Annotated in this window: 96 protein-coding genes (2 of these 96 running past the window's edge); 52 read left to right on the top strand and 44 right to left on the bottom strand. The window is 67.8% G+C overall.

Features of this window, described 5'->3' with window-relative positions; all coding sequences use genetic code 11:
• Window positions 1-72: the 5' end (the start) of a DNA replication/repair protein RecF gene (locus PX554_RS07700; protein WP_275500422.1), read on the bottom strand. 1,098 nt of this gene lie to the left of the window's left edge; 72 of the gene's 1,170 nt are visible here — the first part of the coding sequence; its start codon is at window positions 70-72; the stop codon falls past the left edge of the window.
• Window positions 73-174: 102 nt separating this feature from the next.
• Here PX554_RS07700 and PX554_RS07695 point away from each other — a divergent pair, with 102 nt between their 5' ends.
• Window positions 175-741 carry a carboxymuconolactone decarboxylase family protein gene (locus tag PX554_RS07695; protein ID WP_275500420.1) on the top strand — a complete coding sequence of 189 codons (567 nt, stop codon included), beginning with the start codon at window positions 175-177 and terminating at the stop codon, window positions 739-741.
• A gap of 188 nt (window positions 742-929) precedes the next feature.
• A complete protein-coding gene (locus PX554_RS07690) occupies window positions 930-1,691 on the top strand; it encodes a hypothetical protein (RefSeq protein WP_275500418.1) in 762 nt (253 codons plus the stop codon).
• Between the two features lie 7 nt (window positions 1,692-1,698).
• Here the strand turns inward: PX554_RS07690 and PX554_RS07685 are convergent, their stop codons facing one another.
• The 3 genes from PX554_RS07685 to mutS all read right to left on the bottom strand — a co-directional run bounded on the left by PX554_RS07685 (window position 1,699) and on the right by mutS (window position 8,005).
• Complete coding sequence (locus PX554_RS07685) at window positions 1,699-4,455, bottom strand: [protein-PII] uridylyltransferase (RefSeq protein ID WP_275500982.1); 2,757 nt, start codon at window positions 4,453-4,455, stop codon at window positions 1,699-1,701.
• A 67-nt stretch (window positions 4,456-4,522) separates the two neighbouring features.
• Window positions 4,523-5,305, bottom strand: coding sequence for an aspartyl/asparaginyl beta-hydroxylase domain-containing protein (locus tag PX554_RS07680; protein WP_275500416.1), 783 nt, complete (start codon window positions 5,303-5,305; stop codon window positions 4,523-4,525).
• Window positions 5,306-5,401: 96 nt separating this feature from the next.
• Window positions 5,402-8,005, bottom strand: coding sequence for a DNA mismatch repair protein MutS (gene mutS / locus PX554_RS07675; protein WP_275500981.1), 2,604 nt, complete (start codon window positions 8,003-8,005; stop codon window positions 5,402-5,404).
• Window positions 8,006-8,325: 320 nt separating this feature from the next.
• Here mutS and PX554_RS07670 point away from each other — a divergent pair, with 320 nt between their 5' ends.
• Complete coding sequence (locus PX554_RS07670; RefSeq protein WP_275500415.1) at window positions 8,326-10,584, top strand: NADP-dependent malic enzyme; 2,259 nt, start codon at window positions 8,326-8,328, stop codon at window positions 10,582-10,584.
• Window positions 10,585-10,681: 97 nt separating this feature from the next.
• On the opposite strand, the gene PX554_RS07665 is transcribed toward PX554_RS07670, so the two are convergent.
• Complete coding sequence (locus tag PX554_RS07665; protein WP_093224754.1) at window positions 10,682-11,140, bottom strand: hypothetical protein; 459 nt, start codon at window positions 11,138-11,140, stop codon at window positions 10,682-10,684.
• Window positions 11,141-11,341: 201 nt separating this feature from the next.
• Between PX554_RS07665 and PX554_RS07660 the strand changes: the two genes are divergently transcribed.
• Window positions 11,342-11,893, top strand: a complete 552-nt coding sequence (locus PX554_RS07660) for a CHAP domain-containing protein (protein WP_093224753.1) — start codon at window positions 11,342-11,344, stop codon at window positions 11,891-11,893.
• Window positions 11,894-12,086: 193 nt separating this feature from the next.
• A complete protein-coding gene (locus PX554_RS07655; protein ID WP_093224752.1) occupies window positions 12,087-13,316 on the top strand; it encodes a dicarboxylate/amino acid:cation symporter in 1,230 nt (409 codons plus the stop codon).
• Between the two features lie 101 nt (window positions 13,317-13,417).
• On the opposite strand, the gene queG is transcribed toward PX554_RS07655, so the two are convergent.
• Window positions 13,418-14,563, bottom strand: a complete 1,146-nt coding sequence (gene queG, locus PX554_RS07650; RefSeq protein ID WP_093224751.1) for a tRNA epoxyqueuosine(34) reductase QueG — start codon at window positions 14,561-14,563, stop codon at window positions 13,418-13,420.
• 127 nt (window positions 14,564-14,690) lie between these two features.
• Here queG and PX554_RS07645 point away from each other — a divergent pair, with 127 nt between their 5' ends.
• From PX554_RS07645 to PX554_RS07630, 4 genes are all read left to right on the top strand, one after another.
• Window positions 14,691-15,620 (top strand): ABC transporter ATP-binding protein, encoded by a 930-nt coding sequence (locus PX554_RS07645; RefSeq protein ID WP_275500410.1) that lies wholly within the window; start codon window positions 14,691-14,693, stop codon window positions 15,618-15,620.
• Window positions 15,617-16,876: an ABC transporter permease gene (locus PX554_RS07640; protein WP_275500408.1), complete on the top strand. Its 1,260-nt coding sequence runs from the start codon at window positions 15,617-15,619 to the stop codon at window positions 16,874-16,876. The genes PX554_RS07645 and PX554_RS07640 overlap by 4 nt, the downstream gene beginning before the upstream one ends.
• Window positions 16,877-16,963: 87 nt before the next feature.
• On the top strand, window positions 16,964-17,449 hold the full coding sequence (msrB, locus tag PX554_RS07635; protein WP_275500406.1) for a peptide-methionine (R)-S-oxide reductase MsrB: 486 nt from the start codon (window positions 16,964-16,966) through the stop codon (window positions 17,447-17,449).
• Between the two features lie 59 nt (window positions 17,450-17,508).
• Complete coding sequence (locus tag PX554_RS07630; protein WP_275500404.1) at window positions 17,509-18,726, top strand: UbiH/UbiF/VisC/COQ6 family ubiquinone biosynthesis hydroxylase; 1,218 nt, start codon at window positions 17,509-17,511, stop codon at window positions 18,724-18,726.
• Between the two features lie 238 nt (window positions 18,727-18,964).
• Here the strand turns inward: PX554_RS07630 and PX554_RS07625 are convergent, their stop codons facing one another.
• A complete protein-coding gene (locus PX554_RS07625; protein WP_275500402.1) occupies window positions 18,965-19,774 on the bottom strand; it encodes an NYN domain-containing protein in 810 nt (269 codons plus the stop codon).
• A 74-nt stretch (window positions 19,775-19,848) separates the two neighbouring features.
• Between PX554_RS07625 and PX554_RS07620 the strand changes: the two genes are divergently transcribed.
• Window positions 19,849-21,852, top strand: coding sequence for a TonB-dependent receptor plug domain-containing protein (locus PX554_RS07620; protein ID WP_275500978.1), 2,004 nt, complete (start codon window positions 19,849-19,851; stop codon window positions 21,850-21,852).
• 27 nt (window positions 21,853-21,879) lie between these two features.
• Here PX554_RS07620 and PX554_RS07615 read toward each other — a convergent pair whose 3' ends face one another.
• Both PX554_RS07615 and PX554_RS07610 read right to left on the bottom strand, forming a co-directional pair.
• Window positions 21,880-22,173 carry a plasmid stabilization protein gene (locus PX554_RS07615; RefSeq protein ID WP_275500400.1) on the bottom strand — a complete coding sequence of 98 codons (294 nt, stop codon included), beginning with the start codon at window positions 22,171-22,173 and terminating at the stop codon, window positions 21,880-21,882.
• Window positions 22,174-22,224: 51 nt separating this feature from the next.
• On the bottom strand, window positions 22,225-23,373 hold the full coding sequence (locus PX554_RS07610) for a zinc-binding metallopeptidase family protein (RefSeq protein ID WP_275500398.1): 1,149 nt from the start codon (window positions 23,371-23,373) through the stop codon (window positions 22,225-22,227).
• 120 nt (window positions 23,374-23,493) lie between these two features.
• Here PX554_RS07610 and PX554_RS07605 point away from each other — a divergent pair, with 120 nt between their 5' ends.
• Window positions 23,494-26,841 (top strand): transglutaminase family protein, encoded by a 3,348-nt coding sequence (locus tag PX554_RS07605; protein ID WP_275500396.1) that lies wholly within the window; start codon window positions 23,494-23,496, stop codon window positions 26,839-26,841.
• A 98-nt stretch (window positions 26,842-26,939) separates the two neighbouring features.
• Here PX554_RS07605 and PX554_RS07600 read toward each other — a convergent pair whose 3' ends face one another.
• Window positions 26,940-28,121, bottom strand: a complete 1,182-nt coding sequence (locus PX554_RS07600) for an acetyl-CoA C-acyltransferase (RefSeq protein ID WP_275500393.1) — start codon at window positions 28,119-28,121, stop codon at window positions 26,940-26,942.
• 152 nt (window positions 28,122-28,273) lie between these two features.
• Between PX554_RS07600 and PX554_RS07595 the strand changes: the two genes are divergently transcribed.
• From PX554_RS07595 to PX554_RS07585, 3 genes are all read left to right on the top strand, one after another.
• A complete protein-coding gene (locus PX554_RS07595) occupies window positions 28,274-30,283 on the top strand; it encodes a GMC family oxidoreductase N-terminal domain-containing protein (RefSeq protein ID WP_275500392.1) in 2,010 nt (669 codons plus the stop codon).
• 179 nt (window positions 30,284-30,462) lie between these two features.
• Window positions 30,463-31,470, top strand: a complete 1,008-nt coding sequence (locus PX554_RS07590; RefSeq protein WP_420833439.1) for a mannose-1-phosphate guanylyltransferase — start codon at window positions 30,463-30,465, stop codon at window positions 31,468-31,470.
• A gap of 49 nt (window positions 31,471-31,519) precedes the next feature.
• Complete coding sequence (locus PX554_RS07585) at window positions 31,520-31,801, top strand: DUF1330 domain-containing protein (RefSeq protein ID WP_275500386.1); 282 nt, start codon at window positions 31,520-31,522, stop codon at window positions 31,799-31,801.
• A gap of 9 nt (window positions 31,802-31,810) precedes the next feature.
• Here the strand turns inward: PX554_RS07585 and PX554_RS07580 are convergent, their stop codons facing one another.
• From PX554_RS07580 to PX554_RS07570, 3 genes are read right to left on the bottom strand one after another with little or no spacing between them, the layout of a single operon-like run.
• Window positions 31,811-32,758 carry an aldo/keto reductase gene (locus tag PX554_RS07580; RefSeq protein ID WP_275500384.1) on the bottom strand — a complete coding sequence of 316 codons (948 nt, stop codon included), beginning with the start codon at window positions 32,756-32,758 and terminating at the stop codon, window positions 31,811-31,813.
• 3 nt (window positions 32,759-32,761) lie between these two features.
• The gene (locus tag PX554_RS07575; RefSeq protein ID WP_275500383.1) at window positions 32,762-32,944 is read right to left on the bottom strand and encodes a hypothetical protein; all 183 of its coding nucleotides are present in this window, start codon (window positions 32,942-32,944) and stop codon (window positions 32,762-32,764) included.
• A gap of 4 nt (window positions 32,945-32,948) precedes the next feature.
• Window positions 32,949-33,233 carry a hypothetical protein gene (locus PX554_RS07570; RefSeq protein WP_275500381.1) on the bottom strand — a complete coding sequence of 95 codons (285 nt, stop codon included), beginning with the start codon at window positions 33,231-33,233 and terminating at the stop codon, window positions 32,949-32,951.
• Window positions 33,234-33,365: 132 nt separating this feature from the next.
• Here PX554_RS07570 and PX554_RS07565 point away from each other — a divergent pair, with 132 nt between their 5' ends.
• From PX554_RS07565 to metH, 4 genes are all read left to right on the top strand, one after another.
• Window positions 33,366-34,334 (top strand): ArsR/SmtB family transcription factor, encoded by a 969-nt coding sequence (locus tag PX554_RS07565; RefSeq protein WP_093223011.1) that lies wholly within the window; start codon window positions 33,366-33,368, stop codon window positions 34,332-34,334.
• Entirely contained in the window at window positions 34,331-35,272 is a 942-nt protein-coding gene (gene metF / locus PX554_RS07560; protein WP_275500379.1) for a methylenetetrahydrofolate reductase [NAD(P)H], read from the top strand. The genes PX554_RS07565 and metF overlap by 4 nt, the downstream gene beginning before the upstream one ends.
• A 119-nt stretch (window positions 35,273-35,391) precedes the next feature.
• A complete protein-coding gene (locus PX554_RS07555) occupies window positions 35,392-36,438 on the top strand; it encodes a homocysteine S-methyltransferase family protein (protein ID WP_275500377.1) in 1,047 nt (348 codons plus the stop codon).
• Between the two features lie 107 nt (window positions 36,439-36,545).
• Window positions 36,546-39,215: a methionine synthase gene (gene metH, locus PX554_RS07550; RefSeq protein ID WP_275500374.1), complete on the top strand. Its 2,670-nt coding sequence runs from the start codon at window positions 36,546-36,548 to the stop codon at window positions 39,213-39,215.
• Between the two features lie 5 nt (window positions 39,216-39,220).
• On the opposite strand, the gene PX554_RS07545 is transcribed toward metH, so the two are convergent.
• Window positions 39,221-40,735, bottom strand: coding sequence for an acetyl-CoA hydrolase/transferase family protein (locus tag PX554_RS07545; RefSeq protein ID WP_275500372.1), 1,515 nt, complete (start codon window positions 40,733-40,735; stop codon window positions 39,221-39,223).
• 114 nt (window positions 40,736-40,849) lie between these two features.
• On the opposite strand from PX554_RS07545, the gene PX554_RS07540 reads away from it, so the two are divergent.
• The 6 genes from PX554_RS07540 (at window position 40,850) to PX554_RS07515 (ending at window position 48,740) form a co-directional block, all read left to right on the top strand.
• Window positions 40,850-41,737, top strand: coding sequence for a LysR family transcriptional regulator (locus PX554_RS07540; protein WP_275500370.1), 888 nt, complete (start codon window positions 40,850-40,852; stop codon window positions 41,735-41,737).
• A gap of 107 nt (window positions 41,738-41,844) precedes the next feature.
• Window positions 41,845-43,308 carry a glucose-6-phosphate dehydrogenase gene (gene zwf / locus PX554_RS07535; protein ID WP_093223018.1) on the top strand — a complete coding sequence of 488 codons (1,464 nt, stop codon included), beginning with the start codon at window positions 41,845-41,847 and terminating at the stop codon, window positions 43,306-43,308.
• Window positions 43,309-43,540: 232 nt separating this feature from the next.
• Window positions 43,541-44,875, top strand: a complete 1,335-nt coding sequence (locus tag PX554_RS07530; protein ID WP_275500368.1) for an MATE family efflux transporter — start codon at window positions 43,541-43,543, stop codon at window positions 44,873-44,875.
• Window positions 44,876-44,910: 35 nt separating this feature from the next.
• Window positions 44,911-46,128 carry an argininosuccinate synthase gene (locus PX554_RS07525; RefSeq protein ID WP_093223021.1) on the top strand — a complete coding sequence of 406 codons (1,218 nt, stop codon included), beginning with the start codon at window positions 44,911-44,913 and terminating at the stop codon, window positions 46,126-46,128.
• Window positions 46,129-46,168: 40 nt separating this feature from the next.
• Window positions 46,169-47,137, top strand: coding sequence for a hypothetical protein (locus PX554_RS07520; protein WP_275500365.1), 969 nt, complete (start codon window positions 46,169-46,171; stop codon window positions 47,135-47,137).
• Between the two features lie 10 nt (window positions 47,138-47,147).
• A complete protein-coding gene (locus PX554_RS07515; protein WP_275500364.1) occupies window positions 47,148-48,740 on the top strand; it encodes a hypothetical protein in 1,593 nt (530 codons plus the stop codon).
• Between the two features lie 10 nt (window positions 48,741-48,750).
• Here PX554_RS07515 and PX554_RS07510 read toward each other — a convergent pair whose 3' ends face one another.
• From PX554_RS07510 to dapF, 3 genes are all read right to left on the bottom strand, one after another.
• Window positions 48,751-49,641, bottom strand: coding sequence for an ROK family protein (locus tag PX554_RS07510; RefSeq protein ID WP_093223026.1), 891 nt, complete (start codon window positions 49,639-49,641; stop codon window positions 48,751-48,753).
• Window positions 49,641-50,189, bottom strand: a complete 549-nt coding sequence (locus tag PX554_RS07505; protein WP_275500359.1) for a glycine zipper 2TM domain-containing protein — start codon at window positions 50,187-50,189, stop codon at window positions 49,641-49,643. The genes PX554_RS07510 and PX554_RS07505 overlap by 1 nt, the downstream gene beginning before the upstream one ends.
• A 74-nt stretch (window positions 50,190-50,263) precedes the next feature.
• Entirely contained in the window at window positions 50,264-51,214 is a 951-nt protein-coding gene (dapF, locus tag PX554_RS07500) for a diaminopimelate epimerase (protein ID WP_093223029.1), read from the bottom strand.
• A 103-nt stretch (window positions 51,215-51,317) separates the two neighbouring features.
• Between dapF and PX554_RS07495 the strand changes: the two genes are divergently transcribed.
• Window positions 51,318-54,212, top strand: a complete 2,895-nt coding sequence (locus PX554_RS07495; RefSeq protein WP_275500353.1) for a DUF2339 domain-containing protein — start codon at window positions 51,318-51,320, stop codon at window positions 54,210-54,212.
• Here PX554_RS07495 and PX554_RS07490 read toward each other — a convergent pair.
• Window positions 54,163-54,630: a DUF6456 domain-containing protein gene (locus PX554_RS07490; protein WP_093223032.1), complete on the bottom strand. Its 468-nt coding sequence runs from the start codon at window positions 54,628-54,630 to the stop codon at window positions 54,163-54,165. The genes PX554_RS07495 and PX554_RS07490 overlap by 50 nt on opposite strands.
• An 88-nt stretch (window positions 54,631-54,718) precedes the next feature.
• Here PX554_RS07490 and PX554_RS07485 point away from each other — a divergent pair, with 88 nt between their 5' ends.
• Window positions 54,719-55,294 carry a helix-turn-helix domain-containing protein gene (locus tag PX554_RS07485; RefSeq protein ID WP_093223033.1) on the top strand — a complete coding sequence of 192 codons (576 nt, stop codon included), beginning with the start codon at window positions 54,719-54,721 and terminating at the stop codon, window positions 55,292-55,294.
• A 75-nt stretch (window positions 55,295-55,369) separates the two neighbouring features.
• Here PX554_RS07485 and ftsH read toward each other — a convergent pair whose 3' ends face one another.
• From ftsH to PX554_RS07460, 5 genes are all read right to left on the bottom strand, one after another.
• A complete protein-coding gene (gene ftsH / locus PX554_RS07480; RefSeq protein ID WP_275500347.1) occupies window positions 55,370-57,334 on the bottom strand; it encodes an ATP-dependent zinc metalloprotease FtsH in 1,965 nt (654 codons plus the stop codon).
• Between the two features lie 69 nt (window positions 57,335-57,403).
• Window positions 57,404-58,375 (bottom strand): tRNA lysidine(34) synthetase TilS, encoded by a 972-nt coding sequence (tilS, locus tag PX554_RS07475; protein WP_275500344.1) that lies wholly within the window; start codon window positions 58,373-58,375, stop codon window positions 57,404-57,406.
• A gap of 1 nt (window position 58,376) precedes the next feature.
• Window positions 58,377-59,360 (bottom strand): tetratricopeptide repeat protein, encoded by a 984-nt coding sequence (locus PX554_RS07470; protein WP_275500342.1) that lies wholly within the window; start codon window positions 59,358-59,360, stop codon window positions 58,377-58,379.
• 65 nt (window positions 59,361-59,425) lie between these two features.
• Complete coding sequence (locus tag PX554_RS07465) at window positions 59,426-60,376, bottom strand: helix-turn-helix domain-containing protein (RefSeq protein WP_275500340.1); 951 nt, start codon at window positions 60,374-60,376, stop codon at window positions 59,426-59,428.
• Window positions 60,377-60,500: 124 nt separating this feature from the next.
• Complete coding sequence (locus PX554_RS07460; RefSeq protein ID WP_275500337.1) at window positions 60,501-62,327, bottom strand: ABCB family ABC transporter ATP-binding protein/permease; 1,827 nt, start codon at window positions 62,325-62,327, stop codon at window positions 60,501-60,503.
• Between the two features lie 125 nt (window positions 62,328-62,452).
• Between PX554_RS07460 and PX554_RS07455 the strand changes: the two genes are divergently transcribed.
• Together PX554_RS07455 and PX554_RS07450 are read left to right on the top strand one after the other, a co-directional pair.
• Window positions 62,453-62,683 (top strand): hypothetical protein, encoded by a 231-nt coding sequence (locus PX554_RS07455; protein ID WP_093223041.1) that lies wholly within the window; start codon window positions 62,453-62,455, stop codon window positions 62,681-62,683.
• Window positions 62,684-62,740: 57 nt separating this feature from the next.
• Window positions 62,741-63,151, top strand: a complete 411-nt coding sequence (locus PX554_RS07450; protein WP_275500334.1) for a hypothetical protein — start codon at window positions 62,741-62,743, stop codon at window positions 63,149-63,151.
• A 153-nt stretch (window positions 63,152-63,304) separates the two neighbouring features.
• Here the strand turns inward: PX554_RS07450 and PX554_RS07445 are convergent, their stop codons facing one another.
• Window positions 63,305-64,618 (bottom strand): hemolysin family protein, encoded by a 1,314-nt coding sequence (locus PX554_RS07445; RefSeq protein ID WP_093223043.1) that lies wholly within the window; start codon window positions 64,616-64,618, stop codon window positions 63,305-63,307.
• 148 nt (window positions 64,619-64,766) lie between these two features.
• Here PX554_RS07445 and PX554_RS07440 point away from each other — a divergent pair, with 148 nt between their 5' ends.
• On the top strand, window positions 64,767-65,444 hold the full coding sequence (locus PX554_RS07440) for a YiaD family glycine zipper/OmpA-like lipoprotein (protein ID WP_275500329.1): 678 nt from the start codon (window positions 64,767-64,769) through the stop codon (window positions 65,442-65,444).
• A gap of 21 nt (window positions 65,445-65,465) precedes the next feature.
• Here PX554_RS07440 and PX554_RS07435 read toward each other — a convergent pair whose 3' ends face one another.
• Together PX554_RS07435 and PX554_RS07430 are read right to left on the bottom strand one after the other, a co-directional pair.
• Complete coding sequence (locus tag PX554_RS07435; protein WP_275500975.1) at window positions 65,466-65,894, bottom strand: nucleoside deaminase; 429 nt, start codon at window positions 65,892-65,894, stop codon at window positions 65,466-65,468.
• Window positions 65,895-65,953: 59 nt separating this feature from the next.
• On the bottom strand, window positions 65,954-66,238 hold the full coding sequence (locus PX554_RS07430) for a hypothetical protein (protein ID WP_093223046.1): 285 nt from the start codon (window positions 66,236-66,238) through the stop codon (window positions 65,954-65,956).
• A 174-nt stretch (window positions 66,239-66,412) separates the two neighbouring features.
• Here PX554_RS07430 and rpmB point away from each other — a divergent pair, with 174 nt between their 5' ends.
• Window positions 66,413-66,712, top strand: coding sequence for a 50S ribosomal protein L28 (gene rpmB / locus PX554_RS07425; protein ID WP_093223047.1), 300 nt, complete (start codon window positions 66,413-66,415; stop codon window positions 66,710-66,712).
• Window positions 66,713-66,718: 6 nt separating this feature from the next.
• On the opposite strand, the gene PX554_RS07420 is transcribed toward rpmB, so the two are convergent.
• A complete protein-coding gene (locus tag PX554_RS07420; RefSeq protein WP_275500327.1) occupies window positions 66,719-67,735 on the bottom strand; it encodes an esterase-like activity of phytase family protein in 1,017 nt (338 codons plus the stop codon).
• Window positions 67,736-67,903: 168 nt separating this feature from the next.
• Here PX554_RS07420 and PX554_RS07415 point away from each other — a divergent pair, with 168 nt between their 5' ends.
• Window positions 67,904-68,320 (top strand): glycine zipper 2TM domain-containing protein, encoded by a 417-nt coding sequence (locus PX554_RS07415; protein ID WP_093223049.1) that lies wholly within the window; start codon window positions 67,904-67,906, stop codon window positions 68,318-68,320.
• Between the two features lie 299 nt (window positions 68,321-68,619).
• On the opposite strand, the gene PX554_RS07410 is transcribed toward PX554_RS07415, so the two are convergent.
• Together PX554_RS07410 and mgtE are read right to left on the bottom strand one after the other, a co-directional pair.
• Window positions 68,620-69,021, bottom strand: a complete 402-nt coding sequence (locus PX554_RS07410; RefSeq protein WP_093223050.1) for a DUF1489 family protein — start codon at window positions 69,019-69,021, stop codon at window positions 68,620-68,622.
• Between the two features lie 25 nt (window positions 69,022-69,046).
• Window positions 69,047-70,468, bottom strand: a complete 1,422-nt coding sequence (gene mgtE / locus PX554_RS07405) for a magnesium transporter (RefSeq protein WP_093223052.1) — start codon at window positions 70,466-70,468, stop codon at window positions 69,047-69,049.
• Window positions 70,469-70,606: 138 nt separating this feature from the next.
• On the opposite strand from mgtE, the gene PX554_RS07400 reads away from it, so the two are divergent.
• Together PX554_RS07400 and PX554_RS07395 are read left to right on the top strand one after the other, a co-directional pair.
• Complete coding sequence (locus tag PX554_RS07400; protein ID WP_093223053.1) at window positions 70,607-71,062, top strand: peptidylprolyl isomerase; 456 nt, start codon at window positions 70,607-70,609, stop codon at window positions 71,060-71,062.
• A gap of 120 nt (window positions 71,063-71,182) precedes the next feature.
• Window positions 71,183-72,253 carry an MBL fold metallo-hydrolase gene (locus PX554_RS07395; protein WP_275500319.1) on the top strand — a complete coding sequence of 357 codons (1,071 nt, stop codon included), beginning with the start codon at window positions 71,183-71,185 and terminating at the stop codon, window positions 72,251-72,253.
• Window positions 72,254-72,279: 26 nt separating this feature from the next.
• Here the strand turns inward: PX554_RS07395 and PX554_RS07390 are convergent, their stop codons facing one another.
• The 3 genes from PX554_RS07390 to PX554_RS07380 form a co-directional block, all read right to left on the bottom strand.
• On the bottom strand, window positions 72,280-72,663 hold the full coding sequence (locus tag PX554_RS07390; protein WP_275500317.1) for a VOC family protein: 384 nt from the start codon (window positions 72,661-72,663) through the stop codon (window positions 72,280-72,282).
• Window positions 72,656-73,111: a MarR family winged helix-turn-helix transcriptional regulator gene (locus tag PX554_RS07385; protein ID WP_275500316.1), complete on the bottom strand. Its 456-nt coding sequence runs from the start codon at window positions 73,109-73,111 to the stop codon at window positions 72,656-72,658. The genes PX554_RS07390 and PX554_RS07385 overlap by 8 nt, the downstream gene beginning before the upstream one ends.
• A gap of 287 nt (window positions 73,112-73,398) precedes the next feature.
• Window positions 73,399-74,289, bottom strand: a complete 891-nt coding sequence (locus tag PX554_RS07380; RefSeq protein WP_093223060.1) for a LysR substrate-binding domain-containing protein — start codon at window positions 74,287-74,289, stop codon at window positions 73,399-73,401.
• Between the two features lie 303 nt (window positions 74,290-74,592).
• Between PX554_RS07380 and PX554_RS07375 the strand changes: the two genes are divergently transcribed.
• On the top strand, window positions 74,593-76,875 hold the full coding sequence (locus PX554_RS07375; RefSeq protein WP_093223061.1) for a CDC48 family AAA ATPase: 2,283 nt from the start codon (window positions 74,593-74,595) through the stop codon (window positions 76,873-76,875).
• 179 nt (window positions 76,876-77,054) lie between these two features.
• Here the strand turns inward: PX554_RS07375 and PX554_RS07370 are convergent, their stop codons facing one another.
• Window positions 77,055-77,375, bottom strand: coding sequence for an antibiotic biosynthesis monooxygenase family protein (locus PX554_RS07370; RefSeq protein WP_093223063.1), 321 nt, complete (start codon window positions 77,373-77,375; stop codon window positions 77,055-77,057).
• Window positions 77,376-77,564: 189 nt separating this feature from the next.
• Between PX554_RS07370 and PX554_RS07365 the strand changes: the two genes are divergently transcribed.
• Window positions 77,565-78,077 carry a class I SAM-dependent methyltransferase gene (locus PX554_RS07365; protein ID WP_143023348.1) on the top strand — a complete coding sequence of 171 codons (513 nt, stop codon included), beginning with the start codon at window positions 77,565-77,567 and terminating at the stop codon, window positions 78,075-78,077.
• Between the two features lie 124 nt (window positions 78,078-78,201).
• Here PX554_RS07365 and pdeM read toward each other — a convergent pair whose 3' ends face one another.
• Window positions 78,202-78,864, bottom strand: coding sequence for a ligase-associated DNA damage response endonuclease PdeM (gene pdeM, locus PX554_RS07360; protein WP_093223067.1), 663 nt, complete (start codon window positions 78,862-78,864; stop codon window positions 78,202-78,204).
• 144 nt (window positions 78,865-79,008) lie between these two features.
• On the opposite strand from pdeM, the gene PX554_RS07355 reads away from it, so the two are divergent.
• Window positions 79,009-80,943 carry a potassium transporter Kup gene (locus PX554_RS07355; RefSeq protein ID WP_093223689.1) on the top strand — a complete coding sequence of 645 codons (1,935 nt, stop codon included), beginning with the start codon at window positions 79,009-79,011 and terminating at the stop codon, window positions 80,941-80,943.
• Window positions 80,944-80,953: 10 nt separating this feature from the next.
• On the opposite strand, the gene PX554_RS07350 is transcribed toward PX554_RS07355, so the two are convergent.
• Window positions 80,954-82,018: an SDR family oxidoreductase gene (locus PX554_RS07350; RefSeq protein ID WP_275500303.1), complete on the bottom strand. Its 1,065-nt coding sequence runs from the start codon at window positions 82,016-82,018 to the stop codon at window positions 80,954-80,956.
• A gap of 108 nt (window positions 82,019-82,126) precedes the next feature.
• On the opposite strand from PX554_RS07350, the gene PX554_RS07345 reads away from it, so the two are divergent.
• The 6 genes from PX554_RS07345 to PX554_RS07320 all read left to right on the top strand — a co-directional run bounded on the left by PX554_RS07345 (window position 82,127) and on the right by PX554_RS07320 (window position 89,713).
• On the top strand, window positions 82,127-82,930 hold the full coding sequence (locus PX554_RS07345) for a DUF72 domain-containing protein (RefSeq protein ID WP_275500302.1): 804 nt from the start codon (window positions 82,127-82,129) through the stop codon (window positions 82,928-82,930).
• A 123-nt stretch (window positions 82,931-83,053) separates the two neighbouring features.
• Window positions 83,054-83,692: an aldehyde dehydrogenase iron-sulfur subunit PaoA gene (gene paoA, locus PX554_RS07340; RefSeq protein WP_275500301.1), complete on the top strand. Its 639-nt coding sequence runs from the start codon at window positions 83,054-83,056 to the stop codon at window positions 83,690-83,692.
• Window positions 83,689-84,645 (top strand): FAD binding domain-containing protein, encoded by a 957-nt coding sequence (locus tag PX554_RS07335; RefSeq protein ID WP_275500299.1) that lies wholly within the window; start codon window positions 83,689-83,691, stop codon window positions 84,643-84,645. Before paoA ends, PX554_RS07335 begins: the two co-directional genes overlap by 4 nt.
• Complete coding sequence (paoC, locus tag PX554_RS07330; RefSeq protein ID WP_275500296.1) at window positions 84,642-86,861, top strand: aldehyde oxidoreductase molybdenum-binding subunit PaoC; 2,220 nt, start codon at window positions 84,642-84,644, stop codon at window positions 86,859-86,861. The genes PX554_RS07335 and paoC overlap by 4 nt, the downstream gene beginning before the upstream one ends.
• Before the next feature lie 16 nt (window positions 86,862-86,877).
• Window positions 86,878-87,480 carry a cysteine hydrolase family protein gene (locus PX554_RS07325; RefSeq protein ID WP_275500294.1) on the top strand — a complete coding sequence of 201 codons (603 nt, stop codon included), beginning with the start codon at window positions 86,878-86,880 and terminating at the stop codon, window positions 87,478-87,480.
• 250 nt (window positions 87,481-87,730) lie between these two features.
• Window positions 87,731-89,713: a putative bifunctional diguanylate cyclase/phosphodiesterase gene (locus PX554_RS07320; RefSeq protein WP_275500292.1), complete on the top strand. Its 1,983-nt coding sequence runs from the start codon at window positions 87,731-87,733 to the stop codon at window positions 89,711-89,713.
• Between the two features lie 62 nt (window positions 89,714-89,775).
• Here PX554_RS07320 and mgrA read toward each other — a convergent pair whose 3' ends face one another.
• Both mgrA and PX554_RS07310 read right to left on the bottom strand, forming a co-directional pair.
• Window positions 89,776-90,852 (bottom strand): L-glyceraldehyde 3-phosphate reductase, encoded by a 1,077-nt coding sequence (gene mgrA / locus PX554_RS07315; protein WP_275500290.1) that lies wholly within the window; start codon window positions 90,850-90,852, stop codon window positions 89,776-89,778.
• 124 nt (window positions 90,853-90,976) lie between these two features.
• Entirely contained in the window at window positions 90,977-91,786 is an 810-nt protein-coding gene (locus tag PX554_RS07310) for an oxygenase MpaB family protein (RefSeq protein ID WP_275500288.1), read from the bottom strand.
• A gap of 323 nt (window positions 91,787-92,109) precedes the next feature.
• Here PX554_RS07310 and PX554_RS07305 point away from each other — a divergent pair, with 323 nt between their 5' ends.
• From PX554_RS07305 to PX554_RS07295, 3 genes are all read left to right on the top strand, one after another.
• Window positions 92,110-94,446: a TonB-dependent receptor gene (locus PX554_RS07305; protein WP_275500285.1), complete on the top strand. Its 2,337-nt coding sequence runs from the start codon at window positions 92,110-92,112 to the stop codon at window positions 94,444-94,446.
• A gap of 558 nt (window positions 94,447-95,004) precedes the next feature.
• Window positions 95,005-97,305: a TonB-dependent receptor gene (locus PX554_RS07300; protein WP_275500283.1), complete on the top strand. Its 2,301-nt coding sequence runs from the start codon at window positions 95,005-95,007 to the stop codon at window positions 97,303-97,305.
• A 28-nt stretch (window positions 97,306-97,333) separates the two neighbouring features.
• Window positions 97,334-99,958 (top strand): M14 family metallopeptidase, encoded by a 2,625-nt coding sequence (locus tag PX554_RS07295; protein ID WP_275500281.1) that lies wholly within the window; start codon window positions 97,334-97,336, stop codon window positions 99,956-99,958.
• Between the two features lie 36 nt (window positions 99,959-99,994).
• Here PX554_RS07295 and hutC read toward each other — a convergent pair whose 3' ends face one another.
• Both hutC and PX554_RS07285 read right to left on the bottom strand, forming a co-directional pair.
• A complete protein-coding gene (gene hutC / locus PX554_RS07290; protein ID WP_275500279.1) occupies window positions 99,995-100,705 on the bottom strand; it encodes a histidine utilization repressor in 711 nt (236 codons plus the stop codon).
• Entirely contained in the window at window positions 100,702-102,087 is a 1,386-nt protein-coding gene (locus PX554_RS07285) for a formimidoylglutamate deiminase (RefSeq protein WP_275500277.1), read from the bottom strand. Before PX554_RS07285 ends, hutC begins: the two co-directional genes overlap by 4 nt.
• Window positions 102,088-102,194: 107 nt before the next feature.
• On the opposite strand from PX554_RS07285, the gene hutI reads away from it, so the two are divergent.
• Genes hutI through PX554_RS07260 form a run of 5 tightly spaced genes read left to right on the top strand, consistent with a single transcriptional unit; the run spans window position 102,195 to window position 107,975 of the window.
• Complete coding sequence (gene hutI / locus PX554_RS07280; protein ID WP_275500971.1) at window positions 102,195-103,394, top strand: imidazolonepropionase; 1,200 nt, start codon at window positions 102,195-102,197, stop codon at window positions 103,392-103,394.
• Window positions 103,391-104,920, top strand: a complete 1,530-nt coding sequence (gene hutH, locus PX554_RS07275) for a histidine ammonia-lyase (protein WP_275500275.1) — start codon at window positions 103,391-103,393, stop codon at window positions 104,918-104,920. The genes hutI and hutH overlap by 4 nt, the downstream gene beginning before the upstream one ends.
• Window positions 104,917-105,723, top strand: a complete 807-nt coding sequence (hutG, locus tag PX554_RS07270) for an N-formylglutamate deformylase (protein ID WP_275500273.1) — start codon at window positions 104,917-104,919, stop codon at window positions 105,721-105,723. Before hutH ends, hutG begins: the two co-directional genes overlap by 4 nt.
• A gap of 15 nt (window positions 105,724-105,738) precedes the next feature.
• Entirely contained in the window at window positions 105,739-107,406 is a 1,668-nt protein-coding gene (gene hutU / locus PX554_RS07265; protein WP_275500270.1) for a urocanate hydratase, read from the top strand.
• Window positions 107,403-107,975, top strand: a complete 573-nt coding sequence (locus tag PX554_RS07260) for a HutD/Ves family protein (protein ID WP_275500268.1) — start codon at window positions 107,403-107,405, stop codon at window positions 107,973-107,975. The genes hutU and PX554_RS07260 overlap by 4 nt, the downstream gene beginning before the upstream one ends.
• Window positions 107,976-107,990: 15 nt before the next feature.
• On the opposite strand, the gene PX554_RS07255 is transcribed toward PX554_RS07260, so the two are convergent.
• The 4 genes from PX554_RS07255 to PX554_RS07240 form a co-directional block, all read right to left on the bottom strand.
• Entirely contained in the window at window positions 107,991-108,905 is a 915-nt protein-coding gene (locus PX554_RS07255; protein ID WP_275500266.1) for a LysR family transcriptional regulator, read from the bottom strand.
• A complete protein-coding gene (locus tag PX554_RS07250) occupies window positions 108,902-110,245 on the bottom strand; it encodes an FAD/NAD(P)-binding protein (RefSeq protein WP_275500264.1) in 1,344 nt (447 codons plus the stop codon). Before PX554_RS07250 ends, PX554_RS07255 begins: the two co-directional genes overlap by 4 nt.
• Before the next feature lie 119 nt (window positions 110,246-110,364).
• Window positions 110,365-111,456 carry a prolyl aminopeptidase gene (pip, locus tag PX554_RS07245; RefSeq protein ID WP_275500263.1) on the bottom strand — a complete coding sequence of 364 codons (1,092 nt, stop codon included), beginning with the start codon at window positions 111,454-111,456 and terminating at the stop codon, window positions 110,365-110,367.
• Between the two features lie 141 nt (window positions 111,457-111,597).
• Entirely contained in the window at window positions 111,598-112,347 is a 750-nt protein-coding gene (locus PX554_RS07240) for an SDR family oxidoreductase (protein WP_093223100.1), read from the bottom strand.
• A 99-nt stretch (window positions 112,348-112,446) separates the two neighbouring features.
• Here PX554_RS07240 and PX554_RS07235 point away from each other — a divergent pair, with 99 nt between their 5' ends.
• Both PX554_RS07235 and PX554_RS07230 read left to right on the top strand, forming a co-directional pair.
• The gene (locus tag PX554_RS07235; protein ID WP_275500258.1) at window positions 112,447-113,349 is read left to right on the top strand and encodes an AraC family transcriptional regulator; all 903 of its coding nucleotides are present in this window, start codon (window positions 112,447-112,449) and stop codon (window positions 113,347-113,349) included.
• An 87-nt stretch (window positions 113,350-113,436) separates the two neighbouring features.
• On the top strand, window positions 113,437-115,257 hold the full coding sequence (locus tag PX554_RS07230) for a DUF885 domain-containing protein (protein ID WP_275500256.1): 1,821 nt from the start codon (window positions 113,437-113,439) through the stop codon (window positions 115,255-115,257).
• A 1-nt stretch (window position 115,258) separates the two neighbouring features.
• On the opposite strand, the gene PX554_RS07225 is transcribed toward PX554_RS07230, so the two are convergent.
• Window positions 115,259-115,343, bottom strand: the final stretch of a protein-coding gene (locus tag PX554_RS07225) for an MFS transporter (protein ID WP_275500255.1). Its footprint extends 1,091 nt past the window's final position; 85 of the gene's 1,176 nt are visible here — the last part of the coding sequence; its start codon lies beyond the right edge, outside the window; the stop codon is at window positions 115,259-115,261.

Here is a 115,343-nt window from a genome sequence, read left to right as displayed (position 1 = left end):
GAAGCCGCCGCCGGGCACGAGCGTGAGATCGGCGTGGTTGCGGAAATCGGTGAGGACGAGGCGTGACAGCATCATCCGCGCCTTAGCGGTTTTCGCGACCATGACGCCAGTTTCACGCAACCGCCGCACCGAAGCGGCTATAGCGCGAGTCGCCTCAGCCCAAGGAGACCGCCCGTGCGCTTGCCTTTGATCGCCCCCGCCGACCTGACCGATGCTCAAAAGCCGCTCTATGAGGACATGAAGGCGGGCATCGCCACCAACTTCAATGACTTCAAGGTGCTCGCCGACGATGGCGCGCTGATGGGACCGTGGAACCCGTGGCTGCACGAGCCCGTGATCGGCAAGGCGATATGGGATCTCACCAAGGCGATGTCGATGCAGGCGACTTTGCCCGATCCGGCCCGCCAGATCGCGATCCTGGTGACGGGCGCGCATTTCAATGCCGCCTATGAGATCTACGCGCATATCGCCGTCGCCGAACGCGAGAAGATGAGCGCCGCGCGACTCTCCGCGCTGTGTGCCAACATCAAGCCCGCTGATCTCGACCGCCAAGAGAGCGTCGCTTATGATGTCGCCTTCGCGCTGGTGAACGGCGGCGTGCTGCCCGAACCCTGCTATGCGCTCGCCGTCGAGACATTCGGCCAGCATGGCGCCAACGAGTTGATCTACCTGGTCGGCCTGTATGCGTTGGTATCGATGACACTCAACGGCTTCAATGTGCCGGTGCCCGAACGCGAGTGATCGCCATAACCTGGACGCGAGCGCGACCGACGTGACGGGAACGTCATTTCACCGTCGCCTCGCATCCATGTAAGGCGGCATATGCGTTGCGGCGCACAATCCCGCCTCCTATGGCTCGGTGATCCGTTGACGTGACGGGCACCGGGGCGCGGTGCGCGTCGAAACGGGGCGTTGGGTCTTTTACGCGAATGGCGGCAAGCGATTACGATTATTGGCGATGGCACGATCCGTCGTTCCGGCGGCGCGCTATCGCGTTCGGGCTGGCGCTCGCGCTCGAACTGCTCATCGCCTTGTTGGTCCTGCTGTGGAGCATGCAACGCCCGACGCCGCCGGCACCCAAGCCGAGCGAGCTTCGGGTGTTCGTGCCCTCGGAGCTGCCGGACCCCGCCAAGCAGGCCGCCGCCAAAGGGCCGAAGTCGCCGGTGCAACATGCTGCCAAGGCGACTGCGCCCAAGATCACCAAGCCCAAGCCCGAGATCACGCCGCCGGTCCCGCCCGTGCCCGTGCCGCCGAAGATGATCACGCTGAGCCAGGACGATTACGCCGCGACCGACATCTCGAAGCTGCCGACGCACGGCAGCGACAGCGGCGATGACAAAGCGAGCGGCGGCAATAATGGCGGCGCGGCCTATGGCCCGGGCGAGGGGCCGGGGGGCCAGCGGCTGTTCAACGCGGAATGGTATCGCGAACCGACCGACGCCGAACTCGGCGGCTACATGCCCAAGGTCGAAAACCCCGAATATGCCGACATCGCCTGCCAGACGATCGCCAACTACCATGTCGATAATTGCCGCTCGCTGGGCGAATCGCCGATCGGTTCGGGGCTCGCGCGCGCGATGCGGCTCGCCTCCTGGCAGTTCCTCGTTCGCCCGCCGCGTGTCGGCGGCAAGCCGATGGTCGGCGCGTGGGTGCGAATCCACATCTACTTCACCCGGCGCGAGGCGAAGTAGCGCCAGTTCAGGCGGCGGTGCGTAATTTCTCCCCGCTCGCGGCGACGAGCAGACGGCGTTCGATGCCGCGCAGCCGGGTGGCGTTGGAAATCTTCTCGCCGGTGAGGTCGGTCAGATAAAAGGTATCGACCGCGCGCTCGCCGTAGGTGGCAACGTGCGCCGAGTGGATCGTCACCTTCGAATCGAACAGAGCGTGCGCGAGCTGATGGAGCAGCGCCGGCCGGTCGCGCGCGTTGACCTCGATCACGGTGAAGCGGTTCGACGCCTTGTTCTCGATCAGCACGTTGGGCGCGATTGGGAAGGCAGTCGCACGCGGCCGTGACAGCGGCTTGGCGAGCAGTTTGTCGACCAGCCGCCCGCCGCGCGCGGCGAGCGCATCCTCGATTCCCATCCGCAGCCGCTTGAGCTGCATGTCGTCCTCGAACGGTCCGCCCATTGGGTCTTGCACGACGAAATTGTCGAGCGCCATGCCGTCGCGGGTGGTGTGGATGCGCGCGTCGATGATGTTGCCGCCCGCGAGGCTGATCGCGCCGGCGATGCGGTAGAACAGTCCGGGATGGTCGGCGGCGTAGACCGAGACGAGCGTCGCGCCGCGATCGGGATCGGGCCGGGTGTCGATCGAAAGCTGGGCCGCGCCGGCGCGATCGACGAGATGCGCGTTCTGCACCAGCACCTCGTCGGGTTCCGCCACCCAATAGGGATCGGGCATGCGCCGAAGCAAGGCGGCGAACTTCGCATCGTCCCAGTCGAGCGCGGCGCGCAGACCGGCCTGTTTCGCCGCGATCCGCTCTTCACGGCCCTTCTGCTTGTGCCCGAGCCGCAGCACCTCCTCCGCCGATTCGTAAAGATCGGTCAGCAACTGCCGCTTCCAGCTATTCCACACGCCGGGGCCGACCGCGCGGATATCGACGATGGTGAGCAACAGCAGGAGCCGCAGCCGTTCCGGGCTCTGGACCGTCTCGGCGAAATCTAGGATCGTCTTGAAGTCCGACAGGTCGCGCTTGAACGCGGTGGCGGACATCAGCAGATGGTAGCGCACCAGCCAGGCGACCGTCTCGGTCTCCGCCTCGCTCATTCCCAGCCGCGGGCACAGCCGATGTGCGACCTCCGCGCCGAGGATCGAGTGATCGCCGCCGCGCCCTTTGGCGATATCGTGGAGCAGCACCGCGACATATAGCGCGCGGCGGGACACGATCTGGTCGAACACCGCGCTCGCGAGCGGATGATCGTCGGCGAGCGTCTGCTTCTCGATCGCCGACAACAGCCCGATCGCGCGAATGGTATGCTCATCCACGGTGTAATGGTGGTACATGTCAAACTGCATCTGCGCGACGACGCGGCCGAAATCGGGAATGAAGCGACCGAACACGCCCGCCTCGTTCATCCAGCGCAGCACGGTCTCGGGGTCGCGCTGCGAGGCCAGCACGTCGAGGAACAGCGCGTTGGCGCGCGGTTCCTGCCGGATGTCGTCGGCGAGCTTGGCGTCGCGCGCGGCGGTGCGCATCGTCAGCGGGTGAATTTCGAGCCCGTTCTGGTCGGCGAGCGCGAAGAGTTCGATCAGCCGCACGGGATCGGCCTGGAAGAAATCGTCCGACGGGATCGCGAGCCGGCCGCGCTCGATCACGAAGCCGTGCAGCTTGCGCGGTGCCCGGCCGCGGCCGAGCATCGGCAGCCCGAAGCGCCGGCCGCGCGCGGCGAACTTCTCGTCGAGATGCGCGAGGAACACACCCGTCAGGTCGCCGACGCGCTTCGCCTGCAGAAAGTAATAATGCATGAAGCGCTCGACCTTGGACTTTCCGGTACGGTCGGCGAAGCGCATGCGACGGGCGATCTCGGCCTGCATGTCGAAAGTGAGCCGGTCCTCGGCGCGCCGCGCGATGCTGTGCAGGTGGCAACGCACCGCCCACAGGAAATTCTCGGCGCGGTTGAACTGGCGATATTCGGCGCGGCTGAGCAACCCGGCCTCGACCAGCTCGCCCGGTTCGGACACGTTGTAGGCGTATTTGCCGATCCAGAAGAGCGTGTGGAGGTCGCGCAGGCCGCCCTTCGCCTCCTTGACGTTGGGTTCGACCGCATAGCGCGTGTCGCCCATCCGCTTGTGGCGGGTGTTCCGCTCGGCGAGCTTCTCGGCGATGAAGCTGCGCACCGTATCGGCCTGCACCTCGACCTTGAAGCGCCGTGCGGCCTCGTCATAGAGCGGCTGGTCGCCCCAGACGTAGCGCGCCTCCAGAAGCGCGGTGCGGATGGTTACGTCGCTTTTCGCCTGCCGTACCATCTCGTCGAGCGAGCGGCTCGAATGGCCCACCTTGAGCCCGAGGTCCCAGAGCGCATAGAGCATCGATTCGATGACCTGCTCCGCCCACGCCGTCTGCTTCCAGGGCGTGAGGAAGCCGATATCGACGTCCGAATAGGGTGCCATTTCGCCGCGCCCGTAGCCGCCGACCGCGATCACGGTGAGGCGCTCGGCCGCGGTCGGATTGTGGACCGGGTAGAGCCGCTGGGTGGTGAAATCATAGAGCAGCCGGATCAACTGATCGACCAGGAACGCCTGCGCGGCGGCGATCTCCAGCCCGCGCGAGGGGTACTCGATCAGCCGCCGTCCGATTTCGGTACGGCCGGCATCAAGCGCGGACTTCAGGAGCGCGGTGCCGGCGGCGCGCAGCGGCACCGGATCGCTCCCCTCAAGCGCGGCGAGCGCATCGGCGAGGGCGCGCCGGTCGATGATCGCGCGGCGTTGCGGGAGGGAGTCGAAACGGGCTGGCATGCAGCCGGGATAGAGGCTTGGCATCGCCCCGTCACGCGCCGATGCCAAGGCGCCCGCCAAGCGGGCTTTACCGGCCCGGCGCGTTGACGGTCGCGTGTTGCGCCTTTTCGATGTTTCGCACGATATCCTGCACGAAGCGGGAGTGGCGCACACCGAAAAGGAAGGCGTTCTGGATCACGTTGCCGAGCCCTCGGCAGGGCCGCTTGATCTGGATGAGCAGGATGTAGCGATCCTCGTCGGTGTCGTTCGAGACCTGGTGATTGTAGAGATCGTCGAACAGCAGCGATTCGCCCTCGGCCCAGGGAAGGACATGGCGCGCATCGCCCTCTTCTATGGTCATGTGGCATTTCGCGCGCTCGGCCGGCACCTTCAGCCCGAGATGATAGGTCAGCATGCCCTTGGTCATGCCGTGGTGGCGTGGAATCTGGCCGCCGGCTTCGAGCACCGAGAAGCAGGCGGTCACCAGCCCGGGAATCCGTTCGATCAGCGCCGCCGTGACCGGCGCGCGCGCGGCGTTGCCGGTCAGACGGTAGCCATAACCCTTGAGGAACAGCGATTTCCAGCGACGGTCTTTGGCGATCCGGCCATGATCGAACGAAATGTCGCCGAGCGAGGGTATTTCCTCGGTCCGGATCGCGATGGCCTCGGCCCGGATTTCGCGCCAATGCGCCTCAAGCTCGGGAATCCAGGCGAAATACGCCTTGTCCATCACCGGTTGGTCGGGAACGAGCGAGCGGCGCATGATGATCGCGTCGATCCGCGGCACCAGTTCCTTGCCGATCTGAAACAGCGATTTGTTGACGAACGGCACCTTCCAGCCGCGCGCATTTACCGTGTCTTTCCAGCTCACTCCACTCTCCACCGAGAGGTATCGCGGGCGAATATCGCGTCGGTTCGTCGCGCTCAAGGGCGCGCGAGGCCGCGTTCGTGGCTCCGACCGATGCGGCTAGAGCAGCCCTTTCAGCCGGTAGAGCTGCTCGAGCGCATCGCGCGGGGTGAGCGCATCGACATCGATCGCGGCAAGCGTCTCACGCACCGGATCGGCCGGCGGCGGTTCCTCCTCGCGCGCGGTGGCGAAAAGCGGGAGGTCGTCGAGTCCAGCCGCGATGCCGCCGGTCTTGGCGCGGCCCGCCTCGAGCTTCGCCAGCACCGCCTTGGCGCGCGCGAGTGTCGCTGGAGACAATCCCGCCAGCCGCGCGACCGCGAGGCCGTAGCTTCGATCCGCCGGCCCCTCGCTGACCTCATGGAGCAGCACCAGATCGCCCTTCCACTCGCGGGCCCGGACGTGGTGGAGGCTCAACGCTTCGCAGCGTTCGGCGAGGCGGGTCAGTTCGTGGTAGTGCGTCGCGAACAGGCAGCGGCAGCGATTGTCCTCGTGGATCGCCTCGACCACCGCCCAGGCGATCGCGAGGCCGTCATAGGTCGATGTGCCGCGTCCGACTTCGTCGAGAATGACGAAGCTACGCGGGGTCGCCTGTGCGAGAATGGCTGCCGTTTCGACCATTTCGACCATGAAGGTCGATCGGCCGCGCGCGAGATTGTCCGACGCGCCGACGCGGCTGAACAGCCGATCGACCAGCCCCAATGTGGCGGCGCTCGCGGGAACGTAGCTGCCGGCCTGGGCGAGCACCGCGATGAGCGCGTTCTGGCGCAGGAAGGTCGATTTGCCGCCCATGTTCGGGCCGGTGACGAGCCACAATCGCGAGTCTTCGGACAGCTTGCAGTCGTTGGCGACGAAGCGCTCGCCGCGCTTCGCCAGCGCATCCTCGACCACCGGATGACGGCCGCCTTCGACGTCGAAACAGGCATGATCGACCAGCGTCGGCCGCACCCAGCCGCCCTCGCACGCGCGCTCGGCCAAGCCGGCCGAGGCGTCGAGCCGGGCAAGCGCATCGGCGGTGGCGGCGATCGCCTCGCGCCGGTCGAGCGCGGCATGCGTTAGGTCTTCGAGATGCGCCGCCTCCGCCGCGAGCGCGTGCGCTCCGGCCTGCGACACTTTCACCGCGACTTCGTGTAGTTCGGGTGCGTTGAAGCGTACGACGCCCGCGAGCGTCTGGCGGTGGGTGAAACCGCTGTCGGGCGCCATCAGCGCATCCGCCACGCGCGCGGCGACCTCGATATGATAGCCGAGGACGCCGTTATGCTTGATCTTCAGCGCGGCGATGCCGGTACGCGCCCGATAATCCGCTTCCAGCGCCGCAATCGCGCGCCGCCCACCGGCGCCGGCGTCGCGCAGATCGTCGAGCGCGGCGTCATAGCCAGGCGCGATATAGCCGCCATCCGAAGCGTCGATCGGCGGTGACGCGACCAGCGCGCGGGTGAGCAGGTCGATGAGCGCGCCATGGCCGCGCAGCCGGGGGGCCAGATCGGTGAGGAGTTCCATTCCCGTTCGTGCTGAGCCCGGCGAAGGACGAACGGGGGAGAGGAGGTCCTCCAGCTTCTCGCCGAGCCGCCACGCGCCATCCAGACCGTCGCGTAACTGCCCGAGATCGCGCGGCGATCCGCGTCCCGCCGCTAGCCGCCCCAGTGCGCGGCCGATATCGGGGAGCGCGCGCAGTGTGGCGCGCAGCGACTCGCGCAAGCCACTATCTTCGCACAGCAACTGGACGAGATCGAGCCGCGCCTCGATCGCGGCCCGGTCCACCAGCGGCGCGCCGATGTCGGCGGCGAGCGCCCGCGCGCCCGCCCCCGTCACGGTGCGATCGACCGCGTCGAGCAGACTGCCCTTGCGCGACCCCGATGTCGTGGCGGTGAGTTCGAGGCTCTCGCGCGTCGCCGCGTCGATGGCCATCGCCTGTGCGCTCAGGCGCAGCACCGGCGGCCGCAGGAACGGCAGCGCACCCTTGGCATTGTGACCGAGATACGCGACCAGGCCGCCCGCCGCCGCGAGCGCCGCGCGGCTGAACTGGCCGAAGCCATCGAGCGTGGCGACGCCGTACAGATCGCGGAGCCGGGCTTCGCCACGCACGCTGTCGAAGCCGGGCTTCGGCCGCAGCGAGGTGGTGAACTCGGCGAAAGCGCTGTCCTCGGCGGCGATCGTCTCGGCGGGGTTCAGTCGCGCGAGCTCGGTGGTCAGGCTCGCGGCGCTCGTTTCGATCAGCTCGAACCGGCCGGTGGAAATATCCGCGGCGGCCAGCGCGACGCCGCCGCCCGCCTCTCCGATCGCGACGCACCAATTGGCCGCGCGCGCATCGAGCAAGGCTTCCTCGGTCAGCGTACCGGCCGTTACCACGCGGATGATCCCGCGCGCGACCAGCGCCTTCGACCCGCCGCGCTTCTTGGCCTCGGCGGGCGTCTCGGTCTGGTCGGCGATGGCGACGCGGTGGCCGGCCTTGATGAGCCGCGCGAGATACCCTTCGGCCGAATGGACCGGCACGCCGCACATCGGGATCGCCGCGCCGCCATGCTCGCCACGCGCGGTGAGCGCGATGTCGAGACAGGCGGCGGCGATCTTCGCGTCTTCGAAGAACATTTCGAAGAAATCGCCCATCCGGTAGAACAGCAGGCAGTCCTGCGCCTGCGCCTTCAGGGCGAGATATTGCGCCATCATCGGCGTGGGAGCGGAAACGGGATCGGTCACGCGTCCAGCCGATAGAGGCTCGGCGCCAGCGGCTCAATGCCGCTGGTCGAGCGCGATGGACCGCGACGGTTCGCTTATACGCGCCGTGCCCGGTCATCCGCCGCACGTCGATTGCCGTCCGACGACCGCGGTCACGGCTTGCGCGAGGGGCTCTGCGGCGTTTGGGACCGTGGCCGACGCCAAGATCGACCGCACCCGGCAAGACTTTGACACGCGCAAAATGGGATAGTGGCGTTCCCTTTCCCAGAGAGTGACACTAAGGGCTAGACGCTTCTGGAGAAGGCTGCCCAATGTCGAACGAATCGAACGTCCAGTTTTCCGAGCGCGAGGCGCTGCTGTTCCACTCCGAGGGACGCCCCGGCAAGATCGAGATCATCGCCTCCAAGCCGATGGCGACGCAGCGTGATCTCGCGCTCGCCTATTCGCCCGGTGTCGCCGTGCCGGTGTTGGCGATCTCGCAGGATCCGGCGACCGCGTATGATTATACCGCCAAGGGCAATCTCGTCGCCGTGATTTCAAATGGTACCGCTATCCTCGGTCTGGGGAATCTCGGCGCGCTTGCCTCGAAGCCGGTGATGGAGGGCAAGGCGGTGCTGTTCAAGCGCTTCGCCGACGTCGATTCGATCGATCTCGAACTCAAGACCGAGGACGTCGATCGCTTCATCGACGCGGTCGAACTGATGGAGCCGAGCTTCGGCGGCATCAACCTCGAGGACATCAAGGCGCCGGAATGCTTCGTGATCGAGCAGACCCTGCGCGAGCGCATGAACATCCCGGTGTTCCATGACGATCAGCACGGCACCGCGATCATCGCCGCCGCCGGCCTCATCAACGCGCTGTTCCTGACCGGACGCGACATCAAAACCACCAAGATCGTCGTCAATGGCGCGGGCGCCGCGGCGATCGCCTGCGCCGCGCTCATCAAGGCGATGGGGCTGCCCGGCAACAATCTGCTGATGTGCGACCGCACCGGCGTGATCTACCAGGGCCGGGACAATGTGAACCAGTGGCAGTCGGCGCACGCCGCCGTCACCGATCGACGCACGCTCGAGGAAGCGCTCGACGGCGCCGACGTGTTCCTCGGCCTCTCCGCCGCCGGCGCGCTGCCCGCCGAATATCTCGCCAAGATGGCACCCAAGCCGATCATCTTCGCGATGGCCAATCCCGATCCCGAGATCAGCCCGCCCGAGGCGAAGCGGGTGCGCCCCGATGTCATCATCGCGACCGGCCGGTCGGATTATCCGAACCAGGTCAACAACGTACTGGGCTTTCCCTTCATCTTCCGGGGCGCGCTCGATGTGCGCGCGACGACGATCAACGACGAGATGAAGGTCGCCGCCGCGCAGGCGCTCGCCGCGCTCGCGCGCCAGCAGGTCGCCGAGGAGGTCGCGCAGGCATATGGCGTCCAGCACAGCTTCGGCCCCGATTATATCATCCCCGCGCCGTTCGATCCGCGGCTGATGGAGATCGTGCCGGTCGCGGTCGCCAAGGCGGCGATGGATTCGGGCGTCGCCACCAAGCCGATCCTCGATCTCGAAGCCTATCGCCAGAGCCTCAAGGCGCGGCTCAACCCGACCACTTCGGTGCTGACGCTCGCCTATGAGGGCGCCAAGGCGCACCCGAAGCGCGTGCTGTTCGCCGAGGGCGAGGAAGAGACGGTGCTGCGTGCCGCGATCGCGTTCAAGGACGGCGGCTACGGCGTGCCGGTGCTGGTCGGCCGCGACGACGTGCCCGATCGGCTGCGTGCGCTCGGCGTGACCGATCCTTCGACCTATGAACTGCACAACAGCCGCAACTCGCCGCTGGTGCCGCGCATGGTCGATTTCCTCTACGAGCGGCTCCAGCGGCGCGGCTATCTGCGCCGCGATTGCGAACGGATGATAAACCAGGACCGCAACATCTTCGGCGCGGTGCTGCTCCAGCTCGGCGAGGCCGACGCGATGATCACCGGCACGACGCGGACCTATGCGCACACGATGCGCGAAATCCGTCGCGTGATCGATCCGGCGGCGGGACGTACGCCGTTCGGTATTCATCTGATGGTCGGCCAGAGCCACACGGTCTTCCTCGCCGACACCACCGTCAACGAACGGCCGACCGCCGAGGAACTCGCCGATATCGCCGAGGATACCGCGCAGGTCGCCCGCCGCATGGGGCATGAGCCGCGCGTGGCGTTCCTCAGCTATTCGACCTTCGGCAACCCGGGTGGCGCCTTCCTCGACAATATCCGCGACGCGGTGACGGTACTCGACGGGCGGCAGGTGAGCTTCGAATATGAGGGCGAGATGGCGGCGGATGTCGCGCTCAACCCCAAGCAGCTAGCCAATTTCCCGTTCGCGCGCTTGTCGGGTCCGGCCAACGTATTGGTCATGCCAGGGCTGCAATCGGCCAACATCTCCGCCAAGCTGCTGCGCGAGCTCGGCGGCGACGCGGTGATCGGGCCGATGCTCGTCGGCATGGAGAAGAGCGTGCAGATCGCGCCGATGACCTCGACCGCGAGCGAACTGGTGACGCTGGCGGTGCTGGCGGCGGGCGGAATCGCCCGGTAGGTCTTCAGCCGTTCGTGTCGAGCGAGTCGAGACACCTTGCGTTACGCGCGGGAGTTGTCCCTCGACTTCGCTCGGGACGAACGGTGAGCTTCGAAACTTACCCGGCCCGTGCCCGCACGAAGGCCGACGACACCCAGCCCGAGCGACACGGCCCGGCATAACCTCGTGGCGCTGAGACCGGCGCGGCGACGCCGCAATCGGCCGGGGTTCCGCCCGCCGGCGGCACCACCACGCCCTGCCAGCGCTGATCGAGTGAGTGTGAGCACAGCAGGAGTGGCGCGCCGTTTTCGAGCCGCCCGATCTCGCTCGCCTCGGCGAACGGCGCGGCGCGGATTGGCAGGTAGGGCTGGTCCTGTGGCGAAAGATTGACAACCGTTCCCGCCGCCGCGCACGCGGCGAAGCCGGGGCCGCCCTCGCCGATCCGAACCGGCTGTACGCCGGGCGAAAGCTGGGCTTCTTGCTCGCCGGCGTTGTAGATTGCGTCGGCGTCGCCACTCCCGCCACGCGGGGAACAGGCGAGCGAGAGCAGGCAAAGAGCCAGAGCGGCGCGTTTCATGGCGATGATTCTACAGCGTCCGCAGCGTTATGGCGAGCGCAGACGCCCGCCGTTCGCGCCGAAGCACGGTGCCGTGGGGCAGTCATCGTCGCTGAAACACGCTTCATCGGAAAAGGTTCCATTCGTCGGCGTGGCCGGGTTTTCATCGCGTCCGCGACCTGCTCAATAGGCTCAACGAAGCCAAAGACCTTGGGGGGTCGCATGAATTTCAAGTCGTTTGCAGCGCGTTCCGCGCTGGTGTTGTCTTGCGCCCTGACGGCAACGGCTCCTGCGGCCGCCCAGTTTTGGCAGTGCGCCCCCTATGCCCGCACCATCTCCGGCATCCAGATTCGCGGTAATGCCAACACTTGGTGGGGTCAGGCCGCCGGTCGCTATGACCGTGGCCGCGCGCCGAAGGTCGGCGCGGTGCTCGCCTTCGCCTCGACGGGGCACATGCGGCTCGGCCACGTCGCAATGGTGAGCGCGGTGGTGAACGACCGCGAAGTGCTGCTCACCCATGCCAACTGGTCGCGCCGTGGCCGCATCGAGACCAATGTTCGTGCGATCGATGTCTCGGCGAACGGCGACTGGAGCATGGTCAAGGTCTGGTACGGCCCGCAGCACGATCTCGGCTCCACCGCCTATCCGACCAAGGGCTTCATCTACTCCGACCACGCCGGCAATGCCGATGCCGAGCCGGCCACCGACACCCCCGCCCCCAAGATGACCCTGGCGAGCGTTCAGACCGGCGCGTACGAGACCGCGAGCTTTTAAGCGCCTCCTCATTGGCGGGCGGCGCGGGACTGCGGCTCCTGATTCCTGATACGGCTGATTCCTGATACGGCGCAACGCCCGGGCGCCGGCTGCTTGATGCTCCGGTCCGGAGACCTCGCACCCTCCGAAATCCACAATCCGCTTGCCATTTTAGCGCGTTCCCCGTTCGTTGAGCGCTAACGGGGGAACAGGCATGTCACAGCCAACACGCATTTTGCTGGCGCTCGTAAGCGGGCTGCTGATCGGCATCGCGCTCGTCGCGATCGATTCCAGGCTCGCATTGGCGATCACCGGCTTCACGCAGCCGATCGGCCTTGCCTGGCTGCATGGCTTGCAGATGGTGATCGTGCCGCTGATCATCGGTTTGCTCGTGACCGGTGTCGGTGCGGCCGCCGATGCCGCGCGGGCGGGCAAGCTCGCCTTGCGCGCGGTGCTGACGATGATCGTCATCCTGTGGTCGACGACGGTGATGTCGGCGATCGCGACGCCGCTGCTGCTCGATGTGTGGCCACTCCCTGCGCATTGGTCGGCGGCGCTGCGGCAGGCGCTAACCGGCGCGCAACCGGTTGGCACCGTGCCGACGCTCGGCGCGTTCTTCGAGACGATCGTCCCGTCGAACGTCGTGAGCGCGGCGGCGGGCGATTCGTTCCTGCCGCTCACCGTGTTCGCGCTCGCGCTCGCCTTCGCGATCACCCAGCTCGCGCCGGAACCGCGCGCGATGCTGACCCGCTGGTTCCAGGCGATCACCGATGCGTTGCTCATCATCATCGCCTGGGTGCTCAGGCTCGCGCCGATCGGCGTCGGCGCGCTTGCTTATGGGGTGGGTGCGCGGACGGGGGCGGCGGCGTTCGGCGCGCTGCTGCACTATATCGTCATCGTCTCGGCGATCGGCTTCGTCGTTCTGCTGTCGGCCTATCCGGTCGCGGCGGTGTTCGGCCGCGTCTCGGTGCTGCGGTTCGCGCGCGCGGCGGCACCCGCGCAGGCGGTGGCGATCTCGACGCAATCCTCGCTCGCCACACTGCCGACGATGCTGGCGGCGAGCGAATCGCTCGGAGCGGCGCCCGCTGCGGCGGGGATCGTGCTTCCGCTCGCGGTCGCGGTGTTCCGTGCGACCAGCCCGGCGATGAACCTCGCGGTGGCGCTCTACATCGCACATTGGCTGGGCGTCGCGATCGGGCCGGGCGCGCTCGCGGCGGGCGTGTGTACGGCGGCGATCACGACGATGGGTTCGGTCAGCCTGCCCGGCACGATCAGCTATATCGCCTCGGTCGCGCCGGTCGCGTTCGCGATGGGCGTGCCGATCGAGGCGCTCGGGCTGCTGATCGCCGTCGAGACGATCCCCGACCTGTTCCGCACCGTCGGCAACGTGACGATGGACATCGCGATCACGGTCGGGCTGGGCCGGGCGCGGGCGACCGGATGATCTCGCGTAAGAGCCGTCTACGATCGCGCGGCTCCTCCAAGAGCCGTTCGTCCTTCGACTTCGCTCAGCACGAACGGAAAGGGGTGATCGCGCGGCGCCGGTCAGGGAGCGAGCGCGGCCCATTCGGCGTAAACGTCGGCATCCGTTTCGGCTGACATCCGGAGCGTGCGCGCTGCCGCCGCTTGGTCAGGAGCAAGCCGCCCGAGCGCCCACACCGCAGCACCGCGCACCACAGGCGCGGGATCATCGAGCAGCCTCGCGACCGGCGCAATCAACGCCGCCACGCCGCTGTTGCCCGCTGCGATAAGGCAGTTGCGCACCATCCGGTCCCGCCCGATCCGCTTGATCGGCGATCCCGCGAAAACGGTGCGGAAATCCGCGTCGTCGAGCGCGAGCAGATCGGCGAGCTCCGGCGCGGCAAGTTCCGCGCGCGGCAGGAAGGCGCGGTTGGCGGCGGCGGCGGTTGCGAACTTGTTCCACGGGCATACCGCGAGGCAATCGTCGCAACCATAGATGCGGTTGCCGATTCCCGCGCGAAGCGCGCGCGGGATTGGCCCCGCATGTTCGATCGTCAGATACGAAATGCACCGCCTGGCATCGAGCCGGTAGGGCGCGGGGAAGGCGTCGGTCGGGCAGGCGCGCTGGCAGGCGTCGCACGATCCGCAAGTGTCGCGCCCGCCCGCATCCGCTTCCAGATCGAGCGTTGTGTAGATGGCGCCGAGGAACAGCCAACTCCCGGCCTCGCGGCTGACGATATTGGTGTGTTTGCCCTGCCAGCCCAGCCCGGCGGCTTCGGCGAGGGGCTTCTCCATCACCGGCGCGGTATCGACGAACACTTTCACATCCGCGCCGGGCGCCTCCGCCACCAGCCACCGCGCCAGCGCCTTCAGCGCGCGTTTGACGACATCGTGATAATCACCGCCCTGTGCATAGACCGAGATGCGGCCGATGTCCCCGACATGGGCCAGCGCGAGCGGATCGGCGGCGGGCGCGTAGCTCATGCCGAGCGCGACCACGCTGCGGACCGCCGGCCACAAGGCCGCAGGGCTTTCGCGCTGTGCCGCGCGCTCGGCCATCCATAGCATGTCGCCATGCATGCCTTGTGCGAGCCATTGGCGCAGTCGCTCGCCCGCACGCGGGGTCGCATCGGCGGACGCGACCCCGCAGGCGACGAAGCCGAGCTCCGCCGCCTTGGCCTTGAGCCGCGCGGCAACCGATTGGCCCGCCAGCGGGTTGTGTTCGTTCATCAATGCCCGCTACCACGGCGGCGCGGCGCCATCACCCCTCCCGTTCGTGTCGAGCGAAGTCGAGGCACCTGCTGGACGCGCGGTTGCGCCCCGTCCTCGGCATCGCTCGGGACGAACGGAGGTAGGTTTGACGAACGCGTTTGCCATCCATGCGACAGGGCTGGTCAAGAACTTCGGCGGAAAGCGTGTGGTCGATGGCGTCGACGTCGCCGTGCCGCGCGGCGCGATCTACGGTGTGCTCGGGCCAAACGGTGCAGGCAAGACCACGACGTTGCGCATGCTGCTCGGCATCATAGAGCCCGACGGCGGGCATCGCACGCTGCTCGGCCACACCCACCCGCGCGACGCGAGCGACCGGGTCGGCTATCTCCCCGAGGAGCGCGGCCTGTATCCGGGGATGCGCGCCAAGGACGCGATCGCGTTCATGGGCGCCTTGCGCGGCCTCGATCTCAAGGCCGGGCGCAAGCGCGCCGTCACGCTGATGGAAGGCGCGGGTCTCGGCCATGCCGCCGACACCAGGATCCGCAAGCTGTCGAAAGGCATGGCGCAGTTCGTCCAATTGCTCGGCTCGGTCGTTCATCAGCCCGAACTGCTGGTGCTCGACGAGCCTTTCTCCGGGCTGGACCCGGTCAATCAGGAGCGGCTCGAAACGCTGATCCTCGCCGAGCGCGACCGTGGCGCGACGATCGTCATGTCGACCCACGTCATGGCCCACGCCGAGCGGCTGTGCGACCGGCTGACCATCATCGCCGGCGGCAAGCATCGTTTTGAAGGCACCGTCGCCGAGGCACGCGGATTGCTGCCGATGCGCGCGCATTACATACCCGACCGCGACGAGCCCGGCCTGGCCGCCTACCTGCCGGACGGCGCGGTGCATCAGCGCGATGGCTGGCACTTTCCGGTGCCAGATGGCGGCGTCGAGGCGGCGCTACGGCGGCTGATCGACGGTGGGCACGGCATCGCCGGACTTTCGATAGAGCGGCCGGGGCTGCACGACGCCTTCGTCCGCATCGTCGGCGCCAGTGCGCTCGACGCGACGCAGGAGATTTCGGCATGAGCGTCTGGTCCAACCGTATCGTCCGCCAGACGCTGACGATCGCGCGCCGCGATTTCGTCGCGACCGTGTTCACGCCGACCTTCCTGCTGTTCCTGCTCTCGCCGATCATCATGCTGTCGTTCGGGTTGGTCGGAGCAGGGGGCGCCACGTCGATGGCGACCAACGCTGCCGACAAGGCGCAGATCGTCGCGATCGTCGCGCCCGAGCGGCAGGCGGCGATGCGCGCCACGGATGCGCGGCTTCGCAAATTGTTCGGCCGTTCCGATCAGCCCCCGGTGCTGACGTTCGAGACGCCCGGCACCACGCCCGCCACGCAAGCGCGTGCGGTGTTCGCCGGCGCGGGGCCGGACACCACCGCCGCGCTTTATGGCGATCTCGCGGCTCCGATCATCCTTTACGGCGCGCAGGGGCGCGGCGACTCTCGCTATCTCGCCGAACTCGCCGAGGGGACGCTGCGCGCTGCGGCGAGCGGCGCGCGCCCGCTCTCAGCGGCCACCTTCACCCCCATCGCACGCGAACGCGCCTCCTCGGGTGGGCACGGCCAGGCGGCGTTCTTCAGCGTGTTCGGTATCTTCTTCCTGTCGCTGCTGCTGTCCGGCCAAGCGGTCGGCACGATGGCCGAGGAGCGTAACAACAAGGTGATCGAAATCCTCGCCGCCGCCGTTCCGCTGGAGGCGGTGTTCTTCGGCAAGTTGCTCGGCATGTTCGGCTCGGCGGTGTTGTTCGTCGGCTTCTGGGGCACGCTCGCCAGCCAGCTCACCGCGATCCTGCCGGCGAGCATGGCGGGCGGCCTGGGCGAGATCGGCCCGGCGATCGGCCTGCCGCTCTTCGTGCCATTGTTCTTCGCCTATTTCGCCATGGCCTACATGCTGCTCGGTGCGGTGTTCCTCGGCGTCGGCGCGCAGGCGACCACCCCGCGCGAATTGCAGATGCTGTCGCTACCGATCACGATCGTCCAGGTGCTGATGTTCAGCCTGGCGCTGCGCGCGGCTGGCGGCGCGGACAATTGGGTGACGCGCTTCGCCGAGATTTTTCCGTTCAGCTCGCCGTTCGCGATGGCGGCACATGCGGCCAACTTCCCGCACGTGTGGCCGCATCTGCTCGCGCTGGCGTGGCAGGCGCTGTGGGTGGGAATCGCGATCACGATCGGTGCGCGCGCGTTTCGGCGTGGCGTACTGCAATCGGGGAGCGGGAGCTGGTTCAAGCGTCGTGTCGCAACGGTGGGCCAGGCGCTCAGCGGAACGCCCACGTCCTGATCGCCGCTCGCTGGTGCGCGGCGCGCATCCGTGCATTCGCGCCCCGCGTACCTATATGCTTTCCATCCTTCGAAAAGGTTCTCTGGAATGCACGATCGCAGACAGTTCCTGACGCTCTCCGCCTCGGGGGCGGGGGCTTTCCTGTTGTTCGGGTGCCGTGGCGCCGCCGCCGCCCCGCCCGAGCATTTCGAGGTCACTTTGCCGGACGCTCAGTGGAAGGCGAAGCTTTCTCCCGCCGCCTATGCCGTGCTGCGCCACGAAGGCACTGAACGCCCTTTCACCAGCCCGCTCAACGAAGAGCATCGCAAGGGCGTGTTCGCCTGCGCCGGCTGCGTGCTGCCGGCGTTTTCGTCCAGGACCAAGTTTGACAGCGGCACCGGCTGGCCGAGTTTCTGGGCGCCGCTGCCGAACGCGGTGCGGACCCGCAACGACGCATCGCTCGGCATGTCGCGCACCGAAGTGCATTGCCGCCGCTGCGGTGGGCATCTCGGCCATGTCTTCGATGATGGGCCGCCGCCGACCGGCAAGCGCTATTGCATGAACGGCGTCGCGCTCAGGTTCACGCCCGCCTGAGCGGTGTGGCGCGCGTTCAGGGTTTGGCACCGGCCTTCAGGAACGCTAGAGCGAACGGCATGAACCGAGCGGACGTAATCATTCTGGGTGGCGGGCTGGTCGGCAGCGCGCTCGCCGTGGCGCTGTCGGCGCACAAGCTGAGCGCGATCGTGATCGACATCGCCGATCCCGACGTGATCCTCGCCGCCGGTTTCGACGGGCGCGCCTCGGCGATCGCCAGCGCGCCGACCCGTCTGCTCGGTGCGATCGGCGTGCTCGACCGGCTCGACGGAATGGGGTGCCCCATCGAAGGCATTCGCGTCAGCGACGGTCTCGCGCCGGGCAAGCTCGATTTTGCGCCCGAACCCGGCGAGGGCGCGCTCGGCACGATGTTCGAGAACCGCCTGCTGCGCCGCGCTCTTTATGAAGCGGCTCAGGCGGCGGACGGGGTCGAGGTGCGGATGAAGACCCGCGCGGTTGCCACCGCGCGCGATGCGAACGGCGTCTCGGTCACCTTGTCGTCGGGCGAGATCATCCATGCACCGCTGCTGATCGCCGCCGAGGGGCGCGCGTCGCCGACGCGCGAAGCGGCCGGCCTCAAGGTCGCGCGCTGGCAGTACGATCACGCGGCGATCGTCACGTCGCTCCACCATGAGCATCCTCATGAAAATATCGCGTTCGAGATTTTCTACCCGCAAGGCCCGTTCGCCATCCTGCCGCTCAACGACGACGATCAGGGCCATCGCTCCGCGATCGTCTGGTCGGTCAAGCGCCACGAGGCGCCGGGGATGATCAAATTGTCCGAGCGTGGCTTCCTCGCCGAATGCGACAAGAAGATGGGTGGATTCTTGGGCAAGCTCGGGCCACTCGGCCAGCGGCAGAGCTATCCGCTCGGCTTCCACCATGCCGCGACGATCACCGCCGAGCGGCTCGCGCTCGTGGGAGACGCCGCCCACGGCATCCACCCGATCGCCGGGCAGGGTGTCAACGTCGGCTTCCGCGATGTGGCGACGTTGGTCGAGGTGCTGGTCGAGGCGAAACGCACCGGACTCGATCTCGGTGACCGGCAGGTGCTGACGCGCTACGAACGCTGGCGCAGTCTCGATACGTTCATGGTCGCGGCGGCGACCGACGGGCTGACGCACCTGTTCGGCATTCCGGGCAAGGCGGCAAACGCTGTGCGCCGCTTCGGTCTGTCGGCGGTCGACCGGCTGCCGCCGCTCAAGAACCGCTTCATGGCCGAGGCCCGCGGCGAGAGCGGCGATGTGCCCAAGCTGTTGCAAGGGATGACGGTTTGAGGGCTATAGCGCCGTTTCTCACGCATTGATCCGTCATCCCGGACTGTTCCGGGATCCACGGTCCCGCGAGACCCGCCGCGGATCGATGTGCGGAACGGTGGATGCCGGAACACGTCCGGCATGACGTATGAGTGCTGCCGATCCGCCGGACATACCTCAACCGTTCGTGTCGAGCGAAGTCGAGACACCTGCGCCTGGGGTACGTCCCTCGACTTCGCTCGGGACGAACGGGGTTGGGTTATAGCGCCGGCTTGGGCGTCCGATCCGCGTTGCGCTTGTCGGCGACATAGGTCTGGCCGTTGTCGCCCTTGACGATCTCGAACGCGCCGGTCGCCTCGAACAAGGCTGGGAAGTTCTTCACGCCATAGTTGCGCGGGTCGATCGGCGCCTGGCGTTTGGCGGTGCTGCCAGCCGCCGACATCGACGCCCAGCCATCGTCCCAGGCGGATGCCTCGACCGCGCCGCGCAGCAGCGCGATCAGTTTGGCGTCCTGGGTCAGCGATTTGGCCGTAGCGGCAGGTTTGTCGGCGGCTTTCTTGCTCGCCTTGGGCTTGGCGGCCGGTTCGGCGGCCGCGTCCTTCGCCGCGCCGCCATCGAGGCTGTCGAGATACAGGAAGGTGGTGCAGGCATTGACGAACGGCGACGGGGTCTTGCGTTCACCGAACCCGTACACATCGTGACCATTGGCCTTCAACTGCATCACCAGCGGCGTGAAATCGGCGTCGCTCGATGCGATGCAAAATGCGTCCGGCTTCTGCGTGTAGAGCAATTCCATCGCATCGATGACGAGCGCGATGTCGGTCGCGTTCTTGCCGGCCGAATAGCTGAACTGCTGGATTGGCCGAATCGCGAATTCGTGGAGCTTGTCGCGCCAGCCCTTGAGGCCGGCGCTGCCCCAGTCGCCATAGGCGCGTCGGATGTTGGCGGTGCCGTATTTCGACAGTTCCGCCAGCATCGCCGCGATGTTGCTGTGCGATACGTTGTCGGCATCGATCAGCAGCGCGATGCGGCGATCCGGGGCCGGCGCGGCGGGTTGGTCTTTTTCCAAGCGAATTCCTTTTGTTGACCGAAGTGCGGCGGGTGGCCAAGCATTCCGGCATGATGGCGGCGTACACTATCACGATGCCCCGCGCGATGCGCGTGCCGATGCTGCTCGCGGGGCTTCTGACCGCAGCGAACGCACACGCCCAGGCCGTCGATCCGGCGACCGGCGATATCGTCGTGCTCGGGCGCGGGCTCGATCTGCCGCCGGGCACCCCCGCTTATGGATCGGTGACGATCGACCGCGCGCGGCTGACCAACGACGCATCCGGCCGGGTCGAGGACGTGCTGCTTGATGTGGCCGGTTTTCAGCAGTTCCGCCGCTCCGACAGTCGTTCGGCCAACCCGTCCGCGCAAGGCGCGACGCTGCGCGCGCTTGGCGGCAACGCGTCGAGCCGGACTTTGGTGCTGCTCGACGGCGTGCCGATCGCCGATCCATTCTTCGGTTACATCCCGTTCAATGCCATTGTCCCCGCCCGCCTCGGCGGCATCCGCGTGACGCGCGGGGGTGGATCGGGGCCGTTCGGGGCGGGGGCGGTGGCGGGCACGATCGAAATGACGAGCGCGAGCCGCGCCGATCTGCCGCCCGTCTCGGGGGAGGCGCTGTACGGCAGCCGCAACGCGCAGGCGCTCAGCGCCACCGTCGCGCCCACGGTCGGCAGCGGCTTCGTCGCCCTGTCCGGCCAGTTCGATCGCGGCGACGGCTTCCAGACCACGCCTGCCGAGCAGCGGACCGTCGCCAGCGCGCCAGCGCGCTACCGTGACTGGTCGGCGGGGTTGCGCGCGGTCGCGCCGCTCGGGCCGGGCAGCGAGGTTCAGTTTCGCGGGCTCGTGTTCGGCGACAATCGCACGCTGCGCTTCGCCGGCGCCGATTCGGCTTCGAGCGGCGAGGACGCCAGCGTACGGCTGATCTCGCGCGGGGTCTGGCAGGTCGATGTGCTCGCCTATGTGCAGGCCCGCACCTTCGCGAACAAGGTCATCAGTTCGTCCACCTTCAAGCTCACGCTCGACCAGCGCAACACGCCTTCGACCGGTGTCGGCGGCAAGATCGAATTGCGTCCGCCGGTGGGCGGGGATCACGTGCTGCGTGTCGGCGGCGACTTTCGCCTCGCGGACGGGCAGTTGTTCGAAGATGCCTACGGCGCGACCGGCCTCGTCACCGCGCGGCGCAACGCCGGCGGCGACACGAGTGTCGCCGGGCTGTTCGTCGAGGATGACTGGACGCTCGGGCGGCTGGTGTTGACCGGCGGGGTGCGCGCCGATCACTGGACGATCACCAACGGGCGCTTTCGTCAGCGCAACGCGGCCGGCCTGCTCACCACCGACACGGTCTTCCCGGATCGCGACGGTACCGAGGCGACGGGGCGGGCGGGGGCGTTGTTCAAGCTCGGCATGGTGGATCTGCGGCTGGCCGGCTATACCGGCTTCCGGCTGCCGACGCTCAATGAGCTGTACCGGCCTTTCACCGTGTTCCCGGTGACGACGCAGGCCAATGCCAATCTATCGCCCGAGCGATTGCGCGGAGTCGAGGGCGGTATCGACGCGCGTCCGCTGCCGGGCATGACGGTGAGCCTGACCGGCTTCTACAACCGGCTCGGCGACGCGATCGCCAACCTGACGATATCGCCCACGCTTCGGCGACGCGGCAACGTCAACGCGGTCGTCGCCAAAGGTGTCGAAGCGAGCTTCGACTGGCGGCGCGGCGCGATCGACCTATCAGCGAGCTATGCGTTCAGCGATAGCGCGGTCGATGCGCCCGGTATGGCGTTCGACGGCTTGGTCCCGGCCCAGAGCCCACGACACACCGCGAGCGCGACACTGGCGTGGCGGCCGCGTTCGGCTTGGTTCGCCTCGCTCACCGCACGCTATGTCGGCAAGCAATATGAGGATGATCTCCAGACCGACGTGCTGCGCGCGGCGACCACCGTTGACGCTTTCGCCAAGCTACCCGTGCGCAAGGGTCTCGCGGTGATAGCGCGCGCGGAAAATCTGCTCGACGCGACGGTGGTGACGCGCAACCAGGCGGGATCGATGGACTTAGGAACGCCGCGCACCCTGTGGATCGGCGTGCGGTTCGGAGGATAAATTCCGTACCCCGTTAGTGCGACAGCCTCATCCGCCGGCGTTCTTGCGCCGTGTCACCCAGCCCTTGCGCGCCGCCGCCGAGCGTTGTTCGGCCGAACCGGATGCGTGCGCCTTGCCGCCGCGCGATGACGAGACATGCGTGTCGGGCTTGCCGCGCCCCGAGCCGGATTTGTTGCCGCCGCCCGATTCCTTGTTCACCGTCGCCCAGGCGCGCGCCTCGGCTTCCTTTTTGGAAACGCCGCGATCCTCATAGCTTTCCTCGATATGCTCGGCCTTGCGCTTCTGCTTGTCGGTATAGGCGTCCTTGTCTCCGCGCGGCATGGCACTCTCCTTCACCTGACAAAACGCGCGAATGCCGCGGCCGTTTCCGGGTCACCCCGCGCCCAGTTCGACACCTTGCCCGAGCGTCGCCGCCAGCGCCCTGATGTCGCTCGCTTCGGCTTCGCCCGGCGCCCAGCGGCCGGCGTAGAAGGCGACCAGCCGGTTGACGAAATCGAGCTTCAGGACCACCCCCGGCGATAGCCGGAAGGGGTAGAGATCCGGCTGGCCCATGCTGCGGTTGATCTCGTTGATCGCGAACGCGAACGGAATCCAGTGGGCGGTCAGCGTCGCGGTATCGGCGCTGTAGGGATCGAAGTCGATCACGCTGTCGGGTGTGCCCGGCGCTGCCGCGGGCATCGGATCGAGCCGGGTGCCGAACTCGCCGATCGTCGCGAGCGTATCGACGATGTGCGAGTGGTGCGCGAAGGTTTCGGCGAAATCCTCCCACGGGTGCATCGTCGCGTAGGCGGAGACATAATGGTCCTCCCAGCCGGGGCGGGGTGGATTGGTGTAATGCGCCTGCAGCGCCGCCTGATAATCGGCGCGCTCGTCGCCGAACAGCGCGCGGAACGGGATGAGGTCCGGCCCGAATTCGATCAGCCGCGACCATACATAATGGCCGATTTCGTGCCGGAAATGCCCGACCAGGGTTCGGTACGGCTCACCCATCTGGCGGCGGATGCGTTCGCGTTGCGCATCGTCGGCTTCGACCAGGTTGAGCGTGATGAGGCCGTTTTCATGGCCGGTGAAATGCCGGGGCGCATAACCTTGCTCCGCGGACGGATCGTAGAGGAAATCGAAGGCGAGGCCGTGGATGTTCTGCGCCTTGGTTTCCAATTTGAGCCCGAGACGCATCAGCCCATGCAGCACGCGGCGCTTGGCGTCCTCGATCCGGGTCCAGCGTTCGAGCACGCCGGGCACGCCGAGGTCCGGGATCGTGCGGTTGTGCCGGCAGGCGAGGCACATCGATTGGGGGTCGCCACGATCGACCACCCAGTTACACACGCCGTACCGCGTGTTCGCGCACGGCTGCACCATCGCGGCCGCGCCGCGCGCGTCACGCCACGCGCCATCGGCGACATCGAGGTGAAGGAAGCGGTTGGCGACGGGCGCGAAGCCGAGCGGATGCGCGCAACTCGGGCAGACGCGCGATTCGAAATGGAGACGCTGCCGGCAATTGGGGCAGGTATATGCGGCCACTCGCAGTCTCCGATCGGGATTGTTTCCGCTCAACGCGACCCGGCGACGCGAGTTTCGCGCCAGGAAAGCTTTTCAAGATTTTGGTTGCATAGCTGCAACGCATGCCGTCTGTTTGGTCTCATGCTCAAAGCCGGTCTGCGCCATCTCACCGCCTATAAATACAGCCGCCCGATCCGGCTCGGGCCGCAGGTGATCCGGCTGCGCCCGGCGCCCCACAGCCGCACCAAGGTGCCGAATTACGCGCTGAAAATCGAGCCGGCCGGCCATTTCCTCAACTGGCAGCAGGATCCGCACGCCAATTGGCTGGCGCGGATCGTGTTTCCCGATCCGGTCGATCATTTCACGATCGAGGTCGATCTGCTCGCCGATCTCGACGTCATCAATCCGTTCGACTTCTTCGTCGAGGATTATGCCGAAAACTACCCGTTTCACTATGACGATGCGCTGAGGATCGATCTCGCCGCCTATTTCGACCTCGAACCGCAAGGGCCGCTGTTCGAAGCGCTGGTGGCGCAGCACGCCCAGCACCGCGGCCGGACGATCGACTTCCTCGTCGATATCAATGCGAAGCTCCAGGAGCGGATCGGCTACATCATCCGCATGGAGAGCGGCGTGCAGACGCCGGAGGAATCGCTCGAGATCGGCCAGGGTTCGTGCCGTGACAGCGCGTGGTTGCTGGTGCAGTTGCTGCGCCGGCTCGGTTTCGCGGCGCGCTTCGTGTCGGGGTATTCGATCCAACTCGTCGCCGATGTCGAACCGGTCGAAGGGCCGAAGGGAGTCGCCCAGGACGTGGTCGATCTGCATGCCTGGGCCGAGGTGTATATCCCGGGCGCCGGCTGGATCGGTCTCGATGCCACATCCGGGATGTTCGCCGGCGAAGGGCATATCCCGCTGTGCGCGACGCCGCACTACCGCTCGGCCGCACCGATCAGCGGCATGGCCGAGCCTGCGGAGGTCGATTTCCATTTCGAGATGAGCGTGTCGCGCATCGCCGAAGCGGTACGGATCACGCGACCGTTCACCGATGATCGCTGGGCGGCGCTCGATGCCCTGGGGCACCGCGTCGATGCCGATCTCGCGGCGCAGGATGTCCGCCTCACGATCGGCGGCGAACCCACCTTCGTCGCGGCGAACGGCGGTTCGGCGCCGGAATGGAACGGCGATGCGGTCGGCCCGACAAAGGCGGCTTATGCCGACACGCTGATCCGGGAGTTGCGCGCACGGTTCGCGCCCGGCGGGCTGCTCCATCATGGCCAGGGCAAATGGTATCCTGGCGAGACGCTGCCGCGCTGGGCTTATGCCGCGTATTGGCGTGATGACGGCGTCCCGATCTGGCGCGATGCCGGGCTGATCGCCGAGGAGGACGGCACCGGCAAGCCGGCCGTGACGGCCGAGACGGCCGAACGCTTCCTCGATCTGCTCGCCTCCGGGCTCGGTCTGCCCAACGGCCATGTCGTGCCGGCCTATGAAGATCCGCTCGCCTGGTCGCTCAAGGAAGCCGAACTGCCGGTCAACACCTCGCCTGACGACCCCAAGATCGACGATCCGGAAGCGCGCAGCCGCATGGTGCGCGCGTTCGAGCGCGGGCTCTCCACGCCGATTGGCTATGTGCTGCCGGTGCAGAAATGGCAGAGCAAGGTGGAGCGGGGGTGGCTGACCGAGCAATGGAAGCTGCGGCGCGGCAAGCTCTATACGGTGCCGGGCGACAGCGCGCTCGGCTATCGCCTGCCGCTCGGCTCTTTGCCTTATGTGCCGCCGTCCGAATATCCTTACATCAACCCGCGCGACACCAGTGAACCACGCGAACCGCTGCCCGATTTCCGCACCCAGCGCCCCGCGATGGCGCGCGAGGCGGCGCCCGCCACCGAACAGCGGATCACGCAGCGCCCCCCGGTGTCGGGCGCGCAGCCGCAGCAGCGCGTCGAGCAGGAGATCGTTGCCGGCGCCGTTCGCACCGCGGTCACGGCCGAACCGCGCGGACATTTCCTGTCGGTCTTCATGCCGCCGATGCGCGCGATCGACGATTATCTCGAACTTATCGCCGAGGTCGAAGCGGCGGCGGCCACGCTCGGTGTGCCCGTGCGGATCGAAGGCTATGCGCCGCCCCCCGATCCGCGCCTCAAAGTGCTCAAGGTCACGCCCGATCCGGGCGTGGTGGAGGTCAACGTCCACCCCGCAGCGAGTTGGGCCGAGACCAGCGCAATCACCGAGACGCTGTACGACATCGCCCGCAAAGCCGGCATGACCGCCGACAAGTTCATGCTCGACGGTCGTGCGATCGGCACCGGCGGCGGCAACCACATCGTGTTGGGTGGGCCGTCGCTGTACGATTCGCCGTTCGTGCGCCGGCCCGATCTGCTCAAGAGCTTCGTGCTCTATTGGCAGCGCCACCCTGCGCTCAGCTATCTGTTCTCGGGGATGTTCATCGGCCCGACCAGCCAGGCCCCGCGTATCGACGAGGCGCGGCATGACGGTCTCTACGAGCTGGAGATCGCGCTCGCGCAGGTGCCGGGGCCGGTCGCGGGGGAGCAGCCGCCGGCGTGGATCGTCGATCGGCTGTTTCGCAACCTGCTCGTCGATGTGACCGGCAACACGCACCGTACCGAAATCTGCATCGACAAGTTCTTCTCGCCCGACGGCCCGACCGGGCGACTCGGCCTCGTCGAATTTCGCGCGTTCGAGATGCCGCCCGACGCGCGGATGAGCCTCGCCCAGCAACTGCTGCTACGCGCGCTGACCGCTTGGTTCTGGCGCGAGCCGCAGCATGGCCAACTCACCCGTTGGGGCACCGCGCTGCACGACCGCTTCATGCTGCCGCATTTCGTGTGGGCGGATCTGCTCGACGTACTCGGGGATCTCGGCCGCGCGGGCTATCCCTTCGATCCGGCGTGGTTCGAGGCACAGCGGCAGTTCCGCTTCCCGATCCACGGCACGATCGACGCCGGTGGCGTCAGCCTCGAGATCTCGCATGCGCTCGAACCGTGGCATGTCCTGGGCGAAACGGGTGCGATCGGCGGTACGGTGCGGTATGTCGATAGCTCGACCGAGCGCTTGCAGGTGCGGGCGGGCAATCTCACCGCCGGGCGGCACGTGCTGACCTGCAACGGTCGCCGCATCCCGATGGTGCCGACCGGCGTGCCGGGCGAGGTGGTCGGCGGCGTGCGCTACAAGGCATGGGCGCCGGCCGACTGCCTGCACCCGCGCTTGCCCGTCAACGCGCCGTTGACGTTCGACGTGCTCGATACGTGGAGCCAGCGCTCGCTCGGCGGGTGCGTCTATCATGTCGCGCATCCCGGGGGGCGCAATTACGACGAAGTGCCGGTCAACGGCTTCGAGGCGGAGGCACGCCGCAAGGCGCGGTTCCAGGATTATGGGCACACCCCCGGTCCAGTCCCGGTGCCGCAGGAGGAATCTCCGGGCGAGTTCCCGCTCACGCTCGATCTGAGGCGACCGGCGAACCTGCGCTGATTCCGCCGTAGCCCCGGCCGAGGCCGGGCCGCGCATTGTTTGGCGAGCCGGTCGCCACGTCATATGCCGGCCCGGCCTGCGCATGGGCGACGCTCAAGTCACACCCGTTCCAGTGCCACAGCGGTCGCCTCGCCGCCGCCGATGCACAGGCTCGCCACGCCCTTCTTCAATCCGCGCGCCTCAAGCGCACCGAGCAACGTCGCCATGATCCGCGCGCCCGACGCGCCGATCGGATGGCCGAGCGCGGTCGCGCCGCCGTTGACGTTGAGCTTCTCGGCGGGAATGGCGAGTTCGCGTGCGGCGATCATCGCCACCACCGCGAACGCTTCGTTGACTTCGAACAGATCGACCTCATCCGCGCTCCAACCCGCCTTGGCGAGCACCTTGCGGATCGCCGGCACCGGCGCGCTGGTGAATTTCGCGGGCTCCTGCGCGTGCGCGGCCGTGGCGACGACCCGCGCGATCACGGGCAGTCCGAGTTTTTCGGCGACGCTCTGCCGCGTCATCACCAGCGCGGCCGCGCCGTCCGAGATCGACGAAGCGTTGGCCGCCGTCACCGTGCCGTCCTTGACGAACGCCGGCTTGAGCGCCGGGATCTTTTCGGGCTTGGCCTTGCCGGGCTGCTCGTCGATGTCGATCACGGTGTCACCGCCACGCCCTTTGACGGTGACGGGCGTGATTTCGCGGTCGAACGCGCCGCCCGCGATCGCATCCTGCGCGCGCGCGAGCGAGCGCAGCGCATAGTCGTCCTGATCGGCGCGGGTGAGCTGATATTCGCGCGCGGCATCCTCGGCGAACACCCCCATCGGCGTGCCCGGCTGATAGGCATCCTCCAGCCCGTCGAGCATCATGCTGTCGTACACCGCATCATGGCCGATCCGCGCCCCGCCGCGATGCCTGGTCAACAGGTACGGCGCGTTGGTCATGCTCTCCATGCCCCCGGCCACCGCGATATCGGCGGAGCCGGCGGCGAGCGCGTCATAGGCCATGATCGCCGCCTGCATGCCCGATCCGCACATCTTGTTGACCGTCGTCGCCTCGACCGAAACGGGCAGGCCCGCGCCGATCGCTGCCTGCCGCGCCGGCGCTTGCCCGAGGCCAGCCGGCAGCACGCACCCCATGTAGATGCGTTCGATCGCGTCGGGCGCCACGCCGGCGCGCGCGACCGCCGCAGCGACTGCGATCGACCCCAATTCGGTCGCCTTGAGCGGGCTGAGCGCGCCCTGGAAGCCGCCCATCGGCGTGCGGGCATAGCTGGCGATGACGACGGGATCGGTCATGAACATCTCTCTCGAACAATCGGGCGCGCTGACGGGCGTGCTCCTGTTGGGCGCGAGATAGGAGATCCGGCGGCGGTTTGCGATAGCGCGATGTCGCGATCGTAACCGCGAGGACATCATGCTATGGGAGAGTCATGATCGCGGGGGGCGTCATGAAGAAACCGTTCAATGTCTTGCAGGCGAGTATCTTAAAAGCGCTGACCAAGGCGCTGTTCCACAAGGTCGATATGGCGATTGCGCCCGATCAGGTGGTGGCCAATCTGCAGCATCAATTTGGTTTGATGGAGGGCGGAAAGCCGCGTGAAATCGGCCTCACGTTGTATCTTGTCTGTCTTGTTCTGGGCGGTCCGCTTTTCCTGTTGCTCGGGCCGGGCTGGGGTGCTCGCAAGATCGCGCGGCGGCTCGAGCGGTCGCAGAATGATCTGATGCAGGATCTCGCGCGCATCCGCGGCGTCATCTACGCGGGCTATTACGGCCACTGGCAGGGCGCCTCGCAGACGAACGAGAAAGGGCAGATCGACAACGCAGACAATCCGGTGCTTGCGCAGATCGGCTTCACGCTCCCGTATTACCGCGAACGCGGCGCGGGCGAGATGCCGATCACGCATTACGACAAGCGCGACCTGAGCCATGCCGACCTGGTCGATCACGCGAACGTGCCCGAGGAGGTCGATGTCATCGTGATCGGCTCGGGCGCCGGGGGCGCGGTCGCCGCCGCCAATCTCGCGCGGCAGGGGCACGACGTGCTGATCGTCGAGGCGGGCGCTTTATGGGCGTCGCGCGATCTCAGCCACGAAGAGCGTCGGATGACCTCGCGGCTCTTCATCGATGGTGGGCTGCAGTCGAGCCGCGACCATGATGTGATCGTGTTCCAGGGGCGCTGTGTCGGCGGCTCGACCGTCATCAACAATGGCATCTGCTTGCCGGTCAACCGCGACGGCCTGACGCATCCGCAAGCCGACGACGTGCTTGAACGGTGGGCGAGCCTCGGTGCGCCGGTCGATCGCGCGCGCTTCCACGCCGCTTATGATGCGATCACCAAGCGACTCTCGATCCAGCCGATCGCGCACCGCGCCGGGCGGAACAACGGCCCGCATCTGCTCAGGGGCTGGGCGGCCTATGCGGCGGAGAGCGCCGATCCGGTCGACAAGGCGGCGCCGGCGGTGTGGTTCAGCAAGAATTTCGGGCCACCCAATGGCCCGGCCGAATGCGCCTATTGTGGCTATTGCAACACCGGCTGCCCCTATGGCCGCAAACAAGGCATGGCGCAGTCATTCTTGCTCGATGCACGCGCGCAAGGCGCCCGCATCCTCGCCGAAGCCAAGGCCGAGGCGATCCTGTGGCGCGACGACCGGCAGGATGGCCGTCATGTCGCCGACGGGGTGACCGTCACGCTCGCCGGCGGCGATGAGCGCGTGGTCCGCGCGCGCAAGGGCGTGGTGGTGGCGGGCGGCGCGATGGCATCGAGCCGGCTGCTCCAGGCGAGCGGCATCGGCCAGGCGGGCACCGGCCTGTCGTTCAACATGGCCTGCCCGGTGGTCGCGCTGATGCCGAACGCGGTGAGGAGCTGGGACGAGGACCAGATGGCCACCTATGTCGATGCGCGCGATTTCCTGCTCGAATCGCACTTTCAACCGCCGATGAGCATGTCGACGCTGATGCCCGGCTGGATCGGCGATCATGCGCAGCGGATGCGCAATTACGATCGGCTCGCCTCGGCGGGCGTGTTGATTCCGGTCGATCGGCAGGGTTCGCTGATCGACGGCGCATTGCATCTCAAGCTGCGCGCGGATGTGGAACTGCCCAACCTACGTCGCGCGCTCGCGACGCTGTCCCGTGTCCATTTCGCGGCCGGCGCGCTGGAAGTCTATCCTGCGCTCGCGCGCGGTACGACGCTCCGGCGCGACGAGGACATCGATGCGTTCTTCGAGCGGTACGTGCGTGAGGCGGACGACGTGACGCTTTCCACCTCGCACCCGCATGGCGGCAACGCGCGCGGCACCGATCCCGCGACAAGCGTGGTCGATCTCGATTGCCGCGTCCACGGCGTCGCCAACGTGCTCGTTACCGATGCCAGCACCTTCACCAGTTGCATCCGCGTCAACGCCCAGATGACGACGATGGCGATGGCGTACTACGCGACCGAGCATGATCCATTTTGATCCGGCCGAACTTTCGGTCCGATCGTACCTCGCATTGCAACATTTTCCCTTCACTGCGCATTCTGCTACGCGCGTGGAACGACCTCGCCGAAATCCTGTCTGGAGAATCCCCGATGCCGTCTTCGACGCCGATCACGCCTGTCATCTTGTCCGGAGGATCGGGAACCCGGCTGTGGCCGATGTCGCGGCCCGAGCGGCCCAAGCAGATGCTCGCGCTGACCGCCGAGGAGACGATGTTCCAGCTCACCGCGATGCGCGCGCGCGGCGAGCATTTCACCGCGCCGATCGTGGTCGCCAACGCGCGGCACGCCGACATGATCGATGAGCAGCTCGACAGCATCGGCGCCACCGCGCAGGCGCTGATCCTCGAACCCGCCGGCCGCAACACCGCACCCGCGATCGCGCTCGCCGCGCTTGCGGCCGAAGGCGCGAACCCGCTGCTGGTGATGCCGTCGGATCACGTCATCGCGGATGTGGACGCGTTTCACGCCGCGATCCACGCGGCGCTGCCGCTGGTGGCCGAGGGTTGGCTCGTCACCTTCGGCATCACGCCCGACGCCCCGGAGACGGGCTATGGCTGGATCAAGGTCGGCGACGAGATTTCGGGCGGCGTCCACCGCGTCGCCAAGTTCGTCGAGAAGCCGCCGCGCGAGCGTGCCGAGGCGATGCTGGCGGCGGGCGACCATAGCTGGAACGGCGGTATCTTCCTGTTCCGCGCCGATCATTATCTCGGCGCGCTCGCCGTTCATGCGCCCGAGATGCTCGCCGCCTGCCAGCTCGCGATGGCCAAGGCGCGGCGCGAGGGCGCGCGGATCTTTCCCGATGCCGAGGCATTCGCCGCCGCGCCGGACAATTCCATCGATTACGCGGTGATGGAGAAGGCCGAGCAAGTCGCGGTCGTGCCGGTCAGCATGGGCTGGAACGACGTCGGCAGTTGGGATGCGCTGCACGCGATCAGCGAGCTCGATGCCGCGGGCAATGCGCATGCGAGTGGTGCCGCCGGCGAGGTGATCGCGATCGACACGACCAATTGCCTGGTGCGAACCGATGGCATGCGCGTCGCGCTGGTCGGCGTCGATGATCTGATCGTGGTCGCCAGCGGCACCGATGTGCTGGTCCTGCCACGCGGCCGCAGCCAGGAGGTCAAGAAGCTGATCGAGGCGATGAAAGCCCGGCCTGCGAACTGAACCCGACCGTCCACTCACCACGTCACGAGAGACGCAAATGGCAGCCTATTTGATCTTCATCCGCGACGAACCCGTTCATGATGAAGCGGAAATGGCGGAATATCAACGTCTGAACCGCGAACGCGGCAGCGACGGGTTCGACGTCAAGCGGCTGGCCTTCTACGGCGCGGCCGATGCGCTCGAAGGCCCCGCGCCCGACGGTGTCGTCGTGCTCGAGTTCCCGAGCGTGGAGGAGGCGCGGGCCTGGTATCAAAGCCCCGGCTATCAGGCGGCGTTGCAGCACCGGCTCAAAGCCGCCACCTACCGGGTGATCATCACCGAAGGGGTATAGTCCCGCCCGTCACGCGCCGGCGTTGGTCAGCCGGTCGAGCTGCCCGGTGTCGAGCGTGAGTCGGGTCGCGCCGAGCAGATCCTCGACCTGCGTCACGCTCGTCGCGCTGGCGATCGGTGCGACCACGCCGGGTTGCGCGGCGAGCCACGCGAGAGCGATCTGCGCGAGAGTCGCGCCCGTCTCGTCGGCAACCGCGTCCATCGCGGCAAGCACGCCCGATTTCCGCGCGATCAACTCGGCCATGCCGCTGCCGCGCGCGCTTTGCCGCATGTCCTCCGGCGTGCGGTATTTCCCGGTGAGGAAGCCGGAGGCGAGCCCGTAATAGGGCAGCACGCCGATATTATGTTCGACGCAATAATCCTGAAGCTGGCCTTCGAAGTGATGCCGGCTGACGAGATTGTACTCGGGCTGGAGCACCTGGAAATGCGGCAACCCCGCCGCGCGCGCCGCATCGACCGCCGCCTTCAGCCGCGCCGCGTGGTAATTGGAGGCACCGAGCGCCCGTACCTTGCCAGCCTTGACCAGCGACGCGAACGCCTCCGCCACTTCGTCGAGCGGCACTTCGGGATCGTCCTTGTGCGCGTAATATAGATCGATCGTGTCGACACCGAGCCGCTTCAATGATGCCTCGCACCCGCTGATGATCGCGTCGGCCGATAGCGGCGATCCCGTCTCGGTGGGCATCATGCCGACCTTGGTCGCGATCAGCACGTCGTCGCGTCTGCCGCTCCGCTTGAGCCAGGCGCCGATCATCGCTTCCGATTCACCGCCTTGGTTGCCGGGCGCCCAGCGCGAATAGACGTCGGCGGTGTCGATCAGACTGCCGCCGCCGGCCACGAACGCATCGAGCACCGCAAAGCTCGCGGTCTGATCGGCGGTCCAGCCGAACACGTTGCCGCCGAGCGCCAGCGGCAGGATGTGGAAGTCGGTCGCGCCGAGACGCCGGAGATCGTTCATGGTCTAGTCCTGATTGTCATCGACGATGGTGGCGACATCGGCGTTTACGCTGTTCGCATCGAGCATCACCGCCGCGTCGTTGAGCGCCTGCGCCTCGCCACCCGTTATCGCGCCGGGCGCGGACGCGACCGATCCGCAGCCGGTCAGCGCGAGCAACAGCGCCAGCGCGCCGAGTGTGTGGCGCAAGCGATCAATCCTCGATCGCGTTGCCGGCGTCCTTGAGCGCCCGGCCCGTCTTGTCCTTGGCCTTGCCCGCGGCGTTGCCGATCGCGTCGCCGGCATTGTCGAGTGTGGCCTCGGCCGATCCGAACGCCTTGTCGGCGGCCGCCTCGGTGCTGTTCGCGGCGGTGGCCATTGTCGCATTGGCGTCTGCGGCGATCGTGTCGCCGGCCTGAGCGCTCTCATCCCGCGCCTTCTGGCTGCACGCGGGCAGCGCGAGCGAAGCGGCGAGGGCGATGAGGATGATCTTCTTCATGGCGGCGGGTCTCCGGCGTGGTGCGGCATACGCGATATCGAAGCCGCACAACGCGCGCAATCGCGGGAAGGTCCGTCACGAGCCCGAGCGTCATTGACCTGATATAAAGATATCTTTATGTCTTCTTCCGCCATGACGATCGCTCTCGACATCTTCCGCGCGCTGGCGGACGCGACGCGGTTGCGCATCCTCGCGCTGCTGCGCTCGATGGAGTTGTCGGTGGGCGAACTCGCGCAGGTGCTTGGGCAAAGCCAGCCGCGCGTCAGCCGCCACGTCAAGATCCTGTGCGACGCCGGCCTTGCCGAACGGCGCAAGGAGGGAAGCTGGGTATTCGTCGCACTGGGTTCCGCCGACCGGGTCTCGCCCGTCGCCGATGCGCTGGACGCCTGGAACGCGCTCCAGGCCGATCATTGGGCGACCGCCGATGCCGCGCGCCTCGCCGCGGTACGCGCGGATCGCGCGGCCTCGGCAGCGCAATGGTTCGAGGCGAATGCGCGCGAATGGGACGCGATCCGCTCGCTCCACATCGCCGAGGAGCAGGTGGAGGCGGCGATTGACGGGGTGATCGGTGCTGGGCGCATCGGCCAGTTGATCGATATCGGCACCGGCACCGGGCGGATGCTCGAGTTGTTCGCCGGCCGCGCCGAACAGGCGCTGGGGATCGATCGCAGTTCCGAGATGCTCCGCCTCGCGCGCGCGAAATTGTCGAGCCACGGCATCGACAATGCCGAGCTGCGCCAGGCCGATCTCTACGCGCTGCCGCTCGCCGACGGAGCCGCCGATCTCGCGATCGTCCACCATGTCCTTCATTTCGCGCAGCAGCCCGGCGCGGCGATTACCGAAGCGGCGCGCGTGCTTAACCCCGGCGGGCGGCTGCTGATCGCGGATTTCGCGCCGCATGATCGCGAGGAACTGCGCACGCGCGACGCGCACACCCGGCTCGGCTTTTCCGACGAGCAGATGACGACATGGTTCGCCGCCGCCGGTCTCGCCCCCGATCGAATCGAGACGCTCGAAGGCGGCGAACTGACGGTGAAACTCTGGCTGGCGCGCAAGCGCGCGACGGCCGAACGCACGGTACAAGAGGTGAAGGCGGCATGACGATCTCGGTTTCGCAACTCGAAGAGGCGCGCCGCGCGCTGGAGGCGCCGTTGTTCGCCGACGTCGCCGGCGACACCGCCGTGTCGTTCGAATTCTTCCCGCCCAAGACCCCCAAGATGGAAGAGGCGCTGTGGGAGACGGTGAAGACGCTCGAGCCGTTCGGCCCGCGCTTCGTCTCGGTCACCTATGGCGCGGGCGGCTCGACTCGCGAGCGTACCCACGCCACCGTCGCGCGCATCCAGTCTGAGACGGCCACGCCCGCCGCCGCGCACCTCACCTGCGTCGAGGCGTCGAAGGACGAGATCGACGCCATCGCCGACGCCTATTGGCAGGCGGGGGTTCGCCACATTGTCGCGCTGCGCGGCGATGCGCCGGGCGCGGACGGCTTCGTGCCGCATCCGCAAGGCTATGCCAACGCAGCCGATCTGGTGGCGGGGTTGAAGCGGCTTCACCCGTTCGAGATTTCGGTCGCCGCCTATCCCGAATGCCACCCGGATTCGCGCGGGGTCAGCGACGATCTCGACAATCTCAAGCGCAAGATCGACGCCGGCGCAACGCGCGGCATCACGCAGTTCTTCTTCGAGCCGGAAACCTTCTTCCGCTTCCGCGATCGTGCGGTGGCGGCGGGCATCACCGCCGAGATGGTGCCTGGCATCATGCCCGTCACCAATTTCGCGAGCATCGTGAAGATGTCGGCGATGTGCGGAACCGAGGTGCCGGCATGGCTCGGCCGGCTGTTCGAGGGGCTTGAGGACCATGCCACCGCGCGCCAGCTCATCGCCGCGACGCTCGCCGCCGAACTGTGCCGCAAGCTCTACGCCGGCGACGTGCGCGCGCTTCATTTCTACACGCTCAACCGCGCCGAACTGAGCTTCGCGATCTGCCATATGCTCGGCCTGCGCGCGAAGGTGCCGGCCAAGGTCGCGGAAGCGGCATAACCATTCCCCTCCCGCCTGCGGGAGGGGCTAGGGGAGGGCCTGCCCACGGACGGCGCGCTTCTCCGACAAGCCCTCCCCCGCCCCCTCCCGTAGACGGGAGGGGAGAAGGAAAAAAGACGATGACCCCACGTGAATCCCTGCTCGCCGAGGCCGCCAAGCGAATCCTCATCACCGATGGCGCGTTCGGCACCGAGATCCAGAATTGGAAGCTCTCCGAGGCCGATTATGCCGGCACCCTCGGGCTGGCCAAGGACCAGAAGGGCAACAACGACATCCTCGCGCTGTCCAAGCCGGAGGTTCCCGAGACGATCCACCGCGCCTATTTCGAGGCGGGGGCCGACATCGCCGAGACCAACACCTTCTCCGCGAACGTCATCAGCCAGGCCGATTACGGTGCCGAGGCGCTGGTCAAGGACATCAACATCGAAAGCGCGCGGCTCGCGCGGCGCATTGCCGACGAATATCAGGCGAAGGACGGCCGCCCGCGCTTCGTCGCCGGTGCGGTCGGGCCGACCAACAAGACGCTGTCGCTCAGCCCCGACGTCAACGATCCCGGCTTTCGCGAGATCGACTTCGATTACCTGAAAGGCGTGTACCGCGAGCAGACCGATGCGCTGCTCGAAGGCGGCGCCGATTTCATCCTGATCGAGACGGTGTTCGATACCTTGAACGCGAAGGCGGGCATCATGGCCGCGATCGAAGCGGGCGATGCGCTCGGCCGTGACGTGCCGATCATGCTGTCGATGACGCTGACCGATCTGTCCGGCCGCAACCTGTCGGGCCACACGGTCGAGGCGTTCTGGCATGCGGTGCGCCACGCGAAACCGGTGACGATCGGGCTCAACTGCTCGTTCGGTGCCGAGCAGCTCCGCCCGCACGTCAAGACGCTCGCCGGCATCGCCGACACGCTCATCATGGTGTACCCGAACGCCGGGCTGCCCAACGAACTCGGCCAGTATGACGAGATGCCGGAAACGACCGCCAGCTTGGTCAAGGAATGGGCGGATGCCGGGCAGGTCAACATCCTCGGCGGCTGCTGCGGCTCGACGCCGGCGCATATCGCCGAGATCGCCCGCGCCGTCGCCGGCCTGCCGCCGCGTCAGCGCCCGGTCGCGCCGGTGGTGACGCGGCTCGCCGGGCTGGAGCCGATGACGATGGCGGGATAACCTTACGTCTCGTCACCCCAGCGCAAGCTGGGGTCTCGCGCCGCATGGGCGCGCTCCGTTACTGCAAGACCCCAGCGTGCGCTGGGGTGACGATTTGGGAATTGCCCGTGACCGCCAACCTCTCCACCTCTTTCGTCAACATCGGCGAGCGCACCAACGTCACCGGCTCGGCGCGTTTCAAGAAGCTCATCATGGCGGGCGATTACCCGGCCGCGATCGAGGTCGCGCGCCAGCAGGTCGAGAGCGGCGCGCAGGTGCTCGACGTCAACATGGACGAGGGGCTGCTCGATGCCGAGCATGCCATGACGACCTTCCTCAAGCTGATCGCCGCCGAGCCGGATATCGCGCGTATCCCGTTCATGGTCGATTCGTCGAAATGGTCGGTGATCGAGGCCGGGCTGAAATGCGTGAGCGGCAAGCCGATCGTCAATTCGATCAGCATGAAGGAGGGCGAGGAGAAGTTCCTCCACGAAGCCAAGCGCTGCATGGCCTATGGCGCCGCCGTGGTGGTAATGGCGTTCGACGAGGTCGGCCAGGCCGATACGCAACAGCGCAAGATCGAGATCTGTGAGCGTGCCTACAAGCTGCTGATGAGCATCGGCTTCCCGCCCGAGGACATCATCTTCGACGCGAACATCTTCGCGGTTGCGACCGGGATCGAGGAGCACAACAATTACGGCGTCGATTTCATCGAGGCGGTCAAGGAGATCAAGAAACGCTGCCTGCACGTTCACTTCTCGGGCGGGCTCTCCAACCTGTCGTTCAGCTTCCGGGGCAACGAGCCGGTGCGCCGCGCGATGCATTCGGTGTTCCTCTATCATGCGATCCCCGCCGGGCTCGACATGGCGATCGTCAATGCGGGGCAGCTCGACATCTATGACGATATCGATCCCGAACTGCGCGAGGCGTGCGAGGACGTCATCCTCAACCGCCCGGCACGCAGCCCCGACGAGACCCCGACCGAACGCCTGATCGCGATCGCCGAGCGCTTCCGCGGCACCGATGCCGTCGCCGAGAAGGCCGCCGAGGAATGGCGCGGCTGGGACGTCAAGAAGCGGCTCGAACATGCGCTGGTCAAGGGCATCGACCTGTATGTCGTCGAGGACACCGAGGAATGCCGCCAGATGTTCGCGCGGCCCATCGAGGTGATCGAAGGGCCGCTGATGGACGGCATGAACGTGGTTGGCGATCTGTTCGGATCGGGCAAGATGTTCCTGCCGCAGGTCGTGAAATCGGCGCGGGTGATGAAGAAGGCGGTCGCGCACCTCCTCCCCTTCATCGAGGCGGCGAAGGAGCCGGGCGCGCGCGGCAAGGGCAAGATCATCATGGCGACCGTCAAGGGCGACGTGCATGACATTGGCAAGAACATCGTTGGCGTCGTGCTCCAGTGCAACGGCTTCGACGTGGTCGATATGGGCGTGATGGTGCCGTGGAGCGACATCCTCAAAGCCGCGAACGAGAATGACGCCGACATGATCGGCCTGTCCGGCCTCATCACGCCGAGCCTCGACGAGATGGTGACGGTCGCCGAGGAGATGAAGCGCGCCGGCATGACGATGCCGCTGCTGATCGGCGGCGCGACCACCTCGAAGGTCCACACCGCGCTGCGGATCGCGCCCGCCTATGACGGCCCCGTCGTCCATGTGCTCGACGCGAGCCGCGCGGTCGGCGTCGCCTCGACCCTGGTCAGCGACACGCAGAAGGACGCGTTCGTCACCAAGACCGCCGAGGATTACGAAGCGGTCCGCATCGCCCGCGCCAACAAGGGTAACAACGATTTGCTCCCGCTCGCCAAGGCGCGCGCCAATCCGTTCGTCGCCGACATGGCGCTCAAGCCGGCCGCGCCCGCCAAGCTCGGCCTGCACGTGTTCCGCGACTGGGATCTCAAGGATCTGCGCGAGGTGATCGACTGGACGCCGTTCTTCCGCGCCTGGGAGCTGGCGGGCAATTATCCCGCGATCCTTGACGATGCGGTGGTCGGCGAAAGCGCGCGCTCGCTGTTCGCCGATGCACAGAAGATGCTCGACAAGATCATCGACGAGAAGTGGCTGACCGCGCGGGGCGTCGCCGGGCTGTGGGTCTGCGCGCGCCACGAGGACGATGTGATCGTGGACGTGAAGGGTGATTTCAACGCTGACGAGCTGATCGGCCTCGACATGCTTAATCTGGTCGACGGCACCGATGTGTTCCGCCTGCCGTTCCTGCGCCAGCAGATCGCCAAGCGTGAGGGCCGCGCCAATATGTGCCTGGCCGATTTCATCGACACCAAAGGCGACTGGATCGGCGGCTTCGCGGTGTCGATTCACGGCATCGAGCCGCATCTCGCGCGCTTCAAGGCGGCCATCGACGATTATTCGGACATCCTGCTCAAAGCGCTCGCCGATCGTCTCGCCGAGGCGTTCGCCGAGCGGCTCCACCAGCACGTCCGCACCGAGCTATGGGGCTATGCGCCCGACGAGCAGCTCACCAACGAGGCGTTGATCCGCGAGCAATATCGCGGCATCCGCCCGGCGCCGGGCTATCCCGCGTGCCCCGAGCACAGCCTCAAGACGATGCTGTTCAAGATGCTCGACGCGCACCACAATACCGGCGCGAGCCTCACCGAAAGCTTCGCGATGCTGCCGACCGCGGCGGTGTCGGGCTTCTATTTCGGCCACCCGCAGGCGGAATATTTCGGCGTGGCGCGGATCGGTGACGATCAAGTCGCCGATTATGCCACGCGGCGCGGGGTCGATCTCGATACGGCGAAGCGCTGGCTGCGGCCTAACCTCGACTAAGTCCGTCAGGCCGGCTGCATCGTCCCGGTGTCGATGAAGCGCTGATGCCAGGACAGCGCCTCGCTTGGCAGCGACGGTGCGTGCAGGCCGTAGGATTTCGTCAGCGCCCGCTCGTAATAGTCGGTCAGCGCATCTCGGTAAGACGGGTGGGCGCATCGTTCGATCACGAGCCGGGCACGGTGCCTGGGGCTGAGGCCGCGCAGATCGGCCAGCCCCTGTTCGGTCACCAGCACCGCGACATCCTGCATGATGTGGTCGACATGCGCCGCCTGCGGCACGATCGCCGAGATCTTGCCGCCCTTGGCGGTGGAGGGCGTCATGAAGATCGAGACATAGGCGTTGCGCGCGAAGTCGCCCGAGCCGCCGATGCCGTTCTGGATTCGCGATCCCATCACGCAGGTCGAATTGACGTTGCCGTAGATGTCCGCCTCGATCAGCCCGTTCATCGCGATACAGCCCAACCGGCGGATCAGTTCGGGATGGTTGCTGATCTCCTGCGGGCGCAGGATCATGCGGTCGCGGTAGCGCCCCATCTCCGCATTGAGCCGCGCCGCCGCTTCCGGGCTGAGCGAGAAGGCGGTCGCCGAGGCGATGCGCAGGCGGCCGCTGTCGAGCAGATCGAGCATGCCGTCCTGAATCACCTCGGTATAGGCGGTGAGATCGTGGAACGGCCCGTCCACCAGCCCGGCCAGCACCGCATTGGCGATGTTGCCGACGCCCGATTGCAGCGGCAGCAGCGATGCGGGCAAGCGCCCCTTCGTCACCTCATGGCCGAGGAACTCCAGCAGATGCCCGGCGATCCCCGTCGCGGCGGTATCGGGCGGCGAGAAGGGCGCATTGCGATCGGGTGCGTCGGTCTCGACGATCGCGACGATCTTGTCCGGGTCGCAGCGCAGATAGGGCTCGCCGATCCGGTCGTCGGCGCGAACCAACGGGATCGGCACGCGGTGCGGCGGCAGTGCGGTGCCGTAATAGATGTCGTGCATCCCCTCCAGCGCGGGGTTCTGCCAGCGATTGACCTCGAGGATGACCTTCTTCGCGCGATCGAGCCAGGTCTTGTTGTTGCCGACCGATGACGACGGCACGAGCGACCCGTCGGGGCGGATCGCGCTCACTTCCACCACCGCGACGTCGAGCGGCCCCAGAAAGCCCTGCCACGCCATTGGCGCGACCTGGCTCAAATGCATGTCGAGATAGTCCATCTCACCGCGGTTGATGCGGTCGCGTGCGATCGGATCGGAATTATATGGCAGCCGCAGTTCGATGCCGTTGGCGCGGGCCAGCGCGCCGTCGAGTTCCGGTCCGGTCGAAGCGCCGGTCCACACCCGCACACGCATCGGGCGGCCGGCCGCATGCTCGGCCTCGATCCGCGCGGCCAACGCCATCGGCACCGCTTTGGGGTAGCCGGATCCGGTGAAGCCGCTCATGCCGACGGTCATGCCGTGGTCGATCAGTGCGGCCGCCCGTTCGGCGCTGGTGATCCGTGCGCGCAATCCGGGGTGAGCGATCCGGTCGGACATTTCGATCATCTCCTCGATACCGGTCTGTTTGGGGCCGGATGAACCTCATGTCGCCTGTGCGAAAACAAAGACAATAGCTATAATGAGCCCATTACTTGTGCGATATCCGTGCAAATGTCCGATCTCGTTCAGAACCTCCGCACGTTCGTCCAAGTCGCCGAGCGGCGGAACTTCTCGACCGTCGCGGCGCAGAGCCACGCCAGTCATACCACGATCGCGCGCCGAATCGATCAGCTCGAGGCGCATTTCGGCGCGCGTTTGCTGCTACGCTCCACGCGCCGGATCGCCCTGACGCGTGATGGCGAGCGGCTGCTCGATCATGCCCGCGCCGTGATCGAGGAGATCGACCATGCCGAAGCGGATCTCGGCGCCGCGGCGCGCGCGCGCGGCGTGGTGCGCGTGGGCGTCACGACCGCGCTTGGGCTGCACTACGCCGAGCGGATCGTGGCGCTCAACGCGCGCCACCCCGAACTGCGGATCGAATTCGCGATCGCGGACTGGCAGGACAGTCTCGACGAAGCCGGACTGGACCTCGCCGTGCGGGTCGGCGATCCCGTGCCCGAAGCGGCTCATGCCAGCCCGCTCGGCCGGATCGCGCGCGTGCTGGTCGCGGCGCCCACCTATCTCGCGGCGCGGGGCGCGCCGGCTACGCCGGCCGGTCTGCTTGCCCACGCCTGCATCGCCTATGGCTACGGCCCGGCGCGCGCGACATGGGACATCGCCGGCGAAAGCTGGCGCGTAGGTGGGCCGTTTCGCGCCAACAGCAGCGAGGCCGTGTACCGGGCGGTGGCGAGCGGCCTGGGCATCGGTCTGCTCCCGCAGATCCAGGTCAGCGGCGATATCGCGCGCGGCACGCTACGTCCTGTGTTGTGCGGCTACGACATAGCGCCGCTGACGCTGTCCGTCGCGCATCGCTACGCCCCCTTGCGCATGCCGGTGCGAGTGCGTGCGGTGCTCGATTTCCTGACAGCGCAATTTCCGCACGCACCGAATCCCGATTGATCTGCCGCAAGCGATGCGCTCCAAGGGCGGCCGAGATGCGACATGCATCCGATCGGGCGAGGGTGCGTTGAGCGGTCTCATGGACGCACGGCGGGACGAATATACGAATGTCGAAGGCTTCTCTTTCGGTCGGCCCGAAATTCCCGCAGGTGGTGGTGCTGATCGGTGCGACCGGCGATCTTTCGCGGCGCAAGCTGCTGCCGGGGCTGTTCCACCTCATCAGCGAAGGGTTCATTCCCGATTGCCGGATCATCGGCATGTCGCTCGACGAAATGGATGCCGATGCGTTCCGCATCTTCACGCGTGCCGCGCTCGACGAGTTCCGCACCCGGCCGATCGACGATGCCGAATGGACCGCGTTCGCCGCTTTGCTCGATTATCTGCCGATCGCCGCCGGCCCCGAAAAGCTGCGTGAGGTCGTGCTCGCCGCCGAGCAGAGCCTCGGCACCGAGAGCCGCCGGCTCCATTATCTGAGCGTCCCGCCGAACGCGGCTCTGTCGAGCGCGCGGATGCTCGGTGCCGCCGGACTGGTCGAGAAGTCGCGCGTGGTGATGGAGAAGCCGTTCGGCACCGATCTCGCCAGCGCGGTCGATCTCAACGCGAAACTGCACGAGATTTTCGCCGAAGAGCAGATTTTCCGCATCGACCATTTTCTCGGCAAGGAACCGGCGCAGAACATCCTCGCCTTCCGTTTCGCGAACGGGCTGTTCGAGCCGATCTGGAATCGCAACTTCATCGATCACGTCCAGATCGACGTTCCAGAGACCCTGGGTCTCGGCAAGCGCATCGGCTTCTACGAGAGCACCGGCGCGTTCCGCGACATGGTGGTGACGCATCTGTTCCAGATCCTCGGCTTCATGGCGATGGAGCCGCCCACCGCGCTCGAACCCGGCCCGATCAGCGAGGAGAAGAACAAGGTTTTCCGCTCGATGCTGCCGCTCGACCCGCATGATGTCGTGCGCGGCCAATATGTCGGCTATCGTGGCGAGGAAGGCGTCGATCCCGAATCGGATACCGAGACGTTTATCGCGCTCAAGTGCCAGATCGACAACTGGCGCTGGGCCGGCGTGCCCTTCTATCTGCGCACCGGCAAGAAGCTGGCAGAGGGGCAGCGGATCATCTCGATCGCGTTTCGCGAGCCACCCAAGAGCATGTTCCCGGCCGGCTCCGGCGTCGGCTCGCAGGGGCCGGACCATCTGACCTTCGACCTCGCCGATGCCTCGCGCGTGTCGCTTTCCTTCTATGGCAAGCGGCCGGGGCCGGGGATGCGGCTCGACAAGCTCAGCATGCAGTTCGCGCTTCAGGAGACCGGGCGGATCGACGAGGTGCTCGAAGCCTATGAGCGCCTGATCCTCGACGCGATGCGCGGCGATCGGACCCTGTTCACCACCGCCGAGGGAATCGAGCGGCTGTGGCAGGTCTCGACGCCGTTGCTCGAGAATCCGCCGCCGGTGCGGCTGTACGAGCCGGGTTCGTGGGGGCCGAAGTCGATCCACCAGCTCATCGCCCCGCACGCCTGGCGGTTGCCGTTCGAACGCGCATGGCGCGGCGGGGATACATCGAAGAAGTAGCGCCAAGCCGTTCGCCCCGAGCGTAGTCGAGGCACTTGCGCTGGTGCGTCGACGGCGCACGGCACGAACGGTTTGGCGATCTGACGCGGACTAGCGACACCCGCCTATCCCGCCGTTCGCCCTGAGCGAAGTCGAAGGGCGTGCCACGGGCGCAAGCGTTCGAGGCACGTGCTTCGACTGCGCTCAGCACGAACGGTAGTTTTACGCATCGAACCACCGTATCGCCGAGATCATGAACGCCTCGCTTACCCGCCGCGCGATCTTCGCGCAGGCCTGGCCGATCATGCTTGGCCAGGCGACGATACCCTTGGTCGGACTCGTCGATACCGCCGTGATCGGCCGCACTGGCGACACCGTGGCGCTGGCGGGCGTGGCGCTTGGCGCGACCGTCATCAACTTCTTCTTCTGGAGCTTCGGCTTCCTGCGCATGGGCGTGACGGGACTCACCGCGCAGGCGCACGGCGCGGGCGATCACGCGGAGGTGGCGGCGCTGCTCGCGCGCGGCGTGGTGATGGGGCTGGGCTTCGGCGCGGCGCTGCTCGCGCTGCAGGTGGTTCTGATCCCGGCGGCCTTTGCGATCCTCGCAGGAGGCGCCGATATCGACCGGGCGGCGCGGGCGTTCGTGGCCGCGCGCTTCCTCAGCGCACCCGCGCTGCTCGGCGTGTACGCGATCAACGGCTGGCTGCTTGGGCTGGGGCAAACGCGTGAGGCGCTGGTGATCCAGATCGTCGCCAACCTCGCCAACATCGTGCTCGACGTGCTGTTCGTGTGGCATTTTCACTGGGGCGTGCGCGGTGTCGGCCTGGGCACGGCGGCGGCGGACTGGATCGCATTCGCATGCGGATTGGTGATCGTATCGGGGCGGCTTGGGCCGACCGGCCGTGCGGGGCTGCGCGGCGCCGGTCTGTTCGCGGCATCCGCGATGCGGCGGCTGCTCGCGGTCAACGCCGACATCATGATCCGCACTGTCGCTTTGCTGGTGATGTTCACCTGGTTCGCCAATGCCGGTGCGCGGCTGGGTGCGACTCAACTCGCCGCCAATCAGGTGCTGATGCAGTTCGTCTCGATCTCGGCGTTCGTGCTCGACGGCTTCTGCTTCACCGCCGAATCGCGGATCGGTCAGGCGATAGGCGCCGGATCGCGCGAGCGCTTCTGGCGCGCGATCCGGTTGGTCGGAGAGTTTTGCCTCGCCGCCGCCGCGGCCTTCGCCATTGTCGTCGCGTTCGGCGGCGGCTCGATGATCGATGCGTTGGTGGCGAGCGTGGACGTCCGCCACGCCGCCTATGCGCTGGTGCCGCTGGTCGCGCTCGTCCCGCTGATCGGCGTGCCGGCGTGGCTGCTCGACGGTGTGTTCATCGGCGCGACCGAGGGCCGGGCTTTGCGCAACGCCGCGATCGTCTCGACCGCTGCCTATATCGGCACCGATCTTCTGCTGCGTCCGTATGGCGCGACCGGGCTGTGGCTGGCGCTGATCGCGGGCTATGCCTATCGTGCGATGGCGCTGGGCGCGTTCCTCCCCGGCCTCGCCGCGCGCATCACGGTTGCGAAGCGGGCGAGCGCCGCCTAGAGGCGCAGGCGATTTTCCCCTTCGCCGGAGTCCGCATGTCCGATCAGATCAAACGCGTCGTCCTCGCCTATTCGGGCGGCCTCGACACCTCGGTGATTCTGAAGTGGCTCCAGCAGACGTATAATTGCGAGGTCGTCACCTTCACCGCCGATCTCGGCCAGGGCGAGGAACTCGAGCCGGCGCGCAAGAAGGCCGAACTCGCCGGTGTGAAACCCGAGCATATCTTCATTGACGATCTGCGCGAGGAATTCGTCAAGGATTACGTCTTCCCGATGATGCGCGCCAACGCGCTCTACGAGGGGCTGTACCTGCTCGGCACCTCGATCGCGCGGCCGCTGATCGCCAAGCGCCAGATCGAGATCGCCAAGATGGTCGGCGCAGATGCGGTCAGCCACGGCGCGACCGGCAAGGGTAACGATCAGGTCCGTTTCGAACTCGGCTATTATGCGCTCGCCCCCGACATCAAGGTGATCGCGCCCTGGCGCGAATGGGATCTCACCAGCCGCACCCGGCTGATCGAATTCGCCGAACAGCACCAGATCGCGGTGAGCAAGGACAAGCGCGGCGAGTCGCCGTTCTCGACCGACGCGAACATGCTGCACACCTCGTCCGAAGGCAAAGTGCTCGAAGACCCGTGGCAGGAAGTGCCCGACTACGTCTATTCGCGCACGGTCAATCCCGAGGACGCGCCCGACACGCCCGAGGTCATCACGATCGATTTCGAGCGAGGCGATGGCGTCGCGATCAACGGCGAGGCGATGTCGCCGGCGACCTTGCTCGAGACGCTCAACGCATACGGCCGCAAGCACGGCATCGGCCGGCTCGATCTGGTCGAGAACCGCTTCGTCGGCATGAAGTCGCGCGGCATGTACGAGACGCCGGGCGGCACGATCTATCACCTCGCGCATCGTGGCATCGAACAGCTCACGCTCGATCGCGGCGCGGCGCACCTCAAGGACGAACTCGCGCCGCGCTACGCCGAGCTGGTCTATAACGGCTTCTGGTTCTCGCCCGAGCGCGAGATGCTCCAGGCCGCCGTCGATCACAGCCAAGCCAAGGTGACGGGCACGGTTCGGCTCAAGCTCTACAAGGGCAATGTATCGGTAACCGGCCGCAAGTCGCCCTATTCGCTCTATTCGGAAAAGGTCGTCACCTTCGAGGACGATCAGGGCGCCTACGACCAGCGCGACGCGGCCGGCTTCATCAAGCTCAACGCGCTGCGGCTGCGGCTGCTCGGCCGCCGCGACGGCTGAGGCAATGCCGGGGTTCGCGGTATCGCTGGGCTGACCGGCGTTGGCGACGCGAACCCTGACCGTAGAAGCGGCGAGACGCATCCCCCCGCGCCCCTGGTGGGAGACGTGGTGGTGCATCGCGCTCGCGCTGCTGCTGGTCGCCGCACCGTCGCTCGCGGCGGGGGTCACGTCGGCGCTGAGCGCGACGCCCGTGCTCATGGCGGCGGCGATGCTGTGGCTGTCGCGCGTCGCGCATGGCCGCATCCAGCCGAGCGCTTATTTCGCGCTGCCCTTCGCCGACCGTTTCAGCACTCCTGGCCCAACGCTGACACTCGCCGGCTTCGTGCTTTGGCTGCGTCTCGCGCGGTGGCCGTGGCCGCGCGCGGCGGCGTTCGTCGCGCTCTCAGGCCTGATCTACGCTGCGGACGCGACTGGCTGGCTGTGCCTGCTCGCAACGGTGTTCGCAGCCGAACTCGCGCGCGAACGCGCCGTCGAGCGGGAGGGTTTGCGTCGCCCGTGGAGCGCGTGCGGGTGGCGCGCCGCGCGCGCCTGCCTGCCGCTCGCGCCGCCGGTGCTGATGCTTCCGACGTGGCGGATGGCCGGCCCCGACGACTGGCTGGCGAGCCTCGCGCTCAAGCCGGGCTGGCTGACGATGGCGCTTGGCAATCGCTGGCCGGTCTTCGATGCGGCCTGCATGATCGTCGTCGCGTTGGTGGCCCACAAAAGCTACCGTGACCGGCGTTTCGTCCATGCGCCGATGCTCGTCGCAGCGGCGCTTGCGCTGCTGCTCGTGTTCATCGCCGCGCCAGCCGGGCTGGACAGCACGATCGCACCCGGAGCGATCGCCCTCGCCCTGCTGTCGATCCGCTGCAACGCGCGCGTGAAGCTGCGCCGGCGTGGCGAGGTCGCGTGGGCGGCGCTCGCGTTCCTCGCGATCCGCGGCGCCGCTGGTGTCGCCAACATGGACGCGCACGATTTCGGCGCTGCGGTTTCGCAAGCCGGCTTGTCGCACCCGCCCGCCGCCCGTTAGAAGCGCGCGGATGGTCGAACCCCAGCAAGCGCCGCGTTGGTGGCAGACACGTCTGTTCGTGATCCTCGCGACGCTGATCGCCGTCATCCCCCTGCTGCGCCCCGAGATTCCGCCGCTGGTCGATCTGCCCGGCCATATGGGCCGCTTCCGCGTGCAGCTCGCCATCGCCGATCATCCGTTCCTCAAGGAATGGTATGATTTCAACTGGTCGCTGATCGGCAACCTCGGCATCGATCTGCTCATCATCCCGATGTCGAAAATCTTCGGGCTCGAACTGGGCGTGAAGCTGATCGTGATGGCGATCCCCGCGCTGATGGTGTCCGGGTTGCTGTGGATCGCGCGCGAGGTGCACGGTCGCATTCCCGCCACCGCACTGTTCGCGCTGCCGCTCGCCTACAGCTATCCGTTCCATTTCGGCTTCGTCAATTTCGAGCTGTCGATGGTGATCGCGCTCAACCTGTTCGCGCTGTGGCTCAGGATGGCGCGGCTCGGGCATGTGCGGCTCCGCGCGGCGATCTTCGTGCCGATCTCGTGCCTGCTGTGGCTGTGCCACACGTTCGGCTGGGGGACGCTCGGCGTGCTCGCCTTCTCGGCCGAACTGATCCGCCAGCACGATGCCGGGCATCGCTGGCACCAGGCGTTGATCCGCGCCGGGCTGGCCTGCGTGCCGCTCGCGCTGCCGATGGTGCTGATGATCTTCTGGCGCAGTGGCGATCACGTCGGCGGCCAGACCACCGACTGGTTCAACTGGCGCGCCAAGATCGGCTGGCTGGTGATGACCTTCCGCGACCGGTGGGAGCTGCTCGATATCGCCAGCGTCGCGGTGGTGCTGATGATCCTGGTGCGCGCGGTGCGCGATCCGAGCATCCAATATTCGCGCAACCTCGCGCTGTCGGCGGCATTCCTGCTGCTCGTCTACATCCTGCTGCCGCGGATCGTGTTCGGATCGGCCTATGCCGACATGCGGCTGGTGCCGTTCATGCTGGCGATGGCGGTGATCGCGATCCGCCCCAAGACCGATTTGTCGGTGCTCGGAACGTGGGTGCTGGCGACGCTCGGCCTCAGCTTCTTCCTCGTGCGCATCGCAGCGACGACGGCGAGTTTCTGGATCTACGCGCAGAGCTACGAGCGCGAGCTGAAAGCGCTCGATCATGTGCCGGTCGGCGCGCGGCTGGTCTCGTTCGTCGGCGAGAAATGCTATGGCGACTGGACCGCCTCGCGGCTCGAACATCTGCCGGCGATCGCGCTGGAGCGCCGGATGGCCTATTCCAACGATCAATGGTCAATGGCCGGTGCGCAATTGCTCACGACGCAATATGCCAAGGCCAAGCGCTACGCGCACGATCCATCAGAGATCGTGACGGCGGTGCAATGCCCGCGCGAATGGTGGCGACCGATCTCGACGTCACTGGCACGTTTCCCGCGCGATGCGTTCGATTATGTATGGCTGATCCAGCCGCCCGCCTACGATCCGCGGCTCGCGACCGGGCTGGTCGAGATTTGGCGCGACGGAACCAGCGTGCTGTACAAGGTCGATCACAGCCAGCCTGGCCCGGTGGTGAGCGACGTCGAATTGCGTGCGCCGGTCTTGCGGCCGCACTGAGCGCTCGCGCCTATTCCACCGCCGCGAGTGCAAGCGCGACCGCGCCGAGCGGACCGGCATCGGCGCCCAGCCCCGGTGATACGACCAGCCGCTCGATCGCCGCGGCGTCGCTGCCGGGGCCATAGCCCGCCAGCCGCGCTGTCGCCGTCGCGCGAATACGCGGCAGCAAGCGGCCGCTCGACCCTACGCCGCCGCCGATGACGATCCGCTGCGGTGGCACGGTGAGCATCAACGTCATGACCAGCTCGGCGATCTCGTCGGCGATCCGGTCCCACAATGGATCGTTGGACGCGAGCTGTTCGGCGGGCATTCCCGCGCGTGCGGCGATGGCGGGGCCGGACACCAGCCCTTCCAGGCAATCGCCGTGGAATGGGCACGCGCCGGCGAAGGCGTCGGTCGGATCACGCCGCACGCGGATATGCCCGACCTCGGGATGCGCCGCGCCGTGGAGCGGCTTGCCGGCGACCGCGATCCCGGCGCCCACGCCCGTGCCGATCGTCACATAGATGTGCGTGCCGCAGCCGCGCGCCGCGCCCCATCGCCCTTCGGCCAGTGCCGCGCCCGCCACATCGGTGTCGAATCCGATCGGCACGGCGAAGCGCGCCACCACCGCGCCGCGCAAGTCGAAGCCGGACCAATGCGGCTTGGGGGTCGAACCGATCTTGCCGTAATCGGCATGCGTCGGATCGACCACCAGCGGCCCGAAGCCGGCGACACCGACCGCGGCGAGCGGTTCGCCCGCCGATGCTTCGGCGATCCAGTCCAGGATCGCCGGCAGCGTTTCGGCGGGTGTGCGCGTCGGCCAACGTTCGCGGTTGAGGATGTCGCGTCCGCGCGCGATCGCCGCGATGCACTTGGTCCCGCCAAGCTCGATCGCGGCGACGAGCGCGGATTCGCCCATCAGCGGCAACGCACCTGGCTATTGTTCTGGTCGATCGCCTTGCCCGCCAGCGCGCCGACCGCACCACCGAGCAGCGTGCCGACGATGCGCGAATGGCCGCCGTCGATCACGTTGCCGAGAATACCGCCACTGGCAGCGCCGATGATGAGGCCGGTCGTGCCATCGTTGCGCTTGCAGTAATAGCGGCCATCATTGCCGCGATAGACGCGGTCGTTGTTGCTCAGCACGCGCTCCTGATAGTTCGGCCCGTCGCGATAATAGCGCGCCGGATCATAGTCGCCTTCGTCGCGATCGTCGGCGTACGGCTGAACATAGGGCGGCGGCGGAGCATTGCGGGGGCCGTTATAATAGCCTTGGTTGTTGTATCCACGCGCGCGCGCCGCCTGATAGCGGTCGAATTCCTGCCGGAAGATGTTGAGTTCGTTGTTGAAGCGCTGTTGCGCTGCCTGGAAGCGGGCATCGTCATCGCGGGTTTGCGCGACGGCCGGCGCGGCGAGCGCGAGTGACGCGGTTGCGGCGATGGCGGCGAAGCGGGAAATCGGGTTCATGGCTTCCGTCCTTTCATTGTGCCGTCGTAACGACACGGGATGCGCTTGGTTGCACAAACTGGCTGAACCGGGGCTTAGCCGTCGTCGCACAGCGTTTCCACGGCTCGGTTCCAGGCGGCTCGCTCGGCATCGAAGCGCGCCGATACGACGAGATCGCGCGTGCTCGCCGTCGCGGGATCAACGGTGATCGTGCCGGCCCATTCGACTGTGGCATTGCCCGACAATCGCACCATGCCGTCGTCTTCAGCCTGCGCGCGCACCAGTCCGCCGCGGTTGAACACCGCGATTTCGCGCCCGAACTCCGCGCGGCCGGTCAGACAGGCCGCATAGGTCGAGGCGGCCATCGCGCTGCCGCAACTGTTGGTGAGCCCGACGCCGCGCTCGAAGGTGCGCACGAACAGGCCGGTTTCGCGCACCTCGACGAAGCTGACGTTGGCGCGGTTGGGCAACCAAGCGGGCGCGGCTTCGCAAACGCCGCCGATCGCGGTCAGCTCGCTGTCATCCGCCGCCCCGACAAAGGCGATCAGATGCGGGTTCGGAATGGCGATCGCCGTGAACGCGCGCTCACTCCCGAGCGTCGCGATCGGCGCTTCGATGATCTCCGTTCCCGCGCCATGAAGCGGCCAGGTGGTCACGTCGCGCGTCGCGGGGCCGGCAATTTCTCGGATCGTCACCACCCCGGGCGCGAGATCGGGATCGCGCGCGACGGTCGCCTGCGAGGTCTTGAGCCGCACGGTCGCGGTATCCAGGCCGAGCCGCTCGAACCCCGCGCGCGCCACGCAGCGCAAGCCGTTGAGACACGTCTCGGCCTCGCTGCCGTCGCTGTTGAACATGCGCATGCCAAAAGCGTGTTCCTCGTCGCCCGTGGTCAGCAGCAGCAGCCCGTCGCCGCCGACCGGCCCGGCACGATCGGCGAGCGCGCGCGCAATCCCTGGCCAATCGCGCTCCGCTACGGTGCCGTCGCGCGCGTCGATCAGCGGGAAATCATTGCCCGAACCATGGCATTTCACGAAGTCGATCTGCATGCCGACCGCGTTAGCGCAAGTCGGCGCGCCGCGATACCATCGACGAAAGTTCGTGTCGGGCGTCGAGCATGCTATTGGTTTGATTGAGTGTCATGGAGCGACGATGACCGAAGTGTTGCTGATCGCGGTCGTCGTGCTGGGGTTGATGGTCCGCAACCTGCTCATGCGCGTGCGCGCTCTGGAGACCGAGGTGCTCGACCTGCGGCGCGATGAGACGGCGCGCGAGCCCATGGTGGCGCCCGAGCATCGGGCCGGGCGCGCGTCCGCCCGCGTGCGGTTGCCCGAGGGGCCGATCAAGGTCGCGCCAACGGAGACGATCGCGCCACCGCTCCCCGAGGCCGCCGTGCCGCCCCCCGAATCCGTGCCGCCGCCGCGCCGTGCGCCCCAGCCGGCGCGGATCAGCTTCGAGAGCATTGTCGGCGGCAAGCTGCCGATCTGGATCGGCGGTGCGGCGCTGGTGCTGTCGGCGTTCTTCCTTGTGCGCTATTCGATCGAGAGCGGATTGCTCGGGCCGGCCGCGCGCACGTCGCTCGCCGGGCTGTTCGGCCTGTTGCTGATCGCGGGCAGCGAGGTTGCGCGCCGTCTGCCCGCCACCCGCGACGATCCGCGTGTCGGCCAGGTGCTGGCGGGTGCGGGCACCGCCAGCCTGTACGCGGCGCTGTATGTCGGCGCGGCCTTGTATCACCTGATCGGCACCGCGCCGGCGTTCGCGCTGATGGCGGCGGTGACGCTGGCGGCGCTGGGCCTCGCGTTGCGGCATGGTTCGCCGACCGCGATCATGGCGCTGATCGGCGGCTTTGTCGCACCGTTGCTGGCGGGTTTGGGCGCTGGCGGGGTCGGGCCGCTGCTCGTGTATCTCGCGCTGTTGATCGCGGCCTTGTTCGGCCTGGCGATCCGGCGCGGCTGGGCGTGGCTGGCGCTGGCGGCGTGCGGCGGCGGCTTCGCTTGGGCGAACCTGCTGATCGCGATGATGCCGGGCGGGGCGCTTGCCGGTGTGGGCGGTTTCGTGCTGTTGCTCGCGGTCGGCGCGACGCTGGCGTTGCCGGGCGCCGGGGCATCCTCGCGGCGGCCGTGGCTGCGGCTCGTGCCGCTGGTCGCCGGGTTAGTGCAACTGCTGGTGCTGGCGCCGGCGCTCGATTTCTCCGGCCTGTCGTGGGGATTGTATCTGCTGCTGAGCGCGGCGGCGCTGTGGCTCGGCTGGCGCGACGCTAAGCTGGCGCCCGGCGCGGGTGCCGCGCTCGCGCTGGTGTTGATGCTGCTCGCGGCGGCCTTGCTTCAGCCCGTGCATGGCGCAGCCGCGTGGGCGGCGGTGGCGATCACGGTGCTGTTCGCGGTGTCCGGCCATGTCTTGCTCCGGCAGAGCGCGCTTTGGGCGATGATCGCGGTCGGCGGAGCCGCCGGACCGGCGCTGGTGAGCATTGCCTTCGCCCCGTCGCTGCTCGCGCCGGTGGTTTGGGGTGCGGTGCTGTTCGCGCTCGCGCTCGCTTGTGCCGCGATCAGTTGGCGTGGGCGCGCAGCGGCGAATCCGCTCCTGCGGGTTTCGCCCGACCTCGTCGGCGGTGCGGCGGCGGCGGCTTTGCTCGCGGGCGTCGCGGCGGCGGAGGTGCTGCCCGATCCGTGGCGCTGGCCGGCGTGGCTCGCGATCGGCGTCGCGCTGGCGGGCTGGTCGAGGCGGGCGGGGGACGCCGCGCTGGGCCGGCTCGCGATGGCGCCGGCGTTGGCGACCGCCGCCGCCGTCGTGCTGACCAGCGGAGCGGCGCGGGCGTATGTGGCGAGTGTCCTCACGGCGGCGCCGGCACCGCCGCTCGCGGACCTGCTCGCGCTCGGGCTGTTGCCGGCGGGGATGATCGCGGCGACCGGTTGGCTGCTGACCGATCGGATCGGTCGCGCCCTGCTGGGCTGGATCGGCTTGGCGATCGGGCTGTCGCTGTTGCCGGCCGCCCTTCCCGCACCGTGGCATGCGGCCGGACTCGGACTGGCCACGGCGCTCGTCATCGCGGCGCGGCTGCCCCTGCCGGGCGCGAGCGTGGCGGCCGGTGTCGCGACGCTGGCGTTCGCGTGGCATCCGCTCGCCGATCTGCTCCGGCTCGTCGGCTGGTCGATCCTCGGCGATCGTCTGCCGTTCCTGCTGCTCCCGCCGATCGCGACGATCCTGCGCGAGCTGACGCTGCCGGCCGCGCTGATCGCGGGGGCGCTGACGTGGCGGCGGCCGATCGCGCCCGCGTGGCGGCGGCGGGCGATCCTCGCGGTGGCGGCGGTCGGCATCGTCACGCTCTACGCGCTCGCCAAGCAGCCGCTCGCGATCGGCGATGCCGCGCGGTTCACGGCGCTCGGCATGGCGGAGCGGGTCGCCATCACGCAGGCGTTCCTGGCTGCGGCCTGGGCGATGCGGGCGCGGCAGCCCGCGTTGTCGCGGGCGCTGCTGGTGGTCGGGCTCGCGCGGTTCGTGTGGTTCGACCTGCTGATCCTCGATCCGGCGTTCGTGGCGCAGGCGGTGGGCGCGGTGCCGGTGTTCAATCTGGCGACGCTCGATGCCGCGCTGATCGCGGCGTGGCTGTGGCCGTGGCGGAACGATCGTCGCGGGCTGATTGCCTTGCTGGCGGCGGTGCTCGTCGCGGTGGCGGCGACGGTCCGGCAGGCCGCGCATGGCACGATCCTGACCGGGGCGGTCGACCGCACGGAGACCTGGCTCTATTCGGCGGCGCTGCTCGGGCTGGCAATCGTGTGGCTCGGGATCGGCATTCGCGACCGCGCCGCCGACCTGCGCGTCGCGGGGCTGGCGCTGCTGACGGCGGTGACGCTGAAGGTGTTCCTGATCGACGCCGCCGCGCTCGAAGGGATTTTGCGAATCCTGTCGTTCATGGGGCTGGGCTTCGCGCTGATCGGGATCGGCTGGGCATATCGCCGGCTCGTGGGGAGCGAGCCGGCGCAAACATCGCTAACGTCGTCTATGACGACAGCCGGTAGTGCGCCGCCAGCCGGTCCAGCGCGAGGGTGAGGACGAGGCGGCCGGCGCGGGTCGGCCAGCCGAGCGCCTTCTCGGCGGCGGGGAGCGCTTCGCCGGCGCAGATGACGCGCCAGAGGATGTCGGAGAGCCCCGGCCCGGCCGCCGCGACCGCCGCGTCGAAGCGGCGCTTGGCGGCGATCCGCGCGGTTGTTGGATCGAGGCCGCCGGCCGCACCGCCATCGACGCGCGGCGCCCAGCGCATCGTGACGGCGGGCGCGAGCGCCGCCGTTTCGTAATCGTCGCGGAGCCGCTCGCCCGCTTCGAACTGGCGCGCATCGACCAGCCCGCGCGCGCGCAGCCAGCCGAGCGGCGACTCGGCGACGTTGACGGTCACGCTGCGTCCGCGCCGGCTAACCGTCTCACTTCGCACGCCATCTGCGTCGATTGCCTGTTCCACCCGCTCACGCATTGAAATTCCTCCTGAATACAATAGGAAGCGGGTGGCACGGCGATGCCGCTGTAGGACAGGGGAAAACCAACGTGGTTCATTACACCCGATGATAACCGCCATTCGCGAGGTTCGACGCGCCAAGGGGATGACGCTCGAGGATGTCGCGCGCGCGTGCTCGCCGGCCACCACGGCGCAGACGATCGGACGGCTGGAGACGGGCACGCGCACCGTATCGGTCGCGTGGCTCAACCGGATCGCGGCGGCGCTCGGCGTGACGGCGGCGGACCTCGTGCGCTTGCCCGACCGGGCCGACATTCCGGTCGCGGCGGTGATCGAGGCGGGCGGGGCGCACGCGCCGCGCCGCCCGGCGAGCGTCGTCGCGCCCGCCGCCGCGCCGGGGCTGATCGCGGTGACGGTGGCGGCCGGAATCGGCGATTACCGCGCGGGGGACGAGATCTGGTGCGAGCGGCTGGCGCCCGAGGCGTTCGCGACCGCGCTCAACCGCGACGTGCTGGTGCCGAAGCCGGCGGGGCGGTTCGTGTTCGGGCGGCTGATCGGGCAGGAGCGCGACGAGGAGGGTGCGCGGTTGCAGATCCTGCCGTTCGAGCCGCGCGCGCGCCCGCAGCTCGTGACGAACCCGCCGTGGATCGCGCGCGCGGTGCGGCTGTCGCGCGCGCTGTAGGACGCGGGGCGCGGGTGATCGTGCGGGGACGGGACGGGCCACCCGGCGGACGAACCGCCGGGTGGCCCCAAAATCTCACGCCGGCAGCGGGTTGCCGAACGGGCCGGGCCCCTTGCCACGGCGCGTCTTGGGGATCGAGGTGCCGCTGCTCGGCAGCACCACGGTCGGCGCGTTGCTGTCGGGGCGGTCGAGATCCTCGCCGGCGATCAGGCGCTTGATGTCCTCGCCGGTGAGCGTCTCGAGTTCGAGCAGCGCATTGGCGATGAGGTGCAACTGATCGATATGGTCGGTCAGGATCTGGCGCGCGCGCTCCAGCCCCTGTTCGACGAAGCGCTTGACCTCGCTGTCGATCAGCCGCGCGGTCTCGTCCGACATCGCCTTGCCGGCACGCGGCGCGGCATAGCCGGTGAAGCTGTCCTCGCTATCGCTGAAGTCGAGCGGGCCGAGCCGGTCGGACAGGCCCCACTTCGTCACCATCGCGCGCGCGAGCCGAGTCGCCTGCATGATGTCGTTCGAGGCGCCCGAGCTGACCTTGTCGAAGCCGAACACCAGCTCTTCCGCGATGCGGCCACCGAACGCCACGGCGATATCGGCGTGCATTTTGTCGCGGTGATAGCTGTAGGTGTCGCGTTCGGGCAGCGGCTGGACCATGCCCAGCGCGAAGCCGCGCGGGATGATCGTCGCCTTGTGGATCGGATCCGCGGTCGGCTCGTGCGCGAAGACGAGCGCGTGGCCGGCTTCGTGATAGGCGGTCATCCGCTTCTCGTCGTCGGTCATCACCATCGAACGGCGCTCGGCACCCATCATCACCTTGTCGCGCGCGTCGTCGAACTCGGCGGCGGCGACGAGCCGCTTGCCGCGCCGCGCCGCGAGCAACGCGGCCTCGTTGAGGAGGTTGGCGAGATCGGCGCCCGAGAAGCCCGGCGTGCCGCGCGCGATGGTGCGCGGATCGACGTCGAGCGCGAGCGGCACCTTCTTCATATGAACCTGGAGGATCTTGACGCGGCCCTCGATGTCAGGACGCGGCACCTGCACCTGGCGATCGAACCGGCCCGGACGCAGCAGCGCGGGATCGAGCACGTCGGGGCGGTTGGTCGCCGCGATGATGATGATGCCTTCGTTGGCCTCGAACCCGTCCATCTCGACCAGCAACTGGTTGAGCGTCTGTTCGCGCTCGTCATTGCCATTGCCGAGGCCAGCGCCACGATGGCGGCCGACCGCGTCGATCTCGTCGATGAAGACGATGCACGGCGCCGACTTCTTGGCCTGTTCGAACATGTCGCGCACGCGGCTCGCGCCGACGCCGACGAACATCTCGACGAAGTCCGAGCCCGAGATGGTGAAGAACGGCACGCCCGCCTCGCCCGCGATGGCGCGCGCGAGCAAGGTCTTGCCGGTGCCGGGCGAGCCGACCAGCAACGCGCCCTTGGGGATCTTGCCGCCGAGGCGGGCGAATTTGGTCGGATCCTTGAGGAACTCGACGATCTCCTGCAACTCCTCGCGCGCCTCGTCGATGCCGGCGACATCGTCGAACGTCACCTTGCCGTCGCGCTGGGTGAGCATCTTGGCGCGGCTCTTGCCGAAGCCCATCGCGCCCGAGCCGGAGCCCTTCTGCATCTGGCGCAACACGAAATAGGCGATGCCGAGGAACAACAGGAACGGCAGCGACTGCATCAGCATGATCTGCCAGAAGGGCGAGCCTTCATCGGGCTTGGCGTTGATCTCGACGCCGGCCTTGCGCAGCCGGTCGGTCAACTGCAGATCGGACGGGATCGCATAGGTGCGGAACTTGCTGCCATCGGTCTGCGTGCCGGTGATGACCTCACCGGCGACGTTGACGTCCTTGATGGTATGCGATTCGACCTTATCCAGAAACGCCGAATATGCGATCGTGTTGTTGCCGTTCGCGACGTCGCGCGTGTCGAGCAACATGACGAACATCGCAAGCGCGACCAGGATGCCGACCCAGATCAGCAGGCTCTTCATCCAGGGATTACCGCCCCCATTGTCGGGGCCGGGCCGCTTGTCGTTATCGTTCATGGATACGCTACCTTTCGAACGTCCAAGATAAGCAGCCTGATGTTAATGGCAATGGAACAGAGCCATTACTTACGCCGATTGGTGTGATCGGCGTGGCGGGGCGGGGCCGAATCGCCAGATTTCGCGCGCCGGGGCGGCGAGGACGCGCCCCTGCGTCGCGCGTTTGCCCGATTCGAGCGATTCGAGCAGCGACTCGATATTGTCGGTGGCGGTCGCCGGGTCGATCGCGCGGAGCGCGCGCGCGGCGAGGCGGCGGCGGATCTCGCGCGGCAGGCCGGCGACGGTGAGCGCCACCGCGCCGGGCGTCTCCACCGCGCGCTGCGTCCAGAAGATTTCGGTCAGCGCGGCGAGCGCGTCCTCGGCCTCGGCGGCGTGGGCGGCGGCGGCGGCGAGGCGGAGCGGATCGAGCCAGTCGATCGCGGCGAGCGTCGCGCGGACGCGGGCGCGTTCGAACACGGGATCGCGGTTGCTCGGATCATCGACGAACGGCACGGCGGCGGCGGCAGCGATCGCGCGCAGCTCGGCGCGCCGCCATCCGAGCAGCGGGCGGATGATCGGCGGGCCACCCGGCTGGCGCGCGCGGATGCCGGCCAGCCCCGCCACGCCCGAGCCGCGCGCGGCGCGCATCAAGAAGGTCTCGGCCTGGTCGTCGGCGTGATGCGCGGTGAGCAGCGCGGCGCAGCCGGCCTGCGCGGCCCAGCGCAGCAGCAGCGCGTAGCGGCGCGCGCGCGCCCAGGCGTGGAGGTTGCCGGTGGCGGGGCGCGGCTCGGCGATGGCGAGCGTCGCATGGGGCACGCCGAGCGTGGCGCAATGGGCGGCGACCATCGCCGCCTCGTCGGCGCTCGCCGCGCGCAGCGCGTGATCGACCGTCGCCGCCGTCACCCGGCCGGGAAACGCCGCCGCCGCGAGCGCGAGCATCGCCATGCTGTCCGGCCCGCCCGAGACCGCCAGCGCCAGCCGGCGCTCGCCGAGCGGCGCGCCGAGCAGCCGTTCGCAATCCGCCCCGAACCGCGCGACCGGCGCCGGTTCGAGCGCGATCACATCACGCGCATTTCGATTGCGCCTTGGCGCGCGTGACATCGCCCTTCATCGCGTCGCTGAGCTTGGCGCCATAGACGTCCTCGAGCTCGCGATAGACCTTGCAGACATCCGCCGCGGGCTTGCCGAGCCGGACCAGCGACTGGCCGAGATAATAGAGGCTGTCGGGCGCGCGCTCGCCATCGGGCCATTTCTTGTAATTGTCGTAGAAGGCGAGGCTGGCGAGGCTCGGCTTGCCGTCTTCGAGATAGGATCGGCCGAGCAGGTTCTGCGCGTAGCTCGCGCGCTTGTGCTTGGGGTAGGTGGCGGTGACGAGCTTGAACTGCGCCTCGGCCTCCGGGTACATTTTCGCCTGCCACAGCCGGTAGCCGTAGAGATAGGCGTCCTCGGCGGCGTCGCCCGTTTTTGGGCGCTCGATCGCGGCGAGCTGCTTCTGGCGCGCGGGATCGGTGGTGGGGGGCGCGCCGTCTTCGGCCTCGGCGGTCTTGCCCGGGCGCGCGGCGGGCTGCTTGACGCCCGCACCGGGCTTGCCGCCGGCGCGGGGCGGCGGCGTGTCCGACGTGTCGGCGATCGGCGCGGGCGACCCGGCGCCGGCGCCTCCGGCGGCGTCCTCCAGTGCCTTGATGCGCGCGTCGGTGCTGCGCTTATAGGCGTTGAACGCATCCTCGAGCACCTGCGTGCGGTGCTGCGTCGTCTCGATCTGGCCGGTGATGCCGGTCAACTGGCTCTCGAGCGCGTTGACGCGCGCGGTGAGATCGGACAGCGGGCTGCCCGACGGGCTGCCGGGGATATCCTCGGGTGCGGCGGGTTTGATCTCGGGTTCGAGATATTGGCCGGCGCCGCCCGGAAAGACCTTGCGCTGGACCGCGCGCATCTCGCTTTCGAGCTTGCCGACGCGGCTCTCGACCGCCGAGGCCTGGCCGAACGCCGGGGCCGCCGCGCACGCGCTGCCCGCCAGCAGAACCCAGGCCAAAATCCGTCTACGCATTCCCATCCCTCGCAAGTCCGCTGCCGCTCGCTATAGCTCTAAGCCACGCCGCCTGTCGCCAGCCTTTACGGAGCCGGCGTCGCGGCGGGTGCCGGCGGTGCCGATGCGGGCGCGGCGATGTTGAGCGCCGCGGCGTTCGCTTCCGCCGCGCTCTCGCGGTGGCGCGGGGTCGCGCGCGGGGCGGCCCGGGCGGCGGGGCTGGCGGCGGCGGGCGGGGTCGCGGCGGCCACCGGCGCGGCGGCGTTGCCGCGCGCGAGCAGCGCCGAGGCGCTGATCGGCACGTCCTTGATCGGAACCCTGCCGTCGCCGAGCGCGGGCACCGCGCTGCCGTTGACGGTGACGGTGAGCTTGTCGGGGCGGCCGACGTTGATCATCAGCCCGGCCCGGTCCTGCGGCACCGCATAGCTGTCGCCGGGCTTCAGCGTGTTCTCATAGACCGTGCCGTCACGGTCGTAGATGCGCAGCCACACGTCATCCTTGGCGGTGAGCGTGACCTGGCCGCCGGCCGGCACGGGCGCCGGCGTCGCCGGGGCCTCGGGCACGGCGGTCTGCGCGGCGGTGTCGGTCGCGGCGGCGGGCGCGGCGCTGTCGCCACGGAACCAGGTGGTGCCGAACCACAGCCCGGCGGCGATCAGCAGCAGCAGCGCGAGCGCGACGCCGACCACCGCGACGAGCCCGCTCGGCTCGCGCTTGGGCTCATCGGGTTCGTAGGCGACATATTCGGTGCGGCGCACCGCGGGCTGGTGCGTGTTCTGCGCGCGGACATCGCGCGCGATCGAGACCTCGTCGGCGCCGACCGCGCGCGCATAGGCCTTGGCGAAGCCGACCGAATAGGTGATCGAGGGGAGCGCGGCGTAATTGCCGTCCTCGATCGCCTGAAGCTGGCGCAGCGGCACGCGGGTGCGCGCGGCGACCTCGTCGAGCGAGAGGCCCTGCGCCTCGCGGGCTTCGCGCAAACGCTCTCCGGGGGTGCGGGGGAGCGGCTTGGCCGGTTCCACCGGTTCGGCGTCGGTCATTCACAGTCTCCGGCGCAGGCGGTTGCAACCTTGATTACCCTGCGCGTAACGATCCGCCTGTTGCACCAGCGCACGCGCCAGCGCAACGGGCCGAACGTCGTAGCGAGGCGTTTCAGCGACGCGGTTATTCGGCGGCGAGCGCTTCCTCGGCGCGTTCCTGCGCCTGCCGGTTCCACATCTCGGCATAGAGGCCGTCGCGGCGCAGCAGTTCGGCGTGGGTGCCACGTTCCTTGACCTCGCCCGCCTCGAGCACGACGATCTCGTCGGCGTGGACCACGGTGGAGAGGCGGTGGGCGATGACGATGGTGGTGCGCCCGCGTTCGATCGCCTGGAGCGTGTCGAGGATCTCGCCCTCGGTGCGGCTGTCGAGCGCGGAGGTGGCTTCGTCGAGGATCAGGATCGGCGGATCCTTGAGCAGGGTGCGCGCGATCGCGACGCGCTGCTTCTCGCCGCCCGAAAGCTTGAGCCCGCGCTCGCCGACGCGCGTTTCATAGCCCTGCGGCTGGCGTTCGATGAAGCCCGCGATCGCGGCGCCGCGCGCGGCGGCCTCGATCTCGGTCGCGCTCGCGCCCTCGCGGCCATAAGCGATATTATAGCCGATCGTGTCGTTGAACAGCACCGTATCCTGGGGGACGATGCCGATCGCGGCGCGCAGGCTCGCCTGCGTCACCTGCGCGATATCCTGCCCGTCGATGGTGATGCGCCCGCCGGTGAGATCGTAGAACCGGTACATCAGCCGCGCGAGCGTCGATTTGCCCGCGCCCGACGGCCCGACCACCGCGAGCGTGGTGCCCGCCGGGATATCGAGGTCGATGCCCTTGAGGATCGGCTGGCCGGCATCATAGCCGAAGCGCACGTTCTCGAAGCGGACATGCCCGCGCGCCACCGCGAGCGGCGGCGCGCCCTGGGGATCGACCACCTCGCTCGGCGTGTCGACCAGATCGAACATCGCGCCCATGTCGAGCACGCCTTGGCGGATCGTGCGATACACCATGCCGAGCAGATCGAGCGGGCGGAACAACTGGCTGAGCAGCGTCGACACCAGCACGACGTTGCCGGCGGTGAAACGCCCCTGGCTCCAGCCGATCACGACGAGCAGCATGCCCCCCGCCATCATCAGATTGGTGATCGCTGCCTGGCCGACGTTGAGCCAGGCCAGCGAATTCTCCGATTTGACCGCCGCATTGGCATAGAGCGCCATCGCCCGGTCGTAGCGCTTCGCCTCGCGTTCCTCGGCGCCGAAATATTTGACCGTTTCGAAATTGAGCAGCGAATCGACCGCGTGCGCGACAGCGCCGGTATCGAGATCGTTCATCCGCGTGCGCAGCGCGGCGCGCCAATCGGTGACGGCGCGGGTGAACCAGATATAGACGCCGACCATCACCAAAGTGCCGGCGACCAGCCACACTCCGAACTTGGTCCAGAAGATGCCGATGACGAGCGCGAGTTCGAGGACGGTCGGCGCGATGTTGAACAGCAGGAAATAGAGCATCGTGTCGATGCTCTTGGTGCCGCGCTCGACCACCTTGGTGACCGCGCCGGTGCGGCGTTCAAGGTGGAAGCGCAGGCTGAGCTGGTGGAGATGGCGGAACACCGTCGCCGCCAGCCGCCGCGTGGCATCCTGCCCGACGCGCTCGAACACCGCGTTGCGCAGGTTGTCGAACACCACCGAGCCGAAACGCGCGGCGGCATAGCCGACGACCATCAGGCAGACGAGCGTGGTGAGATCGGGCGCGGGGCGGTGCCCGGCCATGCCGTCGATCGCGCCTTGCAGCGCGAACGGCGCGCCATAGACCTGGACCAGCTTGGACGCGATGACGAGCAGCATCGCCGCGACGATGCGCAGCTTCAGCGCGGGCGCGCCGGCGGGCCATAGATAGGGCAGGAAGCGGCGCAGCGTCGGCAGCAGCGGGCGCTCGCGCGCGTCGGAGGTGAAGGTTTCGGGAGGCATCGTGACCGAATGTAGGCGTGGTCAAGCCGTATCGGAAGCGTCTCATGGAACCAGCGGCCCGCCCGGTCGCTTTACCTCCTGATGGCGGGCCGGCGAGACCGCCCCCAAGCGAACCGGAGGCGTTCATGGAACCGCTCTTCTACGTCATGGCGATCCTGGGCTGCGGCGACGGCAGCGCGCAATGCGCGCAGACGCGGATCGAGACCGTGCAATATCGCTCGATCGAACAATGCCAGGCAGCGATGCCGGCGGTGCTGGCGCGCAACAGCGACCTCGACTATCCGGTCGTCTCGGCGGCATGCCAGGCGAAGGGCGAGCGGCTCGCGCAGAACCACGGCACCCGCGCGCACGGCTGATTGTTCCGGCGCGGCGCCGGGCTATAGCGCCCGTTCGCGAGACGCGCGGGAGAGTATATGCGGACAGTGCTGGGGATCGTGTTCGGCGTGGCCGCGGCATTGCTGATCGTCGGCGCCGCCGAATCGATCGAGACCGCGCTATATCCGCTGCCGGCCCTCGACAATGCCGACCCCGCGACGCTGGCCGGCGTCGTCGCCGACATGCCCTTGGCCGCGAAACTGCTCATCGTCGCCGGCTGGCCGATCGGCGCGTTCGGCGGCGCGTGGCTGGGTCTGCGCGTGTGCGATCGCCGCGTGGCCGCGGGGATCGTCGTCGCCGCGGTGATGGCGGCCGCGCTCGCCAATGTGCTGACGCTGCCGCATCCTGTGTGGATGATAATATGCGCGGTGGTGCTGCCGGTTCTCGGTGGCGCGTTGGCGGTGGGCGTGCATCGCAAGCCGTATCGCGGCGAGGCGTTGCTGGGGTGAAATCGCGTGCGTTCGCGCCGGGCGAGGTCGCGCGCGGCTGGGGCTGGGTTTTTTCGCCTATCTGTCGTCGCCTCGGCGGAGGGCGGGGCCGTTGCGTTTTGGGCAGCCGGGTCGTCACGTCGTGCAGCGGCCCCGGCCTGCGCCGGGGCGACGTTACGCCCGACTCACCAGCAATTTGTCGATGCGGCGGCCGTCGAGATCGACGACTTCGAATTTCCAGCCCTGTTCAGTGAAATGCTCGCCCTCGCCGGGCAGGTGGCGGAACTTGGCGAGCGCGAGGCCGGCGACGGTGGCATAATCGCGGTCTTCGGGCAGGTCGATGCACAGCCGCTCGGCGAGCGCGTCGGCGGCCATGTGGCCGGCGACGAGCAGCGAGCCGTCGTCGCGCTCCACCACCGAGGGTTCGTCGTCGGGATCGGCATCGGAGGCGAATTCGCCCGCGATCGCGGCGAGCAGATCGGCGGGGGTGACGATGCCTTCGAAGTGGCCGTATTCATCGTGGATCAGCGCCATCGGCACCTCGGCCTGGCGCAGCGCGTCGAGCGCGTCCATCGCGTCGATCTGATCGAGCACCACCGGCGCCGAACGCATCAGCGCGCGCAGATCGAGCGGTTCGCCGCGAAACAGCGCGACCGCCACGTCGCGCGCCTGCACCACGCCGACGACCTTGTCGACCGAGCCTTCCGCCACCGGCAGCCGGCTGTGCGAGGCGACCATCAAGGCGGCGCGCACGCCGGCCTCGTCGCCACGATCACTCAGCGTCGCGTCGATCCATTCGACATCGGTGCGCGGGGTCATCACCTCGCGCACCGGCCGGTCGGCCAGCCGCACCACGCCCGAGATGATCGAGCGCTCATGCTCCTCGATCACGCCCGACTTGCTCGCCTCGGCGACGATGAGATGGAGTTCCTCGGCGGTGACATGCTCCTCGGTCTTGCGATCGAGCCGCATCAGCCGGAACAGCAGCGCGCTCGACGAATCGAGCAGCCACACCACCGGCGCGGTCCCCCAGGCGAGCGCCAGCACCGGCCCCGCCGCCATCGCCGCGATCCGTTCGGGCGCACGCAGCGCGATCTGCTTGGGGACGAGCTCGCCGATCACCAGCGAGGCATAGGTGGTGAGCCCGATCACCAGCGCGAAGCCGAGCGATTCGGTGGTCTGCGGGGGCAGGCCGAGCCATTGCAGCCGCGCCGCGACCGGCTGGCCCAGGCTCGCGCCCGAATAGGCGCCGGCGAGGATTCCGATCAGCGTGATGCCGATCTGCGTGGTCGACAGGATCTTGCCGGGATCGGCGGCGAGCCTCAGCGCGGTCTCGGCGCCGCGCACCCTGGCGCGGGCCATCGCCTCCAGCCGGGCGCGCCGCGCCGAGACGATCGCGAGTTCGGACATCGCGAACAGGCCGTTCAGGACGATCAACGCGACGATGATCGCGACGTCGATCCACGGGAAGGGAGAGAGAGGGTGCATGGCGCCATACCCCCTTTGACGCGAATCGCGCCGCTTCACAACCGCCGCGCGCACGATCAATTCGCTTGCGGAACAGACGCGGGAGCGGAATGGTTGGGCGGTACGGGCCGGCGGCGGGTGCCGCCGGGAAGGAAAGGGACCGATCATCATGCGCCATGCCGCGCGCTTCACCACGGTCGCGGCGCTCGCCGCGCTGCTCGCCACCACCGCCTGCGTGACCGATCCCGAGACCGGGCGGCAGCGTCTTTCGAACACCGCGATCGGCGGGATCGGCGGCGCGCTCGGCGGCTATCTGCTCGGCGATCTGGTCGGCGGGCGGCACGACCGCACCGCCAAGATCGCGGGCGCGGGGATCGGCGGGCTCGCCGGCGCGGCGATCGGATCGTACATGGACAAGCAGGAGCGCGACCTGCGCGAGCGCACCGCCGGCACCGAGGTCCGCGTGATCCGGCGCGGCGACGACCTGATCCTCAGCATCCCTTCGGGAATCAACTTCGCCTATAACAGCGACACGGTCGCGCCGGCGTTCCAGCACACGCTCGACGATGTCGCGCGGGTGCTCGGCCAATATGACCGGACCTATATCGATATCTACGGCCATACCGATGCGATCGGATCGGACGCGTACAACCAGGGGCTGTCCGAACGGCGCGCGGTGGCGGTGGCGGATTACCTCGTCACGCACGGGGTGAACGGCGCGCGCATCGCGACGCGCGGGTTCGGCAAGACCCAGCCGATCGCCAACAACGAGACCGAGGAGGGCCGCGCGGCCAATCGGCGCGTGGAGATCAAGATCGTCCCGATCCCGGAGAGCGATCTGCGCTGATCCCCCCGCTCGCGCGGAAGATCAGCGGCGCCGCGCGAAGAAGTCGCGGAGCAGCGCCGCCGCCTCGCGCTCGGCGATGCCGGGGTAGATTTCCGGGCGGTGGTGGATCGTGGGGTGCGTGAACAGGCGCGGGCCGTGCTCGACCGCGCCGCCCTTCGGATCGCCCGCGCCATAATAGAGCCGGGCGATGCGCGCGTGGGCGATAGCGCCCGCGCACATCGCGCACGGCTCGAGCGTCACCCACAGGTCGCAGTCGCCGAGCCGGTCGTCGCCGATCGCCGCGGCGGCGGCGCGAATCGCGAGCATCTCGGCATGCGCGGTGGGATCGTGGCGGGTGCGGGGCGCGTTGGCGGAGGTGGCGATGATCGTGCCGGCGCGCACGATCGCGGCGCCGACCGGCACCTCCCCGCGCGCGGCGGCGGCGGCGGCGGCATCGAGCGCGGCGCGCATCGGGGGCGGGACCGGGAACATCATCGCCCCATGCCCCGCCGGCCGCGCGCGCGACAAGGTTATTCGGCGGCGGCGTTGCTGGTGCCGTCACCCGGCTTGTTCATATGGATGGTCGGCACCGCGATCGTCTTCTGCGTGGTACCGACGGTGGGCACATCGACCACCTTCTCCTTGGTGCCGACCGACAGCGTCGCGACATTGGCGCTGACCGCCGGGGCGGTGCCGCCATCGACATGGACGCTCGGCAGGCTGCCGGGGCGGGTCTGGAACGACAGCAGGCCGAGCGAGACCATCGCGACGACGATGACGGCGGCGATGCCGATCAGGGCTAACAGGAAACGCATCAACACTCTCCCCACGGGACGATCGAATCGATATCGTAACCAACGCGGGGCCTGGCGGATCGTTGCATCGCCCCAGGAGCGGGCGGCGAGCGCGCTGAATCGGTTGACCTGCCCGGACAACCCCGTTATGCGCCTGCGCCTTCACGGGATCACCCCAGCTTTCAGGAATACATCATGTCGCGGATTTGCGAACTGACCGGCAAGGGCCGGATGGTGGGGAACAATGTCTCCCACGCCAACAACAAGACCAAGCGCACGTTCCTGCCGAACCTGCAGAACGTCACCCTGATGTCCGAAGCGCTCGGCACCAGCGTCAAGCTGCGCGTCTCGACGCACGGCCTGCGCTCGGTCGAGCATGTCGGCGGGCTCGACAACTGGCTGGTCAAGACCAGCGAGGACAAGCTCTCGCTGCGCGCGCGTCGCCTCAAGCGCGACGTCGCCAAGAAGCTCTCCTCGGCGCAGGCCGCCGCCTGATCCGCTTCACGGCCGGGCGCGCTTCGGTGCGCCCGGCGCGTCGAGCCTGAATTTCAGCAGCAGACTGCGCTGAAGCACGGACTGGTTGTCATCGGACACCAGCCATAGAATCGTGCGCCCGCCCTCGCGCGTCGCGGCGATCCCCTCGAAATTCTCGTGGACCAGCGGCGGCGCCAGCGTCGCGATCTCGCGTCCGCGCACCACCGCGCCCGGGCGAATCGCGCCGCGGTCTATCACCACCAGCGTGTTGGTGAAGGTGAAGGGCAGCGTGAAGCGGCGGTTGAGTACGATCAGCCGGCCATCGGGCAGCACCGTCATGTCGCTCGGATCGGAGCGCGCGGGCGGGATATAGCTGAAGCGGTAGCCGCGATTGGGCTCGCGCACCGGATCGCCGGTGAAGCGAAACGCCGCGCGGCCCGTGCCGCCGGGCCACGGCGCTTGCTCGCCGATCGCGATCGCGCCGCCGCCCCAGCCGGCGCGGGGCAGGAAGGTGAACGATTCGGCGCCTTCGTTGCCCGGCCATCCCGCCATCGCGCGCGGGGCCGCCGCGCCGAGCGCGCGGCGCAGGTCGGGCGTGTAGCGCCACAGCATGTTGCTGTTCTCGAAGCCGGCGACGACGCTGCCGTCGCGGGGATCGACGCCCATCGATTCGCTGTCGCGGTCGACCTTGGCCCAGCCGGTGCCGGGGCCGGCGGGAAGATCGCCGAACGCGATCGCGCGCGGGCGCCAATCCGGGCCGAGCGTGAATTGCACGATATTGCCGCCGTCGCTGAGCAGCGTGACGCGGTGGCCGCGCGCGACGTGGAGCGCGGAGAAGCCGCCGAACGCCCGATCGGGGCTGGTGAGTCGCACGCCGCCGAGCCACACCAGCGCGCCGACCCTGCTCCGCGCCGGATGCGCCGCGTCGAGCGCGATCGGGGCGGCGCGGACGACCGCGCGCTTGCCCATCAGCGGCAGGCGCGGCTCGCCCATCCAGTCCGGGACGAAGAGCAGCATCAGCAGACAGGACAGGACCACGCGCATCGCGCCAGCCGTGAGCGATGCCGCGACACGGCGCAACGCTTTCCAACGATGAACAAAGGATAACGGACGCGTTCAGTCTCGGCTCAAAGCGACTCGGTCATACCGGCATCATCGAAGGACGCGGCGCATCGCCGCCGCCGTTTCGAACCGGATTTCGGGAGAAGGACGATGATGAAGAAAGTTTCGCTCGCCGCTGCCGCCCTCGCGATGACCGCCGGTGGCCTGGCGGCCGCGCCGGCCTCGGCCCAATATTACGGCGATGGCCGTTACGACCGCGCCTATAACGATGCCTATCGTGACGGCTACAATCGTGGCCCGTCCTATTATTATCAGGATCGCGGCGGCTATTACGACGGCCGTGGGTACGATCGCGGCTATGATCGCGGCTATTACAACCGCCGCTACCGGTCGAACCAGTGCAGCAGCGCGACCGGCACGATCCTCGGCGCGATCGCGGGCGGTCTGCTCGGCAACAGCATCGCGGGCCGGGGCGATCGCGGGGTCGGCACCGTTCTCGGCGCGGGCGCGGGCGCACTGGCGGGCCGCGCGATCGATCAGTCGGACAACCCACGCTACTGCCGCTGACGGAGCGAGGCGCGGGTTTCCGCCGTCGCTACGCCCCCGGAACGATTTTCGCGCTCATGCGCTTAACAGGCTTCTTCCCGTGTGGCGTATCGGGACGGAGCGGAGGGCCGGCGCGGCGACGCGCCGGCCGTCTAGCCGCTCACGCGTTACCCCGTGTTGCGTTGGGGGTCGAAGGGACCGGCGCGTGTATTGGCGCCGGTCCCTTCTTGTATTTGGTGGGCGCGCAGTTTGTCCCATGCGGGACATGGCCGCGGCGCAGGTGCGTCGCCTTCGCCCGGCCGAGCGGGCGGCAGATCAGATCAGATCAGCGCCAGCGCGCTCAGTTTGGCGCTCAGTGCCGCTGGCATCGCGTCCGCGTCATGATCCCCGTCTCCGAAGTCGGCGGGCGCATCCTCGGCTTCCAGATAGCGCCAGCCCTGATGCGCGCGCTTGGGGCGCGGCTGGACGCGCACGAGCGGCCCGAGCAGGATCGCGACGCGGCCGCCCTCCGCCTCGCCGAAGCCGAGGATCGGCGAGCGCGCGACCAGCATGTGTTTCAAGATCCAGAACAAAGATCCCTCGCCGGCGATCTCCTCATGGCGCTTGGGCAGGTAGCGCGTGGTCAGGAACACCGGCCCCGCCTCGGCGCGCTCGCGCAGGCGCGCTTCGAGATGCGCGTAACTGGTCGCCCCGAACGCAACCTTGGTGAGATGCAATGCCATCCAGGCCCATCTGGCCACGACCGGCCTAGCTGCCAAGACCCCACAAAGTCGCGAGCCCGAGAAACGAGAAAAACCCCATCACGTCGGTCATCGTTGTGACGAACACCGCCGAGGACACGGCGGGATCGACATCGAGCCGGTCGAGCGTCACCGGCACCAGCACGCCCGCCAGCCCGGCGACGAGATTGTTGATGATCATCGCCAGCCCGATCACCACGGCGAGCGCGGGATTGCCGAAGATCAGCAACGTGCCCGCCCCGATCAGCAGCCCGAGCATCGCGCCGTTGGCGGCGGCGATGCGGAATTCGCGCAGGATCATGCGGATCGTGTTCGATTCGGTGAGCTGGTTGGTGGCGAGCGCGCGCACCACCACCGCCAACGTCTGCGTGCCGGCGTTGCCGCCCATGCCCGACACGATCGGCATCAGCACCGCGAGCAGCGCGAACCGGCCGATCTCGCCCTGGAACAGCCCAACCACGGAGGCGGCGAGGATCGCGGTGCCGAGATTGACCACCAGCCAGGTGATCCGCGTCCGCACCGTCAGCAGGATCGGCTCGTTGATGTCGCCTTCGCCGGCGCCCGACAGCCGCAGGATATCCTCGCCCGCTTCCTGCTGGATGATGTGGACGACGTCGTCGACCGTTATCATGCCGACCAGCCGGCCGCTCAGATCGACCACCGCCGCCGAGATCAGCGCATATTTCTGGAAGCGCAGCGCGACCTCTTCCTGGTCCATGTCGACCGGGATCAGCGTCTGCTCGCGCTGCATCACGTCGCTGATCGCGATGTTGCGCGGCGTGCGCAGGATCCAGGAGAGCTTGCACGTGCCGACCGGCTTGTGGCCGGGATCGACGACGTAGATTTCCCAGAAGTCGGTGGTCAGTTCCTCGTGCCGCCGCAGGTAATCGAGCGTATCGCCGACGGTCCAATGTTCGGGCACCGCGATCAGCTCGCGCTGCATCAGGCGGCCGGCGGATTCTTCCGGGTAGCTCAGCGCCTCCTCGATCGCGGCGCGATCGTCTGGGTCGAGTGCGCGCAGCACCTCGCGCTGATCCTCGGCGTCCATGTCCTCGATGATCGCGACCGCGTCGTCGGTATCGAGTTCGGCGGCGATGTCGGCGATCTCGTGCGGCTCGAGCGCGTCGATCAGATCCTCGCGGACGTAATCGTTCATCTCGGCGAACACGTCGGCGTCGAGCAGATCGGTGATCGCCTTGGCGAGATCGGCGCGGTCTTCGTGCGGCGTCAGCTCGAACAGATCGGCGATGTCGGCGGGGTGGAGCGGCTCGACCAGCGCGCGCGCACCCTCGGCATCGCCTTCGTACACCGCGTCGAGCACGGCGCGGACGAATTCGGGCTTGAGCCGGTCGTCCTCGTCGAGCTGGGCGACCTCGCCGGTCTCGATCGCGGCCTCGTCCTCGGGCCGGGGCAGTTCGGTGTCGCTCATGGATTCGCCTCCCTGCCCGATTGGCGTCCGGATCAACGGCTCCTAACGCGGCGAGTCGCCAAAGCCAACGCCCGCGCGTTTGCATGACGCGATTGTCAGGGCTAGGGCCGGGCATCCGATCAAGACAAGGATTGCAGGATGGCCGATACTCCCGAAACGCTGACGCTGACGCTCGAAACCGGCGACGTCACGATCAAGCTCCGCCCCGATCTCGCGCCCAAGCACGTCGCGCGCATCGCCGAACTGGCCAACGAAGGCTTTTACGATGGCGTGGTGTTCCACCGCGTGATCCCCGGCTTCATGGCGCAGGGCGGTGATCCCTCGGGCACCGGCATGCGCGGCTCGGACAAGCCGAACCTGCCCGCCGAATTCTCGAAGGAGCCGCATGTCCGCGGCGTCGCCTCGATGGCGCGCACCAACGATCCCAACAGCGCGAACAGCCAGTTCTTCATCTGCTTCGACGACGCGCGCTTCCTCGACGGCCAGTACACCGTCTGGGGCGAAGTGACCTCGGGCATGGAGCATGTCGACGCGCTCCCCAAGGGCGAGCCGCCCCGCGCGCCCGGCAAGATCGTCAAGGCACGCGCGGCCTAACCTCTACCGGCCCTCTTCCCGCCTGCGGGGAGAGGGCCATGCCCCTCGTGACGGCGGCACCTCACTGTTCCCTCGTGCGCGAATATGGCACCATGCCGCGACGAAGCAGCGGGGTGTGTCATGGAATGGAACCGCCGATCTCTGCTGGCGCTGGCCGGCGCGGCACTGGTGCCCGGCTTTCCGGTTTTCGGTGCGGCCACGCTCTCGGTGCCGGCGGTGGACCGTCTCCACCTCACCGTCCTGATCGACAGCACCACGAGCGTGTTCGGCGGCGCGATCACCCGGCCCGATATCCGCATCGTGCCCCCGCCGATCACCGCGGATTATCACACCGCCTTCGCCGGCCAATGGGGCTATTCGCTTCTCGCCCGGTGGTCGGCGGCCGGGGCGGCGCGCACGACGCTGATCGATTTCGGCTACACCTCTGCCGCGCTGCTCAACAACATGGCGCTTCTTGATATCGCGCCCGGCACGATCGACGCGATGGTGCTGAGCCACGGCCATTACGACCATTTCGGCGGCCTCGACGGCTTGCTCGCGAGCGGCACGGTGCGGCGCGGCACGCCGCTTTTCGTAGGCGGCGAGGAGGCGTTTTGCGCGCGCATCCGGGGCACCGCTCCCGACGGCTCATCGTTCGGCGCGATCGATCGCGCGATGATCGCAAAGGCCGGGATCAATCTGATCGTTTCCGGCGATCCCCGGATCGTGGCCGGGCAGGGCTTCACGACGGGTTCGATTCCCTTCGTCTCGCCCGAGCGCCCGCGCGTGCCGACCGGTATGCTGCCCGGCCGAAATTGTGAGCGCAGCCTGCTCGACCCCGCCAAGCGCGACAAGAACTTCGTGGTCGATGATGCGGAGCACGAACTGGGAACGGCCTTCAACGTCGCCGGGCGCGGTCTCGTCGTGATCGGCTCGTGCAGCCACCGTGGCATCATCAACACCGTCCGCCGCGCGCAGGCGGTGTCGGGCATCGACAAGGTCCACGCGATCGTTGGCGGTTTTCATCTCGTGCCGCCGCAGACTCGCGATCAGGCGCTGGAGACGGTCGCGCTGATGCAGGCGATCAACCCGGACTATATCATTCCCGGCCTTTGCTCCGGCGAAACCTTCATCGCCGCCGCACTGGCCGCCATGCCGGACAAGGTGATCCGGTCGATCGTCGGCGCGAGCTATATCTTCGGGGCGGCTTGAGGTCGGCTACGCGAAGCGAGAGCCGACTATCCCGCAAAGGCGATGAGGTTGCCGCCGGGATCGCGGAGGATGAACGTCTGCGCGCCCCACGGCTCACGCTTGAGGCGCTGATGCCACGCGACGCCGGCGGAGTCGAAGCTGTGTGCCAGCGCCTCGATGCCCTGAACGGTCACGGTCGCCGAAAGCGCATCGGCTTCGCGCTCCCGGAAGCCGTCCGCGAACACGGCATTGTCCGTGTGCCGCAGGTTGAGGCAAGCGCCGCCGCGCCGGACCTGCGCGTAGAAGGGCGGATCGCCGTGTACGAACGTGAGCGTGAAGCCGAGGCGATCGACATAGAAGGCGCACGCCGCGCCCAAATCCGGCACGAAAAGCTGTGGTTCGGCCGCGATCAGATGTGGTTCTTCATTCATGGTCGTCCTCCTTCGTGTCGCCGGCGAGCCGGAGCATCACATCGGATGCGGCAAGCAGCGTTCGACGATCGGCATCATCGAGGTGATGGAACATGGCATCTGCCAACCACGCCCGGCGTCGCGTCATCGCCCGGTGCAAAGCGAAGGCGCCGGCATCGGTCAGGGCTATCAGGTGGCGGCGACGATCGGCCGGATCGGTCGGCCGTTCGATAAACCGGCGATCTTCCAGTCGAACCAGCAGGCGGCTCAGCGATTGAGGCTGCAATCCCTCGCCGCGTGCGAGCGCCACCGCGCTCATCGGGCCTTGCCGATGCAGCGATGCGAGCAGCGCCAAGCCGCCGCCCGTGACCTCGCCGTCCAAAGCCGGTCGTCGCAACCGGCGGGCAAGGCGGAGCACCGCCCGCACGATCTTTGCCTCGTCCGCTTCATGGCTATCCGCATCGCTCATTTAATACGCATTGCGTATTATATTTGAACTGTCAAGGTCGGGCGGGCTTCGCGGTCGGGACGGATACAGGGGTCGGTCTAAGGTGTGAGGATATCCTTCTGCCGCGCGCAATCGGCCTCGCCGAACGCTGCTCCTGAAGACTTCGCCCGGAGTTGCCGATCGGACATGGAGAACGAGCCGCTCCGAAAACGAGAGCTCGCGTGCGCTTGCGATGTCACGATCCGGTCGCAACGGATCGGTGCCGCCCAACGCGTGTGCGATTCAGGCGGCGCTGGCCGCTGGCCCCGCTAAACGCTCGGATCGGCGATCGCCGTCACCAGCCAGTCGTGGAACAGTTTGACCGGCCGCTGCAGCATCGCGCGCGGGCGACAGGCGAACCAATAGCTGTACGGGCTTTCGATCTCGATATCGAACAATCGCACCAGCCGGGGGTCGCGCGCGTCCTCGAAATGGCTTTCGTGCATGAACGCGACGCCGAGCCCCTGCGCGGCCGCCTCTAGCATCAGCGGCCCCGAATCGAAATGGTCGATCGCCAGCGGGGGCGTGTTCTCCAGCCCCGCCGCGGCGCGGAATTCGGTGAACAGATCGGGCATGTCCTTGTGGACGAGCGCGGTCAGCCCGGCGAGCTGTTCGGGCCGGGTCACCGGATTGGCGCCTTCGAGCATCGCCCTGGCGCCGATCACGTAGATCGAATTGCGGTCGAGCCGTTTGCCGTACAGCGCCGGGTCCATCTCGCGCGCGAGCGCGATCACCGCGTCGAGCCCCTCGCCGAGCCGGGCGAAGCCGTGGCCGGCGGTGTCGATATCCAGATGCAGCTCGGGATGTTTGGCGCGCAGGTCGGCAAGCTTGGGGAACAGCCGCTGCGAGGCGAACAGCGGCATGATGCCGAGCCGCAGCCGCAGCATTTCGGTGCCGCTGGTCATGATCTCGACCGCGTCGGAGAGGCTGTCGAGCGCGGGCGCGATCTGCTGGAGCAGGCGTTCGCCATCGGCGTTGAGCACTACCGCCTGATGCCGCCGCTCGAACAGCGGCTTGCCGATGAAGCGTTCGAGCGCCTGGACGCGGCGGCTGAGCGCGGGCGCGGACAGCGCGAGTTCCTGCGACGCGGCCTTGATCGAGCCGAGCCGCGCGACCTGAACAAACGCCTCGATCGCGGTCAGGGGTGGCAGTCTGCGCATCGAACTCCCGGTTCCTTGTGCAGCGCAACATAATTGCTCTGGATCGAATCTACCACCCTCATCATGCAAAAAGCGAGTCGCGATTGCAATTTCTGCATCCCAAGACAATCTCTTCGCACTTGCACAAGATCGCGCTGCGACGCACATAGCGGGTGCCTTTCAGGCATCCTCTCCTAAAACTTTCACGGCCAGCCCTTCGGGGCTGGCCTTTTTTTGTCCGCGCGCCGCGTGCCGCCGGAACCTCTCGCATTACCGGAACCGTCATCCTATCTCCTGCGCTTGAGCGTGCTACGGGAGCGGAATATGGCGGACGGCGAGGCACCGGGTAGAAAAGTGCAGGTCGCGAACGCGCGGCCGGAGGATAGCGGGCGCGGCCTGGCGCATGTGCCGCGCGCGATGATGGCGGCGCTCGGACTCGCGGAAGGCGATGTGATCGCGATCGAGGGCAAGTCGGTCACCCCCGCGCGCGCGGTCGCGCCCTATCCCGAGGACGAAGGGCTCGAGATTCTCCGCATCGACGGGCTCCAGCGGGCGAACGCCGGCGTCGGCTCGGGCGATTTCGTCGAGATCCGCAAGGTCGAATCGAAGCCGGCGGCGCGCGTGGTGTTCGCGCCCGCACAACAGAATCTGCGGCTGCAAGGCTCGTCGAACGCGCTCCAGCGCACCTTCCTCGGCCGCCCGCTGACGCAAGGCGACGTCGTCGCGACCGCGGGGCAGCAGCGCGTCGAGAACATGCCGCCGGGCGTCCAGCAATTCCTGCGCTCGCCCGCCTATGCGCTCCAGGAAATCCGCCTCGCCGTCATCAGCACGACCCCGAAAGGCGTCGTGCATGTGGACGAGAATACGGAAATCGAGCTTCGCCCCGAGTATGAAGAACCCAAGGAAGCGCGCCGCGCCGATGTGACCTATGACGACATCGGCGGCATGGGGCCGACGATCGACCAGCTTCGCGAAATGGTCGAGCTGCCGCTGCGCTACCCCGAATTGTTCCAGCGGCTTGGCGTCGATCCGCCCAAGGGGGTGTTGCTGCACGGGCCGCCCGGTACCGGCAAGACCCGGCTCGCGCGTGCGGTGGCGAACGAGAGCGCGGCCGAGTTCTTCCTCGTCAATGGCCCCGAGATCATGGGCTCGGCCTATGGCGAATCCGAGAAGCGGCTGCGCGACGTGTTCGAGGAAGCGGCGAAGAACGCGCCCTCGATCGTGTTCATTGACGAGATCGATTCGATCGCGCCGAAGCGCGGGCAGGTCTCGGGCGAGGCCGAGAAACGGCTGGTCGCGCAGCTCCTCACGCTGATGGACGGGCTGGAGGCGCGCGCCAACGTGGTGGTGATCGCCGCGACCAACCGCCCCGAGGCGATCGACGAGGCGCTCAGGCGTCCCGGCCGGTTCGATCGCGAGATCATCGTCGGCGTGCCCGACGAGCGCGGGCGGCGCGAGATCCTCGGCATCCACACGCGCGGCATGCCGCTCGGCGACAAGGTCGATCTCGCCGAACTGGCGCGCACCACCTACGGCTTCGTCGGCGCCGATCTCGCCGCGCTGGCGCGCGAGGCGGCGATCGAGGCGGTGCGACGGATCATGCCGCGGCTCAACCTCGCCGACGGCACGATTCCGCCCGAGGTGCTCGATACGCTCGCGGTCACGCGCGAGGATTTCCTCGGCGCGCTCAAGCGTGTCCAGCCGAGCGCGATGCGCGAGGTGATGGTCGAGGCGCCGCGCGTCCGCTGGGAGGATGTCGGCGGACTCGACGACGCGCAGATGCGGCTGAAGGAAGGCGTGGAACTGCCGCTGAAAGACCCCGACGCGTTCCGCCGGATCGGCATCCGCCCGGCCAAGGGCTTCCTGCTCTACGGCCCGCCCGGCACCGGCAAGACCTTGCTCGCCAAAGCGGTCGCGCGCGAGGCGGAGGCGAATTTCATCGCCACCAAGTCGAGCGATCTGCTCAGCAAATGGTATGGCGAGAGCGAGCAGCAGATCGCCAAACTGTTCGCGCGGGCGCGCCAGGTCGCGCCATGCGTGATCTTCATCGACGAACTCGACTCGCTGGTGCCGGCGCGCGGCGGCGGCATGGGTGAGCCGCAGGTGACCGAGCGCGTGGTCAACACCATCCTGGCCGAGATGGACGGGCTGGAGGAGTTGCAGGCGGTGGTCGTGATCGGCGCGACCAACCGGCCCAATCTGATCGATCCGGCGCTGTTGCGCCCGGGCCGGTTCGACGAGCTGATCTACGTCGGCGTGCCCGATCGCGAAGGCCGTGAACGCATCCTGCGCATCCAGAGCGCGAAGATGCCGCTCGCGGACGATGTCGATCTCGCCGATCTGGCGGGCCGGACCGGCCGGTTCACCGGCGCCGACCTCGGCGATCTGGTGCGGCGCGCCGGCCTCGTCGCGCTGCGCCAGTCGCTGTCGGTCGGGCAGGTGACGCAGGCGCATTTCGACGAAGCGCTCAAGGAGTCGCGCGCCTCGGTCACGCCCGAGCTGGAACGCGAATATGAGCAGATCGGCGCGCGGCTGAAGCAGGATGCCTCCGCGCTCCAGCCGATCGGCTTCGTCGCGCCGGGGCAATTGGTACCGAAGACGACGTAACTGCTTCCGAATCGGTTCGTGTCGAGCGACGTCGAGACACTGGCCACAGCGGTTGTGGCACGTCCCTCGACTTCGCTCGGGACGAACGGGAAGACATGATCGTCACCCCGGCGCAGGCCGGGGCCGTCATGGGGCGCTCCGCCGGCCACGCGGCGGCTCCGGCCTGCGCCGGGGCGACGTTACTTGGACCAGCGGTATCCGCGCGTCGCCTCGGCGACGATCACCTCGTAGGAGTCGTACCACCGCCCACGTCCGAGTTCGCGAATCTCACGGTGGCGCGGATGCGCACGCCACGCGAGCGCGCTCGCCTCATCGGCCCAGAAGCTGATCGTGATGCCGAAACCGTCCGGCCCGCGCGTGCTCTCGACGCCGCGGTAGCCGGGTTGCGCGGCGGCGAGCATCGCCATCTCCGCCGAGGCGGCCGCATAGCCGGGATCGTCGGCGGCGGTGCGCGCCGACAGGAAGATGACGAGCGTTTGCCCGGTGCGGTCCTGATCCATGCGGCGGGGCGATGCGCCGTTCGCAATGGGCTTGCAACCGATTTGCCGACGTGTTGGTTACGCGAATGTGACAAACCAGAACAGGAACTGCCGTTGACCCTCTCGACCACCGGTGATCGTTCGCCAGCGCCGGCGCGCCGCCCATCGCAGCAGGCGCTGTTCCTGCGCGGATTCCTCAAGCACCCCGTAATGGTGGGATCGGTCGTGCCCTCCTCGCGGCGGCTGATCCGGCAAATGCTGTCGCGCGTCGACTGGGGCAAGACCAAGCTGTTCGTCGAATATGGTCCGGGCGTCGGCACGTTCTGCCAGCCGATCCTCGATCGGCTCGCCCCGGACGCGACGCTGATCGCGATCGACACCAACCCCGATTTCATCGACCATCTGCGTGACGAGATCCGCGACTCGCGTTTCATCGCGCATCTCGGCTCGGCGGCGGACGTGCAGGCGATCATCGCCGAACATGGCTTCGAACAGGCCGATTACGTGCTGTCGGGACTGCCGTTCTCGACGCTCCCGCCCGGTGTGGGCGACGCGATCGCCAGCGCGACCCATCGCGTGCTGCGCCCCGGCGGCGCGTTCCTCGTCTATCAGTTCCGCGCGCGGGTGCGCGACTTCCTCGCCCCCGCGTTCAAGCGGATCGATCATGGTTTCGAATGGTGGAACGTGCCGCCGGCGCACCTGTTCTGGGCGTGGAAGGATTGAGACGCACAGATCGGGCACCCAACACCGTTCGCACCGAGCGAAGCCGAAGTGCGTGCCACAAGCGCTGGTGTCCGGGGCGCGTGCTTCGACTGCGCTCAGCACGAACGGGCTAGGGGGACATGCGCTACGCCGCGATCGGGAAGCGCAGCAGCCGGTTCTCGACCGGCACCAGCGCCTCCGCGCCCAGGCCGACCGCGCGGACGATCTCGGGATGGCCGGCGTCGAGCCCGCCGGTGAGCGACCCGAACGCGGGCAGCACCAGCTTGGTCGGCGTGGCGACGAAGCAGCGGCGCGAGATGGTCTGCCCGCGCACGCGCAGCCGCAGCTTGGGGTGGTAATGGCCCGAAAGTTCGGCGCGAGTCTCGCCCGCCACCGCCTCGTGGCGTAGCACCAGCCCGTCGATCACCGCCTCGGCGGCGACGTCACCGCCGCAGCGGTCGATCAACCCGGCGTCGTGGTTGCCGGTGATCCACGTCCAGCGGCATGTCCCCGCCAGCGTGCGGAGCATCGCCTGCGCGGCGTCGGGCAGGCGCTCGCAGCCGGCGCTGTCGTGGAAGCTGTCGCCGAGACACCAGATCTCCGCCGCCTTGGTCATGTCCGCCAGCGCGGTGAGATCGGCGAGTGTCGCCATCGAATCATAGGGAGGCAGCATCTGGCCGCGCATCGCGAACCAGCTCGCCTTCTCGAAATGCAGATCGGCGACGATCAGCGCGGCGCGCGCCGGCCAGAACAGCGCGCCTTGCGCGAGCGCGACGAGCTCGAAGCCTGCGAACGAAAAGCGAACCATGCGCCGCTATGCGGCCAAAACGACGGGCGGATCAAGTGCGCGATCGCGCCCGCGCCGACCGATGTGGCGGCGCAACAAAGTCCTTTGCAGGCTCGTTCAGCGCGCGTACAGCCGCTCGTCCAACCGTCAGGTCCAACGCCCGCCATGTCCTCCGTGCCTGAAGCGACAGGTCATTCCGCACATCCACATCCAGCGCTTCTGGCGACGACGGTCGGCGCGATCGGCGTGGTGTTCGGCGATATCGGCACCAGCCCGATCTACGCGTTCCGCACGGCGCTCGCACTCACCACCGCCGATGGCGCCGAGGTGAACGAGGTGCTCGGCGTGCTGAGCCTCGCGCTCTGGTCGCTGATCCTCGTCGTGACGATCAAATACGTCGTCTTCCTGATGCGCGCCGACAATCACGGCGAAGGCGGCGTTCTCGCGCTGACCGCGCTCGCGCGCCGCGGGCTCGGCAAACGCTCGCTGATCGCGCTGGTGCTCGGCGCGTCGGGCGCGGCGCTGTTCTACGGCGACGCGATCATCACGCCGGCCTTGTCGGTGCTGTCGGCGGTCGAGGGTCTCAAGACGCTGCCGGGCGCCGGCAATATGTTCAGCGACGACATGATCCTGCTGCTGACGATCGCGATCCTGATCGGGCTGTTCGCGATCCAGTCACGCGGCACCGCGCATGTCTCGAAGCTGTTCGGCCCCGTCTGCATCCTGTGGTTCCTGTGCATAGGCGGCCTCGGGCTGTGGCACATCACCGACGAAATCTCGATCGTACGGGCGTTCCTGCCCCATTACGGCGCGATGTTCCTGTTCACGCACGGCGTGACCGGGCTGTTCGTGCTCGGCGCGGTGTTCCTGACGGTGACGGGTGCGGAGGCGCTGACCGCCGACATGGGCCATTTCGGGCGGCGGCCGATCCGGATCGGCTGGTTCGCGCTGGTGCTGCCCTGCCTGTTCCTCAACTATCTCGGGCAGGGTGCCTTCGTGCTGAGCGCGCTCGAGACCGCGCACGCGGCGGGCGGCGATATCGGTGACCGCGACTGGTTCTTCCTGATGGCGCCGGACTCGGTGCGGCCGGTGCTGGTGATCCTCGCGATGCTGGCCACGATCATCGCCAGCCAGGCGGTCATCACCGGCGCGTTCTCGCTGACCCAACAGGCGATCCAGCTCGGGCTGCTGCCACGGTTGCGCATCCGCCAGACCTCGGCGGCGCAGGCCGGGCAGATCTATCTGCCGTCGATCAACTGGATGTTGCTGGCGGGCGTCCTCATCCTGGTCGTGCAGTTCCGCACCTCCTCGGCGATGGCGGCCGCTTATGGCATCGCCGTCACCGGCACGATGGTCGTCACCACCTGCCTCGCGTATATCGTCGTGCGGCATACCTGGGGCTGGTCGCGCGCGCGCGCCATCCCGCTGATCCTGCCGTTCCTCGTGCTCGACGTGATCTTCTTCGGCGCGAACATCCTGCGCGTGATCGAGGGGGGCTGGGTGCCGCTGCTGGTCGCGGCGATCCTGGGTTTCACGATCTACACCTGGGTGCGCGGGCGCGGCATCGTGCGCGCGTTCGAAAAGCGGCAGAGCATCCCGCTCACCGATCTCGCCGCCGCGCTCGCCAAGCGCCCGCCCGAGCGCGTCGAGGGGACGGCGGTGTTCCTGACCGCCAATGCCGAGGGCGCGCCGGGCGCGCTGCTCCACAACCTCAAGCACAACAAGGTGCTGCACGAGCGCAACCTGATCGTCAGCATCCGCACCGCCGACCGGCCGTTCGTCGATCCGGAGGAGCGCGTTCGCTCGACCGCGATCGACGACAATTTCAGCTCGGTCGTGCTGACCTACGGCTTCATGGAATCGCCCGACGTACCGCACGATCTCGGGCTCGTGCGCACCGACGAGCGCAAATTGCTCAACCCCGCCAAGACCAGCTATTTCATCGGCCGCAACACGATCAAGCCCGCCGCCGATGTCGGCATGCCGATCTGGCAGGACCGCATCTTCATGTTCCTCCAGCGCAACGCGAGCGACCCGACCGACTTCTTCCACATCCCGCCCGGCAAGGTGCTGGAACTGGGCGAGCAGGTGACGGTCTAGGCGGGGAGCCTCACGGGATCAGCCGCTCGGCGCGGAGCTGCGCGAACAGATCGGTGAAGGCGTCTTCGGTCGCGCGATAGTCGGTGAAGCCGAGCCGGCGGCTCTTGGACATATCGGTGACGACTTCGATCGGCCGGCCGAGATCGGCATCGGTATGCCAAGGGGACGCGAGCCGGCCGAGATCGGGTTCGGCGAGCCCCTCGCGCGCGGCGATCTCGCGCCACAGCGCGGCATCTCCCGCCATCTGCGCTTCGAGCGGTCGAATCTCGCCGTCGAACGGTGCCGGCTCCAGCCCGAACCACGCCGCGATCCGCCCCCACATCCAGCTCCAGCGGAAGACGTCGCCGTTGACGACGTTGAAGGCTTCGTTGGCGGCGGCCGGCGTTTCGGTCGCCCACAGCAGATGGCGTGCAAGCAGCGCGGCCTCGGTCATGTCGGTGAGGCCGTTCCATTGCGCCGGCGAGCCGGGGAAGCGGAACGGCCGCCCGGTCTCGCGGCACAGCGTCGCATACACCGCGAGCGTGGTGCCCATGTTCATCGCATTGCCGACCGCCTTGCCGATCACGGTATGCGGGCGATGCACGCTCCAGGTGAAGCCGTCGCGCGCGGCGGCGGCGAACAGTTCGTCCTCCTGCGCATAATAGAAGTTCTCGACATCGAGCCGGCCCTGTTCCTCGCGGAACGGCGTCTGCGGGAGCGTGCCTTTGCCATAGGCTTCGAACGGCCCGAGATAATGTTTGAGGCCCGTGACCAGCGCGACGTGGCGCGCGCCCGCGTTGGCGGCGCGCAGCCCGTCGAGCAGGTTGCGCACCATCGCCGAATTGACGCGGATGTTCTCGGCCTCGCTGTCCTGGCGCAGCCACGTCGTGATGAACACCGCGTCGACGTCGAGCCCGGCGAGCGCGGCCGCCGTCGCAGCCGCATCCTGGAGATCGGCGGCGACGGGTATGACGCTGGCCTGCTCCCGCGGGCGACGCGCCAGCCCGTGTACGCGCCATCCGCGCGCGTTGAGCAACGTCGCGGTGGCGCTGCCGACGATTCCGCTCGCGCCCACCACCAATGCCGATCCGGCCATGTGCAAACTCCGTCCAGTGAGGGTGTCAGCTAGGTATCCGGCGGGTGGCATGCCAGCTCGATATTTTCGGGCGGCGGTGGAACCATCGGGCGCGCTATACAGGGCGCCATGAGCGACACCCCTGCGATTCGCGTCGGCATCGGCGGCTGGACCTACGAGCCGTGGCGCGGCACCTTCTTCCCCGAGAAATGGCCGCACAAGCGCGAACTCGAATATGCCGCGCAGCATCTGACCGCGATCGAGGTCAACGGCACCTATTACAGCAGCCAGAAGCCCGCGACCTTCGCGAGCTGGGCGAAGGCGGTGCCGGATGGCTTCGTCTTCACGCTCAAGGCCTCGCGCTATTGCACCAACCGCAAGGTGCTCGCCGAGGCGGGCGAGTCGATCGCCAAATTCGTCGGGCAGGGCATCGTCGAACTGGGTGATCGGCTCGGCCCGATCCTGTGGCAGTTCATGGCCACCAAGCGATTCGACGCGGAGGATTTCGGCGCGTTTCTCGCGCTTCTGCCGACATCGCACGCGGGCGTCGCGCTGCGCCACGCGGTGCAGGTCCGGCACGAGAGCTTCGCGGTGCCCGAGTTCGTCGCGATGGCGCGCGAAGCCGGGGTGGCGCTGGTCTATGCCGATTCGGCCGACTATCCGGCGATCGCCGATGTGAGCGGTGATTTCGTCTATGCGCGGCTCGAGAATGCGGTCGAAGACGAGCCGGCCGGTTATGCCGCGGACGCGCTCGACCGCTGGGCGGACGTGTCGCGCCGATGGGCCAAGGGTGAGCAGCCGGACGGCCTGCCCTATGTATCGCCGGATGCGCCGGCGACACGGCCGCGCGAGACGTTCGTCTTCTTCATCAACGGCGCCAAGGTTCGCGCGCCGCATGGCGCGATGGCGTTGATCGAGCGGCTGGCGCGCTAAACGCACGCGATCCATGAATTTCGGTCATCGCTGATATGAGCGCCAGTCACGGTGACATAATCGTGAGACGTGCGTTAGACAGGCGTGAGAACCCATTCCCGTACAGCAGAGAGAGACGATGCGATGCCGAACATGCCGGAACCGGTAGTGTCGAGGCGCGGCGTTCTCGCCGGCGGCGCGGCGACCGCCGTCGTCGCCGCGAGCCCAGCCAACGCCGCGCGCGCGGGTGAGCGCCCCGCCGCCGATCCCGCGCCGGCGAAGGTCTCGTTCAAGGTCAACGGAGAGCGCCGCGACTTGACGCTCGATGCGCGCACGACGTTGCTCGACGCTTTGCGCGAGCACCTGCACCTCACCGGCACCAAGAAGGGTTGCGATCATGGCCAGTGCGGCGCTTGTACGGTGCTGGTCGATGGCGTGCGGATCAATTCCTGCCTGAGTCTCGCCGTGATGCACGAGGGCGACGACGTGACGACGATCGAGGGTCTCGGCACACCGGAGAAACTCCACCCGCTCCAGGCCGCGTTCGTCAAGCATGACGGCTATCAGTGCGGCTATTGCACGCCGGGGCAGATCTGCTCGGCGGTCGGGGTGCTCGACGAGATCAAGCGCGGCGTGCCGAGCCATGTCCAGGCCGATGTCGCCGCCAGCCCGGCCTTTTCGAACATCGAAGTGCGCGAACGGATGAGCGGCAACATCTGCCGCTGCGGCGCCTATTCGAACATCGCCGAGGCGATCGCAGACGTCGCAGGAGGCAAGGCATGAAGGCGTTCACCTACGAACGCGCGCACGATCCGGTCGCGGCGGCGCGGGCCGTGGCGGGCCGGCCGGGCGCGCGCTTCATCGCCGGCGGCACCAATCTGCTCGATCTGATGAAGATCGAGGTGGAGACGCCGGTCCACCTCGTCGATGTTCAGGATCTCAAGCTCGACAGGATCGAGCCGACCGACTCGGGTGGGCTGCGCATCGGCGCGCTCGTCACCAATACCGACCTGGCCGCCGATGCGCGGGTGCGCCGCGATTACGGTGTGCTGACGCGGGCGATCGTCGCGGGTGCGTCCGGCCAGCTCCGCAACAAGGCGACGACCGCAGGCAATCTGCTGCAACGCACGCGGTGCGCGTATTTCTACGACACCAACATGCCCTGCAACAAGCGCAAGCCCGGTTCGGGGTGCGCCGCGATCGGCGGCGTCTCGCGCCAGCTCGCGGTGATCGGATCGAGCGACAAATGCATCGCCACCCACCCGTCCGACATGGCGGTGGCGATGCGCGTGCTCGACGCCACGGTCGAGACGGTCAACGCGGCCGGTGAGACGCGTGCGATCCCGATCGCCGACTTCCACCGCCTGCCCGGCGACACGCCGCATATCGAAACGGCGCTGGCGCCCGGCGAACTGATTACGGCGGTGACGCTGCCCAAACCGATCGGTGGCCGGCATGTGTACGAGAAGGTGCGCGACCGCGCATCCTACGCCTTCGCGCTCGTCTCCGTCGCGGCGGTGATCCAGCCGGACGGCACCGGCCGCGTCGCGCTCGGCGGGGTCGCGCACAAGCCGTGGCGGGAAGCAGCGGCGGAGGCGGAGTTGCCGCGTGGCGCCAGGGCCGTCACCGCGAAGTTGCTCGCCGGCGCCAAGCCGACCCACGACAATGCCTTCAAACTCCCGCTCGCCGAACGGACGCTGGCGGCGGCGATGGCCGAAGTGAGGACGACCGCATGAAGTTCGAAACGCCCGCGGGCGACAACCCCATCGACCGGATGACCGTGGTCGGCCGGGCGCACGCTCGGATCGACGGCCCGCTCAAGACGACCGGCACCGCGCCTTATGCCTATGAACATCATCGGGAGATTGCCGATCCGGCCTATGGATATGTCGTCGGCGCGGCGATCGGCAAGGGGCGGATCAGCGCGATCGATCTCACGCAGGCGAAGGCGGCGCCCGGCGTGATCGCGATCGTCACCGCGGACAATGCCGGCAAGCTCGGCAAGGGCAAGTTCAACACGGTCAAGTTGCTCGGTGGCCCCGAGATCGACCATTATCACCAGGCGGTCGCCATCGTCGTCGCCGAGACGTTCGAGCAGGCGCGCGCGGCGGCGGCGCTGGTGCGCGTCGATTATGCGCGCGCCGAGGGCCGGTTCGATCTCGAAACGGCGTTGAAGACCGCGCCGCTCGCCGGCGGATCGAGCGATGAGGGCAGCGGATCGCCCGGCGTGGACCGGGTCGGCCAGTTCGAACAGGCATTCGCGGCCGCGCCGGTCAAGCTCGACGCGCATTACAGCACGCCCGACCAGAGCCATGCGATGATGGAGCCGTTCGCCTCGATCGCGGCGTGGCGCGGCGACGAACTGACGGTGTGGACCTCCAACCAGATGATCGCATGGGGGCACGGCGATCTCGCCCGAACGCTCGGCATCCCCAAGGAGAAGATCCGCTTCCTGTCGCCCTATATCGGTGGCGGTTTCGGCGGCAAATTGTTCCTGCGCACCGATGCGGTGCTCGCCGCGCTCGGCGCGCGCGCGGCGGGGCGCCCGGTCAAGGTCGCGCTCCAGCGCCCGCTCATTCCCAACAACACCACGCACCGCCCGGCGACGCGCCAGCATATCCGCATCGGCGCGACCAAGGACGGCACCATCACCGCGATCGCGCATGACAGCGGCTCGGGCGACCAGCCCGATGGCGAGCCGGAGACCGCGGTCAACCAGACCAAGCTGCTCTATGCCGGCGCCAACCGGAGGATCTCGATGCACCTCGCCGTGCTCGATCTGCCCGAAGGCAATGCGATGCGCGCGCCGGGCGAGGCACCGGGTATGATGGCGCTGGAAATCGCGATCGACGAAATGGCCGAGAAGCTCGGGATGGACCCGATCGCGTTCCGCATCAAGAACGACACCCAGGTCGATCCCGAAAAGCCCGAGCGCCGCTTTTCCGAACGCCAGCTCGCGCGCTGCCTCGAAGACGGCGCCAAGCGCTTCGGCTGGTCGCGACGCAACCCCAAGCCGGCGCAGGTCCGCGACGGGCGCTGGCTGGTCGGCATGGGTGTCGCCGCCGCGTTCCGCAACCATATCAACATGGCGTCGGGCGCGCGCGTGCGGCTCGGCCAGGGCGGTGTCGTCACGGTCGAGACCGACATGACCGATATCGGCACCGGCAGCTACACGATCATCGCGCAGACCGCCGCAGAGATGATGGGCGTGCCCGTCGACGCCGTCGTCGTGAAGCTCGGCGATTCGCGCTTCCCGGTCTCGGCCGGGTCGGGCGGCCAGTTCGGCGCGGCCAATGCGACCGCCGGCGTCTATGCCGCGTGCGTCAAGCTGCGCGAGGCGGTGGCGCAGCGGCTCGGCTTCAATTCGGCCGATACCGTGTTCGAGGGCGGCAAGGTCCGCAGCGGCAACCGCTCGACCGATCTCGCGCAGGCGGCCAACGCCGGCGAGTTGGTCGCCGAGGACAAGATCGAGTTCGGCAAGCTCGGCGATACCTATCAGCTTTCCACCTTCGGCGCGCATTTCGTCGAGGTCGGCGTGGATGCGTTCACCGGCGTGACGCGCGTGCGCCGGATGCTGGCGGTGTGTGCGGCCGGGCGTATCCTCAATCCGCAGACCGCGCGCAGCCAGGTGATCGGCGCGATGACGATGGGGGTCGGCGGCGCGCTGATGGAGGAACTCGCGGTCGACACGCGCTTCGGGTTCTTCGTCAACCATGATCTCGCCGGCTACGAGGTTCCGGTGCATGCCGACATTCCGCATCAGGAGGTCGTGTTTCTCGACGAAGCCGACGACAAGGCGAACCCGATGAAGGCCAAGGGGGTCGGCGAACTCGGGCTGTGCGGCGTCGGCGCGGCGGTCGCGAACGCGGTTTACAACGCGACCGGCGTGCGTATCCGCGATTATCCGATCACGCTCGACAAGCACCTCGAACGCCTGCCGGCCCTCGTGTGATCCTCGGAGACCCGCAATGAACCCCGCCACCACCGCCGTCTTGTTCATCGAATATCAGAACGATTTCGTGACCGAGGGCGGCGCGCAACATTCCGCTGTCGCCGAGGTGATGGCACAGACCGATATGCTGGCGCACAGCCGCGCCGTCGCGGAGCAGGCGCGCGCGCGTGGCGCGACGATCCTGCACGCGCCGATCATGTTCGCGCCCGGCTATCCGGAAGTGCCGGCCGAACCGTATGGCATCCTGGCCGGAATCGTTCAGGCGCAGGCTTTCCGCAAGGATAGCTGGGGTGCCGAGCTGGCGCCTGACATGACGCCGGTGGAGGGCGATATCGTGATCGAGGGTAAGCGCGGGCTCGATTGTTTCGCCAGCACCAACCTCGATTTCATCCTGCGCCAGCGCGGGATCACGGACCTTGCCATCGCCGGGTTCCTGACCAATTGCTGCGTGGAATCGACGATGCGCTCGGCCTATGAGCGCGGCTACCGGGTGGTGACGTTGACCGATTGCACCGCGACGCTGAGCGCGGCGGAGCAAGCCGCGTCGATCACCAAGAACTTCCCGATGTTCTCGCGGCCGCTCGATCATGGTGCTTTTCTGGCGGAACTCGCCGACTGACCAGAGCCTCGCGCGCTTCGACCGCGCTCGTCTTCGGTCAGCGCAAGTCGATTGGGGCGAAGGCGTAGGTGCGCCGATTACGCCATGCCGGCATCGAGGGTGAAGCCGACCGGGTTCGTGTCGACCAGGGCGCGCGTTTTAGTATCCATGCCGCCTCGACTTTGGTATAAGCAGTGTCGGCAGCACTAGCCCCGGCCATAAGTCCTTCTTAACCTCTGGGCCCGCATAGGTATGCCCGGAGGGTTCAGGCATGTTGCGCCGCTTTTACACCTGGCTCAGCTTCGCTGGCGAACCCGATATTCGGGTTGCGCAATATGGCGAACTCAAGCGCCAGATACCCCTCCTCTATGCCCTGCTGATCCTCAACGCGAGCGCGGTGAGCTACACGCATTTCGCTTACGCGCCGGGATGGTTGACGCTGGGTGTCGCCGGGCTGCTCATCTCGGTGTCTTGCTGGCGACTGTTGATCTGGGCGTTCGCGCCGCCCGTCGTCGCGATCGATGCGACCGTCGCCCGCCGCACGTTGCGCAGGACGACGATTCTCGCCGCGCCGCTCTGCGTCGCGTTCGTGAGCTGGTCTCTCGCATTGTACCAATATGGCGGCCCGTTGGAGCAAGCGCATGTCGCCCTGTTCATCGCGGTCACGGTGATCGGTTGTATTTTTTGCCTTATCAGCGTTCCCCAAGCGGCGCTTCTCGTCACCGTGACGGTGATGAGCCCCTATCTCGTTTACAATTTTTTCCACGGCAACGCGGTCTTCACCGCCATGGCGCTCAACATCGCCCTGGTGACGGGTGTGATGATCCGCGTGCTGCTGAACAGCTTCGCGGGCTTCGCTACGCTCATTCGCTCGCAGGTGAGTCTCGCCGCGGAGCAGGCGGAGGCCGAGCGGTTGAGCAGCGAGAATGCGCGTCTGGCGCTGACCGATGTGTTGACCGGGCTGCCCAACCGGCGACACTTCTTCGCGCAACTCGACAGCGTGTTGAGGTCGCGCAAGATGACGGGGGAACGGTTCGCGGTCGGGGTTCTCGATCTCGACCGTTTCAAGCCGGTGAACGATACCTATGGACACGTCTTCGGTGACCGGCTCCTCGCCGCCGTGGGGGCGAGGCTCGCGAGCCGCGCCACTGACGCGTGCGAAGTGGCCCGGCTGGGCGGCGACGAGTTCGGCATTCTCATCCTGGACGATATCGATCGCGCCCGCGAGATCGGCCAGCGGATCTGCGACCTGCTGACCGAGCCGTTCGATATCGAAGGGCAACGGATCGTACTCGGCTGCTCCGGCGGGGTCGCGACTTTCCCGGATGCTGGCTCCTCCGTCCATCAACTGTTCGACCGGTCGGACTATGCGCTGTATCACGTCAAATCGCTCGGCCCCGGCGTGTGCGCGCTCTTTTCGGCGGAACACGAGACGCTTATCCGGTCCGAACGCGCGATCGAGGCGGCGATGCACACCGCCGATTTCGACACGGAACTGCATGTCCAGTTCCAACCCATATTCTGCACCGAGACCATGGCCGTGCTCGGCGTCGAAGCGCTGGGGCGCTGGACCAGCCCGACGCTCGGCGCGATAAAGCCCGACCAGTTCATCATGGCCGCCGAACGGCTCGGTTTCATGCACGCGATCACCGCGAGCCTGTTCCGCAATGCGCTGGCGTGCTTCGCCCGGATGCCGGAGCATATCGGGCTTTCGTTCAACCTGTCGGCGCGCGACATCGTTTCCACCGACACGATCGACCTGCTGATCGATATCATCGAGCGTGGCGATATCGATCCGAAGCGGATCACGTTCGAACTGACCGAGACCGCGCTGATGCGCGATTTCGAGGCGGCGGTCGCCAGCATCAAGCGTTTGCGCGCGCTCGGGATACGGATCGCGTTGGACGATTTCGGTTCGGGATATTCGAGCCTGAGCTACCTGCATCGGCTTCCGCTGGACAAGGTCAAGGTCGACCGCAGCTTCATCGCGGACATGGATGAAGCGTCCGGCCGCAACATCATTTCCGCGATCCTCGGGCTTTGCCAGACGCTCGGACTCGACTGCATCATCGAGGGAGTCGAGACGGACGGGCAGCTCCAGCAGTTGCGCGACATCGGCTACAGAATGGCGCAAGGCTATCTCTTCGCGCGACCGATGGGGCTGGAGGCCTTCCTGAAATCGTTCGACCGCGGCTGGGCCGCCGATTTTCGGCCAATGTCGTCCGGCAAGCCGAAACTTCAGATCGTGGCGTGACCGGGCGCTGAAGAAGACGGAAGGCGCGGCGCGAGACCGCGATCGCGCCTTCGGTCCGCGTATCAGGCGGGTACGCCCTGTGCCGGCGGCAGCGTCGAGATTTCGGAAGAGCCCGACCAGATGTTGATCCCGCCATCCTCGGCGGCGGCATCGATCGCCGCAAGTTCGTCGGCGGTGAAGTCGGCGGCTTTTACGGCATCGAGCGAGTCGTCGAGCTGCTCGACGGTGCGCGCGCCGATCAGCGCCGAGGTGATGCGCGGATCGCGCAGAACCCAGGCGATCGCCATCTGCGCGAGCGTCTGGCCACGGTGCCTGGCAATCGTGTCGAGCGCGCGGATCGCGGACAGGTTCCGCTCGTTCAGCAGCGCCTGTGACAGCGATCCTTGCCGGCTGGCGCGCGCGTCGTCCGGCACGCCACCGAGATACTTTGCGGTCAGCATGCCTTGGGCGAGCGGCGAGAATGCGATGCAGCCGGTGCCGAGATCGTCCAGCGTGGCGAGCAACGCACGCTCGATCCAGCGGTTGAGGATCGAATAGCTCGGCTGATGGATGAAGAGTGGAACCTTCTCCTCGGCCAGGATCGCGGCGGCCCGCCGGGTCAGGCCGGGTTCGTATGACGATATCCCGACATAGAGCGCCTTGCCCTGCCGATGGAGCTGAACGAGCGCGCCCATCGTCTCCTCGAGCGGCGTAGCCGGATCGACCCGGTGCGAATAGAAGATATCGACATAGTCGAGCCCCATCCGCTTGAGGCTCTGGTCGCAGCTCGCGATCAGATATTTCTTGGAGGAGCCGATGTCGCCATATGGCCCAGGCCACATGTCCCAGCCCGCCTTGGTCGAGACGATCAGCTCGTCGCGGTGGGCCGCGAAGTCCGAGGCGAAGACGCGCCCGAAATTTTCCTCCGCCGAGCCGTAGGGCGGGCCGTAATTGTTGGCGAGATCGAAATGGGTGACGCCGCGATCGAACGCCCGGCGCAGGATCGCCCGGCCCGTCTCGAAGACGTCCGCACCCCCGAAATTCTGCCACAGTCCCAGGCTGATCGCCGGCAGTCTCAGCCCGCTGCGGCCGGTACGGCGATAGGGCATGCGCCCGTCATAGCGAGCGGGATCAGGCACATAGGGAGCGGAATACGGCATGAGTGACCTCCTCGGCGAAGGCGCCGTGTCTAGCCGCGTTTGCGATCCCGACCAACCCGCATGACATCGGATCGCCGCGGCGGAGCTCGGAATATCGGCCCCACTTCGATCACTCTGTTCCGCTTCAGAGATCGCCGAACGCCCAACGCAGCGTCGTCGCAAGGCCGAGCGCCCCCGTGCTGACCAGCGGCCTCGCAAGCGGCGGGGAGGCCGGCAGGCCGTGCATGCGCCGCGCCCACGCCGGCAGCAGGTCCACCGCCGCCTGCATCGTCACGCGCTGCAGCGGAATGGCGAGCGGGTTGTCCGGCATGTGGCCGAGAACCAGCCGGGCCACCTCGCGGGCGCGATCGTCCGCGATGAGCTGCGGTCGTCTGGCCTGGAGCGCGCGGTCGGTGCCGGCCGTGTCGGTCGGGAGCGGGGTTGCCCCGAGCGCGCGGCCAATCACCGCGAAATCCGCACAGTATAGATCGGCCTCGGTGCGCGACAGCCGGCGGCCGCCATAGCGTTGCCACGCGGCGAGGAAACTCCACGCCTCCGTGACATGCACCCAGCCTAGCAGATCGGGATCGTCCGCCCGGTAGCGCGTGCCGTCGGACAACACTCCCGTCACGCGGGCGTGAATCGCGCGCACATGCGCGATCGCGGCGGCCGCCTCCGCCCTGTCTCCGTAGGTGGTGATAGCGACGAAGCGCGCCGTGCGCCGGAGTCGCCCCAGCATGTCGGCGCGGAAGTCCGAATGATCCCAGACGCCCGCGAGCACCGCAGGATGGAGCATCTGGAGCAGCAGCGCCGATACCCCGCCGATCAGCATCGTCGTGACGTCGCCGTGGACGCGCCAGATGGGTGAGGCCGAATCGAACAGCGCGGCGTCGCTGCGGACGACGGGGCGCTCGCCATGTGCCCGATCGTTGAACAACGCCTCCACGCGACGCACGATGCTCTGCCTGGCGCGACGGTGAAGATACGAAGCCGGGCCGATCATTCACACGTGAACGCATCGACGCCGATTTGGTCGCGGTTGTATCGCGGCCTGCACGCCACTTCGTTGGAACTGCCATCGCTGTCACGCGGCCGTCACGCATCTTCATCATAGCGCGCGTGGAGGCGGCTGGGAAATCGCAAAGCGATTCGATGCCGGAACGATGCGCGACGAGGCGGCGGTTCGGAGCGTGTGACACTCCGGGCGGCAGCCGCTCAGGCGGCTTTTCGACATAGCGACATGGACCCCGGCACTCGGGGCCGAAAAGGGATACTGACATGCGTATTTCCAAGACCGTTCTGCTCGCCGGTTCGATGCTGAGCGCGCTGCTGGCGCCGCAAATGGCCCTCGCCGAAACGACCCCCGCGCCCGAGAACGCGCCCGCTGCGCCCGAGGCGCCCGCGAGTAGCGACGCCGGCACCGACAGCCCCGACATCGTCGTGCTCGGCTTCGGCCGCAGCCGCCAGGTGCAGACCGTCGACGCGCTCGACATCTCGCGCATCGTGCCCGGTGCCAGCCCGCTCAAGGCGATCGAGAAGCTCCCCGGCGTCAACTTCCAGTCGGCCGACGCGTTCGGCAATTACGAATGGGCGGTCCGCATCAGCTTGCGCGGCTTCAACCAGAACCAGCTCGGCTTCACGCTCGACGGCATCCCGCTCGGCGACATGAGCTACGGCACCGCCAACGGCCTCCACATCAGCCGCGCGATCATCTCCGAGAATATCGGCAGCACCGACGTCGCGCAGGGCGCCGGCGCGCTCGGCACCGCCTCGACCAGCAATCTCGGCGGCACGATCCAGTTCCATAGCGACGATCCCAAGGACACGGCGAACGTGACCGGTTCCGGCACCTATGGTTCCGCCAACACCTGGCGCGGCGTCGCGCGGCTCGATTCCGGGCTGATCGGCGATACCGTGGAGGGCTATGTCAGCTACGCTTACTACAAGACCGATAAGTGGAAGGGCTACGGCCAGCAGCGGCAGCATCAGGTCAACGCCAAGGTCGTCGCCGATCTCGGCCCACTCGGGGACATCTCGGCCTATTTCGCCTTCTCCGACCGGCGCGAGAATGATTATCAGGATCTCAGCCTCGACATGATTAAGCGCCGTGGTCTGCGGCTCGACAACATCAGCGATAATTATCCGCTCGCGATCGCGATCGCGACCGCGGCGCAGACCGGCCAGCCGCTCCCCGGCGGCGGCACGCTCGACGACAGCTATTACGACGCGGGCGGTCTGCGCCGCGACTATCTAGGTGGCCTCACCTTGAACGCCAATCTCGCGCCCGGCGTCACCGTCAAGACCACCGGCTATTATCACGAGAACAAGGGCCAGGGATCCTGGATCACGCCGTACAACCCGACCCCGGTCGGCGCGCCAAATGCCGACGGCACGCCGATCACCAACCCCGCGCCGCTGTCGTTCCGCACCACCGAATATGGCCTCAAGCGCGGCGGCATCATCAGCGCGCTGCGTTACGAAGCGGGTGCGAACACCTTCGGCTTCGGCGGCTGGTACGAGACGAGCACGCTCAACATCGCCCGTCGCCTCTACGGCATGGCGCTGGGAACGACGCCCAACCGCGCCACGCTCGCGTATCAGAGCAATCCCTACTCGACCGCCTGGGACGGCAATTACGACACCGAGACATTGCAATATCACGTCGAGGACACGCTCAAGCTGGCCGGCGACACGGTTGAAATCTCGGGTGGCTGGAAAGGCGTGCAGGTCATCAACACCGGCAAACTGCGGGTCGGCACGCTCGCGCAAGGCCGGATCAAGGCGCGCGACTGGTTCCAGCCGCAAGCCAGCGTGCTGTTCCGCGCGACGCAGAACGTCGAACTGTTCGCCGACTATACCGAGAATATGCGCGCCTTCATCGGCTCGGCCGCGGGCGGCCCGTTCGCGACCAGCCAGGCGCTGTACGACGCGGTGAAGAACACGCTCAAGCCGGAGCGATCGAAGACCGTCGAGGGCGGCGTTCGCCTGCGCAGCGGCGGGTTCCAGGCGTCGGCGGTGGGCTATTACGTCGATTTCAGCAACCGGCTGCTGTCGGTGGCGAACGGCGTCGGCATCCTCGGCAACTCGCCCACACTCAACAATGTCGGCAGCGTTCACACCTATGGCGGCGAGTTCTCGATCAACTACCGGATCGTCCAGCCGCTCTCGATCTTCGCGAGCTATTCGTACAACCATTCGCAATATCAGGACAACGTCAAGACCGCGGTTACGCCCGACTACCCGGATGGCCTCATCCATACTGCGGGCAAGACCGTGGTCGACAGCCCCGAGCATATGCTGAAGGGCGAGATCGTGTACGATCAGTACGGCATCACCGCGCGCGTGGGCGCCGACTATATGAGCAAGCGCTACTTCACCTACCTCAACGATCAGTCGGTGCCCGGTCGTGTCACGCTGGACGCCAGCCTCGGCTATCGCTTCGACGGCGACGGCCCGCTGCACGGCTTCGCGATCGTCGGCAACGTCACCAACCTGACCGACAAGAAGTATATCGGGACGATCGGCTCGAACGGCTTCATCAACAGCGGCGACAACCAGACGCTGCTGGCCGCCGCGCCGCGCCAGTTCTTCGTGACCGTGAAGAAGGGCTTCTAACGCGCGGGCGATCGGCGGCGCGCCGCCGTCGATCGCCTGCTCGGGCGGTGGCTTTCGAGCCCGGCGAGGGGCTCTGGCGCGGTCCTACCGCCTCCGCCGCAGACAGACCGAGAGTGCCGAGCGAGGTCCGATCCGCAGCGGGCGCGCGGACGGCCTCGTCCGCCTTCCACAATCGTACATGACCTCGGCGAGCCTCCTTTGCGGGTTGCGTCCCGCGTCAGGCACGCGGCGGCGCGGCGCCGCCCGTCGTCGCGCGCACCGACCGGATCGCGGCGACCGCGATCGACAGGTGACCCCCTCCTCCACATCTGCGGTGTGACGCATTCGAGCGTCCGGCCGAGCCTGTCGGTGGCCAATGCCCGCGAACACGGCCACGCAAGTATAATGCGAAGCGCGTGTTGTGCTTAAAATATGAGCAACGTTCTGCCGCGCTGCTCATATCATAGGCAATAATATTTCTTGTCTATACATTATTTTTCTCGCATCATTGGAGTCGAGAAGCGCCCCGAGAGGCGAAACCCGCAGGAGAGCGGTAGCAACGAAAATAAGGGGACTCCTATGCGTATGATCTCGGCAAAATTGCGCGTGCTGGGTTGCACGGCGACACTGGCTCTTTCGATCGGCTTTGCCGCCAGCGCCCGCGCGCAAACCAACGACACGCCGGCGGCCGCTTCCGCCGTCAACGAATCGGGAGAGCCCGATGGCGATATCGTCGTCACCGCGACCCGGCGCGACACCTCGCTGCAGCGGACGCCGATGGCGATCACGGCGTTGACCGGCCAGACATTGACCAACGCCGGCGTCACCAACATCGCGGATTACGCCAAGTTCGTGCCGAGCCTGCGCATCCAGGACAATGGACCCGGCCAGCGCCGCGTCAGCCTGCGCGGCGTGCAGACCTCCGGCGAGGCCACGGTGGGCGTCTATTATGACGACACGCCGGTGACCGGTTCGGTGGGCGTCTCGAGCGACGCGGCCGGACGCACCGCCGATTTCACGTTGTTCGACGTCAATCGGATCGAGGTGCTGCGCGGCCCACAGGGCACTTTGTACGGCGCGAGCTCGATGGGCGGCGCGATCCGGGTCATCCTCAACAAGCCGACGCAGGACTATGAGGGCAAGATCGAATCGCAGATCGCCGGAACCAAGGGCGGCGGCGTCGGCTATTTCGTCCAGGGCATGGTCAACGTGCCCCTCGTCACGGATTTGGTGGCGGTGCGTGCGGTGCTGTATCGGCGCGACGCCGACGGCTATATCGACAACAGCTTCCTCAAGCGCAAGAACGTCAACGACTATACCGCGACGGGCGGCCGGCTGATGGTGCGCGTGACGCCCTCGTCGAACCTGACGATCGACGGGTCGGCGATGATCGAGAATACCGATGCCTATTCGGCGAGCTGGAACCCCGCCGTCGGCGACTATAAGGCCGCGACGCAGGTGATGCTGCCCTACACCGACCGCTCGCAGATCTACAACCTCACCGGCAAACTCGATCTCGGTGCCGCGTCGATCACGTCGATCACGTCCTATCAGCATCGCCGCTCCGCATATGCGGCGGACGACAGCTATTATATCGGCAGCTACCGCACCGCCGCGCGGTGCGCGGCCTATGTCAACGCGGGCGGCGCCTGCTCTACCGATCAGCTTACCAATTATTACGGCTATATCGACAGCCTGAGCCCGGCGGCGATCTACTATCCGGGAACGACCAAGGATTTCACGCAGGAGGTACGGATCAGCTCGAACGGAACGCATCTGTTCGACTGGACGATCGGTGGCTTCTACCAGAACCGCAAGAATAACGTGACATCGGAGGACGTGCGCGCCGACAAGGTGACCGGCGACATCATCACACCCAATCAAATCTTCTATCGCCGCGAGATCTTCGACAAGCTCGAACAATATGCCGCGTTCGGCGAGGGCACGTTCCATCCCACGCCGACGATCGGCCTGACCGCGGGTATCCGATACTTCAGCTACAACAAGACGGTGCAAGGCTTCACCGACGTGGCCTGGACGCTGATCGGCGCGCCGGCGCGGCCGCTGTCGTCGGTCGATTCTTCGGAAAGCGGCACGTTGCTCAAGTTCAACGCGTCCTGGCAGGCGAACGCCGACATGATGTTTTACGCCACCGCGTCGCAGGGCTTCCGCCCGGGGGGTGCCAACCAGGTGATCGGCCTGTCGGCGGACCTGACCCCGTACAAATCGGACAGCCTGTGGAATTACGAGATCGGCGCCAAGCTCGGCCTGCTCGACCGCAAGCTGACGCTGAACCTCGCCGCGTATCAGATCGACTGGACCAACATCCAGGTCAGCGGCCGCACCACCAACGGCGCGTTCAGTTTCTTGTCCAATGCCGGTGCCGCCCGTATCCGGGGTGTCGAAGCCGAAGCGTTCCTCCGCCCGATGCGCGGACTGCAACTCACCGTGTCGGGCAATTACATCGACCCGCGCTTGACGCAGGACCAAGTGAACGACTCGGTCGTCGCCGCCGGCCGGGTGGGTGACCGCATTCCTTATATACCGAATTGGGCCGGCTCGGCCGGCGCGGAATATACCAGGCCGCTCAGCAGCGGGCTCGACTTCTTCGCGCGCGCGGACGTGAATTATGTCGGATCGTCGTTCTCGGAATTCCGCCCCACCAACGTCTATCGCGTGAAGATGGCGGCATATTCGCTGACGAACCTGCGCATCGGTGTCGATCTCAAGCAGAGTGATGCGGGCGTCTATCTGTTCGTCAACAACCTGTTCGATGCGGTCGCGATCAACCGCGCGTCGCAATCGTCGACCGCGAACTCCTATTCCGCCACCTCCGCCGCGCCGCGTACGATCGGCATCAACGTGCGCAAGAGCTTCTGAACGCCCTTCCAGACAAAGGTACATCCCCATGACCAGATCGCTGTCGCGCGCGATACGCGTGTTGTTCCTGACCTCGGCGCTCGGACTGTGCGCGCCCGCCTTGGCGCAAACCGTGCCGAGCCCGAAAGCGGTGCTGGGGCATGACCCCGGCGACGATTATTACCTCGCCAATTACGAGGACTCGATCCGGTATTTCCGCGCGCTCGCGGCGGCGTCGGACCGGATCAAAATGTTCGACGCCGGCAAGACGACGCAGGGGCGCACGATGACCTATGCGGTCATCTCTTCGGCTTCCAATCTCGCCAGCTTCGAGAAGTACAAGGCGATCTCGAAACGGCTCGGCGATCCGCGCGGGCTCACAGACGAGCAGGCGCGCGAACTCGCCAAGAGCGGCAAGATCATCGTTCACATCGATGGCGGCATGCACTCGAGCGAAGTCTCCGACCATCAATTGCCGCTCGCGCTCGCCTACAAACTGCTGTCGGCGAAAAACGACGCCGAGATCGATGCGATCTTCGACAAGGTCATCCTGGTGCTGTGGCCGACGCTCAACCCGGACGGGCAGGACATGGTGGTCGACTGGTACCGGAAACAGCGCGGTACCAAATGGGAAACCAGCCGAACGCCCTGGCTGTACCAGGAATATGTCGGCCACGATAACAACCGCGACGGCTACATGCTCAACATGAAGGAAAGCCAGGTCGTCGTCGCGGCCGAGCAGACCTATTCGCCGGTGATCTGGTATTCGCAGCACCAGACCGCGCCGTTCCCGGCGCGAATCTGGGTGCCGCCCTTCGCCGATCCGGTATCGTCGAACATCAGCCCGTACATGCGAATCTGGACCAACGCGCTCGGCACCAACATCATGACACGCATGCAGGCCGAGCAGAAGCCCGGCGCGATCGCGCAGGCGCGTTTCGACAATTGGTACGCGGGCTTCCTCGATTACATCCATGTGTTCCGCAACACGATCTCCTTCTTCACCGAGACGGCGCATGACAGCGCCACGCCGATGACCACCAAGGTCTCGGACTTCCCGGCGAACATGCGCGATCTCAAGGCGCAGATCATGTATCCGGACCCTTGGCGCGGCGGCGAATGGCACCTCAAGAACTCGGTCGATTATATGGTGACCGCGTCGATGGCGGTGCTCGACACCGCGCAGAAATATGGCGAGACGCTGCTGTACAATCGCTATCAGGCGGGGCGTGACATGGTCGCGGCGTCGGCCAAGGACGGCCCGGCCGCCTATGTCATCCCGGCCGGCCAGACCGACATGCCCGAAGCGGCGTCGCTCGCGCAGTTGATGCTGAGCCACGGGCTCGATGTGCTTCAGATCGACAAGCCGGCGCTGATCGACGGCCATACGTATGACGCGGGCAGTTGGATCGTGCCGACGGATCAGCCCTTCGCCGGGCTGGCGCGCGAATTGTTCGAGAAGCAGACCTATCCCGACGCAATCCTCGACGGCACCGGCAAACCCGTGGATCTGCCCTATGACGTGACGGGGTGGACGCTGCCGATGCAGATGGGCGTGCGGGTCGATCGCGTCGTCCAGCCGCTCGCACCCGAACTGCGCGCCGGCATGCGCAAGATCAGCACGGCCACCCCGCCGGCCGGCGCGATATCGGGGACGGGGACGACGTTCCTGGTGAGCCGTCGGGTCAACAACAGTTACCGCGTACTCAACAGCGCGCTCGCGGCGGGCGGCAAGGCGGTGTGGACAAGCGCAGCGCTGAAACCCGGCGCGGCCCCCGAGGATGCGATCGCGATCACCGGCATGGCCGCGCCGGCGATGTCCAAGATCGCGGCGGATTTCAGCGCGGCGGTGACGGCTTCGCCGGACAAGCTGAGCGGCCCGGCCGTTCGCAAGGGGCGTGTGGCACTGTATCGCCCGTGGGGATCGAACATCGACGAAGGCTGGACGCGCTGGCTGCTCGAACACTATGATTTCCAGCCGAAGAGCGTTCACAACGCCGACGTGAAGGCCGGGCTGGCGGGCAAGTACGACACGATCATCATCCCGGACATGAGCGCGCCCAGCAAGGGGCGCCCCGGCGATACGGCGCCGGCTCCGGACGTGATCTCCGCGTACAAGGGGCCGCTCGGCACTCTGATGGACGGCTTTGCCCCCAGCCAGATGCCGGCGCCTTATGCCGGCGGGATCGGCAAGGACGGCGCCGCGAAACTGATGGCGTTCGTCCGCGAAGGGGGTACGCTGGTGGCGCTCAACAATGCCTCGGACGCGATCATCGATCTGTTCGATCTGCCGGTCACCAATATCCTGAAGGACGTGAAGAGCGAGCAGTTCTTCTGCTCCGGCGCGTTGCTGGCGGTCGAGCTCAAGCAGGGGGCGTCGGCGACGGCGGGCATGCCGGCGAACCCGATCGTCATGTTCGAGCGCGGGCCGGCGTTCGCGCCCAAGGCCGGGTTCCAGGGCGAGATCCTCGCGTCCTATCCCGCAACGGGCAATCCGCTGCGCAGCGGCGTGCTGCTCCACCCCGAAATGATCCAGGGCAAGGCGGCGGCAGTGTCCGTCTCGTACGGCAAGGGCAAAATCTACCTCTTTGGCTTCAAGCCGCAATGGCGTGCGCAGTCGCACGGCACCTACAAGCTCCTGTTCAACACGCTTTATCCCAGCACCGCCCAGTGACGTGCGGCGCTCCGGTCCCGCTCGGGACCGGAGCGCTCACCGCGTCGCGCCGAAACGGGCGACGAGATCGTAGCTGTTTCCGACGAACAATTGCCGCACATAGGTGATGCGGTCGCTGCTGCGCCACGTCCGGCGTTCGACGCACAGGCAAGCCGAGCGCTGCGGAATGCGTAACAGCCGGGCTTCCTCCGCCGTCGCTTCGAGCGCGGAGATACGCGTTTCCGCCTCCGTCCAGGGAACGTGCTTCAACAGCCAACTGCCCGGCGAGATCGCCTCGATATCCGTCGCGTCGCTGATGTCCGGCACCGCCTGCACGCTGATGAGCCGATATTCCAGCGCCAGCGGAATGCCGTCCGCAAGGTGCAGCCCTTCGAGCTCGAACAGATCGCCGCCACCGGCAAGCTGCATCTCGTCGTCGAGAGTGGGGACGGGCGGCCGCAGCCTGTGGCCGATGGGTTCATAGGCATAGGCTTGCCCACGTTCGCGGATCTGCGATGGCAGATCGGGAACATCGAGCACCATCGAATGCATGCGCGGCCGCGCGACGAAGGTGCCCGCGCGCTTGCGCCGGTCGATCAGTCCAGCCGACAGCAACGCGGACAGCGCCTTGTTCACCGTCATGCGCGCGCAGCCATAATGCTGCATCAACTCCTGCTCGATCGGCAGGCGGTCGCCGGGGGCGAGCTCGCCCGACAGGATGCGGGCCTCGAAGTCGGACCGGATCCGTTCGTGCAAGGGCTGTCTCATGCCGAAAGCGTCTCCAGCACACGGCGATAGCGCGCGATGATCGCCGCGCGCGCGCGATGCCTGCCACCGCTAACCAGCTTTGTGCCATGTCGCCAGACGCAATCGATCCCGCCCCGTCCGGCGGCGAAAACCAGCCCGTCGATCAGTCCATCGGCGGTACGCGCGGCCAGTGACGGGTGGGCGAGATCGAGGCTGACGAGATCGGCGGACACGCCGACCGCGAGCCCGGAGGTGACGCCCAACGCCGATGCGCCTCCGGCCAGGGCGGCGGTGTAGATATCGCGGCCGGTCGATCGCCCGGTATCGTTCGCGAGCATGTTGCGGCCGCGATGCGCCAGTCGCTGCCCATATTCGAGCAGGCGCATTTCCTCGGTCGCGTCGATCAGCACGTTCGAATCGCTGCCGATACCATAGCGCCCGCCGGCGGCGAGGAACGGGGCAGCGGGGAAGATGCCGTCGCCAAGATTGGCTTCGGTGATCGGACACAATCCGGCGACCGCGCCCGATCGCGCCATCGCTTCCGCTTCGGCGTCGGTCATGTGCGTGGCGTGGACGAGGCACCATCGGGGGTCGACCTCGGCGTGGGCGAGGAGCCATTCGACCGGCCGCTGCCCGCTCCAGGCGAGGCACGCCTCGACCTCGCCGGTCTGCTCGGCGATGTGGATGTGAATCGGGCTGCGCTCCGCCATGGCGATCAGCGACGCGAGCTGTTCGGGCGACACGGCGCGCAGGCTGTGCGGAGCGACGCCGACGACGGCATCGGGCAGCGCCCCCGCCGCGATCTCGGCGGCGCTCGCGAGCAGGCGAGCATAGCCATCGACATCGTGGACGAAGCGTGCCTGATTGGCGCGAGGCGGCTGCGCGCCGAAGCCGGCATGGGCGTAGAACACCGGCAGCAAGGTGAGGCCGATCCCGCTTTCCGCGGCGGCGGCGATGATCGCGCCGCTCATCTCGGCGGGGTTGGCGAAGCGCTGCCCGTCGCGATCGTGATGCAGATACTGGAACTCGCCGACGCGCGTGAAGCCGCTCTCGAGCATCTCGACATAGGCGAGCGCGGCGATCGCCCGCACGTCGTCCGGCGTCATGCGCGCGACGAAGCGATACATGACGTCGCGCCACGTCCAGAAACTGTCCTGCGCCGGCCCGCGCTTCTCGGCGCGGCCGGCCATGCCGCGCTGGAAGGCGTGGCTGTGGAGGTTGGGAAGGCCGGGCAGGGCGCATCCGTGCCGTTCGTCGTCCGGCGCGGGAGCGCTGCCGGGTGCGAGCGCGGCGATCCGCCCGTCGGCGACGGTGATCCGCACGTCGCGCGCCCAGCCGTCGGGCAACAACGCGTGCTGGAAAAAGAGCGAAGCGCGTCCAGCGAACGGGCGGCGTGTTGGCATGGGAGCATCCCTGTCCTGTCGGTGTGATTTTTGTCTATACATTAAGCGTGAAGGGTGCAATCACCCTCGCCGCGAACGCGGATGCGCAACCACGAGGTGACGGTCAGGTGCGATGTGACACGCTATGGACGCATGCGCGGCTGGTGACGTGCGCCGGGGCCGGGCTGGGGCTGGTCGAGCGCGGGTGCGTCGCCGCGCGGGACGGCACGATCGTCTTCGCGGGGCCTGCCGCCGACGCGCCGACGATCGAGGCGACGCGGACGATCGACTGTGAGGGGCGCTGGATCACCCCCGGCCTGATCGACTGCCACACGCATCTCGTCCATGGCGGTGACCGGTCGCACGAATTCGAATTGCGGCTGGCGGGTGCGTCCTATGAGGCGATCGCGCGCGCCGGGGGGGGCATCGTCTCGACGATGCGGGCGACGCGCGCCGCCAGCGAGGACGCGCTGGTCGCGAGCGCGCTGCCACGGCTCGACGCGCTGATCGCCGAGGGCGCGACGACGGTGGAGATCAAATCGGGCTACGGCCTCGACGCGGCGAGCGAGCTGCGCATGCTCCGGGCGGCGAGGCGGCTGGGGCAAGAGCGGCCGGTTCGGATCGCCACGACCTTCCTCGGCGCGCACGCGCTGCCGCCCGAATTCGCCGATGATGCCGACGGCTATATCACGATGCTGTGCGACGAGCTGCTGCCGGAGGTCGCGGCGGCGGGACTCGCCGACGCGGTCGACGCCTTTTGCGAGGGCATCGGCTTTTCGCCCGCGCAGACCGAACGCATGTTCCAGGCCGCCGCCGCGCATCGCCTGCCGGTCAAACTCCACGCCGAGCAATTGTCCAACCTGCACGGCGCCGCGCTCGCCGCGCGCCACGGCGCGCTTTCGGCCGATCATCTCGAATATCTCGACGATGCCGGGGTGGCGGCGATGGCGCGCGCGGGCACGGTCGCGACGCTGCTGCCGGGCGCCTATTACTTCGTCCGCGAAACCCGGCTGCCGCCGGTCGCCGCGCTGCGAGCGGCGGGCGTGCCGATCGCGCTGGCGACCGACTGCAATCCAGGCACGGCGCCGCTGACATCGCTGCTGCTGACGATGAACATGGGCGCGACGCTCTTCGGGCTGACCGTCGACGAATGTCTTGCCGGTGTCACCCGCAACGCCGCGCGCGCGCTCGGCCTCGCCGACACGATCGGCACGCTGGAGGCCGGCAAAGCCTGCGATCTGGCGATCTGGGACATCGAGCGCCCCGCCGAACTGGTTTACCGCATGGGGTTCAACCCGCTCCGTGCCCGCATCTGGAGTGGCCAATGAACATCATCCTGCTCAGCCCCGGTGACGTGACACTGGCCCAGTGGCGCGCCGTGTATCGCGGCGCGCCCGCCCGGCTCGATCCGGCATGCGCGCCGCGCATCGCGGAGAGCGCCGCCGCGGTCGAGCGCATCCTGGCCAAAGGCGCGCCGGTCTATGGCATCAACACCGGCTTCGGGAAGCTGGCGAGCGTGCGGATCGACGACCACGACCTCGCGACGCTTCAGCGCAACATCGTGCTGAGCCACGCCGCCGGGACGGGCGCGCCCTCGCCCGTGCCGATCATCCGGCTGATGATGGCGCTGAAGCTCGCGAGCCTCGGGCAAGGCGCCTCAGGCGTGCGGCCCGCGACGGTCGCCCTGCTCGAAGCGATGCTCGACACCGGCCTGACCCCGGTCGTGCCGTGTCAGGGATCGGTCGGCGCGAGCGGCGATCTGGCGCCCTTGTCGCACATGGCGGCGGCGATGATCGGGGTGGGCGAAATCTGGGTGAGCGGGGCGCGCCTGCCCGCCGCCGAGGCGCTGGCACAGGCGGGCCTCGCCCCGATCGAGCTTGGCCCCAAGGAAGGGCTGGCGCTGCTCAACGGCACGCAATTCTCGACCGCCAATGCGCTGGCCGGGCTGTTCGAGGCGGAAACGCTGTTCAAGTCGGCGCTGGTGACCGGCGCGCTCTCGACCGAGGCGGTCAAGGGTTCGGACACGCCGTTCGACCCGCGCATCCACGCGCTGCGGCGCCATGCTGGCCAGATCGAGACGGCGGCGGCGCTGCGCCGGCTGATGGCGGGTTCGGCGATCCGCGCGAGCCATCTCGAAGACGACGCCCGCGTGCAAGACCCCTATTGCCTGCGCTGCCAGCCGCAGGTGATGGGCGCCGCGCTCGACATCCTGCGCCAGGCGGCGACGACGCTGGAGATCGAGGCGAATGGCGTCTCGGACAATCCGCTGATCTTCCCCAAAAGCGACGAGGCGCTGTCCGGCGGCAATTTCCACGCCGAGCCGGTCGCCTTCGCCGCCGACATGATCGCGCTCGCGATCTGCGAGATCGGCTCGATCGCCGAGCGGCGAATCGCGATGCTGGTCGATCCGGCGCTGTCGGGGCTGCCGGCGTTCCTCTCGCCCAAGCCCGGCCTCAATTCCGGCTTCATGATCCCGCAGGTCACCGCCGCCGCGCTCGTCTCCGAGAACAAGCAGCGCGCCTATCCCGCCAGCGTCGATTCGATCCCGACCTCGGCGAACCAGGAGGATCATGTCTCGATGGCGGCGCACGGCGCGCGGCGTCTGCTGGAGATGGCCGAGAACGCCAGCGCGGTGATCGGCATCGAATATCTCGCCGCCGTACAGGCGATCGATTTCCACGCGCCGCTGGCGAGCAGCACGGTGTTGCAGGCCGCGCACGCGCGCCTGCGCGCCGACGTGCCGCATCTCTCGGACGACCGGCATTTCCACCCCGACATGGAGGCTGCCAATCGGCTCGTCCGCTCGGGCGCGCTGGCGGCGGTGGCGGGTGACGTGCTGCCGGGGGTCGCATGACCGATTGGCTGCAGGTCCATCGCGGCGACGCGCCGCTGATTCTCGCCTTTCCGCATACCGGGCTCGACCTCGCCGATGTCGAAGCCGGTTTCGTGTCCCCGTGGCGCGCGCGCCGCGACGCCGATTGGTGGATCGACCGCCTCTATGCGTTCGCGGCGGAGCTGGGCGCGACGACCGTCCGCACCACGATTTCGCGCAGCGTGATCGACGTCAATCGTGATCCATCGGGCGCCTCGCTATATCCCGGCATGGCGACGACCGACCTCGCGCCGACGACGACGTTCGACGGCGAGCCGCTCTACACCGGCGCGCCGCCCGACGCCGCCGAGATCGCGCGGCGCCGCGCGCGCTGGTTCGACCCGTACCACGCCGCGCTCTCGGCCGAGATCGCGCGGCTGCGCGCCGCGCACGACACGATCGTGCTCTACGACGCGCATTCGATCCGCAGCCACATCCCCCGGCTGTTCGACGGCGAGTTGCCGCAGTTCAACGTCGGCACCAATGGCGGCGCGACCTGCGCGCCCGCGCTGGGCGACGCGGTGGAAGCGATCTGCGCAGCGAGCGGGCTCGGCCATGTCCGCGACGGGCGGTTCCGGGGCGGCTGGACCACGCGCCATTACGGCCGCCCCGAGACGGGCGTGCATGCGATCCAGATGGAACTCGCGATTCGCGGGTACATGGACGAGCCCGACGTGCCCGCCCCCGGCACCTGGCCGCCCGCTTATGACCCCGTCCGCGCGGCGCCGCTCGCCGCGATACTCCTCGATATCGTGAAGGCGTGCCTCGCCTTCACCCATGCCTGAACGCGAAGGAACGCCATGACCCGTCTCGACAACAGCCGCGCCATCCATGCCGCGACCGGCACCGACCTGACCGCCAAGAGCTGGCTGACCGAAGCGCCGCTGCGCATGCTGATGAACAACCTGCACCCCGACGTCGCCGAACGGCCCGAGGAGCTTGTCGTCTATGGCGGCATCGGCCGCGCCGCGCGCGACTGGCAAAGCTATGACAAAATCGTCGAGACGCTGCGCCGGCTGGAGGACAATGAGACCTTGTTGGTCCAGTCGGGCAAGCCGGTGGGTGTGTTTCGCACGCATGCCGACGCGCCGCGCGTGCTGATCGCCAATTCCAACCTCGTGCCGCATTGGGCGACATGGGAACATTTCAACGAACTCGATCGGCGCGGCCTGGCCATGTACGGCCAGATGACGGCGGGATCGTGGATCTACATTGGCACGCAGGGCATCGTGCAGGGCACCTATGAAACCTTCGCCGAGATGGGGCGGCAGCATTATGGCGGCGACCTGTCGGGCCGCTGGCTGCTGACGGCGGGACTGGGCGGAATGGGCGGCGCGCAACCGCTCGCGGCGGTGATGGCGGGCGCGTCGTGCCTCGCGATCGAATGCCAGCAGAGCCGGATCGATATGCGTCTGCGGACCGGCTATCTCGATGTCGCGGCAGCGACGATCGAGAAGGCGATGGCGATCATCGAGCGCAGCTGCGCCGACCGGACGCCGGTCTCGGTCGGCCTGATCGGCAACGCCGCCGAGATCCTGCCCGAGCTCTACCGCCGGGGCATCCGCCCGGACCTGCTCACCGACCAGACCAGCGCGCACGATCCGGTCAACGGCTATCTGCCGATCGGCTGGAGTGTCGCGGAATGGGTCGAGCGCCGCGAGCGCGATCCGCAGGGGGTGGCGGCCGCCGCCAAGCAGGCGATGGCGGTGCATGTCCGCGCGATGCTCGATTTCCACGCCGCCGGCGTGCCGACCACCGATTACGGCAACAACATCCGCCAGGTCGCGCTCGACGCGGGCGTGGCCAATGCGTTCGATTTTCCCGGTTTCGTGCCCGCCTATATCCGGCCGCTGTTCTGCCGCGGGGTCGGCCCGTTCCGCTGGGTCGCGCTGTCGGGTGATCCCGAGGACATCTACAAGACCGACGCCAAGGTGAAGGAACTGCTGCCCGACGACACGCACCTGCACCATTGGCTCGACATGGCGCGCGAGAAGATCCGCTTCCAGGGATTGCCGGCCCGGATCTGCTGGGTCGGGCTGGGCGACCGCCACCGGCTCGGGCTCGCCTTCAACGAGATGGTCGCGAACGGCGAGCTGAAGGCGCCGGTGGTGATCGGGCGCGACCATCTCGATTCGGGTTCGGTCGCCTCGCCCAATCGCGAGACCGAGGCGATGCGCGACGGCAGCGACGCGGTGAGCGACTGGCCGCTGCTCAACGCGCTGCTCAACACCGCGAGCGGCGCCACCTGGGTGTCGCTGCATCATGGCGGCGGCGTCGGCATGGGCTTCTCGCAGCATTCGGGCATGGTGATCGTGGCCGACGGCACGCCGGAGGCGGCGGCGCGGCTCGGGCGGGTGCTGTGGAACGATCCTGCAACCGGGGTGATGCGCCACGCCGACGCCGGCTACGAGATCGCGCGGGATTGCGCGCGCGAGAAGCACCTGGATCTGCCGGGCATCCTGGGGTGAGCGACGGCGGCCTGATCCGCGCGGCCGACCGCCCCGAGGTGGCGTGGAAGAACGGCGGCGGGGTGACGCGCGAGATCGCGCGCTTTCCGGCGGGCGCCGGCCTCGATGATTTCGCGTGGCGGCTGAGCGCGGCGCGGGTCGATGTGCCGGGGGCGTTTTCGCATTTCGCGCGCGTCGACCGCACGAACGCGATCCTGTCGGGCCGGCTGCGGCTGGAGGTGGCGGGGAGCGACCCCGTCACGCTCACGCCCGCCTGCGCGGCCTATCGCTTTGCGGGCGACGTCGCCGCGTTCGGCACGCCCGAAGGCGGCCCCGCGCTCGACCTGAACCTGATGGTGCGGCGGGATGCGGGCGTGGGCGCGATCCACGCGTTCGACGCGGGCGTGATCGACGAGGTCGATGCGGGGGCGATCCTGGTCGCAAGCCGCGATCTGGTGCTTCGCATCGGCGCGCGCACCGTCGCCATGCGCGCGCACGACGCCTTCCGGTTCGACGCGCGGGGCGAGGATGTCGCGGTGAGCGCGCCGGTGAAGATCGCCTCGGTGCGTCCTCCGGCCGGAGCGTCCTGACCGGCGGGCGCGGGATCAGCGCTTCCCTTTGGCGGCGCCATCGGGCTGGGGGCCGCCCGCGCGCAGCATCGCGACGAACGCCGCCTCGGTCGGCGACAGGCTGCGCTCGGGATGGCGGATCATGCGGAACTGGCGTTCGGGCAGCGCGAGCGGCACCTGCCGCAGCAGCCCCGCCTCGATCCGCCCGGCCACAACGCTTGCGGACAGGACCGTGGCCGCGCGCCCGGTCTCGACCGCGCTGGCCATCGCCTCGTTGGAGGCCACCTCCATCATGACCTTCAGCTTTGCGGGATCGACGCCGAGCCGCTTGAGATCGTTCTCGAACTCGAGCCGCGTGCCCGAACCCTGCTCGCGCAGCACCCAGGCGCTGCGATACAGATCCTCGGCGCGCGGTGGCATGTCCGCCCACGGGTGATCGGGCGCGACGACCAGCACGAGCTGATCGCGCGCCACCACCTCGCTCGTCAGGTCGGGTGCGGGCAGATCGCCCTCGACCAGCCCGAGCGACGCCTCGCCCGAGCGCAGCTTGCGGCTGACCTCCGCCGTGTTGGCGATCGTGATGCCGAGCTGGATGTCCGGGTGGAGCGCGTGGAAGCCGTTCAGCCGGGCGGGGAGCCAGTAGCTCGCGATCGTGTGGCTGGCGTGGACGTGGAGGACGCCCCGCCGCAGCCCGCCCAGATCGAGCAGGCGCTCGCGCGCGGCGTCCGCCCGGCCGAGCGTGGCGCGCGCTTCATCCAGGAACGCGCGGCCTGTGTCGGTCAGTTCGATCCGGCGGCCGATCCGGTCGAAGAAGCGGAGCCCGAACTCCTGCTCGAGCTGCACGACCGCGTGGCTGACGGCGGACTGCGACAGGTGGACGTGCTCGGCCGCGCGGCGGATATGCTCGCGCTCGGCGACGGCGACGAAGATCCGCAACTGTTCGAGCGTCATGGCGCGGTCCGTGCGTTCGCCAGCAAGGCCGCGAGGTCGCGCGCCTGCTGGCGGATTTCGGGGATGGCGATCGATTCGAACAGCGCGCCGAGCCGCGCCGGGCCGATCGCGTGCAGATCATGGGCGGGAACGCCGTTTCGGTCGAAGAGCGCGCCGGCTGGGGTGCAGCGCAGCCCGGCGCCGCCGAAGCCCGGCACGATCGTCCCCGCCTCCAGCATGGTCCGCAACAGCGGCGAGGCGGCCTTTGCATAATCGAGGCTGGGGCCGGTGCAGTTGATGACATGCGCGGCCTCGATATCCAGGCGGGCGTCGCCCGCGCGCGCGACCACCCGCAGCCGATCGCCGGCGGTGACGATCGCGTCGATCCGGCCGTCCAGCACGCGGAGCGTGCCCGCGCGGCGCTCGGCGTCGATGATGTCGGCGATGTCGGGTGCCATGCGATGGCGGCGGGTCTCCCAGCGCCGTTGCAGATGCCGCCGGAAGCGACGCTTCTCGACATCGGGCAAGGCCAGCCACAAGGGGTTCAGCACCGGCCGCATGCTGTCCACCGCCGCGCGCCACTCGATTCCGCCGCGCAGCGCGGTGTGGAAGGCGCGCAGATAGGCACGCGCCGTCGCCGGCGTGGCGCCGGGCGCGAACACCGGCGCGGCGAGCGTCGCGTGTGGTGCGTGCCGTTCGGGGAAAAGGCCGCGCCGCGAGACGGTGGTGATCCGCCCGCGATGCCCGTTCTCCCGCAGCCGCATGATGACATCGACCGCCGTCAGCCCGGTGCCGATCAGCACGACCTCCTCGTCCGCACCGATCCCGGCGAACACGCCGTCGGCCCACGCATCATGGTGGTAGCGGCCGGTCGCGTCGATCTCCGGCGGGACGCCCGGCAGCCGCGCGGGATCGAAATGGCCGCACGCGAGCACGACCTGCCGCGCCGTGACGGTCTCCCCGCCGGCGAGAGTGATCGTGTAGAGGCCGTCCGCCTTGGCGCAGGCGATCGCGGTGTCGCGGATATGCTCGGGCGCGGCGGCGCAATAGAGCTGGCGCAGATACAGGCCGAAGATCGGGCGGGGAACGAACGTGGCGGGATCGGTCTCGGCGGACACGTTCCCGCGCATCCAGGCGACGAAGTGACCGGGATCATCGGGGTCCGCGCTCATGCCGCTCGCGGCGACGTTCAGCAGGTTCTTGAGCGAGGGCGTGGCATAGGCGAGGCCGAAGGCGGGCCGGTCGGTCGGAGCGATGATCGCGCAGCTCCGCTGGTGGAGCCGTTTCAGATTCCACGCGATCAGCGCGGCACTGGCGCCGCCCCCGATGATGACGATGTCGCGAATGGTTCGTACCGGCACGAGGATGTCCTTTCCCTTGGTCGGGCCGGGATATGTGAGCGCGCGGTTGTTCGATCCATGTCAAGCATATGGCCATTCCGTTCGATTCCATCGAACGATCAACCCTCCTCCCGCCCGGTTCAGTGGATCGGCGCCAGTCCATCCATGATCGCGGTCAGCGCGAGCGCGGTCTGGAGTTCCATCGCGCTGTGGCCGGCGTTGGTTCGGACATAGGTCACCGGCGTCGCGCCGGCGCGGGCCAGCGCATCGACCAGCCGTGACGCCTGGGTGAGCGGGCAGACCTGATCGAAACGGCCATGCACGATATGGATCGGCAGGTGCGCGATCCTGTCGATGTTGCCGAGGATGTAATCGGGTTCGAGAAACAGATGGTTCGCGAAGAAATGCGCCTCGATCTGCGCGAAGGACAGCGCGAATTCGGCATCGCCGAACTTGCCGGGGTCGTCGTCCTGCGGGATCATGTTCGAAATCGTGCCTTCCCACACCGACCAGGCCAGCGCCGCGCAGAGCTGGTGGGCGCGGGCGTCATCGTTGGCGGGCACGGCGTCGAAGAGCGCCTTGTACGCCCCCATCATGTCGTGCCGATCGGGCTGCGGGATGATCTCGACGAACGCCTTCCACTCGTCGGGATAGGCGATGTAGCTGCCGGGTGCGGTCAGCGCGAACGGCGCGTCGGCGAACGTGGCGGCATTGCCCTGGTACATATATTCGAGGTCTTGCCGCGCGCCGATGAAGATGCCGCGCAGCACCAGCGACGCGACATGGTGCGGGTGCCGGATCGCATAGACGAGCGCGAGCGTGCTGCCCCAACTCCCGCCGAACACGTGCATCGGCCCGGTGATGCCGAGCGCGTCGCGCAAGGCGTTGATGTCCGCGACGAGATGGTCGGTCGTGTTGCGGACCAGCGCCACGGCGGGTCCGGCCTGCGCGACGGTGGGCGTGCTCTTCCCGCAGCCGCGCTGGTCGAACAGGATCACGCGGTAGCGCGCGGGATCGAAGAAGCGCGACATCATCGGCGCGCAGGCGCCGCCCGGGCCGCCATGCAGGAACATGACCGGCTCACCGGCGGGATCGCCATATTCTTCCCAGTAGAGCGTGTGATCGGGCTCGTGATCGACCTGGAGGAAGCCGCTGCGGTTCGCCGCGCGCTGGGGATATTTCCAGGCGTCGCCGATGGTGCTCGCGGTCTGGAGTTCCGATAGATCGATCATGCCCGCACCATCCCGTCGCCACCGCACCGAAGCCTCGCGCTTCGTCATCATGCCGCTTTGCCCGAGGTCGATGCGCGGCATCAAGAGCGGCGCACACACGCGGCGATGCGTGTGTGCGCCGCCCGGCGCGCGGACGTTCGATCAACCCGCCTCGGCCATCCACTGCACCGCGTCTTCGCCCGCCGCGATCCTGAGCGGCGCGCCGGCCTCCGTGGCCGCGTGCCAGACCGCCTCGGCGACATCGCGCGGGTGCGTGACCGGCCCCGTATCTTGCTGGAAATTGGCGATCATGGTTTCGATGAGCGGCTTGTAGTCGGGGTTATCGAGCCCGCGCAGATGCGGCATCGCATTGGTGCCGAAGCGGGTTTCCGGCGCGCGCCCGGGAAGGACGATGTGGACGCGCACGCCGAACGGCTCCATTTCCGCCGCGAGCGATTCGGTCAGCGCGTTCACCGCCGCCTTGCTCGCGCGGTAGGTGCTGATCAGCGGCAGCGGCTTGAGCGTCGCCGACGACGTGACGTTGATGATGGTTCCGCCACGGCGCTCGCGGAATGCGGGCAGCACCGCCTGCATCATCGCCAACGTCCCCAGCGTGTTGGTTTCGAACAATCGGCGTGCGGTGTCGGGGTCGATCAGTTCGAGGGGCACGGCGGCACCGAAGCCCGCGTTGTTGACGAGGACGTCGATGGCGCCCGCCTGCCGCAGCGCGCCGGCGATGCTGGCGGGGTCGGTGACGTCGAGCGGGAGGACGGTGAGCGCGTCGGACGGCGGCAGGAGGTCCGCCTTCGGGTCGCGCATCGTGGCGATGACCTTCCAGCCGCGTTCGAGGAACAGCTTCGCGGTTTCGAGGCCGAAGCCGGACGAGCAGCCGGTAATCAGGACAGTGGGCATGAAAAACTCCGTGAAGGATTGCGGGTGCCACGAAGGTGGCCATCGCGACCAAGACCGTCTATGGTCGGCAATCCCGAATGCGTTGGTGATAGTCCTGATATGATCGTCGATCCGCTTGCCGAGATCGTGACCATGCTTCAGCCGTCCGCGAGCTTTTCGAAGCTGGTCGAATATGCCGGGCGCTGGCGCATCCGCCGCGATGTCGAGGGCAAGCCGGTCTTTTTCGCCGTGCTGGAGGGCGCGTGCCGGCTGGTCGGTGTCGGGCGATCGCCGATCGTCGTGCGCGCGGGCGATTTCGTCCTCTCACCATCGACCGACAAGCAGGTGATCGAGAGCATCGATGCGCCGGCGCACGGCATCGACATGGTGCCCGCCGAAATCGGCGAAGGCCGGTACCGGGTGGGGCCGGCGGACGCGCCGGTCAATCTCAGGATGCAGGTCGGCTTGTGCAGCTTCGCGTCGCCCGACGCGGCTCTGCTCGTCTCGCTGCTCCCCGCGATCGTCGTCGCGCGCGACGAGCCACGGCTCGCGCAGTTGCTGCATCTGGTCGGCGACGAGACCCGCCAGTTCCGGCCCGGACGTGAGCTGGTGCTCGAGCGCCTTCTCGAAGTGCTGCTGATCGAGGCGCTGCGGTGCGGGTCCGACACGGTGCCGGTGCCGAGCCTGGCGCGCGGCCTTGCCGACGATCGCCTTGCCGCCGCGCTGCGTGCGATCCATGCGCGGCCGGAGCATGGCTGGACGGTCGCCGCGCTCGCCGCCGAGGCCGCGATGTCGCGATCGGCCTTCTTCGCGCGCTTCAGCCGCGTCGTCGGGCTGCCGCCGATGGGATATCTGGTCGCCTGGCGCATGGCGCTCGCCAAGCGCTTGCTGAGCACGCGCGACCTGGCGATCGAGGGCGTCGCCGCGCGGGTCGGCTACGGCTCCGCGAGCACGTTCAGCACCGCCTTCACACGCCACGTCGGAACGCCGCCGATGCGCTACGCGCGGACGGCGGCGCGCTGACCGCGCGGGCTTTCCGGCGGGTCCGGGAGGCCGCCATTGCAGGAACGCGTCGCGACGATTAGCGCTGGCTTCCCAACCGATAGGAAGATGCTCGGCATGCTCACCAAGCGCAGATTTCTGGGAATGCTGATGGCGGGGGTGGCGCTGCCGCTGATCGACCCCGTGATCGCCCACGCCGCCGCCAGTACCGCCGACGAGGACGCCCGGCTGCTGCGCTTTCTCGACGCCGCGTTCGATGCCAGCGTCGCGCTCAGCCCCCAGACGCAGACCAGCCTCGGCCTCAAGACCAATTACGACCGGCTCGACGACTATACCGACGCCGCCGCGCAGCGCGCGCAGGCGCTGGAGGAGGCGCAACTCGCCGATCTGCGGCGCAGCTTCGCGGTCGATCGGCTCGGCCCCGGCGCGCGGTTGAGCTACCGTCTGTTCGAGGCGCAGGTCGCCACCGACCGGCGGCAGTTCGCGTTCCGCGATTATGCCTTCCCGGTCTCCACCAACGGCAGCCCGGCCGGCGACATTCCGGTGTTTCTCATCAACCAGCACCGGATCGACACGGTGGCCGACGCACACGCCTATGTCGCCCGGCTGCGCGATTCGTTGCGGGTGATGCGCGAGGTCGCGGCGACCATGCGCAAGCAGGCCGCCAAGGGCATCGTGCCGCCCAAGATGGTGTTCGCCCCCGCGCGCGGCGACGCGCGCCAGGTCATCACCGGCGCGCCGTTCGATGGCGGCGCGGACAGCAGCCTGCTCGCCGATTTCCGGGCGAAAGTGGGCAAGCTCGCCGCCCCCGAGACGGTCAAGACGGCGCTGATCGCGGACGCGGTCGCGGCGCTGAAGGGGCCGTTCCGCGAGGGGTTCGACGTCCTGTTCGCCGCGCTCGACGAGATCGAGCCGCGCGCCAAGGGCAATGACGGCGCGTGGAGCCTGCCGGGCGGCGACGCTTATTATCAGGCGCGGCTCGCCTATTACACCACCACCGACATGACCGCCGAAGAGATCCACCAGCTCGGGCTCGATCAGGTGCGCTCGATCCATGCCGAGATGACCGCGGTGATGGCGCGGGCCGGCTTCGCCGGATCGTTGCAGGATCTGTTCGCGGCGCTGCGCACCGACCCCAGGTTCAAATATCCCAACACCGATGCCGGCCGGCAACTCTACCTCGCCGACGCGCGCGCCGCGATCGCGCAGACGATGGCGGCGGCGCCGCGCTTCTTCCGCCGTCTGCCCAAGGCGCCGCTGGAGGTGCGGGCGGTCGAGACGTGGCGGCAGGAGACCGCCGCGGTCGCCTTCTACGACCAGCCCGCGCCTGATGGTTCGCGGCCGGGCATCTTCTACGTCAACCTCGCCGACATGACGCAGGTGCAGAAGACGCAGGTGGAGGGCATCGCGCATCATGAGGGCGCGCCCGGCCACCACTTCCAGATCGCGCGGGCGCAGGAATTGACCGGCGTGCCCAAGTTCCGCCGGTTCGGCTATTACGGCGCCTATACCGAGGGCTGGGGCCTGTATTCGGAACGGCTGGCGAAAGAGATGGGCGCCTATGCCGATCCCTATTCGGAACTGGGGATGCTCGCGCTCCAGGTATGGCGCGCCTGCCGGCTGGTGCTCGACACGGGGATGCACGCCAAGCGCTGGAGCCGTGACCAGGCGATCGCCTATTTCACTGAGAACGCGCCGCTGTCCGCGCGCGACGTGGTCAAGGAGGTCGATCGCTACATCAACAATCCCGGCCAGGCGACGAGCTACATGGTCGGGCAGCAGCGGATCGCGGCGTTGCGGCGCAAGGCGGAAGCCGCGCTGGACGCGCGCTTCGACCTGCGCGATTTCCATGAGGTGGTGCTGGCGCAGGGCGCGCTGCCGCTCGGCGTGCTGGCCGAACAGGTCGATGCGTGGATCGCCGCCACTTGACTCAGGCGCCGCTGAGCCGTCGCCGCGATGGGCGGCGGACACGGCGCGCGGCGAACAGCACGCCGGCAAGCCCCGCGAGCGAGGTC

The organism is Sphingomonas pollutisoli (assembly GCF_029167165.1).
Taxonomy (GTDB): Bacteria; Pseudomonadota; Alphaproteobacteria; order Sphingomonadales; family Sphingomonadaceae; genus Sphingomonas; species Sphingomonas pollutisoli.
This window is presented reverse-complemented; position numbering and strand designations above follow the sequence as displayed.

Bases quoted from the DNA above. Each gene is read 5' to 3' on its own strand.
- queG (WP_093224751.1), bottom strand. From the start codon at position 14,563: ATGAACGAACACAACCCGCTGGCGGGCCAATCGGTTGCCGCGCGGCTC.
- PX554_RS07605 (WP_275500396.1), top strand. From the start codon at position 23,494: ATGCTCAAAGCCGGTCTGCGCCATCTCACCGCCTATAAATACAGCCGC.
- PX554_RS07235 (WP_275500258.1), top strand. From the start codon at position 112,447: ATGATCGTCGATCCGCTTGCCGAGATCGTGACCATGCTTCAGCCGTCC.
- PX554_RS07660 (WP_093224753.1), top strand. From the start codon at position 11,342: ATGAATTTCAAGTCGTTTGCAGCGCGTTCCGCGCTGGTGTTGTCTTGC.
- PX554_RS07690 (WP_275500418.1), top strand. From the start codon at position 930: ATGGCGGCAAGCGATTACGATTATTGGCGATGGCACGATCCGTCGTTC.
- PX554_RS07435 (WP_275500975.1), bottom strand. From the start codon at position 65,894: ATGCGCGCCGCGCTCGATGCCGCCGCCGCCGCCGCCGCGCGCGGGGAG.
- PX554_RS07355 (WP_093223689.1), top strand. From the start codon at position 79,009: ATGTCCTCCGTGCCTGAAGCGACAGGTCATTCCGCACATCCACATCCA.
- hutC (WP_275500279.1), bottom strand. From the start codon at position 100,705: ATGAGACAGCCCTTGCACGAACGGATCCGGTCCGACTTCGAGGCCCGC.
- metF (WP_275500379.1), top strand. From the start codon at position 34,331: ATGACGATCTCGGTTTCGCAACTCGAAGAGGCGCGCCGCGCGCTGGAG.
- PX554_RS07630 (WP_275500404.1), top strand. From the start codon at position 17,509: ATGAACCGAGCGGACGTAATCATTCTGGGTGGCGGGCTGGTCGGCAGC.
- PX554_RS07515 (WP_275500364.1), top strand. From the start codon at position 47,148: ATGGTCGAACCCCAGCAAGCGCCGCGTTGGTGGCAGACACGTCTGTTC.
- hutG (WP_275500273.1), top strand. From the start codon at position 104,917: ATGACCGATTGGCTGCAGGTCCATCGCGGCGACGCGCCGCTGATTCTC.
- PX554_RS07525 (WP_093223021.1), top strand. From the start codon at position 44,911: ATGTCCGATCAGATCAAACGCGTCGTCCTCGCCTATTCGGGCGGCCTC.
- hutU (WP_275500270.1), top strand. From the start codon at position 105,739: ATGACCCGTCTCGACAACAGCCGCGCCATCCATGCCGCGACCGGCACC.
- PX554_RS07320 (WP_275500292.1), top strand. From the start codon at position 87,731: ATGTTGCGCCGCTTTTACACCTGGCTCAGCTTCGCTGGCGAACCCGAT.
- PX554_RS07390 (WP_275500317.1), bottom strand. From the start codon at position 72,663: ATGAATGAAGAACCACATCTGATCGCGGCCGAACCACAGCTTTTCGTG.
- PX554_RS07400 (WP_093223053.1), top strand. From the start codon at position 70,607: ATGGCCGATACTCCCGAAACGCTGACGCTGACGCTCGAAACCGGCGAC.
- PX554_RS07430 (WP_093223046.1), bottom strand. From the start codon at position 66,238: ATGCGTTTCCTGTTAGCCCTGATCGGCATCGCCGCCGTCATCGTCGTC.
- PX554_RS07640 (WP_275500408.1), top strand. From the start codon at position 15,617: ATGAGCGTCTGGTCCAACCGTATCGTCCGCCAGACGCTGACGATCGCG.
- PX554_RS07410 (WP_093223050.1), bottom strand. From the start codon at position 69,021: ATGGCATTGCATCTCACCAAGGTTGCGTTCGGGGCGACCAGTTACGCG.
- PX554_RS07370 (WP_093223063.1), bottom strand. From the start codon at position 77,375: ATGGATCAGGACCGCACCGGGCAAACGCTCGTCATCTTCCTGTCGGCG.
- PX554_RS07545 (WP_275500372.1), bottom strand. From the start codon at position 40,735: ATGTCCGACCGGATCGCTCACCCCGGATTGCGCGCACGGATCACCAGC.
- PX554_RS07485 (WP_093223033.1), top strand. From the start codon at position 54,719: ATGATAACCGCCATTCGCGAGGTTCGACGCGCCAAGGGGATGACGCTC.
- paoC (WP_275500296.1), top strand. From the start codon at position 84,642: ATGAAGTTCGAAACGCCCGCGGGCGACAACCCCATCGACCGGATGACC.
- PX554_RS07580 (WP_275500384.1), bottom strand. From the start codon at position 32,758: ATGAACGATCTCCGGCGTCTCGGCGCGACCGACTTCCACATCCTGCCG.
- PX554_RS07285 (WP_275500277.1), bottom strand. From the start codon at position 102,087: ATGCCAACACGCCGCCCGTTCGCTGGACGCGCTTCGCTCTTTTTCCAG.
- PX554_RS07555 (WP_275500377.1), top strand. From the start codon at position 35,392: ATGACCCCACGTGAATCCCTGCTCGCCGAGGCCGCCAAGCGAATCCTC.
- PX554_RS07620 (WP_275500978.1), top strand. From the start codon at position 19,849: ATGCCCCGCGCGATGCGCGTGCCGATGCTGCTCGCGGGGCTTCTGACC.
- msrB (WP_275500406.1), top strand. From the start codon at position 16,964: ATGCACGATCGCAGACAGTTCCTGACGCTCTCCGCCTCGGGGGCGGGG.
- mgrA (WP_275500290.1), bottom strand. From the start codon at position 90,852: ATGCCGTATTCCGCTCCCTATGTGCCTGATCCCGCTCGCTATGACGGG.
- PX554_RS07450 (WP_275500334.1), top strand. From the start codon at position 62,741: ATGCGGACAGTGCTGGGGATCGTGTTCGGCGTGGCCGCGGCATTGCTG.
- PX554_RS07665 (WP_093224754.1), bottom strand. From the start codon at position 11,140: ATGAAACGCGCCGCTCTGGCTCTTTGCCTGCTCTCGCTCGCCTGTTCC.
- rpmB (WP_093223047.1), top strand. From the start codon at position 66,413: ATGTCGCGGATTTGCGAACTGACCGGCAAGGGCCGGATGGTGGGGAAC.
- PX554_RS07495 (WP_275500353.1), top strand. From the start codon at position 51,318: ATGACCGAAGTGTTGCTGATCGCGGTCGTCGTGCTGGGGTTGATGGTC.
- PX554_RS07510 (WP_093223026.1), bottom strand. From the start codon at position 49,641: ATGGGCGAATCCGCGCTCGTCGCCGCGATCGAGCTTGGCGGGACCAAG.
- PX554_RS07230 (WP_275500256.1), top strand. From the start codon at position 113,437: ATGCTCGGCATGCTCACCAAGCGCAGATTTCTGGGAATGCTGATGGCG.
- PX554_RS07440 (WP_275500329.1), top strand. From the start codon at position 64,767: ATGCGCCATGCCGCGCGCTTCACCACGGTCGCGGCGCTCGCCGCGCTG.
- PX554_RS07595 (WP_275500392.1), top strand. From the start codon at position 28,274: ATGAAGAAACCGTTCAATGTCTTGCAGGCGAGTATCTTAAAAGCGCTG.
- PX554_RS07570 (WP_275500381.1), bottom strand. From the start codon at position 33,233: ATGAAGAAGATCATCCTCATCGCCCTCGCCGCTTCGCTCGCGCTGCCC.
- PX554_RS07335 (WP_275500299.1), top strand. From the start codon at position 83,689: ATGAAGGCGTTCACCTACGAACGCGCGCACGATCCGGTCGCGGCGGCG.
- PX554_RS07365 (WP_143023348.1), top strand. From the start codon at position 77,565: ATGGTGGGATCGGTCGTGCCCTCCTCGCGGCGGCTGATCCGGCAAATG.
- ftsH (WP_275500347.1), bottom strand. From the start codon at position 57,334: ATGAACGATAACGACAAGCGGCCCGGCCCCGACAATGGGGGCGGTAAT.
- PX554_RS07590 (WP_420833439.1), top strand. From the start codon at position 30,463: ATGTCGCGGCCCGAGCGGCCCAAGCAGATGCTCGCGCTGACCGCCGAG.
- PX554_RS07325 (WP_275500294.1), top strand. From the start codon at position 86,878: ATGAACCCCGCCACCACCGCCGTCTTGTTCATCGAATATCAGAACGAT.
- PX554_RS07445 (WP_093223043.1), bottom strand. From the start codon at position 64,618: ATGCACCCTCTCTCTCCCTTCCCGTGGATCGACGTCGCGATCATCGTC.
- PX554_RS07240 (WP_093223100.1), bottom strand. From the start codon at position 112,347: ATGCCCACTGTCCTGATTACCGGCTGCTCGTCCGGCTTCGGCCTCGAA.
- zwf (WP_093223018.1), top strand. From the start codon at position 41,845: ATGTCGAAGGCTTCTCTTTCGGTCGGCCCGAAATTCCCGCAGGTGGTG.
- PX554_RS07295 (WP_275500281.1), top strand. From the start codon at position 97,334: ATGACCAGATCGCTGTCGCGCGCGATACGCGTGTTGTTCCTGACCTCG.
- dapF (WP_093223029.1), bottom strand. From the start codon at position 51,214: ATGCAGATCGACTTCGTGAAATGCCATGGTTCGGGCAATGATTTCCCG.
- PX554_RS07655 (WP_093224752.1), top strand. From the start codon at position 12,087: ATGTCACAGCCAACACGCATTTTGCTGGCGCTCGTAAGCGGGCTGCTG.
- PX554_RS07565 (WP_093223011.1), top strand. From the start codon at position 33,366: ATGACGATCGCTCTCGACATCTTCCGCGCGCTGGCGGACGCGACGCGG.
- PX554_RS07395 (WP_275500319.1), top strand. From the start codon at position 71,183: ATGGAATGGAACCGCCGATCTCTGCTGGCGCTGGCCGGCGCGGCACTG.
- PX554_RS07540 (WP_275500370.1), top strand. From the start codon at position 40,850: ATGTCCGATCTCGTTCAGAACCTCCGCACGTTCGTCCAAGTCGCCGAG.
- PX554_RS07530 (WP_275500368.1), top strand. From the start codon at position 43,541: ATGAACGCCTCGCTTACCCGCCGCGCGATCTTCGCGCAGGCCTGGCCG.
- PX554_RS07255 (WP_275500266.1), bottom strand. From the start codon at position 108,905: ATGACGCTCGAACAGTTGCGGATCTTCGTCGCCGTCGCCGAGCGCGAG.
- PX554_RS07375 (WP_093223061.1), top strand. From the start codon at position 74,593: ATGGCGGACGGCGAGGCACCGGGTAGAAAAGTGCAGGTCGCGAACGCG.
- mutS (WP_275500981.1), bottom strand. From the start codon at position 8,005: ATGATGGCGCAATATCTCGCCCTGAAGGCGCAGGCGCAGGACTGCCTG.
- pip (WP_275500263.1), bottom strand. From the start codon at position 111,456: ATGATCGATCTATCGGAACTCCAGACCGCGAGCACCATCGGCGACGCC.
- mgtE (WP_093223052.1), bottom strand. From the start codon at position 70,468: ATGAGCGACACCGAACTGCCCCGGCCCGAGGACGAGGCCGCGATCGAG.
- PX554_RS07345 (WP_275500302.1), top strand. From the start codon at position 82,127: ATGAGCGACACCCCTGCGATTCGCGTCGGCATCGGCGGCTGGACCTAC.
- PX554_RS07490 (WP_093223032.1), bottom strand. From the start codon at position 54,630: ATGCGTGAGCGGGTGGAACAGGCAATCGACGCAGATGGCGTGCGAAGT.
- PX554_RS07385 (WP_275500316.1), bottom strand. From the start codon at position 73,111: ATGAGCGATGCGGATAGCCATGAAGCGGACGAGGCAAAGATCGTGCGG.
- PX554_RS07615 (WP_275500400.1), bottom strand. From the start codon at position 22,173: ATGCCGCGCGGAGACAAGGACGCCTATACCGACAAGCAGAAGCGCAAG.
- PX554_RS07685 (WP_275500982.1), bottom strand. From the start codon at position 4,455: ATGCCAGCCCGTTTCGACTCCCTCCCGCAACGCCGCGCGATCATCGAC.
- PX554_RS07300 (WP_275500283.1), top strand. From the start codon at position 95,005: ATGCGTATGATCTCGGCAAAATTGCGCGTGCTGGGTTGCACGGCGACA.
- PX554_RS07460 (WP_275500337.1), bottom strand. From the start codon at position 62,327: ATGCCTCCCGAAACCTTCACCTCCGACGCGCGCGAGCGCCCGCTGCTG.
- PX554_RS07305 (WP_275500285.1), top strand. From the start codon at position 92,110: ATGCGTATTTCCAAGACCGTTCTGCTCGCCGGTTCGATGCTGAGCGCG.
- PX554_RS07505 (WP_275500359.1), bottom strand. From the start codon at position 50,189: ATGAACCCGATTTCCCGCTTCGCCGCCATCGCCGCAACCGCGTCACTC.
- PX554_RS07380 (WP_093223060.1), bottom strand. From the start codon at position 74,289: ATGCGCAGACTGCCACCCCTGACCGCGATCGAGGCGTTTGTTCAGGTC.
- pdeM (WP_093223067.1), bottom strand. From the start codon at position 78,864: ATGGTTCGCTTTTCGTTCGCAGGCTTCGAGCTCGTCGCGCTCGCGCAA.
- hutH (WP_275500275.1), top strand. From the start codon at position 103,391: ATGAACATCATCCTGCTCAGCCCCGGTGACGTGACACTGGCCCAGTGG.
- PX554_RS07420 (WP_275500327.1), bottom strand. From the start codon at position 67,735: ATGCGCGTGGTCCTGTCCTGTCTGCTGATGCTGCTCTTCGTCCCGGAC.
- PX554_RS07470 (WP_275500342.1), bottom strand. From the start codon at position 59,360: ATGCGTAGACGGATTTTGGCCTGGGTTCTGCTGGCGGGCAGCGCGTGC.
- PX554_RS07350 (WP_275500303.1), bottom strand. From the start codon at position 82,018: ATGGCCGGATCGGCATTGGTGGTGGGCGCGAGCGGAATCGTCGGCAGC.
- PX554_RS07600 (WP_275500393.1), bottom strand. From the start codon at position 28,121: ATGACCGATCCCGTCGTCATCGCCAGCTATGCCCGCACGCCGATGGGC.
- PX554_RS07455 (WP_093223041.1), top strand. From the start codon at position 62,453: ATGGAACCGCTCTTCTACGTCATGGCGATCCTGGGCTGCGGCGACGGC.
- PX554_RS07670 (WP_275500415.1), top strand. From the start codon at position 8,326: ATGTCGAACGAATCGAACGTCCAGTTTTCCGAGCGCGAGGCGCTGCTG.
- PX554_RS07415 (WP_093223049.1), top strand. From the start codon at position 67,904: ATGATGAAGAAAGTTTCGCTCGCCGCTGCCGCCCTCGCGATGACCGCC.
- paoA (WP_275500301.1), top strand. From the start codon at position 83,054: ATGCCGAACATGCCGGAACCGGTAGTGTCGAGGCGCGGCGTTCTCGCC.
- PX554_RS07465 (WP_275500340.1), bottom strand. From the start codon at position 60,376: ATGACCGACGCCGAACCGGTGGAACCGGCCAAGCCGCTCCCCCGCACC.